This is a genomic window from Amycolatopsis sp. TRM77291, assembly GCF_054166285.1.
Map to the genome: position 1 here is coordinate 5,703,271 of NZ_JBSZHF010000001.1, position 114,348 is coordinate 5,817,618.

The 114,348-nt window shown below is 68.9% G+C and carries 97 protein-coding genes (1 of these 97 only partly in view); 38 read left to right on the forward strand and 59 right to left on the reverse strand.

Annotation, left to right across the window (positions count from 1 at the left end; translation table 11 throughout):
• Positions 1 to 85 precede the first annotated feature (85 nt).
• The 3 genes from ACXIZN_RS26155 to ACXIZN_RS26165 form a co-directional block, all read right to left on the reverse strand.
• Entirely contained in the window at positions 86 to 1,258 is a 1,173-nt protein-coding gene (locus tag ACXIZN_RS26155; RefSeq protein WP_457957467.1) for an MFS transporter, read from the reverse strand.
• A 165-nt stretch (positions 1,259 to 1,423) separates the two neighbouring features.
• The gene (locus ACXIZN_RS26160) at positions 1,424 to 1,918 is read right to left on the reverse strand and encodes a MarR family winged helix-turn-helix transcriptional regulator (RefSeq protein ID WP_126733919.1); all 495 of its coding nucleotides are present in this window, start codon (positions 1,916 to 1,918) and stop codon (positions 1,424 to 1,426) included.
• A gap of 9 nt (positions 1,919 to 1,927) precedes the next feature.
• Positions 1,928 to 2,473: a dihydrofolate reductase family protein gene (locus tag ACXIZN_RS26165; protein ID WP_457957469.1), complete on the reverse strand. Its 546-nt coding sequence runs from the start codon at positions 2,471 to 2,473 to the stop codon at positions 1,928 to 1,930.
• A 55-nt stretch (positions 2,474 to 2,528) separates the two neighbouring features.
• Here ACXIZN_RS26165 and ACXIZN_RS26170 point away from each other — a divergent pair, with 55 nt between their 5' ends.
• Positions 2,529 to 3,116, forward strand: coding sequence for a TetR/AcrR family transcriptional regulator (locus ACXIZN_RS26170; protein ID WP_457957471.1), 588 nt, complete (start codon positions 2,529 to 2,531; stop codon positions 3,114 to 3,116).
• Positions 3,117 to 3,155: 39 nt separating this feature from the next.
• Here ACXIZN_RS26170 and ACXIZN_RS26175 read toward each other — a convergent pair whose 3' ends face one another.
• The 4 genes from ACXIZN_RS26175 to ACXIZN_RS26190 all read right to left on the reverse strand — a co-directional run bounded on the left by ACXIZN_RS26175 (position 3,156) and on the right by ACXIZN_RS26190 (position 7,582).
• Positions 3,156 to 4,121, reverse strand: a complete 966-nt coding sequence (locus ACXIZN_RS26175) for a sporulation protein (RefSeq protein ID WP_457957473.1) — start codon at positions 4,119 to 4,121, stop codon at positions 3,156 to 3,158.
• Between the two features lie 121 nt (positions 4,122 to 4,242).
• On the reverse strand, positions 4,243 to 5,532 hold the full coding sequence (locus tag ACXIZN_RS26180) for an erythromycin esterase family protein (RefSeq protein ID WP_457957475.1): 1,290 nt from the start codon (positions 5,530 to 5,532) through the stop codon (positions 4,243 to 4,245).
• Positions 5,533 to 5,761: 229 nt separating this feature from the next.
• Positions 5,762 to 6,598, reverse strand: coding sequence for a dioxygenase family protein (locus tag ACXIZN_RS26185; protein WP_457957477.1), 837 nt, complete (start codon positions 6,596 to 6,598; stop codon positions 5,762 to 5,764).
• Positions 6,599 to 6,676: 78 nt separating this feature from the next.
• A complete protein-coding gene (locus ACXIZN_RS26190; protein WP_126733924.1) occupies positions 6,677 to 7,582 on the reverse strand; it encodes a helix-turn-helix transcriptional regulator in 906 nt (301 codons plus the stop codon).
• A 135-nt stretch (positions 7,583 to 7,717) separates the two neighbouring features.
• On the opposite strand from ACXIZN_RS26190, the gene ACXIZN_RS26195 reads away from it, so the two are divergent.
• Complete coding sequence (locus ACXIZN_RS26195; protein ID WP_457957479.1) at positions 7,718 to 8,896, forward strand: glycosyltransferase 87 family protein; 1,179 nt, start codon at positions 7,718 to 7,720, stop codon at positions 8,894 to 8,896.
• Complete coding sequence (locus ACXIZN_RS26200) at positions 8,884 to 9,633, forward strand: SDR family NAD(P)-dependent oxidoreductase (protein ID WP_457957481.1); 750 nt, start codon at positions 8,884 to 8,886, stop codon at positions 9,631 to 9,633. The genes ACXIZN_RS26195 and ACXIZN_RS26200 overlap by 13 nt, the downstream gene beginning before the upstream one ends.
• Positions 9,634 to 10,622: 989 nt before the next feature.
• Here the strand turns inward: ACXIZN_RS26200 and ACXIZN_RS26205 are convergent.
• The 3 genes from ACXIZN_RS26205 to ACXIZN_RS26215 form a co-directional block, all read right to left on the reverse strand.
• Entirely contained in the window at positions 10,623 to 11,819 is a 1,197-nt protein-coding gene (locus ACXIZN_RS26205) for an FAD-dependent monooxygenase (protein WP_457957483.1), read from the reverse strand.
• A 19-nt stretch (positions 11,820 to 11,838) separates the two neighbouring features.
• Positions 11,839 to 12,399, reverse strand: coding sequence for a TetR/AcrR family transcriptional regulator (locus ACXIZN_RS26210; RefSeq protein WP_457957485.1), 561 nt, complete (start codon positions 12,397 to 12,399; stop codon positions 11,839 to 11,841).
• Positions 12,400 to 12,480: 81 nt separating this feature from the next.
• Complete coding sequence (locus tag ACXIZN_RS26215; protein WP_457957486.1) at positions 12,481 to 13,179, reverse strand: type 1 glutamine amidotransferase domain-containing protein; 699 nt, start codon at positions 13,177 to 13,179, stop codon at positions 12,481 to 12,483.
• A gap of 121 nt (positions 13,180 to 13,300) precedes the next feature.
• On the opposite strand from ACXIZN_RS26215, the gene ACXIZN_RS26220 reads away from it, so the two are divergent.
• The 3 genes from ACXIZN_RS26220 (at position 13,301) to ACXIZN_RS26230 (ending at position 15,013) form a co-directional block, all read left to right on the forward strand.
• On the forward strand, positions 13,301 to 14,203 hold the full coding sequence (locus ACXIZN_RS26220) for a LysR family transcriptional regulator (protein WP_457957488.1): 903 nt from the start codon (positions 13,301 to 13,303) through the stop codon (positions 14,201 to 14,203).
• A gap of 84 nt (positions 14,204 to 14,287) precedes the next feature.
• The gene (locus ACXIZN_RS26225) at positions 14,288 to 14,476 is read left to right on the forward strand and encodes a hypothetical protein (RefSeq protein ID WP_126733931.1); all 189 of its coding nucleotides are present in this window, start codon (positions 14,288 to 14,290) and stop codon (positions 14,474 to 14,476) included.
• Between the two features lie 36 nt (positions 14,477 to 14,512).
• Positions 14,513 to 15,013, forward strand: coding sequence for a hypothetical protein (locus tag ACXIZN_RS26230; RefSeq protein ID WP_457957490.1), 501 nt, complete (start codon positions 14,513 to 14,515; stop codon positions 15,011 to 15,013).
• Positions 15,014 to 15,021: 8 nt separating this feature from the next.
• Here the strand turns inward: ACXIZN_RS26230 and ACXIZN_RS26235 are convergent, their stop codons facing one another.
• A complete protein-coding gene (locus ACXIZN_RS26235; RefSeq protein ID WP_457957491.1) occupies positions 15,022 to 15,978 on the reverse strand; it encodes a GlxA family transcriptional regulator in 957 nt (318 codons plus the stop codon).
• 86 nt (positions 15,979 to 16,064) lie between these two features.
• Between ACXIZN_RS26235 and ACXIZN_RS26240 the strand changes: the two genes are divergently transcribed.
• Together ACXIZN_RS26240 and ACXIZN_RS26245 are read left to right on the forward strand one after the other, a co-directional pair.
• A complete protein-coding gene (locus ACXIZN_RS26240) occupies positions 16,065 to 16,208 on the forward strand; it encodes a hypothetical protein (RefSeq protein ID WP_457957493.1) in 144 nt (47 codons plus the stop codon).
• A 218-nt stretch (positions 16,209 to 16,426) separates the two neighbouring features.
• A complete protein-coding gene (locus ACXIZN_RS26245) occupies positions 16,427 to 18,172 on the forward strand; it encodes a BCCT family transporter (RefSeq protein ID WP_457957494.1) in 1,746 nt (581 codons plus the stop codon).
• A 64-nt stretch (positions 18,173 to 18,236) separates the two neighbouring features.
• Here the strand turns inward: ACXIZN_RS26245 and ACXIZN_RS26250 are convergent, their stop codons facing one another.
• The 22 genes from ACXIZN_RS26250 to ACXIZN_RS26355 form a co-directional block, all read right to left on the reverse strand.
• Positions 18,237 to 18,602 (reverse strand): DoxX family protein, encoded by a 366-nt coding sequence (locus ACXIZN_RS26250; RefSeq protein WP_457957497.1) that lies wholly within the window; start codon positions 18,600 to 18,602, stop codon positions 18,237 to 18,239.
• Positions 18,602 to 19,078 (reverse strand): carboxymuconolactone decarboxylase family protein, encoded by a 477-nt coding sequence (locus ACXIZN_RS26255; RefSeq protein WP_457957498.1) that lies wholly within the window; start codon positions 19,076 to 19,078, stop codon positions 18,602 to 18,604. Before ACXIZN_RS26255 ends, ACXIZN_RS26250 begins: the two co-directional genes overlap by 1 nt.
• Positions 19,079 to 19,107: 29 nt before the next feature.
• Positions 19,108 to 19,971, reverse strand: a complete 864-nt coding sequence (locus tag ACXIZN_RS26260; protein ID WP_457957499.1) for a sigma-70 family RNA polymerase sigma factor — start codon at positions 19,969 to 19,971, stop codon at positions 19,108 to 19,110.
• A gap of 72 nt (positions 19,972 to 20,043) precedes the next feature.
• The gene (locus ACXIZN_RS26265) at positions 20,044 to 21,939 is read right to left on the reverse strand and encodes an OmpL47-type beta-barrel domain-containing protein (RefSeq protein ID WP_457957501.1); all 1,896 of its coding nucleotides are present in this window, start codon (positions 21,937 to 21,939) and stop codon (positions 20,044 to 20,046) included.
• A 70-nt stretch (positions 21,940 to 22,009) separates the two neighbouring features.
• Entirely contained in the window at positions 22,010 to 25,975 is a 3,966-nt protein-coding gene (locus ACXIZN_RS26270) for a ThuA domain-containing protein (RefSeq protein WP_457957502.1), read from the reverse strand.
• Between the two features lie 19 nt (positions 25,976 to 25,994).
• Entirely contained in the window at positions 25,995 to 27,008 is a 1,014-nt protein-coding gene (locus tag ACXIZN_RS26275) for a multicopper oxidase domain-containing protein (protein WP_457957503.1), read from the reverse strand.
• A 14-nt stretch (positions 27,009 to 27,022) separates the two neighbouring features.
• Positions 27,023 to 27,916, reverse strand: coding sequence for a sugar phosphate isomerase/epimerase family protein (locus tag ACXIZN_RS26280; RefSeq protein WP_457957505.1), 894 nt, complete (start codon positions 27,914 to 27,916; stop codon positions 27,023 to 27,025).
• Between the two features lie 10 nt (positions 27,917 to 27,926).
• The gene (locus ACXIZN_RS26285; protein ID WP_126733941.1) at positions 27,927 to 28,931 is read right to left on the reverse strand and encodes a sugar phosphate isomerase/epimerase family protein; all 1,005 of its coding nucleotides are present in this window, start codon (positions 28,929 to 28,931) and stop codon (positions 27,927 to 27,929) included.
• Entirely contained in the window at positions 28,928 to 32,059 is a 3,132-nt protein-coding gene (locus tag ACXIZN_RS26290) for a ThuA domain-containing protein (protein WP_457957506.1), read from the reverse strand. The genes ACXIZN_RS26285 and ACXIZN_RS26290 overlap by 4 nt, the downstream gene beginning before the upstream one ends.
• 244 nt (positions 32,060 to 32,303) lie before the next feature.
• Positions 32,304 to 33,677 carry an alkaline phosphatase family protein gene (locus ACXIZN_RS26295; RefSeq protein WP_457957508.1) on the reverse strand — a complete coding sequence of 458 codons (1,374 nt, stop codon included), beginning with the start codon at positions 33,675 to 33,677 and terminating at the stop codon, positions 32,304 to 32,306.
• Positions 33,674 to 34,744, reverse strand: coding sequence for a metabolite traffic protein EboE (gene eboE / locus ACXIZN_RS26300; protein WP_457957510.1), 1,071 nt, complete (start codon positions 34,742 to 34,744; stop codon positions 33,674 to 33,676). The genes ACXIZN_RS26295 and eboE overlap by 4 nt, the downstream gene beginning before the upstream one ends.
• Positions 34,741 to 35,604: a TatD family hydrolase gene (locus ACXIZN_RS26305; protein WP_457957512.1), complete on the reverse strand. Its 864-nt coding sequence runs from the start codon at positions 35,602 to 35,604 to the stop codon at positions 34,741 to 34,743. The genes eboE and ACXIZN_RS26305 overlap by 4 nt, the downstream gene beginning before the upstream one ends.
• Positions 35,605 to 35,606: 2 nt before the next feature.
• On the reverse strand, positions 35,607 to 37,022 hold the full coding sequence (locus ACXIZN_RS26310; protein ID WP_457957513.1) for an EboA domain-containing protein: 1,416 nt from the start codon (positions 37,020 to 37,022) through the stop codon (positions 35,607 to 35,609).
• Positions 37,019 to 37,867: an SCO3242 family prenyltransferase gene (locus ACXIZN_RS26315; RefSeq protein ID WP_457957515.1), complete on the reverse strand. Its 849-nt coding sequence runs from the start codon at positions 37,865 to 37,867 to the stop codon at positions 37,019 to 37,021. The genes ACXIZN_RS26310 and ACXIZN_RS26315 overlap by 4 nt, the downstream gene beginning before the upstream one ends.
• The gene (locus tag ACXIZN_RS26320) at positions 37,864 to 39,021 is read right to left on the reverse strand and encodes an inositol-3-phosphate synthase (protein WP_457957516.1); all 1,158 of its coding nucleotides are present in this window, start codon (positions 39,019 to 39,021) and stop codon (positions 37,864 to 37,866) included. Before ACXIZN_RS26320 ends, ACXIZN_RS26315 begins: the two co-directional genes overlap by 4 nt.
• A gap of 109 nt (positions 39,022 to 39,130) precedes the next feature.
• Complete coding sequence (locus tag ACXIZN_RS26325; protein ID WP_457957517.1) at positions 39,131 to 40,300, reverse strand: Gfo/Idh/MocA family protein; 1,170 nt, start codon at positions 40,298 to 40,300, stop codon at positions 39,131 to 39,133.
• A gap of 38 nt (positions 40,301 to 40,338) precedes the next feature.
• Entirely contained in the window at positions 40,339 to 41,391 is a 1,053-nt protein-coding gene (locus tag ACXIZN_RS26330; RefSeq protein ID WP_457957518.1) for a substrate-binding domain-containing protein, read from the reverse strand.
• 214 nt (positions 41,392 to 41,605) lie between these two features.
• Positions 41,606 to 42,580 carry an ABC transporter permease gene (locus ACXIZN_RS26335; RefSeq protein ID WP_457960597.1) on the reverse strand — a complete coding sequence of 325 codons (975 nt, stop codon included), beginning with the start codon at positions 42,578 to 42,580 and terminating at the stop codon, positions 41,606 to 41,608.
• A gap of 35 nt (positions 42,581 to 42,615) precedes the next feature.
• Complete coding sequence (locus ACXIZN_RS26340; protein WP_457957520.1) at positions 42,616 to 44,118, reverse strand: sugar ABC transporter ATP-binding protein; 1,503 nt, start codon at positions 44,116 to 44,118, stop codon at positions 42,616 to 42,618.
• A complete protein-coding gene (locus ACXIZN_RS26345; protein ID WP_457957521.1) occupies positions 44,115 to 45,338 on the reverse strand; it encodes an ROK family protein in 1,224 nt (407 codons plus the stop codon). Before ACXIZN_RS26345 ends, ACXIZN_RS26340 begins: the two co-directional genes overlap by 4 nt.
• A gap of 259 nt (positions 45,339 to 45,597) precedes the next feature.
• Complete coding sequence (locus tag ACXIZN_RS26350) at positions 45,598 to 46,800, reverse strand: ROK family transcriptional regulator (RefSeq protein WP_007034224.1); 1,203 nt, start codon at positions 46,798 to 46,800, stop codon at positions 45,598 to 45,600.
• 93 nt (positions 46,801 to 46,893) lie between these two features.
• The gene (locus tag ACXIZN_RS26355; RefSeq protein ID WP_457957524.1) at positions 46,894 to 48,243 is read right to left on the reverse strand and encodes a DHA2 family efflux MFS transporter permease subunit; all 1,350 of its coding nucleotides are present in this window, start codon (positions 48,241 to 48,243) and stop codon (positions 46,894 to 46,896) included.
• A gap of 92 nt (positions 48,244 to 48,335) precedes the next feature.
• Here ACXIZN_RS26355 and ACXIZN_RS26360 point away from each other — a divergent pair, with 92 nt between their 5' ends.
• Complete coding sequence (locus tag ACXIZN_RS26360; RefSeq protein ID WP_457957526.1) at positions 48,336 to 48,902, forward strand: TetR/AcrR family transcriptional regulator C-terminal domain-containing protein; 567 nt, start codon at positions 48,336 to 48,338, stop codon at positions 48,900 to 48,902.
• 16 nt (positions 48,903 to 48,918) lie between these two features.
• Entirely contained in the window at positions 48,919 to 49,704 is a 786-nt protein-coding gene (locus tag ACXIZN_RS26365) for an isocitrate lyase/PEP mutase family protein (RefSeq protein ID WP_457957527.1), read from the forward strand.
• Positions 49,705 to 49,885: 181 nt separating this feature from the next.
• Here ACXIZN_RS26365 and ACXIZN_RS26370 read toward each other — a convergent pair whose 3' ends face one another.
• Both ACXIZN_RS26370 and ACXIZN_RS26375 read right to left on the reverse strand, forming a co-directional pair.
• Positions 49,886 to 50,548 carry a response regulator gene (locus ACXIZN_RS26370; RefSeq protein ID WP_126733955.1) on the reverse strand — a complete coding sequence of 221 codons (663 nt, stop codon included), beginning with the start codon at positions 50,546 to 50,548 and terminating at the stop codon, positions 49,886 to 49,888.
• Positions 50,545 to 52,077 carry an ATP-binding protein gene (locus tag ACXIZN_RS26375; RefSeq protein WP_457957529.1) on the reverse strand — a complete coding sequence of 511 codons (1,533 nt, stop codon included), beginning with the start codon at positions 52,075 to 52,077 and terminating at the stop codon, positions 50,545 to 50,547. The genes ACXIZN_RS26370 and ACXIZN_RS26375 overlap by 4 nt, the downstream gene beginning before the upstream one ends.
• A gap of 132 nt (positions 52,078 to 52,209) precedes the next feature.
• Between ACXIZN_RS26375 and ACXIZN_RS26380 the strand changes: the two genes are divergently transcribed.
• The 5 genes from ACXIZN_RS26380 to ACXIZN_RS26400 all read left to right on the forward strand — a co-directional run bounded on the left by ACXIZN_RS26380 (position 52,210) and on the right by ACXIZN_RS26400 (position 57,468).
• The gene (locus ACXIZN_RS26380) at positions 52,210 to 53,178 is read left to right on the forward strand and encodes a Bug family tripartite tricarboxylate transporter substrate binding protein (RefSeq protein WP_192746904.1); all 969 of its coding nucleotides are present in this window, start codon (positions 52,210 to 52,212) and stop codon (positions 53,176 to 53,178) included.
• The gene (locus ACXIZN_RS26385; protein WP_457957531.1) at positions 53,175 to 53,672 is read left to right on the forward strand and encodes a tripartite tricarboxylate transporter TctB family protein; all 498 of its coding nucleotides are present in this window, start codon (positions 53,175 to 53,177) and stop codon (positions 53,670 to 53,672) included. Before ACXIZN_RS26380 ends, ACXIZN_RS26385 begins: the two co-directional genes overlap by 4 nt.
• A complete protein-coding gene (locus ACXIZN_RS26390) occupies positions 53,672 to 55,189 on the forward strand; it encodes a tripartite tricarboxylate transporter permease (RefSeq protein ID WP_457957533.1) in 1,518 nt (505 codons plus the stop codon). The genes ACXIZN_RS26385 and ACXIZN_RS26390 overlap by 1 nt, the downstream gene beginning before the upstream one ends.
• 120 nt (positions 55,190 to 55,309) lie before the next feature.
• Positions 55,310 to 55,864 (forward strand): hypothetical protein, encoded by a 555-nt coding sequence (locus ACXIZN_RS26395; RefSeq protein WP_457957535.1) that lies wholly within the window; start codon positions 55,310 to 55,312, stop codon positions 55,862 to 55,864.
• Positions 55,865 to 56,031: 167 nt separating this feature from the next.
• The gene (locus ACXIZN_RS26400; protein WP_457957536.1) at positions 56,032 to 57,468 is read left to right on the forward strand and encodes a DUF1996 domain-containing protein; all 1,437 of its coding nucleotides are present in this window, start codon (positions 56,032 to 56,034) and stop codon (positions 57,466 to 57,468) included.
• 147 nt (positions 57,469 to 57,615) lie between these two features.
• Here ACXIZN_RS26400 and ACXIZN_RS26405 read toward each other — a convergent pair whose 3' ends face one another.
• The 6 genes from ACXIZN_RS26405 to ACXIZN_RS26430 form a co-directional block, all read right to left on the reverse strand.
• Positions 57,616 to 58,305 (reverse strand): hypothetical protein, encoded by a 690-nt coding sequence (locus ACXIZN_RS26405; RefSeq protein ID WP_034317906.1) that lies wholly within the window; start codon positions 58,303 to 58,305, stop codon positions 57,616 to 57,618.
• Positions 58,306 to 58,426: 121 nt separating this feature from the next.
• Positions 58,427 to 59,128 carry a Crp/Fnr family transcriptional regulator gene (locus ACXIZN_RS26410; protein WP_126733959.1) on the reverse strand — a complete coding sequence of 234 codons (702 nt, stop codon included), beginning with the start codon at positions 59,126 to 59,128 and terminating at the stop codon, positions 58,427 to 58,429.
• 29 nt (positions 59,129 to 59,157) lie between these two features.
• Entirely contained in the window at positions 59,158 to 59,523 is a 366-nt protein-coding gene (locus ACXIZN_RS26415) for a hypothetical protein (RefSeq protein WP_007034234.1), read from the reverse strand.
• A gap of 50 nt (positions 59,524 to 59,573) precedes the next feature.
• The gene (locus ACXIZN_RS26420) at positions 59,574 to 60,086 is read right to left on the reverse strand and encodes a hypothetical protein (RefSeq protein ID WP_457957539.1); all 513 of its coding nucleotides are present in this window, start codon (positions 60,084 to 60,086) and stop codon (positions 59,574 to 59,576) included.
• Between the two features lies 1 nt (position 60,087).
• Positions 60,088 to 61,842, reverse strand: coding sequence for a substrate-binding and vWA domain-containing protein (locus ACXIZN_RS26425; protein ID WP_457957541.1), 1,755 nt, complete (start codon positions 61,840 to 61,842; stop codon positions 60,088 to 60,090).
• Positions 61,843 to 61,878: 36 nt separating this feature from the next.
• Positions 61,879 to 64,500, reverse strand: coding sequence for a P-loop NTPase fold protein (locus ACXIZN_RS26430; protein WP_457957543.1), 2,622 nt, complete (start codon positions 64,498 to 64,500; stop codon positions 61,879 to 61,881).
• 136 nt (positions 64,501 to 64,636) lie between these two features.
• On the opposite strand from ACXIZN_RS26430, the gene ACXIZN_RS26435 reads away from it, so the two are divergent.
• A complete protein-coding gene (locus ACXIZN_RS26435; protein WP_457957545.1) occupies positions 64,637 to 65,188 on the forward strand; it encodes a snapalysin family zinc-dependent metalloprotease in 552 nt (183 codons plus the stop codon).
• Positions 65,189 to 65,237: 49 nt separating this feature from the next.
• On the opposite strand, the gene ACXIZN_RS26440 is transcribed toward ACXIZN_RS26435, so the two are convergent.
• Together ACXIZN_RS26440 and ACXIZN_RS26445 are read right to left on the reverse strand one after the other, a co-directional pair.
• On the reverse strand, positions 65,238 to 65,417 hold the full coding sequence (locus tag ACXIZN_RS26440) for a ferredoxin (RefSeq protein ID WP_457957546.1): 180 nt from the start codon (positions 65,415 to 65,417) through the stop codon (positions 65,238 to 65,240).
• 5 nt (positions 65,418 to 65,422) lie between these two features.
• Positions 65,423 to 66,625: a cytochrome P450 gene (locus tag ACXIZN_RS26445; protein WP_457957548.1), complete on the reverse strand. Its 1,203-nt coding sequence runs from the start codon at positions 66,623 to 66,625 to the stop codon at positions 65,423 to 65,425.
• Between the two features lie 182 nt (positions 66,626 to 66,807).
• On the opposite strand from ACXIZN_RS26445, the gene ACXIZN_RS26450 reads away from it, so the two are divergent.
• Complete coding sequence (locus tag ACXIZN_RS26450; RefSeq protein WP_457957550.1) at positions 66,808 to 67,728, forward strand: helix-turn-helix domain-containing protein; 921 nt, start codon at positions 66,808 to 66,810, stop codon at positions 67,726 to 67,728.
• A gap of 696 nt (positions 67,729 to 68,424) precedes the next feature.
• Here the strand turns inward: ACXIZN_RS26450 and ACXIZN_RS26455 are convergent.
• The 4 genes from ACXIZN_RS26455 to ACXIZN_RS26470 all read right to left on the reverse strand — a co-directional run bounded on the left by ACXIZN_RS26455 (position 68,425) and on the right by ACXIZN_RS26470 (position 77,321).
• Positions 68,425 to 69,657, reverse strand: coding sequence for a DUF222 domain-containing protein (locus tag ACXIZN_RS26455; protein WP_457960598.1), 1,233 nt, complete (start codon positions 69,655 to 69,657; stop codon positions 68,425 to 68,427).
• Positions 69,658 to 69,829: 172 nt separating this feature from the next.
• Entirely contained in the window at positions 69,830 to 74,713 is a 4,884-nt protein-coding gene (locus tag ACXIZN_RS26460; protein WP_457957551.1) for a DNA repair ATPase, read from the reverse strand.
• Complete coding sequence (locus ACXIZN_RS26465) at positions 74,710 to 76,719, reverse strand: flotillin family protein (protein ID WP_457957552.1); 2,010 nt, start codon at positions 76,717 to 76,719, stop codon at positions 74,710 to 74,712. Before ACXIZN_RS26465 ends, ACXIZN_RS26460 begins: the two co-directional genes overlap by 4 nt.
• A gap of 17 nt (positions 76,720 to 76,736) precedes the next feature.
• The gene (locus ACXIZN_RS26470; RefSeq protein ID WP_457957554.1) at positions 76,737 to 77,321 is read right to left on the reverse strand and encodes a hypothetical protein; all 585 of its coding nucleotides are present in this window, start codon (positions 77,319 to 77,321) and stop codon (positions 76,737 to 76,739) included.
• Positions 77,322 to 77,769: 448 nt separating this feature from the next.
• On the opposite strand from ACXIZN_RS26470, the gene ACXIZN_RS26475 reads away from it, so the two are divergent.
• The 8 genes from ACXIZN_RS26475 (at position 77,770) to ACXIZN_RS26510 (ending at position 86,794) form a co-directional block, all read left to right on the forward strand.
• The gene (locus ACXIZN_RS26475; RefSeq protein WP_457957556.1) at positions 77,770 to 78,207 is read left to right on the forward strand and encodes a hypothetical protein; all 438 of its coding nucleotides are present in this window, start codon (positions 77,770 to 77,772) and stop codon (positions 78,205 to 78,207) included.
• 23 nt (positions 78,208 to 78,230) lie between these two features.
• Positions 78,231 to 80,330, forward strand: coding sequence for a heterodisulfide reductase-related iron-sulfur binding cluster (locus ACXIZN_RS26480; protein ID WP_457957558.1), 2,100 nt, complete (start codon positions 78,231 to 78,233; stop codon positions 80,328 to 80,330).
• Positions 80,331 to 80,378: 48 nt separating this feature from the next.
• The gene (locus ACXIZN_RS26485; RefSeq protein ID WP_457957560.1) at positions 80,379 to 81,293 is read left to right on the forward strand and encodes a metal ABC transporter substrate-binding protein; all 915 of its coding nucleotides are present in this window, start codon (positions 80,379 to 80,381) and stop codon (positions 81,291 to 81,293) included.
• Positions 81,290 to 82,033 (forward strand): metal ABC transporter ATP-binding protein, encoded by a 744-nt coding sequence (locus ACXIZN_RS26490; protein WP_457957562.1) that lies wholly within the window; start codon positions 81,290 to 81,292, stop codon positions 82,031 to 82,033. Before ACXIZN_RS26485 ends, ACXIZN_RS26490 begins: the two co-directional genes overlap by 4 nt.
• The gene (locus ACXIZN_RS26495) at positions 82,030 to 82,899 is read left to right on the forward strand and encodes a metal ABC transporter permease (protein WP_457957564.1); all 870 of its coding nucleotides are present in this window, start codon (positions 82,030 to 82,032) and stop codon (positions 82,897 to 82,899) included. Before ACXIZN_RS26490 ends, ACXIZN_RS26495 begins: the two co-directional genes overlap by 4 nt.
• Before the next feature lie 72 nt (positions 82,900 to 82,971).
• Positions 82,972 to 83,787 carry an ABC transporter ATP-binding protein gene (locus tag ACXIZN_RS26500; RefSeq protein ID WP_457957566.1) on the forward strand — a complete coding sequence of 272 codons (816 nt, stop codon included), beginning with the start codon at positions 82,972 to 82,974 and terminating at the stop codon, positions 83,785 to 83,787.
• A gap of 17 nt (positions 83,788 to 83,804) precedes the next feature.
• On the forward strand, positions 83,805 to 84,779 hold the full coding sequence (locus ACXIZN_RS26505; protein WP_457957568.1) for an ABC transporter substrate-binding protein: 975 nt from the start codon (positions 83,805 to 83,807) through the stop codon (positions 84,777 to 84,779).
• Complete coding sequence (locus ACXIZN_RS26510; RefSeq protein WP_457957570.1) at positions 84,779 to 86,794, forward strand: iron ABC transporter permease; 2,016 nt, start codon at positions 84,779 to 84,781, stop codon at positions 86,792 to 86,794. The genes ACXIZN_RS26505 and ACXIZN_RS26510 overlap by 1 nt, the downstream gene beginning before the upstream one ends.
• 64 nt (positions 86,795 to 86,858) lie before the next feature.
• On the opposite strand, the gene htpG is transcribed toward ACXIZN_RS26510, so the two are convergent.
• From htpG to ACXIZN_RS26530, 4 genes are read right to left on the reverse strand one after another with little or no spacing between them, the layout of a single operon-like run.
• The gene (htpG, locus tag ACXIZN_RS26515) at positions 86,859 to 88,724 is read right to left on the reverse strand and encodes a molecular chaperone HtpG (RefSeq protein ID WP_457957572.1); all 1,866 of its coding nucleotides are present in this window, start codon (positions 88,722 to 88,724) and stop codon (positions 86,859 to 86,861) included.
• Between the two features lie 29 nt (positions 88,725 to 88,753).
• Entirely contained in the window at positions 88,754 to 90,340 is a 1,587-nt protein-coding gene (locus ACXIZN_RS26520; protein ID WP_457957573.1) for an alkaline phosphatase D family protein, read from the reverse strand.
• A gap of 50 nt (positions 90,341 to 90,390) precedes the next feature.
• On the reverse strand, positions 90,391 to 91,008 hold the full coding sequence (locus ACXIZN_RS26525) for a hypothetical protein (RefSeq protein ID WP_457957575.1): 618 nt from the start codon (positions 91,006 to 91,008) through the stop codon (positions 90,391 to 90,393).
• A complete protein-coding gene (locus ACXIZN_RS26530; RefSeq protein WP_457957577.1) occupies positions 91,005 to 92,231 on the reverse strand; it encodes a YncE family protein in 1,227 nt (408 codons plus the stop codon). Before ACXIZN_RS26530 ends, ACXIZN_RS26525 begins: the two co-directional genes overlap by 4 nt.
• 144 nt (positions 92,232 to 92,375) lie before the next feature.
• Between ACXIZN_RS26530 and ACXIZN_RS26535 the strand changes: the two genes are divergently transcribed.
• A complete protein-coding gene (locus tag ACXIZN_RS26535) occupies positions 92,376 to 93,497 on the forward strand; it encodes a helix-turn-helix domain-containing protein (RefSeq protein ID WP_457957578.1) in 1,122 nt (373 codons plus the stop codon).
• A 62-nt stretch (positions 93,498 to 93,559) separates the two neighbouring features.
• On the forward strand, positions 93,560 to 95,221 hold the full coding sequence (locus ACXIZN_RS26540; RefSeq protein WP_457957580.1) for a sulfatase: 1,662 nt from the start codon (positions 93,560 to 93,562) through the stop codon (positions 95,219 to 95,221).
• Between the two features lie 275 nt (positions 95,222 to 95,496).
• Here ACXIZN_RS26540 and ACXIZN_RS26545 read toward each other — a convergent pair whose 3' ends face one another.
• On the reverse strand, positions 95,497 to 96,465 hold the full coding sequence (locus ACXIZN_RS26545; RefSeq protein WP_457957582.1) for a helix-turn-helix transcriptional regulator: 969 nt from the start codon (positions 96,463 to 96,465) through the stop codon (positions 95,497 to 95,499).
• Positions 96,466 to 96,526: 61 nt separating this feature from the next.
• On the opposite strand from ACXIZN_RS26545, the gene ACXIZN_RS26550 reads away from it, so the two are divergent.
• The gene (locus ACXIZN_RS26550) at positions 96,527 to 97,684 is read left to right on the forward strand and encodes an epoxide hydrolase family protein (RefSeq protein WP_457957584.1); all 1,158 of its coding nucleotides are present in this window, start codon (positions 96,527 to 96,529) and stop codon (positions 97,682 to 97,684) included.
• A gap of 3 nt (positions 97,685 to 97,687) precedes the next feature.
• On the opposite strand, the gene ACXIZN_RS26555 is transcribed toward ACXIZN_RS26550, so the two are convergent.
• The gene (locus ACXIZN_RS26555; RefSeq protein WP_457957586.1) at positions 97,688 to 98,230 is read right to left on the reverse strand and encodes an ArsR/SmtB family transcription factor; all 543 of its coding nucleotides are present in this window, start codon (positions 98,228 to 98,230) and stop codon (positions 97,688 to 97,690) included.
• Between the two features lie 75 nt (positions 98,231 to 98,305).
• Here ACXIZN_RS26555 and ACXIZN_RS26560 point away from each other — a divergent pair, with 75 nt between their 5' ends.
• Positions 98,306 to 99,556 carry an MFS transporter gene (locus ACXIZN_RS26560; protein ID WP_457957588.1) on the forward strand — a complete coding sequence of 417 codons (1,251 nt, stop codon included), beginning with the start codon at positions 98,306 to 98,308 and terminating at the stop codon, positions 99,554 to 99,556.
• Here ACXIZN_RS26560 and ACXIZN_RS26565 read toward each other — a convergent pair.
• A complete protein-coding gene (locus ACXIZN_RS26565) occupies positions 99,486 to 99,845 on the reverse strand; it encodes an arsenate reductase family protein (RefSeq protein ID WP_457957590.1) in 360 nt (119 codons plus the stop codon). The two genes, ACXIZN_RS26560 and ACXIZN_RS26565, sit on opposite strands and share 71 nt — an antisense overlap.
• Positions 99,846 to 99,935: 90 nt before the next feature.
• On the opposite strand from ACXIZN_RS26565, the gene ACXIZN_RS26570 reads away from it, so the two are divergent.
• Complete coding sequence (locus tag ACXIZN_RS26570) at positions 99,936 to 100,505, forward strand: YdeI/OmpD-associated family protein (RefSeq protein ID WP_457957592.1); 570 nt, start codon at positions 99,936 to 99,938, stop codon at positions 100,503 to 100,505.
• Position 100,506: 1 nt separating this feature from the next.
• Here ACXIZN_RS26570 and ACXIZN_RS26575 read toward each other — a convergent pair whose 3' ends face one another.
• Both ACXIZN_RS26575 and ACXIZN_RS26580 read right to left on the reverse strand, forming a co-directional pair.
• The gene (locus tag ACXIZN_RS26575) at positions 100,507 to 101,712 is read right to left on the reverse strand and encodes a PP2C family protein-serine/threonine phosphatase (RefSeq protein WP_457957594.1); all 1,206 of its coding nucleotides are present in this window, start codon (positions 101,710 to 101,712) and stop codon (positions 100,507 to 100,509) included.
• Positions 101,713 to 101,721: 9 nt separating this feature from the next.
• Complete coding sequence (locus tag ACXIZN_RS26580) at positions 101,722 to 102,417, reverse strand: TetR/AcrR family transcriptional regulator (RefSeq protein WP_457957596.1); 696 nt, start codon at positions 102,415 to 102,417, stop codon at positions 101,722 to 101,724.
• 58 nt (positions 102,418 to 102,475) lie between these two features.
• Between ACXIZN_RS26580 and ACXIZN_RS26585 the strand changes: the two genes are divergently transcribed.
• The 8 genes from ACXIZN_RS26585 (at position 102,476) to ACXIZN_RS26620 (ending at position 111,910) form a co-directional block, all read left to right on the forward strand.
• Positions 102,476 to 103,273 (forward strand): thioesterase family protein, encoded by a 798-nt coding sequence (locus ACXIZN_RS26585; RefSeq protein WP_457957598.1) that lies wholly within the window; start codon positions 102,476 to 102,478, stop codon positions 103,271 to 103,273.
• 78 nt (positions 103,274 to 103,351) lie between these two features.
• Positions 103,352 to 105,400: a hypothetical protein gene (locus ACXIZN_RS26590; protein WP_457957600.1), complete on the forward strand. Its 2,049-nt coding sequence runs from the start codon at positions 103,352 to 103,354 to the stop codon at positions 105,398 to 105,400.
• 87 nt (positions 105,401 to 105,487) lie between these two features.
• Positions 105,488 to 105,910: a DoxX family protein gene (locus ACXIZN_RS26595; RefSeq protein WP_457957602.1), complete on the forward strand. Its 423-nt coding sequence runs from the start codon at positions 105,488 to 105,490 to the stop codon at positions 105,908 to 105,910.
• 336 nt (positions 105,911 to 106,246) lie between these two features.
• Positions 106,247 to 107,539 carry a sugar ABC transporter substrate-binding protein gene (locus ACXIZN_RS26600; protein ID WP_457957603.1) on the forward strand — a complete coding sequence of 431 codons (1,293 nt, stop codon included), beginning with the start codon at positions 106,247 to 106,249 and terminating at the stop codon, positions 107,537 to 107,539.
• Entirely contained in the window at positions 107,536 to 108,522 is a 987-nt protein-coding gene (locus tag ACXIZN_RS26605; RefSeq protein ID WP_457957604.1) for a carbohydrate ABC transporter permease, read from the forward strand. Before ACXIZN_RS26600 ends, ACXIZN_RS26605 begins: the two co-directional genes overlap by 4 nt.
• Entirely contained in the window at positions 108,519 to 109,349 is an 831-nt protein-coding gene (locus tag ACXIZN_RS26610; protein ID WP_457957606.1) for a carbohydrate ABC transporter permease, read from the forward strand. Before ACXIZN_RS26605 ends, ACXIZN_RS26610 begins: the two co-directional genes overlap by 4 nt.
• A gap of 3 nt (positions 109,350 to 109,352) precedes the next feature.
• On the forward strand, positions 109,353 to 110,798 hold the full coding sequence (locus ACXIZN_RS26615) for a glycoside hydrolase family 3 protein (protein WP_457957608.1): 1,446 nt from the start codon (positions 109,353 to 109,355) through the stop codon (positions 110,796 to 110,798).
• A gap of 137 nt (positions 110,799 to 110,935) precedes the next feature.
• Positions 110,936 to 111,910, forward strand: a complete 975-nt coding sequence (locus tag ACXIZN_RS26620) for an LLM class flavin-dependent oxidoreductase (RefSeq protein WP_457957609.1) — start codon at positions 110,936 to 110,938, stop codon at positions 111,908 to 111,910.
• A gap of 46 nt (positions 111,911 to 111,956) precedes the next feature.
• Here ACXIZN_RS26620 and ACXIZN_RS26625 read toward each other — a convergent pair whose 3' ends face one another.
• The 3 genes from ACXIZN_RS26625 to ACXIZN_RS26635 all read right to left on the reverse strand — a co-directional run.
• Entirely contained in the window at positions 111,957 to 112,835 is an 879-nt protein-coding gene (locus ACXIZN_RS26625) for an NAD(P)-dependent oxidoreductase (RefSeq protein WP_457957610.1), read from the reverse strand.
• A gap of 459 nt (positions 112,836 to 113,294) precedes the next feature.
• The gene (locus ACXIZN_RS26630) at positions 113,295 to 114,032 is read right to left on the reverse strand and encodes a GNAT family N-acetyltransferase (RefSeq protein ID WP_457957612.1); all 738 of its coding nucleotides are present in this window, start codon (positions 114,030 to 114,032) and stop codon (positions 113,295 to 113,297) included.
• Positions 114,033 to 114,086: 54 nt separating this feature from the next.
• On the reverse strand, positions 114,087 to 114,348 hold the 3' portion of the coding sequence (locus ACXIZN_RS26635) for a glycosyltransferase family 4 protein (RefSeq protein WP_457957613.1). Its footprint extends 833 nt past the window's final position; only the last 262 of its 1,095 coding nucleotides appear in the window; the start codon falls outside the window, past its right edge — the gene reads right to left on this strand; it ends in the stop codon at positions 114,087 to 114,089.

Below are 114,348 nucleotides of genomic sequence, written 5' to 3' on the forward strand. Positions count from 1 at the left end.
CCGGGCCCATCGCCCGGACGCGGCCGCGCTCGCCGACGCTCTGTTCCGTACCGAACGCGCGCCCCACTGCCTGCACTGGTTCTGATCAGGTCCGGCGGGTGCCGACCGTGAACAGCAGCGACGCCGCGGTCAGCACCACGCCGAACCACACCACGCTGGTGATCCCGGCGTGGTCGGCGAGCAGTCCCGCGAACAACGCGCCCAGAGCGATCGAAGTGTTGTACGCCAAGGTGTTGAGCGACATGGCGGCCTCGAACGTGTCCGGCGCGGACCGCTGCGTCATGGTGAGCTGACTCAGCTGCACCACGCCGTAGGACAGCCCCCAGAGCACGAGCGCGACCAGCGCGACCACCTGCCCGTGGCCGACCGCGAGCAGCAACAACAGCGACGTCACGAGCCCGGCCGCTCCGACCGCGAAACTGACGAGCACGTTCTTCGCCACGAAATGCCCCGCGACGAAGTTCCCCACCGCTCCCCCGGCACCGAAGACGATCAGGCACACCGTGACGAAGGCCGGCGACGCCGACGAAGCGCCTTCCAGGAAGGGACGGATGAAGGTGTAGACGCCGAAGTGCCCGAGCACGAACAGGACGACGGTGATCAGCACCGACTGCAGCCGCGCGTTCACCCGCGGCAGGCCGAAGACCTCGCGGACGGGGACCGCGTTCGCCGACGGCAGGGACGGCACCAGGACGAGCACGGCGAGGAAGACCAGGACGCTGAGCCCGCTCCAGATCAGGAACGTGGACTGCCAGCCGACGAGACGTTCCAGGACGGTACCCAGCGGCATCCCCAGCACGGTGGCGATGGAGATACCGGACATCACGACCGCCGCCGCCCGGTTCGCGTGGCGGCCGGGGACGATCCGCATCGCCATCCCCACCCCGATGGCCCAGAACGCGCCGTTGGCGAAGCCCATGACGAGCCGGGTCGCCAGGACCAGGGGATAACCCGGCGCGAGGGCGGTGATCAGGTTGCCGGCGGTCAGGATCGCGAGCAACGTGGAGAGCAGCACGCGCCGGTTGATCCGTCGCGTCCACGCGACCACGAACGGCACGCCGAGGCCGGCCGAGACGCCGTACAGCGTGACCATCAGGCCTGCGGCGCCCACCGAGATGTCCAGGCTGGAACTCACCGGGGTGAGCAGGCCGACGGGCATCAGTTCGGTGGTGAGGAAGACGAACAGGCTGGCTGTGATGGCGGCGACCCCTGCCCAGCCTTTCAGGGTCGAATGCGCGTTTTCGGTTCGGGTGGCCATTTCTTCTCTCGATTCACGAGCATGACGAAGAAACCCCTGCGGGCACGGCGATTCCGCCCCTGGGGTGCTTCGCGCCAGAAGGATCGACGGCACGCGGGACGACCCCGCGAACCTCTTAGCGCTAAGCTATTCGATGCTTAGCGCTAAGTCAAACGAGTTGGCCCGTCAGTCGTCGAGAGCGACATCTCCCAGTGACCGCAACAGGTTTCGCAGCAAAACGGCCAGTTCGTCCCGCTCCTCGGGGCTGACCGCGCTCAGGAGCCGGTGCTCGGTGTCGACGTGATCGGGCAGGGCACGGTCGATGAGCTCGCGCCCCTGCTCGGTGAGGTCGACCAGCACGCGGCGGCCGTTCGTCTCGTCAGGCGCGCGGACCACCAGACCGCGCTCTTCGAGCCGGTCGAGCCGCTGGGTGATCGCACCGGAGGTGACCATCGCCGATCGCATCAGGTCGGCGGGGGTCAGCGTGCCGGCCCGGCGCAGGGTCGCCAGGACGTCGAACGACGACCGGTCGAGGTCGTGGCGGGCGAACGTCTTGCGCAGCTCGCCCTCCATGACCCGGGTCAGCCTGGTCAGCCGCCCGATGACCCCCATCGGGGAGACGTCCAGGTCGGGACGGGCTTCGGCCCACTGGCGCAGAATGTGATCGACGTGATCCGGCACGACGGGAGGTTACCCCGCCTCACGAGCGACGGCGTAGGTGAGCAAAAGCGCGCCCGAAGCGAACCTCCGGTCGCCGACGAGCGTGAGCGCAGTCTTCGCGTACTCACCGTCGAAAAGCCGCGTCCCGCCGCCGAGGAACACCGGGTTCACCACGAGCCGCACTTCGTCGAGCAGCCCGAGCCTGGCGGTGGACGTCGCGGCTCCTCCCCCGGCGAAGAGCGCGATGTCGCCTTCGAGACCGGCGAGCGCCGAGGCGTCTTCGAGCACGTGAGAGTTGTGCCAGTCCGTGGCCTGAAGCGTGCGCGACAGGACGTACTTCGGCAACTCGTGCATCCGGCGCCGCTGCGTGGCCGAGACCTCGTCCCCGGCGGTCGGCCAATAGCCGGCGAGTTCCTCGTAGGCCTTGCGGCCGAAGACCATGCCGTCGATCGATTCCAGCAGTTCGTCGATATGCCCCTGGAATTCGTCGTCGGCGAACCGCCAGTCGATGTCTCCCGCGGCGTCGGCGATGTAGCCGTCGAGCGAAACGTTGACGTGCAGGAAGAGATGCCCCATGGGAACTCAAGCTACACTTCTTGAACGCACTGTCAAGAAGTCGTACGATGCCACCATGCCACGCACGGGAAGGCCGCGATCCTTCGACGAGGACCAGGTGATCGGAGGAGCGCTCGACGTCTTCTGGCGGCGGGGCTACGCGGCCACGTCGATGCGCGATCTGAAGGAGGAGCTCGGCATCCTGCCGGGAAGTCTGTACGCCGCGTATGGCGACAAGCACACACTCTTCCTGCGCGCACTGGAACGCTACGCGGGCGGCGCCGCGAACCAGGCGGACGCGCTCGCCGAAGGACCGATTCTCACGCATCTGCGCGAACTTCTGCTCAGCGTTCTGGAGGCGGCACGGGAAACCCCGGGGCGCGGATGCCTGCTGGGCAACACCGCCGCCGAACTGCTTCCCACCGACGAAGCCGCCGGGAAGATCGTCCACAGTGGATTCGAAGCGCTGGAAACCGGTATCGCGCAGGGCCTCGAAGCCGCACAACGTTCCGGAGAGGTCCGCGCGGACGTCGACTGTGCGGCACAGGCACGGCTTCTGCTCGTCGTCATGCAGGGCCTGCACGTGGTGGCCAGGGCGGAGCCGGATCCGCGCCGGCTCACCGACGCGGTCGACGCCGCCTTGGCGCCCTTGACCGCGAAGTGACCCCTGGGCACACCGGCGCCGGTGTGCCCAGGGGCCGGATCACTCCTCGAAGCCTTCGCCGCCACCGTCGAAGGCGTCCTCCATGACCTCGCCGAGGATCATGCCGCCGACCACGCCCGCCGCGGCACCGGCGACCACGCCGCCCATCCCCGGCCCACGCCTGCCGTGGTGCCCGTGGTGGTCGTATTCGTGGCCGTAGTGCTCCTGGTGCCCGCCGAACATGGCGTGCCCGCCGCCGGACTCGGCGACCTTGGCCAGCCAGCCGTCGATGGCCGCCGCCCAGTCGGTGCGCAGGGCCTCCTCGTGCGAAACGTGGAAACGGCCGAAGGAATCGCCGCCGGAGCGGAACATGCCACCGCGCCGATCGGCCTCCAGTACCACCACGAGGTCGTCCGGGCTCGCGACGAAGGTCAGCTCCACCTGGCTGACGCGGCCCGCGTACCGCGACGGCGGGAAGAACTCGATCTCCTGGAAGAACCCGAGCTCCTGCCGGACACCGTGCAGCCGACCGGCTTCGACGTCGGCGCTGCGGAACGAGAAGCCCAGCTCGCCGAACGCCTCCAGCACCCGGTCCTGCGATTCCAGCGGCCCCACCAGCACCGGGTCGAGGTCTCCCTTGTCCGGCGCGCCGGCGATGACGAGTTCGGTCCGCACGCCGACGACCATGCCCGGCAGTTCGCGCCCGCCGACCGCGCTGATCGGCGTCTCCCACGGCAAGGCGATCCGGAACGGCACCGCGGTCAGCTGCCCCGCCGTCACCTTCACCTTGCTGCCCGCGCTGACCCGCAAGAACTCCGCGGTTCCGGCGCGCTCGTGATCGCCATGTTCGACCTCGACCCGGGTGACCAGCGAAAGCAGGATCTCCTCGATCTGGGCGTCGCTCGAACCGCCCTGGATGCGGACCTGGCCGGTGATCACCTCGCCGGGAACGGCGTGCGGTGAGTCGAGCACGGTGTCGACGGACGGACCGCCGACCCCGAAGGCACTGAGCATCCGTTTGAACATCAGGGATTTCCTCCGCTGGGTACTGGAACAAGGGGGTACCGGAACACTTCGACTACTACCGAGATCCGTCGCGGCACGCCAGGTAAACCGGGTTAAAACCCCCTAAACGGGCGCGACGTCACTACCTTCTCAGATCGGCCTGGCGGACGTCGTGCAGGTGGATGACGACGTCGTAGGACCGCCCGAGCGAGACGGCCGCGAGATCGACGGGGAACTGCGTGCCGATGGTGCGCGTGGGCCGGGCGGTGTCCAGCCAGGCGCGCGCGGACGGCGGCGCGGTGCGCATGTCCAGGTAGAAGTCCTCGAACCGGACCTGATCGAGGCTGTGCTCGTTCGAGCCGGACGGCGCGGCTGGAACGGAGAAGCGCTTCCAGTCGCCCTCCAGGGCCTTGTCCTTGGACAGGAAGGAACCCCGATCGAAGGTGAACCCGATCGGCAGGTAATCCCGGCCCAGCGTTTCGCGCAGGAAGGCGCCCTGGGTCTTCGGGTACATCGCGGGGCTGTCGCTCTCGTAGGAGACGTGGCCGTTGTGCGCGGAGAGCAGGATCCTGTGCCCGGTCCGCCGCTGCCACCAGGCGACGTTCTCCGCCATCGCCCGGTCGCGCAGGATCTGCGCGGCGGGCAGGCCCTTCGGATCCGAGAGGTCGACGGCGAGGAACCTGACCGTCTGCGCGACGAACTTGGCGTGCTGCTCGGCCCAGTCCCGGGCGCCCGCACCGGGCAGGCCCTTGATCAGCTCGTAAGCCCGCTCCGCCTGCGTGGCGAGCCGCAGCCGCTCGTCGAGCGGCTTGCGCAGGTAGGCGAACGCGTCGTCGATCGGGCGCAGACCGGTGTAGAGCCGGTTCAGCCGGGGGAGGTCCGCCGGATGATGCTGCCGCACGTAGTCGGTGATCCTGGCGAAGAACGCGTCGTTCACCGATGGCGCGCCGAGATCGTCACCGACGAAGTGCACGGTGCGGCCGGGGTGCGCGCGGTTGTACTCGCGCATCCACCGGATGAGGCTCACGAACTCCTCACGGTCCCACGGGGAACCGGCCAGCGTCCGCTTCGCGAGCTCCCGGACGTCACCCTCGCCGCCCTGGATGTACTCGTCGATCTCCAGGCCCGCGGACCAGCTCAGCTCCAGCGCGAAGGCCCGGAAGCCCCTTTCCTCGACGAGATAGCGGAACACCCGCTCCTTCATGGTGAAGAACTCGTGCGAGCCGTGGGTCGCCTCGCCGAGGCCGACCACCTTCGCGGCGCCGATCATCCCGCCCAGCGCCCGCAGGTCGGCGGTGTTCCGGCCTGGTTCGGTCGAGCGCAGTGGATGCGCCGCGCGGTCCAGCGAGCGCACCGGGGCCGGGCCTTCGTCCGCGAAAGCCGGGCCCGCCACAGGAGCGAGCAGCGCTCCGGCCACCACCGCGGCGGCCACTCCCCGTCTCCCCCACCGTTTCCGGCGCTGTGTCATAACGTCCACCCCTTCGCTCCGATGTCGAAGACGATCATCGGCCGCGGACCGGGGGCGGCGCATTGAAGCAAAGCTCCTACTTGGGGTGAGGAAAACCCCACCCTCCGAGGAAGCGGGTGGACCCCACCGCCGGGGTGTGGGACCCGGCGGCGGGAGTCCACCCGCGTTTATCTCCCTCCGCAGCGGCTGTCCGTCACTCCGCGCGCCACAACGCGGGTGTGGACGGCGGCTCCCAGCCAGGCTGGGCGGTGTGCGCCTGCAAGCACACGTAACCGCGACCGCTGTAGGTGACCCGGGCGCCCGCGGAATAGCCGGTTCCCGCCGCCCAGGTCGTCCCGCCGGGCGGGTTGGAGGTCGACGTCGTCGGCGTCGTACTGGTCGGCCGCGAGGTCGATGTCGGCGTCTGCGGCACGTTCAGCACGAAGTCGAACGCGGCCTGCTTGCCGGGAGGCTGATCGCGGACGGTCATCAGCAGTCGCGGGTCGAAGATCGAGTCGGTGTTGTTGCGCGGCTCGTTGGGGAAATAGAGCTGCGTGGTCAGCACCGGCCTGCCGGGCGCCTGGACCTTGACGTGGATGTGCCGCGTACGGCCAGGGTACAGGCCGGGCACGATCGTGCTCAGCGAGAACGCGCCCTGGTCGTTGGTGAACTGGTGACCGCGGAAGGTGTACCCCACGTTGTCGTAGGCGCCGTTGACGTCCGCCTGCCAGAAGTCCAGCAGCGCCCGCGCGATCGGAAGACACCCGAGACCGAAGACGTAGCCGGACACGGTGAGCCTGGTGCCCTGCGTGTTCGGCGTGACGAGCGACGTCCGCTGCGGCGAATTCGGCTTGAAGTAAGGGCCTTCGGTCTGCGGCGGGGTCGGGTCGTCACCGTCGTCGCAGGCGGGGGTCAGCTCGGGTGCCTGGCCGTTCGCGACGGTGGTGCGCGCGAGGGCGGGGCCGCCGATCAACGCGACCGGAGCCGCCACACCCGCGGCGATCGCGGCCTTCAGCACGGTCTTCCGGCTGAGTTTGCTTTCTTCGTCCATACCTGCTCCTCGTGGGGGCTTCGGGAATCACCCTCGACGGTATGGAGAAGATCAGCCGCGGACGATGGACTGAGGTGGTCAGTCGTGGTGAATCTCCGGGGGCGCGTCGCCGGTCCGGCGGTAATCGCCGGGGCTCAACCCCGTTTCCCGCCGGAAGAAGCGGCAGAAATAGGCGGGATCCGCGAATCCGACCCGGCTGGCGACCTGACGCACGGTCAGATCCGTGCCGCGCAGGAATCGTTTCGCCTCTCTCGTCCTCGCCTCACGCATCAGTTGTGCCGCCGTCCGGCCGGTCGCCGTTTTCACCGCGTCGGTGAGATATCCGGGCGTGACCCCGATCCGCTCCGCGAGCGCGCCGACCGACCAGAGCCCCAGATCGGGCCTGCCGAGCAGCCGGGCGAATTCCGTGCCCACCGCCTGCGCCCTGGCCGGCGGGCGCGGATCCGCCAATCCCGGAAGGCGCCCCGCCCGCACGATCAGCACGTGCATCAGTGCCCGCAGCACCGAATCGGTGCCCTGGCCGCCACAACGGAATTCCTCGTCCAGTTCGGCGACCATCCGGGCCGTCTCCTCGGCCGCGCGCTCGTCGAGCCGCCACGGCTGCTGGCTGAGCCTTCGCAGGGTTTCCCGATCCGACGGATGTTCGAGCAGGAAATCGTCGGTGAACAACACGACGAATCCGCTGAGCTCGCGGGCATCCCAATGATGCACCTGCCCCGGTGTTATGACCGCGAGTTGCGGCGGCGCCAATTCCCAGCGGGTGAAATCGATGACGTGGTCGCCGGTACCGCCGGTGACATGGACGATTTCGTAGAAAGTGTGCCGATGCGGGAACGCCGCCCGCGACATCGGCCCGATCGTGTCGAATGTGCCGACCGTGAACGGCAGGGCGTCCGGCGCGCGGACCTCCAGCCGATGCAGTGGCAATTCCCCCGCCTTCGGTTCGAGGCAAGGCGTCCTCGGCAACACCGTCGTTCCGCGCATGGACCGGTCCCTTTCACCACACTGGGAATAAAAAGTCTAGACCAATAGCGGGTGCACTGACTGCCGACGGAAGTCGCTTGTCGCCGCCGGGGTACAGTCGGGATCATCGACGCACGTCCGAAGGGTCACCACGCGATGTTCCCCACCAAGTCGCGCGGTCGGACCTGGTGGCCGGTCGGCGCGTTCGCCGCACTGGCGCTGGCCTGCGCCGTGGCCTGGGCGACGACGGGCGCTTCCCACAGCGACCTCGAGATCTACCGCTTCGGCGTCGACACCCTGTGGAACGGCGGCGACCTCTACGGCGCGTTGCCGCTTTCCGACGCGGGAATCCCCCTGCTGTTCATCTATCCACCGTTCGCCGCGCTGGTGCTCACCCCGCTGGCGCTGGTGTCGTGGAACGGCGCGGTGCTGTTGTTGTTCGCGCTCAGCCTGGCCGCGCTGGGGATCACCTTCTACGGGATCGCCCGCACGCTGTGGCCGTCCGGAGACCGGCGGAAGGCACTGCTCGTCGCCTCGCTGGCGATCACGCCGGCACTGTTCCTCGAGCCGGTCCGCCAGACGCTCGGCTTCGGTCAGATCAATCTGGTGCTGATGGGTCTCGTCGCGGCGGACTGCCTGCTGGCCAGGGGCCGCTACCGGGGCATCGGTGTCGGTCTCGCGGCCGCGATCAAGCTGACACCCATGGCGTTCCTGCTGTTCTTCCTGGTACGCAAGGATTTCCGTGGCGCGCTGACCGCGATGGGCACGTTCGTGGCCGCCTCCGCCGTCGCGTTCGCGGTCGCCCCGGAGGCTTCCGCGCGGTATTGGTTCGGCGGCTTCGCCGGGGCGTCCGGGATCAGCGGCACCTCGTTCCACACCAACCAGACCCTGCAGGCCGTACTGGCCCGGTTCGGCGTCGACGGCGCCGCGAAGCCGCTCTGGATCGCCCTCACCGGCGTTCTGCTGGTTCTGGTGGCATTGACCATGTACCGCTCGGCCGCCGTGCCGGCGCTGCTGCTGAACGCGACCTTCGCGCTGCTCGTCTCGCCGACGTCGTGGTCACACCATTGGGTGTGGATCGCCCCGGCGCTGTTCACCACTGCCGCCTACGTGGCGCTCAGACGCCGGGCGATGCTTTGGCTCGCCGTCACCGGAGCAGGCGCCACGATCTTCGTCGCTGCACCGTTCCGGTATTTCCCCGCCTTCGACCGGCCGGGCCAGACGTGGACGACCGCCCAGCAGTGGCTGGGGAACTGCTACGTCGTCGCGGGTCTGGTCTTCCTCGTCGTCGCGGCCGTTCTCGCGCTGCGGAAAGGACCACGATGCTCGACCTGAGCGGCACGACGGCCCTCGTCACCGGAGCCAGCGGCGGCATCGGCCACGGCATCGCCCTGCGCTTCGCCGAAGCGGGCAGCGCCGTCGCCGTGCACTACCACCGCGATGAAACCTCCGCGCACGCCGTCGTCGAGCGGATCCAGGAGGCGGGCGGCGCCGCCAAGGCGTTCTCCGCGGACCTCACCGACGACGGCGAATGCCGGCGTCTCGTGGCCGCCGCCGCGGCCTGGACCGGGCGGCTGGACACGTTGGTCAACAACGCCGCCGTGCAGCCGATCGAACCCTTGCCGGAGATGTCGGCCCAGAACTGGCGTGCCGTCCTCGACGCGAACCTCACCAGCGCGTTCTCGTGCACGCAGGCCGCCGCCGAGGTGATGGACGGCGGCAGCGTCATTCACATCGCCTCGATCGAGGCGGCCCATCCCGCGCCGGGGCACGCGCACTACAGCAGCGCGAAGGCCGCCCTGGTCATGCACGCCCGCGCGGCCGCGCTCGAATACGGGCCGCGAGGCCTGCGCGTCAACGCCGTCTCCCCCGGCTTGATCGAGCGCCCCGGCCTCGGCGACGACTGGCCGGAGGGCGTCCACCGCTGGGAACAGGCCGCACCCCTTGGCAGGCTCGGCACCCCCGGCGACGTCGCGAACGCCTGCCTGTTCCTCGCCTCGCCGCTCGCGGCATGGGTCACCGGGCACAACCTGACCGTGGACGGCGGCGTCTCGGCGCGTCCCACGTGGTGATCGGGGATTCGGCTCGCTTGCTTCGCGTTCTTTAGTGGCAATTCGGCGTGGTGGCTCGTGTTGAGTGGTCGCCGTGGCTCGGTTTTGTGCTTCAGCACTGACACGTGATCTTGCCGGGCCTTGCTTCGCGTTCTTTAAGCCGCTTCGCGCCCTTAAGAACAGCTCGCTTCCTTCGGACTCTTCGCGTTCTTTAAGCCGCTTCGCGCCCGTAAGAACGCTTCGCCGCCTATTTCCATGCATTTTTCTCTGTTGGGCCATTTGGGCTAGCGCAGGTGTTCGATTCGGAGTAATGTCGGTGTCGTGGCCAGCAACGATGCACCCCAGGGGACGTCCACCGAGTGGTGGCGCGTCGACACCGCGACGCTGCACGCCCGCAAACAAGAACTCGAAATCCTGAAGCGCCGGGCGGATGCCGAACAGAACGCGATCCTGGCGGAAATCAATTCCCGTGGGGTGCGTGGGTGCAGTGGTCANCAGCGAATGGAAAGTCCAGATCGCCCAAGACGGACTCCCCGAATTCACCCCACCCACCTACCTCGACCCCACCGGGACACCGAGACGGAACACCATGCACCTCAGGACATAGGCCGAACCTTGAAACCTCCGAAACCGAGTCGACCCGGCAACGCCCGGGCCGCGACATCGGCCTGCGCGGCTTCGAAGCCGGACCACGTGGCTCCGTCTCACCGGCCAGACCACCCGGAGACAACCGGCCACTACCTCTCGTAACCGCCACCATCCAGAACCCCACCCTCGGGACCGACCACTGGAACCGATGCCGTCCAGAACCGCTCCACGACCGGAAACGCCCTCCGTAACCACCGCCATCAGCACCGGCCACCGGAACCCCGTTGCCTCCAGAACCGTCCCGCCGGGACCGACCACCGGAACCCGCACGCCGAAAACACCCGCCCCAGAACGCAGCCTTCCGGAGCCGCAACCTCCCAGAACCGCGGAGGACCACAGCGGCATCAAGGCATCCCCCGACATCACCGGCTCCGGATCTCGGCCCCACGCTTCAGATTCGTCACCAGCGCCGTCGACTTTCCCGTGACAGCGGCCGCGAGCGGCCGTTCGAGCCCGGGGAGGTGTGCCACGTGAAGGAAGAACCGGCGCGCCTGGAGCAGGAAGCGGTTCGCGGGCAGGAACCATCGCGCGCCGCGGCGGGCGACCTGTTGCTTTTCGGTCACCACCGGGCGGACCAGTTCTTCATACGTCGCGAGCGCGGACTCGATCGAGGGTGACCGGGTGAGCTGTTCGGCCAGCACGAACGCGCCCGCGATCCCCAGCGAAGCGCCCTGTCCGGCGAGAAGGGAGACGGCATAACAGGAATCGCCGACGAGCACGACCCGGCCGCGGCTCCATGACGGCATCTCGATCTGCGCGACCTGGTCGTAGTACACCTCGCCGGAGGGCGGACACAGAGCGAGCGCTTGGGGCACCGCCCAGCCCAGTGAACCGTATGTCGTGCGCAGGGCCGCTCGTGCGTCGTCCGGCAGGGCCGGCTCCGTGGTGCGGTGCACGGCGAACGCCGCGAGCTTGCCGTCGCGGAGACCATAGAAACCCATCTGCATCCCGATGGTGTCTGTGAGACAGAACCGCTCCCCCACCCGCGCACGGATCTCCTCGTCCTCGAAAACGAAGGCCGCCGTATGAAACCCGAGATGACGCAAGAACCGGCTCTCCTCGCCGAAGACCAGCCGACGCACGGTCGAATGGATCCCGTCTGCCCCGACCAGCAGATCGGCTTCGAGCGTCTCACCGTCCGCCGACGTGACCCGCACCCGGTCGCCGAGATCCTCGACGCCCGTGACACCGGCACCGAACCGGACGTCCACTGTGGACGGGAGCCCGGCGCGCAGGACCCGTTCCAGATCGGGCCGCATGATGCTGCAGAGCCTGCCGCCCACCGATTTGGCGAACTGGACGTAGTCGATGGAGGCGCGGCGGCGGCCGCGCTCGTCCAGCAGGCTCGCCTCGTCCACCTGGTACGCCACGTCTTCGACCTGAGGCAGCAGGCCCATCTCCTCGACGGCGTCGAAGCCGGGGCCGAAGAAGTCGATCATGTAGCCCTGCTCCCGCGGCCCCTCGGCCCGTTCCAGCACCACGACCTCGACGTCCAGCGCCGCGAGCCGGTGCGCCAACGCCAGGCCGGTGATCCCGGCCCCGCAGATCGCCACCTTCATGGGGTTCCTCCCTTTCGGTTCAGTCGACCAGCCGGCGCAGGACGGCCGGAGAGACGTCGCCCGACTCCGGCCCGAGCGCCCGATGGAGCAGAAGCCCGTCCACCGCCGCGAAAAGGACCGCGGCCGTGTCCTCGGCGTCGACCACCCCCCGCTGCGCCAGCCAGCCACCGAGCCGGGTGCGCAGGTCGGCGAGCAGCTCGCGGATACCTTGGCGCAGCGTGTCGTCGCGGGTCGCGGCGAGGTAGGACTCGGCGAACAGCAACGACATCGGGTCGGTGCCGGAGTACCCGCCGACCGACGCCAGCAGCGCGTCCACCGCGTCCGCGGGCGTTTCGACGGTTTCCAGTGCCGGCTCGAAAGCGAGGGCGACCTCGCGCATCGCCCCCAGCACGGCCTCGATCAACAAGGCCTGCAGCGAAGGGAAGTGATAGTGCACGACGCTCGGCGTGACACCCGCGCGTTCGGCCAGGATCCGGGTGCTGACCGCGGACCAGCCGAGCTCGGGCACGAGGGCGACGGCCGCTTCGAGCAACCGTCGCCGGACGAGCTGACCGCGCGCCGCGGCCGGGGATCCTGCCACCGGTTCATCTCCTAGGGCGTTCGTCCTGTACGACTGCCCTGATCGTATGCCCGGATCCGGCCGCGGCGCAAACGCCGGTGGTCAGATCGCCTTGAGAAGCTCCACCACGCGGTCCGCGGTCGCGACGCTGGACTGCGGGTTCTGCCCGGTGACGAGGTTTCCGTCGACGACGACCTCGCTCGACCAGGCGGCCGCCGGAGTGACGATCGCACCCTGCTCCCGAAGCCGGGTCTCGACGAAGAAGGGACTCTTGTCGCCAAGCCCGCCCTGCCGTTCCTCTTCGTCGCTGAACGACGTCATCGAGCGGCCGGCGAAAGTGAACGAGCCGTCTTCGCCGCGCGCGCTGAGCAAGGCGGCGAGTCCGTGGCAGAGGGCGGCGATGGTCTTGCCGCGCGCATCGGCGTCGTTCAGGAGGGCACCGAGATCACGGTCGCCCACCAGGTCGGTCATCGGACCGTGCCCGCCCGGCAGGTAGAAGGCGTCGTAGGCGTCGGCCGAGACGTCGGAAAGCTTGAGCGGCGCCGAAAGATCGAGTCCCTTGAGGTATTCCGCGAACTTCGCGCCCTCGGCCGGGTCGACGCCGCCGCGTTCGTCGAGGCTGATGGGATCGACGGTCGGCCGAAGCCCGGACGGCGTCGCGATCTCGACCTGGTGCCCCGCCGCGGCGAGCACCCGATGCGATTCGGCGACCTCTTCGGCCCAGAACCCGGTCGGGTGGTCGGTGCCGTCGGTGAGCCGCACGTGGTCGGCGGCCGAGACGATCATGAGGATCCGCGCCATGACTGTTCCTTTCGTTTCTCCGGGGCGGTGTGCCCCACTGCCGGCTTCAACGAGGTCTTCGCCGCGCGTACTCCGCGGAGGCGGCTACGATCCATAAGATTTCTTATGGAAGGTGACTTGCATGCCCAACTTGGATCGGCTGGCGACCTTCCTGGCCATCTACCGTCAGGGCTCGCTCTCCGCGGCCGCCGAGGAACTCGGCCTGACCCAGCCCGCCGTCACCGGGCAGCTGCTCAGACTCGAGGAGGAGCTCGGCGAGCGGTTGTTCGTCCGGTCGCGCCAGGGCGCGGCGCCGACCGCCCGCGCGGCCGAACTCGCGGCCAGGATCGGCACCCGCATCGACGAACTACGGGGCGCGCTGACGGCCGGCGACGACGACGTCCAGTACCGCGAAACGGTGGCGCTGGGCGGTGCCAGCGACGGCATGGCGACGAGGTTCTTGCCCGCGCTCGCCCCGCTGACCGAACGCGGGCTGCGCGTCACCGTCACCCTCGGGCTCGCCGACGAGCTCCTGTCCGCGCTCGAGGCCGCGCGCTTGGACCTCGTCGTCTCGTCGGTCCGCCCACGGCAGCGCGGTATCACCGCGATTCCGCTGATCGACGAGGAATTCGTCCTCGTCGCGGCTCCGGCCCTCGCGCGGAGCGTCGATCCCGCGCTGCTCGAGACCGACCCGGTACCCGCGCTGGCGCATCTGCCGCTGATCGCCTACGCCGACGATCTGCCGATCATCCGCCGCTACTGGCGCAGCGAATTCGGGCGGCGGCCGCCGAACCGCGTCGCGATGGTCGTCCCCGACCTGCGCGCGATCCTCGCGGTCGTCGTCGCGGGCGCCGGGGTGAGCGTGCTGCCGCGCTACATCGCCGCGGCCGCGCTCGAAGCGGGCTCGGTGTCGATCGTGCACACCCCGGTGGTGCCACCGCTGAACACGATCTATCTCGCGCACCGGTCGGGGACGGCGCGGCCCGTGGTGACCCTCATCCGGGACAGGCTGCTGGAACGCGCCCGCACCTGGGGTTCGCTCTGAATTCCCGGTGCGGCAAAAATGACCTCTTTTCGCGGCGGGATCGTCGCGAGGCTGGCTCCTCCGAACCCGTTTCCTGGAGGACTCATGGTCTCGAAACCCCGCCTCGCACTGGGAATGCTCATCTTGGCCGCCTTGGCGGGCGGGCTGCTCGCGTTGCTCATCTCGCTCGACGTCGGCGCCTTCTGGGCCAAGACGCTGCCGCTCGTCTTCCTGGCAGGCGGGGCGGCGTTCGCTCAATCCCTCGGCCTGTTCAACAAGGCGCCGAAGGATTAGGGACCGGTCCCCGCACCCGCCGTTAGCGTGCTGGCCGTGACCGAGCTGGGTGCCTACGTCGAACGCTTCGAGACGAATTGCCGCAGGCGCGCGCTCCGGGGTGTGGCCGCGATCGTGATCGGCACGCCGATCGCGGTCCTCGGTGTCGTCGTGTTCGTGCTGGGGCAGGAGGCCGGGGTCTCCGGTGGGGAGATGGTCATCGGCCTCGTCATCGGCTGCGGGCTGGGGCTGGGGCTGGCGATGATGGGCGCCTGGGCCTGCTGGCACGCCATCAGCAAGCGGGGCGAGATCTTCACCTTGTACGAACAGGGATTCGTGCACACCTGGCGGAAATCGACCACCGTCGTGCCGTGGAGCAAGGTGGAGGTGGCCGTCGACCACGCCAAGACGAACGCCCTCGCCAAGGCGTTCGGCGGCGACGTCGGCTGTCTCGTCAAACTCACCGACGGCCGGAAGATCCTCATCAACGGGTTCACCGAAGGCGCCGCTTTGCTGGCACGCAACATCTTCGAGGCCGTCGGGCGGCGTCCCGGCTGAACGCCGGGTCAGACGCGCTGTGGCGCGAAAGTCCGCCGGTAGTCCTGCGGGGCAACGCCGACGACCTTGTGGAAATGGTGCCGCAGCAAGGCTCCCGAACCGAAGCCGCAGCGGCGCGCGACCTCGTCGATGCTCATCGTCGTCTCCTCCAGCAGCGACCGCGCGTGCAGGACCCGTTGTGTCGAAAGCCATCGGTGCGGTGTGGTGCCCGTCTCCGCGACGAACTTGCGCGCGAAGGTGCGCTCGGACATCCGGGCCCGGCGGGCGAGATCGGCGACCGGATGGTCGTGCGCGATGTTCTCGAGCATCCAGGTGAGCACCGGCTGAAGGCTGTCCCCGGTGCACTCCGGGATCGGCACCTCGACGAACTGGCGCTGCCCGCCTTCCCGTTGCGGCGGCACCACCATGCGCCGGGCGATCACGGTGGCCGCGGCGGAACCGAGTTCGCGCCGGACCAGATGCAGGCACGCGTCGATGCCGGCGGCCGTTCCCGCGCTGGTGACGATGTCGCCGTCATCGACGAACAGCACGTCCGGGTCCAGCTGGGCCTGCGGGAACCGCTTCCGGAACGCCGCGCTGTGGCGCCAGTGGTTCGTGCACCGCCGCCCGTCGAGCAAGCCCGCGGCGCCCAGCACGAACGCGCCGGTGCAGACCGAAAGCAAGGTGGCGCCACGCTCCGAAGCCGCCCGGAGCGCGTCGAGTACCGCGGGCGGATATTCGTCGCGGACGTCGCACGCGGGGACGACGACCAGATCCGCGTCCTCCGTCGCTTCGAGACCGTGTTCCGGGGTCACCTTGACGCCGTGCCCGAGGCTGAGCGGTTCTCCCGCCCGCTCCCCGCACACGCGGAAGTCGAGCAGTGGCACTCCGTCATCGGTGCGGTCGTAGCCGAACACCTCGCAGACGACACCGAACTCGAAGGCGGCGAAATCGTCGAGCAGCACCACGGCGACGCTTTTCAGCATGACCGGAGCATAGCTGGCAGGATTTTGCCGCACAACGACAGAACTGCCACTTCTGGCAGGATGTCGAGCGGCGCAAACTTACTGCCATGACCGCAATCATCGTCACCCTCGCCCTGATCGCCCTCGTCGCCTACCTCTTGGAGCGCAACCACACGCGCCAGGGCCGCCCGGACTCCGCCGGTGGAGACCCGCTCGGCAGGCCCTTCTGGAGGGGTGGCGCCACGATCTGAGGACACCGGGCCACGAAGCCCGGTGTCACGAGCGCCACGTTCCCCGCCGAGAGCGCCGACCGGACCCGCATCCGCCGAGGTCAAGCCCGTAATCACAGCTTTAAACCACTTCGCCCGTATTTTCTGCCGGTTACCAGTTTTCTGGTTAGGGTGCAGTGGTGCAAACGGGTTAACATCGGGCGGAAGGAGCGCGCGCCGCAGTCGGCGCGTCACTGAACATGAGTTCGCAGGACGGTAAACAAGCGGAAGAAGAGGTCGTCGCGGAGACCGCGACCGACCTTGCCCACGCACCGGACACGACGGGTCCGGGCCACCCGCCCGATGAGCACGTCCCCCTCGACCTCGCCGCCGAACGACCCGCGGAGACCGACAAGACCGTTTTCGGTGTGGCGGCGGTGCTCGCGCTCGCGATCATCGTCTGGGGCGTGCTGGCCCCGGAAAACCTCGCGAGTGTCGCGTCGACCCTGTTGAACGACGCCGTGATCCCTTACGGCGGTTGGGCTTTCGTGCTGACCGCGAGCGGTTTCGTGCTCTTCGCGGTCTGTTTGGCCATAAGCCGCTACGGCCGGATCCCGCTCGGCGGGGACAAGGAACTGCCCGAATTCCGGACGTCGTCATGGATCGCGATGATGTTCAGCGCCGGCATGGGCATCGGACTGATGTTCTTCGGGGTGTACGAACCGGTCTCCCACCTCGCGAGCCCGCCCCCGGGCACCGCGGCCCCGAACTCCGACGAAGCCGTCCACACCGCGATGGCGACGACGTTGTTCCACTGGACCGTGCACCCGTGGGCGATCTACGCCGTAGTCGGTCTCGCGATCGCCTACAGCACCTTCCGCAAGGGCCGCAGCCAGCTGATCAGCTCGGTGTTCGCGCCGCTGATCGGCAAGCGGCGCACCGAAGGCCCGCTGGGCAAGGCGATCGACATCATGGCGATCTTCGCCACGCTGTTCGGTTCCGCCGCTTCCCTCGGCCTCGGCGCGCTCCAGGTCGGCGGCGGCATGGGCGCCGTCGGCTGGATCGACGACCCCGGCAAGGGCCTGCTGGTCGCGATCATCGCGATCCTCACCATCGCGTTCATCGCTTCGGCGGTTTCCGGTGTGGCCAAGGGCATCCAGTGGCTGTCCAACATCAACATGGTGCTCGCGGCGGTACTCGCGGTGTTCGTGCTGGTGGTCGGGCCGACCGTGCTGATCCTCAACATCGTGCCGGGCGCCATCGGCGACTACTTCCGCGAGCTGGCGGAGATGTCCGGCCGCACCGGGATGACCGGTGGCGCGGAGATGCAGACCTGGCTCGGCGGCTGGACGGTCTTCTACTGGGCGTGGTGGATCTCGTGGACGCCCTTCGTCGGCATGTTCATCGCGCGGATCTCGCGCGGCCGCACGATCCGGCAGTTCATCTTCGGTGTCATCGCGATCCCGAGCATCGTGAGCCTGATCTGGTTCGCGATCTTCGGTGGCGCAGCGATCAGCAGGCAGCGAGCGGGGACGGACATCGCGGGCGCGGGCAGTGCCCAGTCGGCGACGTTCGAACTGCTCGAGACCCTGCCGTGGTTCATCCCGATCGCGATCCTGGTGATGATCCTGGTGTCCATCTTCTTCGTCTCCGGTGCGGACGCGGCGTCGGTGGTGATGGGCACCCTGTCCCAGCGCGGAAGCGTGCATCCGAAGAAGACCGTCGTGATCTTCTGGGGCGTGCTGATGGGTGCGGTCGCGGCGGTGATGCTGCTCGTCGGCGGGGACAAGGCGCTGACCGGTCTGCAGAACCTCACGATCCTGATCGCGGTGCCGTTCGTGTTCGTGATGGTCGGGTTGTGCGTCTCGGTCTGGAAGGACCTGCGCAACGACCCGCTGATGAAGCAGGAAGACGCGATGATGCTGTCGCTGAAGGAGCTGCACGAGGAACGCACGAACGGCCACGGCCGCCGTCGCATCCTCGGGCGGGCGAAGCAGCGCACCTGATCCCGTGAGTACATGAAGGCCCCCATCCTTGCGCCCAGGTGCAGGATGGGGGCCTTCATGTACTTCAGGCGCGCCCGATGGCGACGAACGCGCACAACGCGAGGTAACCGAGATCCAGCAGCGCGACCAGTGGCTCGCGGCGACGCAGGCGAACGACCACGGCACCCGCCATCACCAGCGCCAGCCCGAGGGCGGCCAGCGGCACGAGTTCCGGCGCGATGTCCAGCACGGCCGGGAGGATCAGGCCGGCCGCGCCCAGGATCTCGACGATCCCGATGAACTTCACGGTGCCAGGGGTGACATCCAGCACCCAGCCCGCGGCCGAGCCCACCCCCGCGATCGTTTCCCTTCGCAGGAACAGTTTCCCGACGCCGGACACGACGTACATGACGGCCAGCAGCCAGGCGACGATCCACAGCGCGGTGTCCATCAATGCCCCGCGTACTGGCCCGGCGTGTAGTCACCCGCCGGCTGCCGGGTGATGACGTTCAGCCGGTTGAAGGCGTTGATGAGGGCGATTTGGGTCACCAGCGCGACGAGCTGCTCGTCGTCGTAGTGCTTGGCGGCGGCCGCCCACGCTTCGTCGGTGACGCCGCTGCCGTCGGCGAGGCGGCAGCCCTGCTCGGTGAGTTCCAGTGCGGCGCGTTCGGCCTCGGTGAAGACCGTCGCCTCGCGCCAGCACGCGATCAGGTTCAGCCGGGTCGTGGTCTCCCCCGCGTGCGCCGCGTCCTTGGTGTGCATGTCGAGGCAGCCCGAGCAGCCGTTGATCTGGCTGGCCCGGATGTTCACCAATTCCCTTGTCGCCAAAGGAAGTTCGCTGCCGTCGAGGACTTTCGCGGCCGAAACGAGGTGCTTCACCAGCTTCGGCGCGAGGGTGGTCTTGAGGTAATCGATCCTTGCCTGCATGGGATTTCTCCTTCTCGTCGGTCTTTCACTTACTCCGACGAGGAGGACTCCCGAGAGGTAACACCCATGGCCGCGAGGCGACGCGGGTCACTCACGGAATCGATTTCGACGATGCGGCCGTCGACGATGGTGCAGGACATCACACCCAGCAGCTTGCCGGTCCTGCTCCACGAAACGATGCCCGGTTTGCCGTTGACCAGCGCGGGACGCGTGGTGACGACGGCGCGCGCCCCGCGCTGGACCCGCGTGGCCACCTCGGCCGCACCGAGCCGCACGACCTCGCCGTGCCGGCTCTGCGAGCGCCACGTCACGTCTGGGTCGAGCATCTCGACCAATCCTTCGAAGTCTCCTTCGCGCGCGGCGGCGAGGAACGCCTTGACGACCGCGTGCTGCCGGGGCTCGTCGGCGGGACGCCTTCCCTGCACCTTGCGGCGGGCGCGGCTGGCGAGCATCTTGGCCGCGTCCGCGGATTTGCCGAGGATCTCGCCGACCTCGGCGAACGGGACCGCGAACAGATCGTGCAACACGAAGGCCAGCCGCTCGGCCGGGCCGAGGGCGTCGAGCACCACGACCAGCGCCACCCCGACCGATTCGGCGAGCAGCGCGTCCTCTTCCGGCGAATCCTCCAGCACCAGCAGCTCGGGCGGCTCGTCGTAGGAGTCCTCGGGGCGCGTCTTGCGGGAGCGCAGGACGTCGATGCAGACGCGGCCGACGACGGTGGTCAGCCAGCCGGAGAGGTTGTCGATCGTGTCGGCGTCCTGGCGGGCCAGCCGCAGCCAGGCCTCCTGGACGGCGTCCTCGGCGTCCGCGCGCGAGCCGAGCATCCGCTGCGCCACGGCCACCAGACGCCCGCGCTGCTCCTCGAACGCGCTGGCCAGGGCTTCGCCGGTCATGTCGATACCTTTCTCGCGCCGAACCCGTCATGGACATGACGAGCGCGACGCGAGAAAGGTAACCGACTTCGCTCAGACGTCCCGGATCGGCGTCTTCACGACCTTCTTCATCCCGGGGTTCGACGTCTTCGGCTTCTTCGTCTTGCCGGGCTCGGGCTCGGGTTCGGCGGTCGTGCCGCCGATACCGGAGTCGATCGCCGCCGTGACGATCAGTTCACGCTCGTAGGACGAGATGACCTCGCCGTCGAGGAGTTCCTGCGTCACGGCCCGCACGTAGGTCACGAACTGCACGTTCGACGAGTAGTCCGACTCGTCGTCGATCACGTCGTTGATCGTGCAGCCGTTACCGGTGTCGCGGTTCTCGACCTGGCTGTCCGCCGTGCCGAGGATCACCGTGTCCCGGACGTCGGAGTCCGGGCAGGCGTCCGGTCCCGGCGGCGCGGCGACGATGGTGAACGCGCCGCCCTGTTCCGCCGAGACGTTGCCCGCCTTGTCCGACGCGCGGTAGGTCAGCGTGTGCGTGCCCAGCTCGGTCACCTTCACCGGCGCGGTGTAGACCGTCCAGGCCCCACCGTCCAGTTTGTACTCGATCTTGTCCACACCGGACCCGGTGTCCGTCGCGGTCAGGTTGATGGTCGCGTCTTCGATGTACGACCAGCTTCCGTCCAGATCACCGCTCACCACCACCGAAACGGCGGGCGCGGTGCTGTCGTCACCTTCGACGATGGTGAACGTCGCCGTGCCTTCCGCCGAGACGTTGCCCGCCTTGTCGGTGGCGCGGTACTTCACCGTGTGCGCGCCGACGACGGTGAGCGCGAGCGGCGCCGAGTACGTCAGCCACGGGCCGCCGTCCAGCTGGTACTCGACCTTGCCGACCCCCGAACCGGCGTCGGTCGCCGTGAGGGTCACGGTCGCCTTGCCGACGTAGTTCCCGGCGGTGTCCTTGGTGCCGGTCACCTCGGAGGTCACGGTCGGCGCTGTGGTGTCACCGCTGACGATGGTGAAATGCGCCATGCCCTCCGGCGAGACGTTGCCCGCCTTGTCCGACGCGCGATAGTGCACCATGTGCATGCCGGGCGAGGTGACCGCGACCGGAGCGGTGTACGCGGTCCACGCGCCTTCATCCACTTTGTACTCGACCTTGTCGACGCCGGAGCCGGTGTCGGTCGCGGTGAGCTTCACGGTGGCGGTGTCGAGGTAGTTGCCCGCGGTGTCCTTGGTGCCGGTCACCTCGGAGGTCACCGTCGGCGGTGTCGTGTCACCGGGCTGCCCGGTGACGACGGTGAACGACGACATCCCTTCCGGCGAAACGTTTCCGGCCTTGTCGGTAGCGCGGTAGTGGACCATGTGCGCACCGGCGGCGGTGACCGCCACGGGTGCCGTGTACGCCGTCCAGGCACCACCGTCGAGCTGGTACTCGACCTTGTCCACACCGGACTGGCTGTCCGACGCGGACAGGTTCACCGTCGCGGAACCGACGTAGTTCCCGGCGGTGTCCTTGGTGCCGGTCACGTTCGCGGTCACCGTCGGCGGCGTGGTGTCCGGGGTCGGCTCGCCGGTGACGACGAACTCGCCCATCATCTTGGTGTGGCCCTGGATCGTGCAGTAGTAGCGGTACTTGCCAGGGGTCAGCGTCACCGTGGCCTGGTGCACGCCGTTCTTGTCGTCGTAGGGGTTGGCGAGGATGTTGAGGTTGACGTCGTGGTTGTAGCCCGCGGTCGACGTGTCGAACGTCAGCGTGTGCGACATCGTCGAGCCGAGCTCTTCGGTGTTCTTGAAGACGATCGTGGTCTCACCGGCCACCGCGGTCGACGGCGCGCTGAGGTAGTGGTCGGTGCTGTCGCCCGCGGTCCATTCCAGGGTCTGGACGGGGGCGGCGGAGGCGGGAGCGGACGAGCCCGGTAACACCAGGCCCGCCAGCGCGAGTGTCGCGGCCACGAGCGCCACGACGAGGGTTCTTGGGGACATCGCAGGGAAACCTTCCGTACAAGGGAGACCGGCCGGGCACGCGAAGTCGCGCGCCCGGCCGGTTTTCGCGCTACAGCTGCCGCACCCGGATGTTGCGGAACTCCATCAGGTCGTTGTCACCGTGGTTCTGCAGACCGATGAACCCGCTGACGAACTGCCGGAAGTCGGTGGACGGGTCGCCCGCCCGCGACGAGTTGATCCCCGGCGCGTTCTCGAACTCGTTGATCACCACGCCGTTGCGGATGATCGTGTACTTCTGCCCGACGACCTTGACCTCGTACTCGTTCCAGGTCCCCTTCGGCTTCACGCCCGCCTGGTCCAGCGGCCGCGGGTCGAAGTTGTAGATCGACCCGGTCTTCTGCGGTTCACCGGTGGCCCCGTCGTACAGCTGGACCTCGTGACCGCAGTAGATCGCGACCCAGGCCTGTGACGTCCTGGCCGAACCGACCGTGCCGCAGCTGCCCGGCGGACGCTGCTCCAGCGGGGTGCGCGGATCCGGGAACCGGACGAACACACCGCTGTTCGCGCTGCCGTTCGGCGCGATGTCCTTGAACTGCAGCTTCACCGAGAAGTTGCCGAACTGCCGTGCCGAGTACCACAGCATCCCCAGCCCGCCCGACGGTCGCAGTGACCCGTCCGGCTGGATGGCGAACTGCCCGGACGGCGCCTGCGACCAGTTCCGGAACGACTCCGGCGTGCCGTCGTAGATCGCGTCGTAGCCGGTGACGCCCTTGTTGCCGATGGGCGACGCGGCGGCCGCGGCGTTGATCTTGTCCGACTCGGCCGCGTTCAGCACGCCGAGGTCGCCCAGCCGGTCCACGGCCTGGGTGACGTGGTTGACGAATCCGGCGTGGGAGGTCCACGTGGAGTCGTCGTCGATCATGTCGTCGACCGTGCAACCGCCACCGGCGTTGCGGTTGGTCACCCCGGTGTCGGTGTCGCCGATGGTCACCGTGGCGCTGGGATCCGCCACGAGACACCCGACGCTCACCGAGTTCCGCGTGGTCACCGTCTCGCCGTTCGCGTAGGTCACGGTCAGCTTGGCGGTGTACAGCCCGGTGCGCGGGTAGGCGTGCCGCGGGTCGGGCTGCGTCGAGAACGTGCCGTCGCCGAACTCCCACTTGTAGGAGACACCGCCGGACTTCGACCCGGTGAAGGCCGCGGTGAGCGGCTTGTTCTGCACCATCGTCGAGGACGCCGCCGCGGACGGGGTGGCCTCGCCGCCGATGTAGCTGATCTTCAGCAGCTTCTGGTTGTTGGTCAGGGTGAAGAAGCCGCCACCGTAGTCGAGCGCGTACAGCGCGCCGTCCGGCCCGAACTTGGCGTCCATCCACTGGTTCAGCTTGGTGTCGCCACCACCGGTCGGGATGATCTGCCGCACGGTCTCGGCGAACACCGGCGGATCCTGCTTCGCGACGCCGTTCGGGTCGAGGGTGACCGCGATCCGGTTCTGCCCGTTGCTCTGGTCACCGATGAACCACTTGTCGTTCCAGTAGGCGGGCCACGCGACGCCGCTGTTGGTGTTGACCAGTTCGCGGTGGTACGTCGGCCCGGTCATGACCGCCTGGCCGCCGCCCTTGAGGTAGGGCTGCGTGTAGGTGGCCTCGGCCGCGTTGTACGTCGGGACGGAGCTGTTGGGGCGGTTGGGGAACACCGGCCCGCCGCCGTCCGGCGCGTACCAGATCATGTTCTTCTTGATCGGCGGCAGGTTCACCAGGCCGGTGTTGCGCGGCGAGGTGTTGACCGGGTTGTCGCAGTCGTACCAGCCGGTGAGGACCGCGGCGTCGGTGCTGCTGCGGTCGCGGTACGGCTGCTTGTTGCCCATGCAGTACGGCCAGCCGTGGTTGCCCGCCTCGGTGATGACCGTGGCGGTCTCGTACTTGGCCGGGCCGAGTTCCGGGCTCGGCGAGGACGCGTCCGGGCCGACCCACGCGGCGGTCAGCCAGTTGGTCTTCTTGTCGACTTGCAGACGCGAGATGTTCCGCACGCCCATCACGTAGATCTCGGGCCTCGTCTTGTTCCCAGGGTCGTTGGCCTCGGGGAACAGGTTGCCCGCCGGGTTGGTGTAGGTACCGTCCGGCTCCGGGTGGATCCGCAGGATCTTGCCGTTGAGGTCGTTGGTGTTACCGGCGGTGCGGCGCGCGTCCTGGAACGAGACGCCCTTGTAGTCCTGGGTCCAGTTGTTGCCGGAGTACCCGTTGGAACCCTGCGACGAGTTGCTGTCACCGGAACCGATGTAGAGGTTCCCGTCCTTGTCGAAGTCCATCCCGCCGCCTGCGTGGCAGCAGCTGTGGACCTGGACGTCCCAGGACAGCAGGTCCTTGCGGGTCGCCTGGTCCAGCGTCTGGTTCTTCAGGTCGTAGGTGAACCGCGAGACCGTGCGCTTGCCGATCCGCTTGTCGATGTCGACCGACTCGTGCGGCATCCAGTAGGCGTACATGAAGCCGTTCTCGCTGAACTTCGGGTCCAGCACGAGACCGAGGAGGCCTTCCTCGTTCTTGACCAGTTCGTCGCCGCTGCCGCGGTTGCCCATCACCTTCAGCGTGGTGAGCAGCTTCGGCTTCTTGGTGACCGGGTCCCACTGGTGGATCGTGCCGCAGCCGGCGCCGATCTGGGGGTTGGTCCAGTCGTTCGGCGCGGGGACGACGTTGCCGGCGCAGGCGGCGCGGCCGATGTAGAAGACCCGGCCGTTCGGCGCGATGGTGAGCCCGTGCGGCTCGCCCATCTGGTCCAGCTGGCCGGGCTGGTTGATCCCGGTCAGGCGCTCGACCTTGTAGTTGGCCGCGATACCCGCCTTGCAGTCACCGCGCACCATGCCGGTGGTCCACTTCAGCGCGCCGAGGATGTGGCTGCGGAACTGGGCTTCGCCGTAGCTGGCCTCGGTCCGGCCCATGCCGGTGTAGAAGGAGCGGCCGCCGTCGTAGTCGCGGCACCACGAGATCGGGTGGAAGGCGCCGTTCGCGCCGACACCCGGCTTGTAGGTCGACTCCTCGACCTGCGCGACCGTGTGCACGGTGCCGACCGGGTTGACCTCCCAGTTGAGCCACCGGTCGGTGCGGACCCACTTCTGCGGCAGGCCCGCGGTGGCCGGGTTCGCCTTGTCGAGGACGTCGACCGTCGCCTCGGCAGGCGGGGCCTCCGGCGGCGGCGGGGTGGTCGAGTTGTCCTTGTACAGCTTCCAATCCGCCAGCTGGATGAGCGGTTCACCGGCGTTGGCGGTGATGTTCAGCCGGTAGTTCGCGTACGCCGTGGTGTTGGCGAAGGTGAACTTGCGGCTCACGAACCGGTCGGCGAACGTCTCGTTGGTGCGGGTGTCCAGATCGGTCCACGTGGTCCCGTCGTTGGAGCCCTGCAGGGTCCAGCTCTTGGGGTCACGTCCGGGGAAGTCGTTCGCCGACACGAGGTCGTAGCTGCTGACGGCGACCGGGGCGGCCATCTTGTAGGCGACCCAGCCGGTCGGCTGGAACGCCAGCCACTTGGTGTTCTCGTTGTTGTCGGCGAGCTTTTCCTTGCTCTCGTTGGGCGCGTTCTCCGCGCTCGCGGTGACCGAGGCGACCGCCTCCGGCGTGGGACGCGCCCCCACCGGACGGGCGCCGATCAGCCCGGAGAACCACTGCGAGCCGTCCTGCGCCCGCGCGGCGTCGGACAGGCCGAGGAAGCCGCCGCCCGCCTTCATGTAGTTCTGCAGCGAGGTTTCCTGGTCGCGGTTCAGCGTGATGCCTTGCGCGGACAGGAAGACGACGCCGCGGTATTTCGCGAGGTTCGCCTGCGTGAACACCGCGGGGTCCGAAGAGGACGAAACGGAGATCCCGTTCGCCTGGCCCAGGCTTGCGATCGCGTCCGTGGCGCGCAAGACGGGGTCCTTCTGGTCCGCGGCGGTGCCGTGGAAGACCAGGACGTTGACCGGGACGTTCGTCGCGGCTTCGGCGGTCACCGGTGCGATGGCCAGCGGAAGCCCGGAGGTGACGACGGCGCCGACCGCGAGCGCGGCCAGCGATCGTCTGCGGAGCCGGCGTTGCGAAAATACTCGTCTCAAGTTCTCGCTCCTTTCAAGGCTAGTGGTGGTGGGCCGAGGCGCCGGTGGCGTTCGGCGTGGACGTGGTGTGCTGGTGCCCCTTGAAGCGGTCGATCGCCTCCTGGGCGCCCGCGGGCATCCCGCCGTCGGCGTTGCGGACCAGGAACACCCCGGACATGCCGTCGTCCGAGTGCTGCTGGACGTGGCAGTGGTACATCCACGCGCCCGGCCCGACGCCGTCACCGGCGATCACCTGGAACCCGAAGGAGTTGCCGGGGTCCAGGGTCTTGTTGTCGACGATCGGGGCGTTGTCGGTCGCGCTGGTGAGCATGCCGGTGCGGGTGTCCGCCCAGCGGTGCGCGTGCAGGTGGAAGGTGTGCATCAGGTTGCCGTGCCCGATGCAGATGAACTCGACGCGTTCGCCGAGGTTCGCCTCGAAGATCGGCGTGTTCGGGGCGATCTGGTGGTTGACCCACATTTCGGTGAACACCACGGTGAACTGCTTGCTGGGCAGCAGATCCCCGCGTTTGCGCACGATCAGGCCGCCGTAGAGGCCCTTCATCAGGCCCGCGGTGCCGTGGTCGCCGCCGAACGCGTGGTCGTGGTAGTGCCAGTACCCCGCGCTGCCGGGCATCCAGAAACCGTTGGCCGTCTGGTAGGCCGTCCGGGTCTTCCAGGTGTAGGTCTTGGTCTCGTAGGGCTTGTTGAAGGAATCGTTGAACGGCGAGCCGTCCGACTTGGTGTCGTAGTTGACGCCGTGCGGGTGGATCGACAGCCGCTGGTCGGTGTTGTTGACCAGCTCGATCACCAGCGTGTCACCCTCGTAGCACTCCAGGAGCGGCCCGGGGATCGTCGGCTTCCCGGGCTCCAGCCCGTAACCGACCCGGGTCGAACCGGGAACGTAGTCGGCGTAGATGGTGATGTTGCGGGTCATCCCGGCCGCGGCGGCCGGCGCCGATCCCGCGCTGGCCGACACCACGACCGGGGCGATGACCCCGGCCGCGGTGCCCGCGAGCATCGATCTGCGGGACAGCCCGCGTTTCTTCTTGTCCATTGTGGATTCCCCAGCTAGAAGCGGACGTTGCGGAGATAGGTGAATCCGGTCTGGGCGGTGCTCAGGGGATCCGTGGGGTTGTCGTGCTCGACGATGTATTCGGCGAGGTGGGGACGGGTGTGCCGGAAGATGCGGGCGAAGTCGATGACACCCTTGCCGGGGTCGACCATCCGGCCGTCCGCGGTCCGGTCCTTGACGTGGTACTGGACCACGCGCGGACAGTGCTGCCGGTACAGCGAGACCGGGTCCATCCCGCCTTCCACCGCCCAGAACAGGTCGATCTCCAGGTGCACGTACCGCGGGTTCGTGTTCCTGGTGAGCACGTCGTACGGGCGCACGCCGTCGATGGGCGCGAACTCGTGCGCGTGGTTGTGGTAACCGAGCGGGATACCGGCCTGGCGGAACTTCCGCGCCGCCGTGTCCATCCGGCCGGCGAACTGCTTCCAGCTGTCGATGGTGTCGAAGTTCGCCCACGGCACGTTGGCGCGGGTGTTCCCGAGGATCTTCGCGTCCGCGAGGGTCTTGTCGAGGTCACCGTCGATGCCGACGTGCGTGGACGTCGCCTTGATGTGGTTCTTGTCCAGCAGACCGCGGAACTCCTGCGCCGTACGGCCGTAGGTGCCCGCCAGCTCGACCTTCCGGTAGCCGATGTCCGCCAGCGCGGACAGGGTTCCCGGAAGATCGGCCTGCAGCGCGGTGCGCAGGGAGTAGAGCTGGATGCTGATCTTGTCCACCGGGACACGGCCCCGGCCGTGGTGGCCGTGTCCCTGGGTCTCCGCCTCGTCCGAGGTGGCGGCAGTGGCGACGGCCGGCAGGGCTACCGCCGCGCCGACCGCGACCGCCGCCGTCGCCGCACCACGCAGGAGTGATCGTCGAGAGTGGAACTGCTCAGCTTCTTCACCGCACATGAAACCGCCCTCACTTCTGGTTGCTGAAAGCCGCGTCGAAGGCCGCCGACGGCTTGTCGAACAGGAGCCCCCGCAGAAAGGTCACGGCCTCCGCCGCGCCCCGGAGCCGGTCCATGCCGGCGTCCTCCCACTCCACCGAGATCGGACCGGCGTAGCCGATCGAATTCAGTGCGCGGAAACAGTCCTCCCAGGGCACGTCGCCGTGCCCGGTCGAAACGAAGTCCCAGCCGCGTCGGGGATCTCCCCAGGGGAGATGCGAGCCGAGCCGTCCGTTCCGTCCGTCGAACCGCTTCCTGGTGTCCTTGCAGTCCACGTGGTAGATCCGGTCGGCGAAGTCGAGGATGAAGCCGACCGGGTCGAGGTCCTGCCAGATGAAATGCGAAGGATCCCAATTCAGCCCGAATGCCGGACGGTCGCCGACAGCTTCGAGCGCACGTTTCGTGGTCCAGTAGTCGTAAGCGATCTCCGACGGGTGGACCTCGTGGGCGAACCGCACGCCCACCTCGTCGAAGACGTCGAGGATCGGGTTCCACCGGTCGGCGAAGTCGGAGTAGCCGTCGTCGATGACCGCCTGCGACACCGGCGGGAACATCGCGACGTACTTCCAGGTCTTCGAACCGGTGAAGCCGATCACCGTGTCCACGCCGAGTTTCGCCGCCGCGCGGGCGGTGTCAGCCATCTCCTTCGCCGCTCGCTGCCGGACGCCTTCCGGCTCACCGTCCCCCCACACCCGCGAGGGGATGATGGCCTGGTGGCGTTCGTCGATCGGGTCGTCACAGACGGCCTGGCCGACGAGGTGGTTGGAGATGGCCCACACCTTGAGGCCGTGCTCGGCCAGCAGCTTCAGGCGGCCGGGCACGTAGTCCTCTTCGGACAGTGCGCGATCGACCTCGAAGTGGTCGCCGGAACACGCGATCTCGAGGCCGTCGTAGCCCCACTCGCTCGCGAGCCTGCACACCTCGGTGAACGGGAGATCCGCCCACTGGCCGGTGAACAGGGTGATCGGACGGCTCATGCTTGCTCCTCGAAGGTGATCGCGTCTACGTCGAACAAGCCGCCGGAACCGCCCTTGAACACGAGGAACAACGGGCCGGTACCGCCGGGGTCGGTGATGGCGGAAGCCGGGATGTCGGCATAGGTGTCCCAGCCGCCGGTGTTGGCGACGGTGACCGTCTGGACCAGCGGTCCGTCCACCGCGCCCGAGCGCACCTCGATCGTGCCGCCCGCGCCGCCGGACGAGACCCGGTAGCCGATGCCGCTGACGCCGACGAGGTTCACCGGGTCGAATTTGATCCAGTCACCGGATTCGATGTGGCCGACGCGTTTGCCGCCACTGGCGCCGGCGTGCGCGACGACCTCGATCCCGCTGGACTGGGTGTAGAACTCGGCCTGCTTCAGCTTCGGCTGCAGGATGGACTCGGCCTCGCCGGTGAGCGCGGGCACGCCGTTGCCGCCGTTGTCGGTGTAGCTGGCGTTGATGACGCCGAAGACGTTGGCGTCCGCGCCGTGTCCTTCGTCGGCGGGGGTGGCGATGGTGCCTTCACAGCCGGTCGCGCGGCTGAGCGGGTGCCCGTGGCCCTCGTGTCCGAGGATGTATTCGACGGTCACCTTCGAGCAGTCGATCGGGTTGTCCTCCGCGTCGGTCACCTCGACCTTGAACGGGACCATGTCGCCGAAGCTGAACACGCTGCCGTTGACCGGGGTCTTCAGCGTGACCACCGGCGCGGTGTTGCCGACGGTGACCACCACGCTCGCCGAGCCGGTCAGCCCGGTGGGGTCGGTGACCGAAAGCTTCGCCGTGTACTGGCCGTTCGCGGCGTAGGTGTGCGAAACCGGGGCCGCTTCGGTGGAGTCGGTGGTGCCGTTGCCGTCGAAGTCCCAGGCGTAGGTCAGTGCCTGGCCGTCGGGATCGTTGGTCCCGGCCGGGTCGAACTTGACCGTCAGCGGCGCCTGCCCGGACGTCTTGTCCGCGGCCACCTTGGCGATCGGTGTCCGGCGGCCCTTGGTGTAGTCGATGCGGTAGACGGCGGATTCCTTGGAGCCGCCGAAATAGCCGGTGCCGTAGTCGAGGACGTAGAGCGCGCCGTCCGGGCCGAACTCGAGGTTCATCGGGCGGACGAGGTCCATCGAATCGAAGAACGGTTTGATGGCACCGCGTTCCCCGTTCGGTCCGACGGTGACCTCCTTGATCCAGCCGCGTTCCCATTCGTAGGCGAAGGTCTTGCCGTCGAAGTACTCCGGGAACTTGGTCTGCGACGGGTTCTTCGCGTCGAACTGGTAGACCGGGCCGCCCATCGGCGACTCGGGGCCGGTGCCGAACTCGGGAAGTGAACCGCCGTCGTAGGGGATCCACGCCTTCTCGACCGGCGGCAGATCGGTCAGGCCGGTGTTGCGCGGGCTGGTGTTCTTCGGCTTGGCGCAGTCGAAGGCGGCGCCGGACTGCTTGGTGGCGAAGTCGTAGTCGATGAACGGCTGGTTGTCCCCGACGCAGTACGGCCAGCCGTAGTTGCCGGGCTTCTTGATCAGGTTGAACTCGACCGTGCCGCCGGGACCGCGCTTGGGGTCGGCCGCGCCGGCGTCGGGGCCGTAGTCGGCGAGGTGGATCCAGCCGGTCTCGCGGTCGACGGCGAACCGGAACGGGTTGCGGAAGCCCATCGCGTAGATCTCGGGCTTGGTCTTGGCCGTGCCCCGCGGGAACAGGTTGCCCCTGGGGATGGTGTACTTCCCGTTCGCGCCGACCTTGATCCGCAGCACCTTGCCGCGCAGGTCGTTGGTGTTGGCCGAGGTGCGCTGGGCGTCGTACACCGGGTTGCGGTCGGCGCGCTCGTCGATCGGGGTGAACCCGTCGGAGGCGAACGGGTTGGAATCGTCCCCTGTGGACAGATACAGATTGCCCCGTGCGTCGAAGTCGATCTCGCCGCCGGCGTGGCAGCAGATCCCGCGTTCGGCGGGGACCTGGAGGATCTTCTGCTCGCTCGCGAGGTCGAGCTTGTTGTCGGTGCCCAGCTTGAACCGCGAGAGCTGGTTGTAGCCCTTGAACGGCTCGAAGTCGGCGGGGGTGCCGTTCTCCGGCGCGTCACCGGCCGGGGTGTTCAGCTTGGGCGCGTAGTACAGGTAGACCCAGCGGTTCTTGGCGAAGTCCGGGTCGATGGCGACACCCTGGAGGCCGTCCTCGTCGTGGTTGTAGACGGGGATCTGCCCGGCCAGCGAGGTGGTCGCGGACGAGCTGGTGTACCAGACGCGGCCGTCGCGCGAGGTGTGCAGGACGTCGCGGTTGGGCAGCACGGACAGCGCGATCGGCTCGCCGGTCTTCTCCTCGCCCTTGGCCAGGGTGATCTGGTCGAAGTCCGCGTCGACCGGGTCCTCCTCGGTCTTGGCGCAGCCCGCTTCGCTCAGCTTGGTGGCGTACTTGATGCCGCCCGCCAGATGCTTGAGGAAGGCCGGTTCGGCGTAGGAGGCCTTGGTGTGCCCGCCGCCGGTGTACCAGGAGCGTCCGCCGGAGTTCTCGTGGCACCAGGCGATCGGGTGATCGCCCATCGCGCCGTCACCGGGCTGGTAGCTCTTCTCGTCCAGGCTCGCGAGGACGTGGACGTTACTGCGCGGGTTCTCGCGGTAGTTGTACCACTCGTCGGTGCGCGGCCAGGACTCCGGAAGATCCACAGTGGACACGTGCTCGTGGTCTTCGATCTTGACGTTCGCCTGCTGGATCTGCGGGTGGGACTTGAAATACGCGCCGACAAGCTCGCCGTACCAGGGCCAGTCGTACTCGGTGTCGGATGCGGCGTGCACGCCCACGTACCCGCCGCCTCCCTTCACGTACCGCTCGAACGCGGCCTGCTGGTCCGCGTTCAGCACGTCACCGGTGGTGGAAAGCCAGACCACCGCGTCGAAACGCTTGAGGTTCGCGTCGGTGAAGGCGGCCGCGTCCTCGGTCGCTTCCACCCCGAAGTGGTTCTGCGCCCCAAGGTCCTTGATCGCTTTGATCCCGTCGGGGATCGAATCGTGCCGGAAGCCCGCGGTCTTGGAGAACACGAGCACCGTGGCCGCTTCGTGCGCCGATGCGGTCTGCACCGGTAGCGCGACGCCTGTCAGAGCCGTGACCACGGATGTGACGAGCACACCCCATCGTCGTTTCAAAGACATAGCAGTGGCGATCCTTTCGATGAGCGGCGGCGATCAAGGAAGGGGATGCGGGTGGAGCTTTCCTTTCGTTGGAAATGAGGTGTTCGGACGAGTCAGCCAGGGCGAGGGGTTGCGAAAGTGGCCTTCGCAACGTCGGTACCGGCGAGAACAGGCGGCCATGTCCCGAAAGCCACTTTCGGGACATCAGACGTCGCGAAAGTGGCTTTCGCGACACACACGGGCCAAACCACCCCCGCCGCCTCCTCTACTTCAGGCCCTGCAACGACAACAGCAACGGATGTACGTCGGTCGCCCCCACACGACCGGACGGCTCGAAGGCCGGGTCGGAGCACAGCAGCACCGGACCGTCCTCGCCCGCATCCGGCAGCCGCCCGTGCGAGCCGCGCACCCAGCGCGGATCGGTCGGGACGACGTCCATCGCGTACCGGAGCCCGGCGAACTTCTTCGCCAGGTTGAGCCCGGCCCGCGCCTTGGCGAACTTGTCCTCCGGGTCGAAGAACAGCTCGGCGGGGTCGTAACCCGGTTTGCGGTGGATCTCGACGCCGCGCGCGAAGTCGGGCTTCCGCGCGTCGTCGAGCCAGTAGTAGTAGGTGAACCAGGAGTCCGGCTCGGCGACCGCGACGAGTTCGCCTGCCCGTTCGTGGTCGATCCCGTAGCGAGCCTGCGCCTCGCGGTCGAGCACCTCGTCGACGCCCGTCAGCTCGCCGACGATCGAGCGAACGCGCTCGACATCGGCGGAGTCGCGGACGTAGACGTGCGCGACCTGGTGGTCGGCGACGGCGAACGCGCGCGACGCCCACGGGTCGAGATACTCCATCCCCGCCTGGGTGTAGACCTCCAGCAGACCCTCGCGGCGCAGGGCCCGGTTGATGTCGACCGGCCGGTGCACGTTGGTGATCCCGTACTCGCTGAGCGCGACCACGGTCGCCCCGGCGTTGCGGGCGTCGTCGAGCAGCGGCGCGAGCGCGTTGTCCAGCTCCCGCGCGGCCGTGCGTGCCTGCGGCGCGTCGGGGCCGAAGCGCTGCAGGTCGTAGTCCAGGTGCGGGACGTAGGTCAGCAGCAGATCCGGCCGCTTCTCGCGCAGGATCTGCCGCGACGCCCCGATCACCCACTTGCTCGACTTGAGCGACGCCGTCGGGCCCCAGTACTGGAAGAGCGGGAACTCCCCCAGCGCGCCGGTCAGCTGATCGTGCAGCTCGGGCGGACGGACGTAGGCGTCCGGCGACTTGCGGCCGTCGGCGTGGTAGATCGGCCGCGGGGTCACCGTGACGTCGGTGCTCATCCCCATCGCGTACCACCAGCACACGTTCGCCGACGTGTAACCGGGATGCGCCGCCCGCGCGGTCTCCCACAGCTTTTCGCCGCCGACCAGCCGGTTGTGCTGGCGCCACAGGAAGATCTCGCCGAGTTCGCGGAAGTACCAGCCGTTGCCGACGATCCCGTGCTGCGCGGGCATGAGCCCGGTGAGGAACGTCGACTGCGCGCTGCAGGTGACGGCGGGCAGCACCGTGCCCAGTTCGGCCTGCCAGCCGTCTCGCGCGACGGCGGACAGTTTCGGCATGTCCCGCAACGCCTTCGGGGTCAGCCCCACGACGTCGATGACGACCAAGGGTTTCACGCGGACACCCCTTCCTCGACGAGGTTCGCCTGTGCCCATTCGAGTTCCGCGGCGATCCCGCCGACGAGGTCGCCCGCGTCCGGGAGCACGCTCCAGGTGTAGGTCTCGACCTCGATATGCGGTTCGCCGGGCAGCCCGGCGGCGACGGTGCGCAGCACGTCCGTGGTGGTGGACAGCGGCGCGGCCGGGGCCTGGTGCAGCGGCATGTGGAAGTGCACGCGCCACGGCCCCTCCCCCGGCAGCTCGGTCCAGGCCTCGGGCAGGTCGTCGGCCTTCCGCACCACACCGCCCGAAAGCTCGCGGACCTGGTGCAGGTATCGCGGTTCGGCGAACGCGGCCAATGCCTCACGCGCTTCGGCGGGCTTCTCGACGTGCAGCGCGGCGGAAGCCTGCACCTTGACGATGTCCACATCGGACTCCGCGATCGCCTTGAGGGTCCCCGCCGGGTCGGCGAACGACACCGCGAGGTGACAGGTGTCCAGGCACAGCCCGACGTACTCCGGGTCGACGCGGCCGGACAGCCAGCCCAGCGCGTCGGCCACGGTGTCGAGCACACAGCCGGGCTCCGGCTCGACGGCCAGTTTGATCGGGCTGCCACCGATCGCCCGGACGACCTGACCGAACGCCTCGGTGGCGCGGCGGTCGTCCTGTTCGGTCCACGGTTCACGCCAAGCCAACGGCAGCGTCGATATGCTGCCGTAGGACGCATCCTCGGCGAGGAGATCGGACAGCACGTTCACGCAGTCGATCGTGTACGCGACCCGGTCCGGGTTCGTCCACTCAGGACGGTAGACCGCGTGCTTGACGACGTCGTCGTGAAAGCCGCCGTACGGGAAGGCGTTGAGCGTGTACACCGAAAGCCCGCGGGCGTCGAGTTCGGCGCGGAAACGCTTGCGCGCCCCGGCGTCTTCGGCGAGCCCGCGCGCGACGGGCGCGGAAAGCCAGAGTCCGACGCCGAGCCGATCCGCGCCCAGCCGCTCGCGCACCGGGAGCGCATACCGCTCCAGCTGAGCGACGATACCGTCGACGTCTTCGGCGGGGTGGACGTTCGTACAGTAGGAGATCATTTGCGGGCACCTCGCAGCACCGAGTTGCCCTCGAAAGTGACGGCCTCGCCGGTGAAACCGGGCAGCGGGTCGAGCGTGAGCCTGCCGCTGAGCCCGTAGAACTCGACCGGGTTCTGCCATAGCACCTTGTCGACGTCGGCCTCGGTGAACCCGCCGTCGAGCATCGCCTGCCCGGTCTTGGCGGTCTTCAGCGGATCGGACCGGCCCCAGTCCGCGGCCGAGTTGACGATCATCTTGTCCAGCCCGTACTGGCGCAGGATCTCGACCATCCGGTGCTCGTCCATCTTGGTGTCCGGGTAGATGGAGAAACCCATCCAGGCGCCGGAATCCTTGACCAGCTCGACGGTGACCTCGTTGAGATGGTCGACGACCACGCGCTCCGGCGCGACGCCGGCCTCGCGCACGACGTCGAGGGTGCGCTTGGTGCCTTCCAGCTTGTCGCGGTGCGGGGTGTGCACGAGCACCGGGAGGTCGTGCTCCAGCGCCATCGCCAGCTGCCGCGAGAAGACCTCGTCCTCTTCCTTGGTCATCGAGTCGTAGCCGACCTCGCCGACCGCGACCACGCCGTCCTTCGCCAGATACCTCGGGAGCACGTCGAGCACCTCGCGGCAGCGGGGGTCGTTGGCCTCCTTGGGGTTCAGCGCGATCGTGCAGTGGTGCCGGATGCCGAACTGGGCGGCGCGGAACCGTTCCCAGCCGATGAGCGCGTCGAAGTAGTCGGTGTACGAGCCGACGCTCGTGCGCGGCTGCCCCAGCCAGAACGCGGGCTCGACCAGCGCGCGGACACCGGCCGCGTACATGGCTTCGTAGTCGTCGGTGGTCCGGGAGGACATGTGGATGTGGGGATCGAAGATACGCACGGTCAGTGGCCTTCCTTGAGCAAGGAGAGGGCGTCGGCGGGTACGTCACGTCCGGCCGCCCTGCGTTCGTCGGCGAAATCGGCGAGCATGCGCCTCAGCTCGTCGTCCGCGCGGGAAGTGAGGTCCGCGACGGCGGCCAGCGGCACCCCGACGAAGACGCATTTGAGGACGCCGTGGCGCCACGTGTGGTCGTCCAGGAACCGCGCGAAGGCACCCATAGCGGCCGCGACCAGCCTGATGTCGTTGGCGCGCAAGGCGTCTTCGACCAGCCTGATGCCGGTGTCGGTGACTTCGGCGCCCGGGGACTCCAGCGCGTTGAGCGCCCGCAGGACCCCGCGTCGCTCGGCGTCGTCGCCGTAGCGGTAGAGATCGCGCAGTTCCGCGGCCAGCGCGGCGTCGTCGAGGACGTCGGCCAGCACCGTCACGAGCCGGACCCGCGCCCGGTCGTCGAGGGTGCCGTGGACCAGCCCCTGCGGATCGGTGTCCGGGCGCAGCGCCTCCCGGCCGACCTCGCGGCCGACGGCCGGGAAGAGCGAGCCGATCACCGACGGCTTCTCCCGGATCCGGCGTTCCGCCTTGGCCGACCACGTCTGCGGCATCGCGGCGGTCAGCGCCTCGAAGGCCCGGCGCGCGGTGTCCGGCGCGGCGTGGCTGCGCCGGGGCAGTTCGACCGCGGCCAGCCCGGTGTAGCCGATCTCCGCCAGTGCGGCGAGCGTCCCCGGCAGATCCAGATGCCCGTCGCCGAACTCCAGGTGTTCGTGGACCCTCGGCAGCATGTCGTCGAGTTGCACGTTCCACAGCAGCGGACCGGCGAGGCGGACGCATTCGGCCGCGTTGACCGGCTCGACCGCGACGCAGTGCCCGACGTCGAGCGTGACCCCGAACAGCTCCGGCTCGCCGAGTTCCTTGCGCAGGTCCAGGACCTGGCCCAGATGCTGCACGAGGTGGCCGGGCTCGGGTTCCATCGCCAGCCGCACGTTCAGCCGCGCGGCGTGTTCCAGGACCGCCGCGACGCCGTCACGCAACCTGGACCAGGCAAGATCATTGTCTACAGTGGACACTCCGGACCAGAACGAGACGCAATCCGCACCGAGATCCCCGGCGATCCTCAAGGCTCGCGCCAGGAAGTCGATCCGCAACGCGGGATCGTCCGAAAGCAGCGTCGGCGAGTGCTTGCGCCACGGGTCGAGCAGGTACCGCGCGCCCGTCTCGATCACGACGCGGTTCAGGCCGAGCGCCGAAAGCCGCGAGGCCACGTGGTCGACCTGCCGCGCCAGATCGTCGGCGAACGGGTCGAGATGGTCGTGGTCCAGCGTCAGCGCCACCCCGGTGTAGCCGAGGTCGGCGATGATCGCGAGCGCGTCGTCGAGGCGGTGGTTGGAAAAGCCGTTGGTGCCGTATCCGAGGGAAAACGTCATGTGGGGCTCACCTTCCTCGACAGCTTGCGGGCGATCGGGAGTGCGGCCGCGACCAGCGCCGCCCCCAGTACCGAGCCCTTGGCCGTGACCGCCGCCTGCAGCGGGACCATGCCGTGGATGCCGGATTTCGTCGCCGAGCGAACGGACTTCGCCGACGGGTCGCGGACGGCGTCCGCCTGCGCCCTTCCGACCAGGCCCGCGTAGCCCGAACCGGCCGCCATCGAGGCCGCGCGATGCCAGCCCCCACGTGCCGGTCCGGTCAATGCCAACGTTGTCGCCGCACAGCTGGTGGCCAGTGCCGCCCGGGCGGTCGCCGGGTTCGCGCCGTGCACTTCCCCGGTGGACAACGCCGTGACGCCGAGCGTGTGGACGCCGACGGCCGCCGCGGCGGTGGCCGCCTTCTTCGGCGAGTCACCAGCGCCCAGCAGGACGTCGAGCGTGCGGCAGGCCGCCATCGCCACCGGCCCGGCCGGCGTCGGTTTGAGCACGGTGTCGTAGGCCCACACCGCCGCCGCGAGCGGGACCGCGACCCGCATCGACCGGCGACCACCGCCGAGCGCCGCCAGGCCGAGCCCGGCAACGGTCAGCGCGGCCCCTGTGGTGAGCGCCGCGCCGGCACTCACCCGCCCGGACGGGATCGGCCGCTCGGGACGCTCCACCGCGTCGAGCTTCCGGTCCGCCCAGTCGTTGAGAGCCATCCCGGCCCAGTAGAAGGCGACCGAGGACAACGGCAACAGCAGCCGTCGCCCGGTCATCCTGAGCCCCGCCGCGGCGGATCCGGCGACCGTGTCGCCGAGCACCGTCAACGCGGCGGGCGCCCGCACTAGCTCCACGTAAGCCTTCACAGGGTTCCCGCCCAGGCGATGAGGCGGGCGGTCTGCTCGGCGAACCGGTGTTCGTCGCTGCCCAGCGGATCCTTGAAGAAGAAGCCGAGCTCGGTCAGCGCGCCGCTCTGGCCACCGGCGTGCGCCGCGGTCACCAGCCTCGCGAGGTCGAGGATGAGCGGAGCCGCGAGCGCGGAGTCGTAGCCGGTCCAGGTGAACTGCAGGCTCATGCGCGCGCCGAGGAAACCCTCGAACGACACGTGGTCCCACGCGGTCTTGATCTCGCCGAGGTCGGGCACGTTGTCGATGTGCAGCGGCGCGGTGACGTCCTCGCCGAGCAGCGCCGCGAGCCCGCGGGCCTTGGATTCCAGCTTGCTGTTCGCGGTCACCGGGTCGGCGAGGGTCTCGCCGTCGCCGCCGCCCAGCAGGTTGGTGCCCGCCCAGGAGCGGACCTTCAACGCCCGCGCGCTGAACATCGGCGCGAGGACCGTGCGCAGCAGCGTCTCGCCGGTCTTGCCGTCGCAACCCGCGTACGGCAGGCCTTCCCGTTCAGCGAGCTGCCGCAGCGCGGGCAGGGTGACCCCGGCGGACGGCGTGAACTCGACGTACGGGCTTCCCGCCTTCAGCGCCGCGTACGCCGACAGGGAGCTCGGCGGCAAGACCGCCCGCGCCGGGTCGGCGAGCGCCGCTTCCAACGCGTCGAGGTCGTCGTGTTCGGGCAGGTGGGGACACGGGGCCTCGGTGGAGGACACGTTGACCACCACGACCCGCGCGAGGTCGTGCCGGCCGGCGAAAGCTCGGATGTCCGCCGTCAGCCGGGCGGCCGCGCCGGCCTGGGCACCGGCGTGCGCCGCCGGGTGGTAGCCGTCGCGGATCTCGGCGTCCACCTCGGCCAGCCCGGACCGGACCGCGGCGAACACCGCGTGCCCGAACACGCCGGCGTGCGCCAGCTGCTCGGCCCGCTTCTCCAGCGGCGTATGCGCGATGTCGTGCCCGCCGAGGACCAGATCGTCCCAGCCCGGCAACGGAACCCCGGCGAACGCGGCCAGCTCGGTGACGCAGCCGCCACCGCCCGTCACCCCCGCGCGCAGCGCGAGGAGCCCCACCGCGGCCGTGGTGGCCACCGACCCCCTCGCCCCGATCAACCAGATGCCCGTACGCTCGTGAGCAGGCATTTCCTCCACCTTTCCCAGCCCGAGAACACCAACCTCCGATGGTCGGATGTTTCGGATCGAACCAAGTCGCAGTGATAGTCGTCATGCGACTTTCGGCTGGATCTCTCGCTCAGTTACTCCCCTTCGTGGTGACGGCGGGCACAGCGGTCCATCGCGCGTCGTCGGACGCGCTGCGCTCGACCGCGGCCAAGACCTGTTGAACCCTCAACCCGTCCTCGAAGGACGGTTCGGGATCCGTGCCGTCGCCGATCGCGGTGAGCAGATCGGCGACCTCGTTGGTGAAGGTGTGCTCGTAGCCGAGGAGATGCCCCGGCGGCCACCACACCCCGACGTACGGATGCTCGGGTTCGGTGACCAGGATCCGGCGGAACCCCGCCTCGGTGGCGGGCTGGCCACCGTCGAAAAAGGACAGTTCGTTCATCGACTCGAAGTCGAACGCGAGGCTCGCCTTCGAACCGTTGATCTCCAGCCGCATCGCGTTCTTGCGGCCCAGCGCGAACCGGGTCGCCTCGAAACTCGCCACCGCGCCGCCGGTGAACCGGCCGAGGAACAGCGCGGTGTCGTCGACGGTGACCTGGCCGGTGCCGCCGTCGCCGTCCGGCCGTTCCTTGACGAAGGTGTTGGTCAGCGCGGAAACCCCGGTGATCGTCTCGCCGGTGACGAACTGGGCCGCGTCGACGATGTGTGCGCCGAGGTCGCCCAGCGCGCCCGAACCCGCCTTGTCCTTGTGCAGCCGCCAGGTCATCGGCGCCTGCGCGTCGGACAGCCAGTCCTGCAGGTAGACCGACCGCACGTGGCGGATCTCGCCGAGCGCCCCGCTCGCGACCAGCTTCCTGGCGTGCGCGAGCGCGGGCACCCGGCGGTAGTTGAACGCCACCATCGACCGGACACCGTTGGCCCGCGCCTTCGCCGCCGCCTCGGCCATAGCTTCGGCCTCGGCGAGAGTGTTGGCCAACGGCTTCTCGCACAGCACGTGTTTCCCGGCCTCGAGCGCGGCGATCGCGATCTCGGCGTGGCTGTCGCCCGGCGTGCAGATGTCGACCAGGTCGACGTCGTCGCGGGCGATCAGCGCACGCCAGTCGGTCTCGACGTCTTCCCAGCCGAACCGTTCCGCCGCGGCCTTCGCCCGCACCTCGTCACGGCCGCCGAGCACGGCGAGTCTCGGGATCAGTGGTGGCGCGAAGAACCGGTGCACACTGCGCCACGCGTGCGAATGCACCGCACCCATGAACGCGTGGCCCACCATGCCGATCCCGATCGTTTCCTTTGCCGTGCTCATGCCCCTCCTAGATGCGTGCGTGTGTCGGGTACGCGGGTTTACGAGTCGAAGCCGACGTCCATGTACTTGTCGACGTTCTCCTTGGTGACCACCGCGGAGTACGTGGTGATCTCGGCGGGGATCTCGTGCTCGGCGAAGTCGCCCGCCCCCTTGCCCTGGCCGAGCAGACGCGCGAGCGAGATCGCCGAAGACGCCATCGACGGGCTGTAGAGCACCGTCGCCTTCAACGGTTCGGCGTCGGACTTGATCAGGTTCATCGCGTTCTTGGAACCCGCGCCGCCGACCATCAGGAAGTCCTTGCGGTTGGCGTTGTTGATCGCCGCGATGACGCCGACGCCCTGGTCGTCGTCGTGGTTCCAGAGAGCGTCCAATTTGGACGCCGACTGCAGGAGGTTCGAGGTCTGCTGCTCGCCGGACTCCGGCGTGAACTGCGCCGAGACGCGCGGTCCCACCTGGAAACCCTGACGCGCCAAGGCGTCCTTGAACCCCTTGCTGCGTTCCTGGGTCAGCGGCAGCGAGTCGATCCCCGCGACCTCGCCGATCACCGGGTTGGCGATGTTCTTCGCCTTCATCTGCTGGGCGATGTAGTTCCCGGCGTTGACGCCCATGCGGTAGTTGTCGCCACCGATCCAGGTGCGGTACGCGAGCGGGGTGTCGAAGACGCGGTCCAGGTTGATCACCTGGATACCGGCGTCCATCGCCTGCTGGCCGACCGCGGTCAGCGCCTTGCCGTCGAACGGCAGGATCACCAGGACGTTGACCTTGGCGTTGATCAAGGTCTCCACCTGGGAGATCTGCTGGTTGACGTCGTTGGTGCCCTCGGTCGCGTTGAGCGTGACCTCACTGAACTTCTGCGCCTGCGCGCGGGCGTTCTTGGTGATGGCCGCCATCCAGCCGTGGTCCGCGGCAGGCGCCGAGAACCCGATGGTGACGGGTGTTCCGGGCTGCGAGTTGGCGCCGGCGTTGGCCACGTTGGCCGCGTTGTTCTGCGCCGGTGCCTCGTTCGAGGTGCACGCGGTCAGCAGCGCGCCCGCTCCGACGGCCGCGCCTCCCAGCAGGAAACGGCGGCGGTGCAGGGATTGTTCGGTCATGACGACTCTCCATCCACGGTGACGGCGGTGGTCCAGGTGGTCGTGAGTGGCGTTTCGGGTTCTAACCCGAAACGCCACTCACGACCCCACTAAGTGCTCGTCTTTGTCTTTTTCACGGAGCGGAACTGCAGCAGCGCGGCCAGGACGATGATCACGCCCTTGGCGATGTTCTGGANGTTTCGGGTTCTAACCCGAAACGCCACTCACGACCCCACTAAGTGCTCGTCTTTGTCTTTTTCACGGAGCGGAACTGCAGCAGCGCGGCCAGGACGATGATCACGCCCTTGGCGATGTTCTGGATGTCGGTGTCCAGGTTGTTGAGCGTGAAGATGTTGGACAGCACGGTGAAGATCAGCACGCCGATCAGGGTGCCGATGAGCGAGCCGCGACCACCGGTGAGCAGCGTGCCGCCGATGACGACCGCCGCGATGGCGTCGAGTTCGTAGAGCATGCCGTTGGTCGAGGCGCCCGCGGTGGTGCGGGCGACGACCATCAGCGCGGCGATACCGCAGCACAGGCCCGCGACGCCGTAGACGAGCGCGGTGTGCCGCTTGACGTTGATACCGGCCAGCCGCGACGCCTCGGCGTTGCCGCCGACGGCGAAGGTGCGGCGGCCGAACGTGGTGCGGTTCAGCAGCACCCAGCCGACCACGAACACCAGCGCGAACATCCAGATCAGCACCGGGATGCCGAGCAGGTCGCCGCGGAAGAAGTCGAGGAACCCCGCCTCGGACACCACCTGCGTGCGGCGGCCGCTGATGCGTTCCGCGAGCCCGCGAGCCGAGACGTACATCGCCAGTGTCGCGATGAACGGCACGATCTTCCCGTAGGACACCAGGATCCCGTTGATCAGCCCGCAGCCGAGGCCCACCAGGAGTCCACAAAGGATCATCACGAACGGGCCATAGGACTGGGTGGCCAACGTGGTCAGCCAGACGCTGGAGAGCGCCACGATCGACCCGACCGAGAGGTCGATGCCGCCGGCGATGATCACGAACGTCATCCCGACGCTGACCACCCCGATCGCCGCGGCGAGCCGCAGGATCGTGGAGATGTTGCCGTCGGTGAAGAACTGGTCGGGCCTGGTCACCTGGCCGACGATGCACAGGATCACCAGCACCCCGGCGAGCCCGAGCAGCCGGGTGTCGAGCGAGAAGTTTCGCTTTTCCTTGGGTGGTACCGGTTCCACGGCGGGTCCCGTACGCACCGATTCGGCTTGGTCGGTCACGCCGCACTCCCCTCGAGAATCACGTCGAGCACATCCGCCTCTGTCAGCTCCGCAGACGGCTTTTCAGCCAGGACACGTCCTTCACGCAGCACCAGCACCCGGTCGGACAAGCCGAGTACTTCGGGGATCTCGCTGCTGACGAGCACGATCGCGACCCCGGTCGCGGCCAGTTCCTCGATCAGCCGGTACAGCTCCGCCCGCGCGCCGACGTCGACCCCGCGCGTCGGTTCGTCCAGCAGCAGGACCCGGCAGCCGCGGACCAGCCAGCGGGCCAGCACCGCCTTCTGCTGGTTGCCGCCGGACAGCGTGCGGATGATGCGGTTCGGGTCGGCGGGCCGGAGATCGAGGCGCCGCAGGCTTTCCCCGGCGTCGTCGAGTTCCCTGCCCCGCTCGGTGAACCCGAACGTCGCGTACTTGCTCAGGCTCGCCAGGGTCACGTTGTGCACGACGGGCAGGTCCAGCAGCAGGCCCTGGCTCTTGCGTTCCTCCGGCGCCAGCCCGATCCCGGCCTTGACCGCCGCGGACACGCTGCCCGGCCGGACCGGTTCGCCGTCCACCGACACCGTGCCGGTGTCCTGCTTGCGCGCGCCGAAGATCGTCTCCAGCAGCTCGCTGCGTCCCGAGCCGACGAGGCCCGCGATCCCGACGACCTCTCCGGCGTGCACGGTGAAGTTCACGTTCTCGAACTCGCCGACGGTGGTCAGGTTCTCCACCTTGAGGACCTCGTTGTCCGGGTCCACGTGTTCCTGATGGCGCGGGCCGAACACGGTTTCGACCTTGCGGCCCGCCATCAGCGCGACGAGGTCGGCGGTCGGCGTCTCCTTGGCGTCGAGACCGGTGGAGACGGTCTTGCCGTCCTTGAGCACGGTGACGCGGTGCCCGATCCGGCGCAGTTCTTCGAGCCGGTGGGAGATGTAGACGATCGCGACACCCTCGGCGGTCAGCTCGCCGACGATGCGGAACAGGTTGTCGACCTCTTCGCCCGCCAGCGCCGCGGTGGGCTCGTCCATCACCAGCAGCTTCGCGTCGTAGGCGAGCGCCCGCGCCATCGAGACCAGCTGCTGGCCCGCGGCGGAGAGCTTGCCGACCTCGGTCGACGGCGCGATCTCGGGGTGGCCGAGCCGCGCCATCAGTTTCGCGGCCTTGCTCCGGGACTCGCTGATCCGCGTGAACCCGAACGTCGCGCGCTCGCGGCCGAGGAAGATGTTGTCCGCCACGGAAAGCCCAGGCACCAGGTCGAGTTCCTGGTACATGGTCGCGATACCGATCTTCAGCGCGGCGACCGGCGAGGGCAGCGTGACCGGCTCGCCCTGCCAGAAGATCTCGCCTCCGTCGGGGCGATGCGCGCCGGCGAGCGTTTTGATCAGCGTGGACTTGCCCGCGCCGTTCTGGCCGAGGAGACAGTGCACCTCACCGGGTTCGACGTCGAAGTCGACGCGAGAGAGCGCACGCACCCCCGGGAAGGTCTTCACGATCCCCCGGACGGAGAGCAGGGTCATGCCGGAGCCTCCTCGGTCTCGAAAGGAACTAATGTCGGGTCGGCGAAAAGCCGTTCGGTGGCGAGATGCGCTGCGCCGCGCAGCGGGGCGGTGGTGCCCAACGGGGACGGCTCGACGCGGCAGGTGGGCTCGTGGCCGAGCGGGCGCGCGGACAGCTCGCGCCGTACCGGCTCGACCAGCCATTCGCCCAGTTCGGCGAAGTAGCCACCGAGCACGACGACGTCGGGGTCGAGTACATCGACCACAGTGGACACCGCGATGCCGAGCGCGACCCCGAGTTCCGAGACCGCGACGACCGCGCGCTGGTCTCCGCGCTGCACGCGGTGCTTGAGAAGCCCGACCCGGCCGTCGACGCCAAGGGCGGGATCGTGCAGCGGGTCGCCGGGCGAAGCCGCGCCGCGCAGGACCGCGTTGAGCCCGGCCTTGGTCTCCAGGCAGCCGACCCGGCCGCACTGGCACTGCTCGCCGGACGGGTCGACGGTGATGTGCCCGACCTCGCCCGCGAAACCCCTGGCGCCACGCAGGATCGCGCCGCCGGACACGAGTCCGCCGCCGACGCCCGTGCCTCCGCTGAGGTAGAAGAGCTCCCGCACACCTCGGCCCACCCCGGCGACGGCCTCGCCGATCGCGCCGAGGTTGGCCTCGTTGTCGACCGCGATGGCGTCGGCGGGCAGCCCGAGCCGGGCGGCGAGGAGGTCGGCGATCTCGGCGTCGCGCCAGCGCAGGGTCGGCGCGAACCGCAGCACGGCGGCGGCCGAATCGACCAGCCCTGGCACCGAGACGGTGACCCCGACCGGCTGGTCGTCGAGCAGCACGGTCCGGGCGAGGAAGGCGAGTTCGTCCATGCTCCGGTGCAGCCCGAGCGCGGCGACGTCGGCGGTCTCGGTGCGTTCGGCGACTACGCGGCCGTCGAGATTCGTGACGACGGCGGCGAAGCGGTCGGCCTCGACACTGAGCGCGAGCCCGCAGGCGCTGGCGCCGTTCAGCTCGACCAGCTGGCTGGGCCTGCCGTTGCCGCCGCCCTGGAGTCCGGCCGAGCGGACGAGACCGCGTTCGGACAGCTCGGTGATCAACCCGGAGACGGCCGCCTTGGTGAGTCCGCAGCGCGCCGCGAGCTGGGTGCGCGAGAGCGGCCCCGCGCGCAACGCCCGCAGGAGCGCGGCGAGGTTCGCGGTGCGTGGGCTGACCGGGTCGAGCTGCCCGGGTTCAGTCGCGGCCACACTGCCTCATCTGACGACGCCTCACTTACGAATCGGCCGTAACAAACTTTGTTACTTAGCCAGCGAAAGTAGGGTGGCGCCCGTCACCCGTCAAGGTGACAACAGGACAGAAATGTCGACTAAAGCCCGCCGTCACCCGAATAGCCGTCCGGTTCGGTGCAGACTTTTGTACTTTTCAAGCGAAAGTCTGCACGATCTTGACGTTACTAATCGGAATCAGGTGAGTGCCCAACGTGCCGTGAGCGGTGGGCCGGGTGGGTCAGCTGCTCAGCGTGAAGGCCCGGTCCGTGGCGGACCAAGCGGCCCCGATGACGCCCGCGGTGTCGCCCAGTTCGGACAGCACGATCGGCAGGTTCCCGGTCGCGAGCGGCAGCGACCGCCGGTAGACCGAGCTACGGATCTCGGCGAGCAGCTGATGCCCGAGCTGCGCCACGCCGCCGCCGATCACGACCATGCCCGGGTTCACGAAACTCACCAGCGAGGCGACCACCTGCCCGAGCCGCCGCCCGCCGTCGCGGATCAGGTTGACCGCGCCGAAGTCGCCCGACGCCGCCGCGCGGCCGACGTCCTGCGCGGTGATCGCGCCGCGGGCCGCGACGACGTCGGCGAGGTACGTCGACCGGCCGCTTCGCGCCAGCGTCAGCCCGTCGCGGGCCAGCGCCGCGCCGCCGAAGTACGCCTCCAGACAGCCCGTCTCACCGCAGGCGCAGGTCGGCCCGTAGTCGTCGAGGCGAATGTGCCCGATGTCGCCCGCGGTGCCGGCGACCCCGCGATACACCTTGCCGCCCAGCACGATCCCGCAGCCGATCCCGGTACCGATCTTGACGAACACCAGGTCGTCGATGGAGCGCGCGACCCCGGCGTGCCGTTCACCGAGCGCCATCGAGTTCACGTCGTTGTCGACCGTGACCGGGCAGCGCAGCAACCCGCCGAGATGGTCGCGCACAGAGAACCGGTCCCAGCCGGGCATTATCGGCGGCGCGACCGCCATCCCCTCGGCGAAACTCACCGGCCCGGGGAGGCCGATCCCGGCGGCGATCAGTTTGCCCGGCGCCTCTTCGCGGATCTTCTCCGCCAGCGCGACAACGCGTTTGAGCACGGCGTGCGGGCCCTGCCGGACGTCGCAGTCCTCGACCGTGTGCACCAGCACCTCGCACGAAGCGTCGGTGAGGGCGACCCCGACCGACGTCGCGCCGACGTCCACCGACAGCACCCGCAGGTCTCCCGCGAGCCGCACCAGCGTGGACCGCCTGCCGCCGCGGCTCGCCGACGGACCGGCGGTCTCGACGAGACCGACCTCGGCCAGCCGCGCGACCTCGGCCCCCACCCGGGCGCGCGGCAGCTCCAGCCGCTCCCCCAGTTCGACCCGGGACATCGGTCCTTCATCCCGCAGCAGGGTGAGCAGCTGGGTCTGGTGCCGGGTTTCGACCATCGGATGCTCCGAGGTGGATGCCGTGCTCATTCACCTGAGCCTACGGCGTTGTCCACTCGCTGTCCCGAATGCCACTCGGAACCTTCGGGGCGTATCGGGCGGGAACAAACCCACCGGCTCCGATCAGTCCTTTGTGGACGCTTCGGCGCGCACGAGGAGCCACGCCGGGATCAGCACGATCGCGGTGATCCCGGCGATCCACCAGTGGGCGTGCGCGATGGCCGCCACGGTCCCCGGAGCGGCGAGCACGGTGAGAATCGAGGTGCCGAAGGAGCCGCCGATCCGTTGCAGCATGGCGAAGAGCGGCATCGCGTGGGAAATTCGCTCTTTGGGCACCGACACCAGCCCGGTGGCCAGTGCCGGGGTCGTGGTCAGCCCGATGCCGCAGCCGCGGACGACCTGCACGACCGAAAGCCACCAATAGCTGTCGGATCCGGTGAGCAGCGCGAGCGGCACCGTCCCGGTGATCGTGACGATCAGCCCGGCGAAGATCACCCGCGCGCCCCCGATCCGGTCGGTCAGCCTGCCCGCGAGCGGAAGCGCCAGCACCGTGCCGAGCGCCAGCGGCGCGGTCAGGAATCCGGTGGCGACGAGGCTTTCATGCCGGACTTCGAGGTAGTACAGCGGCAGGACGATCATCGCGCCGAACAGCGCGATCCCCATCCCGAAGATGACGGCGGCGGCCGAGGAGAACGCCCGGTCCCGGAACAGCCGCAGTTCCAGCAACGGTGCCGGAGACCTCAGCGCGGTGACCACGAAGGCGGCGAGCAGGATCGCACCGGCGGCCGCCGCGATCGGGGTGGCTTCGGCGAGGCCGTACACGAGCAGAGGCAGCCCGGTCGCGGTGAGCACCAGTCCGCGCCGATCCAGCGGACCGGCGTCGACGGGACCTTCCCGCGGCAGCCGTTTCCGGCCCAGCAGCAGGCAGAGCAGCGCGAGTGGCACGTTCACCAGGAACAGCCACGGCACGCCGAACCGCTCGGCGAGCACGCTGCCCGCCAGGGTGCCGAGCAAGGGCGCGAGGTAGATCGGGATGCTCAGCACGGCCATCATCCGGCCGAGCCGCTTCGGCCCCACCGTCGTCGCGAACAGGATCTGTCCCGCCGGGACCAGCAGTCCGCCCGCGGCGCCTTGCAGAACGCGGTAGGCGATCAGCGTTTCGATCGAATCGGCCGTCGCGCAGAGCGCGGAGAAGACCGCGAACAGACCGACGCACACCAGCCACAAGCGCGTCGTCCCGAAGCGACGGCTCGCCCAGCCGCTGACCGGCACCGTCGCGGCGAGCGCGAGCAGATAGCCGGAGGCCGTCCACTGGGCGGTACCGAGCGGTGCACGAAATCCGGCCGCGATCGTGCCGAGCGCGACGGTGACGACGGTCGACGTGAACATCGAGAGGAACCCGCCGAGGGTGAGGATCGCGGCCATCCCCCACAACGCCGGGGTCACCCGCTCCTCATCTGGACTTCCGATCATCCTACCTGCCGATCTTATCGCCGTTAAGATCTTAACGGTGATAAGATCCGGTCGAGTTGTCAACTCCGATACGGACCGGCGAAGGTGTGCGCATGGTCGTGAGACGGGACGGGTACGTCCGAGCCGCGCTGGAACTCCTCGACGAGGTCGGGCTGGACGGATTGAGCCTGCGCAAGCTCGGGGAGAAGCTCGGCGTGCGCGGTCCCGCGCTCTACACGCATTTCAAGAGCAAGCAGGCGTTGCTCGACCAGATGGCCGAAACCATGCTGGACGACCGGCTCGCCCCGCTCGACGATCCCTCGGACATGGACGACTGGGGCGAGTGGCTGGCCCGGCGCGCCCGCACCATCCGCTGCACGCTGTTGTCCTACCGGGACGGCGCACGCCTGCACGCCGGCTCCCGCCCGACCGGCCGGTCGGCGATGACGCCGCTGATCAAACCGTTGCTGCGGGCCGGTTTCACTGAAGAGGACGCGACACACGCGATCGTCGCGATCAGCCGGTACACGCTCGGCTGCGCGATCGACGAACAGCAGCACGTCGAGGGCGACCACGACGAGGACCCGGCCGCCTCCTTCGAATACGGTCTCGCGCGGCTGATCGCCGGGCTCCGCGCCGACGTCGATGTCGCGAATCCGCCAGACCAGGATGTCGCATAGCTGCTGGACTGACGCCATGACAAGCGAAACCGCCCGGCTGTTCCGTTCCCTGCACGTCCCGTCGAACCCGCTGGTGCTCGCCAACGCCTGGGACGTCGCGAGCGCCCGGCTCGTCGAGGACGCGGGCGCCGCGGCGATCGCCACCACCAGCGCCGGAGTGGCATGGAGCCTCGGCGCCCCCGACGGCGACCGCCTCGGCCGCGAACTCGCGGTGGACCTGATCGCCAGGATCGCCCGTGTGACAACGGTTCCGGTGACCGCGGACATCGAAGGCGGCTACGCGGACACACCCGGCGGCGTCACCGAGACCGTCGTCGCGGTGGTCGCGGCGGGCGCGGTCGGCATCAACATCGAGGACGGCCCGCGACCGCCCGAGGAGGTCGTCCCGCGGATCGCGGCTGCCCGCGCGGCGAGCGACGAGGTCTTCGTCAACGCCCGGATCGACACGTTCCTCCGCGGGATCGGCGGGGTGCCGGAGACGCTGGAGCGCGCCACGGCCTACCTCGCGGCGGGCGCGGACGGGATCTTCGTTCCCGGCGCCACCGATCCCGCCGTGATCGCCGCGCTCGTCGAGGGCATCGACGCGCCGGTGAACGTCATGGCCCACCCGGGCGCGCCCAGCGTCAAGGAACTCGCCGGGCTCGGGGTCGCGCGGGTGAGCGTCGGTTCCGGCATCAGCCAGGCCGCGTACGCCGTCGTGCGGGAAAGCGCCCGGGAACTCTTGTCGGCGGGCACCTACTCGCGTCTCGAGGAGTCCGTGGACTACGGCACCCTCAACGACCTCCTCACGTCTCGCATTTAGAGGACGAAATGCGGGAGGGGGCGTTCGGTCCGGTGAGTCGTGACCGGCGCACACGCGAGCCCGCCGCCCGGGGAAGCGTCGCGAAAGCCACTTTCGCGACGTCTGATGTCCCGAAAGTGGCTTTCGCGACACACCAGCGCCGGACGAGGCTGCCGACGACCTTTAGAGGACGAAACGCGGGTCAGGACCAGAGGTAGCGGCGTTCGGGGCGTCCGGTCCCGCCGTACTTGAGGGTCACCTCGGCCTTCCCGGTCGCCACGAAATGCTCCAGGTACCGGCGCGCGCTCACCCGCGCGACGCCGGTCGCCTCGGCGCATTCACTCGCGGACATCCCGCCGGACGCTCCCCGCAGCGCGGTCTCCACCAGCCGCGCGGTCTGGACGGTTAGTCCCTTGGGCAGCACGGGTTTCGCGCTCGGCCGCGCGCCGAAGACCTGGTCGACGTCGGCCTGACCGGCCTCGTCCAGCCGGTCCAGCCGCTGGTGCAGCGACGCGAAATGGGTGAGCTGATCGCGCAGCGACGCGTACTCGAACGGTTTGATCAGATAGTGCAGGACGCCGCCCCGCATCGCCTGCCGCACGGTTTCGACGTCGGTCGCGGCGGTGATGAGGATGACGTCGACGTCCTCGGTCGCGCGCAGTTCCCGCAGCACCGAAAGCCCGTCGAGATCGGGAAGGTAGACGTCCAGCAGCACCAGATCCGGTTTCAGTTCCCGCGCAAGGCGGAGCGCGTCGGCGCCGGTGTGCGCGACACCGACCACCGCGAACCCCTCCGTGCGCGTGACGTATCCACTGTGGACCTTCGCGACCATGAAATCGTCGTCGACGACGAGGACCTTGATCATCGCGGCAACCTCGCCGTGAACACCGCGCCGCCGGAGTTGTGCACCTCGACGGAACCACCCCGCCGCACGCACGCCTGCCGGATCAGCGCGAGGCCGAGCCCGCGCTGGCCGTGCGCCGCGGCCTTCGTGGTGAAGCCGTGCTCGAACACTTCTTCCGCGATCTCCGGGGCGACTCCCGGTCCGGAATCACGGACCACCACGCGCACTTCGTCCTCCTCCTGCCACACCCCGACCTCGATCCAGCCCCGCTCACCACCCAGCGCGTCCAGCGCGTTGTCGACGAGATTTCCCAGCACTGTCACCAAATCCGTGGAAAGGGCGTCCTCGACGCGGTCGAGTTCGCTGTCCGGGGCCATCCGCAGCCCGACCCCGCGTTCCGCGGCGAGCGACGCCTTCGCGATCAGCAGCGCCGCCACCGCCGGGTCGCCGACCCGGGAGCCGACCTCCGCGCGCCACTCCCCCTGCGCCGAGCTGATCCGGCTGACGTAGCCGCGAACCTCTTCGTATTCCCCGAGTTCCAGCAACCCGGAGATGGTGTGCAGCCGGTTGCTGAACTCGTGCGCCTGCGCCCGCAACGTGTCGGTCGCGTGCCTGCTGGCGTCGAGTTCGTCCCGCAGGGTCATGAGATCGGTGCGGTCCCGCAGGGTGACCACGGCGCCCCGCACGTCGATCGGCATCCGGTTCAGCGTCAGCACCTTCCCTTGCCGCAACACGATCTGGTCGGCTCCGGTCGCGCGGCCGGTGAGCAGGTCGCGGATCCGCTCGTTGAGGTCGAGGTCTTCGACCGACCGGCCGACGGCGTCCTCCGGGAGCGCCAGCAGTTCGCGGGCCTGATCGTTCACCAGGGTGATCCGGTGCTGCGGATCCAGGCCGACGACACCCTCCTTGATACCGTGCAGGAGCGCCTCCCGGTTCTCGACCAGCGCGGTGATCTCGTGCGGCTCAAGGCCGAGCGTCTGGTTCTTCACGCGCCGCGCGAGCAGCAGCGAACCGCTCACCCCGATCACCAGCGCGACCCCCAGCACCCGCAGCGCGTTGTCCGGCGAGTCGAGCACGCCGGCGAAGAACCCCGGCGACTTCGAGCCCGCCGCGACCATGCGGACCACCTTGCCGCCCTTTTCGTCGAGCACCGGGACGTGCGCGACGGTCGACCCGTCGAGTTCGCCGACCCACGACCGTCCCGAGAGGACGGTGCTGTCGCCGATGTCGAGCAGCGTCCGCACCTGACCCGGATCCGGTGACGCGAGCACGGAACGGTCCGCTCCCGCGATCACGACGAAATCGACCCCGGAGAGGCTTCGCGCGGTCTCCGCGGGCGCGTTCAATTCCCACGGGCCGTTGTCGAGGTCGCCCACGATGCCCTGCGCGGCGACACTCTCCGCGACCGAAAGCGCCCGGCGTCCCTCGGTCGTGCGGAAGTTGTTCCCCGCCTGGACGACGGCCAGCACGCCCACCGCGCACAGTAGGCAGGTGACGACTACCAGTTGCCACACGAGGAGCTGGCGGGCCAAGGAACCCCGAGCACCCATCGCCACCTCCGCGTGACCACAAAGAACAAAAGAAACCTTAGGCGTCTAAGCGAGACATCTCTGTTTACACGAGTGCAACATGTCCAACCACGCGGCAGAGAGGCGGGGATCACAGTGAAGCCCAGTAACTGGTTGGCCATCGCGGCGGCGCTCGTCGCCGTCTTGCTGGTGCCACCGTTGCTCACCCCGGGCGGCGAGGCCGACGAGGGCTCGCAGATCCGGTCGTTGCGGGTACTCGTGCCCAACGCGCCCGGCGGCGGTTACGACATCACGGCGCGGACCGCGACCAAGGCCATGGAGGACGCCGACCTGCTCGGCAACGCGGAGGTGTTCAACCTCCCCGGCGCCGGCGGCACGGTCGGCCTCGGCCGCACGGTGGCCGAACGCGGCAACGGCAAACTCGTCATGTCGATGGGTCTCGGCGTCGTCGGCAGCGTGTTCACGAACAAGTCGCCGTCTTCGCTGCTCGACACCACACCGGTGGCGAAGCTGATCGAAGAGTCGGACATCGTCGTGGTCGGCAAGGACTCGCCGTACCAGAACATCGGCCAGCTGATCGAGGCCTGGAAGAAGGACCCCGGCGCGGTGCAGGTCGGCGGCGGTTCGTCGCCCGGCGGGCCGGACCACCTGGCGCCGATGCTGATGGCGAAGGCCGTCGGGCTCGCGCCCAAGGCGGTCAACTACGTCCAGTTCGACGGCGGCGGTGAACTGCTCGCCTCGGTCCTCGGCGGCAAGGTCGCGTTCGGCGTCTCGGGGGTCGGCGAGTACCGCGACCAGATCGCGGCGGGCACGCTCCGGGTGCTGGCGGTGACCAGCGCGAACCGGATCCCCGGAATCGACGCGCCGACGCTTTCGGAGTCCGGGGTGGACGTCAAGTTCACCAACTGGCGCGGGATCGTCGCGCCGCCCGGCATCGCCGAATCCGACCGCGCGAAGCTGGTGAGCCTGTTCGAGCGGCTGCAGAAGACGCCGCAGTGGCAGGAAGCCCTGCAGCGCAACGGATGGACCGGCGCTTTCGCGCCAGGTGAGCAGTTCGGTTCGTTTCTCAAAGAGGAGAACACTCGAGTGGCAACGGTGCTGAAAGAGCTGGGTCTGGCATGACGACCACATGGCTGAAGGAGCGCTCCGAACTGGGGGTGAGCGTCGGGCTCGTGGTGCTCGGTGTCCTGGTGCTCACCGACGCGCTGAGCATTCCCACCGACTTCGCCCAGCGCGGACCGGTGGGGCCGAAGGCGGTGCCGATCCTGGTCGGCTCGCTGCTGCTGCTCGTCGCCGTGCTGCTGGCGCGCGACGTGCTGCGCGGCGGCAAGGGCAAGGCCGAGGGCGGCGAGGACGTCGACCTGACCGCGCCCGCCGACCTGCGCACGGTCCTGTTGCTGTGCGGCGCCTTCCTCGCCAACGCGGCGCTGATCGGCCTGGTCGGGTTCCCGATCTCGGGCGCGATCCTGTTCTGGGGCGCTGCCTACGCGCTCGGCAGCCGCAACCTGGTGCGTGACCCGCTGATCGCGGCGGGCATGTCCGTCGTGACCTTCCTGGTCTTCAACAACCTGCTCGGAGTCCCGCTCCCCGGTGGCCCGTTGATGGAGGTGTTCTGATGTTCCAGCAACTCATCGACGGCTTCGGCACCGCGCTGACCCCGACCCATATCGCGATGGCGGCGATCGGGGTACTGCTGGGTACCGCGATCGGTGTCCTGCCAGGAATCGGCCCGGCTATGGCGGTGGCACTGCTGCTCCCGGTGACCTACGGGCTGGAGCCCACCGGCGCGTTCATCATGTTCGCCGGCATCTACTACGGCGGGATGTTCGGCGGTTCGACGACGTCGATCCTGCTGAACACGCCGGGTGAGAGCGCGGCGGTGGTCGCGGCCATCGACGGCAACCCGATGGCCCGCAAGGGCCGGGGCGCGCAAGCGCTTGCGGCGGCCGCGATCGGGCATTTCGTCGGCGGCATCCTCGGCACGATCGCGCTGGTCGTGCTGGCTCCGATCATCGCGAAGCACGCCGTCGACATCGGCGCGCCGGATCTGTTCGCGATCATGGTGCTGGCGTTCATCGCGGTCACCTCGGTGCTCGGCAGTTCCCGGATCCGCGGTGTGGCGTCGCTGCTGATCGGGCTCACCATCGGGCTGGTCGGCCTGGACGAGATGACCGGGCAGTCGCGGCTGACCTTCGGTTCGCTGCATCTGGCGGACGGGATCGACGTCGTGATCGTGGCGGTCGCGCTGTTCGCGGTCGGCGAGTCGCTCTGGGTCGCCGCGCATCTGCGGCGCAACGCGTTCAAACCGATCCCGGTCGGCAGGCCGTGGCTTTCGCGTGCCGACCTGAAGCGGACGTGGAAGCCGTGGCTGCGCGGTCCGGTCATCGGGTTCCCGTTCGGCGCGGTGCCGGCCGGTGGCGCCGAGATCCCGACGTTCCTCTCCTACGTCACGGAAAAGCGGCTCTCGAAGCACAAGGACGAGTTCGGCAAGGGCGCCATCGAAGGCGTCGCGGGGCCGGAGGCGACGGCGTCGGCCTCCGCCGCCGGGACGCTGGTGTCGATGCTGACGCTCGGCCTGCCGACCACCGCGGTCGCGGCCGTGATGCTGGCGGCGTTCCAGCAGTACGGCATCCAGCCGGGACCGCTGCTGTTCGAGCGGGAGTCGTCGCTGGTGTGGGGCCTGATCGCCTCGCTGTTCGTCGGGCTGACCCTGCTGCTGGTGCTGAACCTGCCGCTGGCGCCGCTGTGGGCGAAGCTGCTGCGGATCCCGCGGCCGTACCTCTACGCGGGCATCCTGTTCTTCGCCAGCGTCGGCGCGTACGCGGTCAACGCGGACATCTTCGATCTGCTGGTGATGTTCGTGATCGGCCTGATCGGGTTCGCGATGCGCCGCTACGGGTTGCCGGTGCTGCCGGCGATCATCGGCGTCATCCTCGGCCCGGCCGCCGAACAGCAGATGCGGCGCGCGCTGCAGCTCAGTGACGGCGAGCTGACCGGGCTGTTCAACACTCCGTTCGCGATCGTGGTCTACGTGATCATCCTGGTGATCCTGTTCTTCCCGTTGATCAAGCGTTTCCTGCCTGCCCGTCCCACCGCCACCGAGGCGGAGCCCAAGGACAAGGTGGACGTCTGATCAGTGGGAAACCGGCCCGGCCTCGACTGCCCCGAGGCCGGGCCTTCTCCCTCTCCGGAAGGAGGACGCTTGTCCGCGCGAGTGATCTTTCCGGCGCCTCACGGCGACAGGATCGACTTCATGAAGATCCTTCACCGTCCCCCGGCCGTCAGCGACACGGAGCGGCCGGTTCCCCGCTGGGCGACGCGCTTGGCCTACGCGCTCCCCTGGCTCCTGCTGCCTTCGTGCCTGTGGCGGCTGCCCTTCGCGGTGCATTTCGAAATGGGGCAGGTCCACGATCGCGCGATGCCGGACTACTGGTTGAGCGTCCCGTACGTCCTCACGCTGAGCGTGCTTTCCGAGGTGCTCGCGATCCTGGCCATCGGCCTGGTCCGGGGCTGGGGCGAGGTGGCGCCCCGGTGGATCCCGTTCCTCGGCGGCAAACCGATCCGGCCTCTCGCGGCCGCCGTCCCCGCTGTCGTCGGGGGCTTGATCCTCACCGCGCTCTTCACCTCGATCCCCCTCGGTGACGGCCGCAGGCTGACCCTCTTCGGCGTCGCCGAAAACGCCGCCTACGTCGACGAGGCTTGGGAAACGCTGGCGACGATCTGCATCGCGCCGCTCGCGCTCTGGGGGCCGATCACCATCGTTCTGGGACTCGCCTATCACCACCGCCGCAAGGTAACGAAAGCATAACGGCGAGGTCGCGTTTTGAACCGGCTGTCGGTCGGGGCCGTTTCAGCCAACGCGGAGTCAGTGACGCCGGTGCCGCCGGCGCCGCATCCCCCGGGCTCCGCGCAACGACACCGAACGAGGTGAACAAGTTCATGCCCCGTAACCAAAGAACCGCAGGCCGCCATCGCATGGCGCGCCGCACCAAGGTCGCCACGGGCGCCACCGCCCTCGCCCTCGCCGTCGGCGGGATCGTCGTGCTCAACACGACCGGAACCCCCGACGCCGCCAGGGCCGACGGCGCGGACAAATCGTTCTTCATCGACATCACGAAGGTCCCCCGCGGCAACAACGTCAACCTCGACCTCGCGAAACGGGGCGCACGAGGGACGTTCACCGTGGACTGCGGCCGCAACGAGAACGGCCACTTCAACGGCGACAACTTCATCGCGCAGCCCGGTGTCCGCAATGGAGCCGAGCATCTGCACGACTACGTCGGGAACCTGTCGACCAACGCGGATTCGAACAACAAGAGCCTGCTGCGCGCGGGCACCACGTGCAAGAACGGGGACAAGTCGGCCTATTTCTGGCCGGTAATCCGGATCAACACCGAAGAAGAGGAAGAGAACGAGGCGGCGAACGAAGAGAAACTCGCCGCCGACCGCGTCGACGCGGCCAAAGACGAAGCCGGCGCCCAGGTCGACTGCCCTGACGTCGCCAGCGAATTGGAAGAGGTACCCGACCAGGCCATGCCCGCTGTCGACGAGAACCTCGACAAACTCGACCAGGAGTCCGACAACGCGAACAGCCAGCTGGCGCAAGGAAAACAACCGGGCCAGGTGCTCGACGAACTGAAGAACAAGCGGAAGCCGTCGATCGAGAAGATCGCCGACACCATGCGGCAGGCCGGCAAGCCGGTCGCGAAGAACGAAGAGCAGCTCGCCGGTTGCGCGGTGAAGCAGAACGGCGAGGGCGGCCTCGACAACGGCGGCGACAACAGCAACGTCAACGCCGCGGGCGATGCCGAGAAGAAGAAGTCCGACGGCAAGGCCGCCGACCTGCCCGGCGTCAATGACAACAACGAGATCGGTAACAACGAAGGCGAAATCCAGCGTGCCGAGAAGGTCGACCTGACCTTCACCAGCGGCGGCGCCCGCCGGGTCGTCGCGATGCCGAAATTCCTGCGCGTGCTCTACGGCGACGCCAAGCAGAGCACCAACGGCCCGGCCAACGCGCGGCCGAGCTGGACCTGCACCGGTTTCGAAGACCGGCTCACCGAGCTGTACCCGATCTGCCCGCGGGGCAGCAAGGTCACGCGGATCCACTCGTTCCCGAACTGCTGGGACGGGAAGAACACCGACAGCGCGAACCACCGGACGCATATCGTGTTCTCCGACCGCAACGGGAAATGCCCGCGCGGCTTCAAGAACGTGCCGCAGCTGCGGATCACGCTCGTCTACAACATCCCGCCGGAGGTGCAGGCCGCCGGACAGTACGCGGTCGACGCGTTCGCGCAGGAGAAGCACAATCCCCGCTCCGACCACGACGACTTCGCGAACGTCATGTCGCAACGGCTGATGAACCAGCTGGTGAAGTGCGTCAACAGCGGGAAGCGCTGCCGGCAGTAGCGGAGCAAGTGGGGGCGCGGCGGGGATGACCCGCGCCCCCACCCCCGCGCCGGGGGTCCGGTTCCCGGCCCGGCGTAGGGGTACCGGGCCGGGAACCGGCGAGCGATACGGTTTTCCCTCCCTGGAAACCGGACCGCCCGGTCTGGGTCAGGCCGTCGTGGACAACCGGCTCACCCGGTCGAACACGAGCGGCACCGCGACGGCCGGGTTCAGTTCGGCGAGGACCGCTTCCGCGTCCAGGCCGGGCAGGTGGATCCACGCGCTGTCCGCGAAATCCGGAGTGGTGACGCTGATCCGGGCACAGCGGGCGGGCGGGACCAGCGCGACCCCGAATGGCTCGACCACGTTGCGCCACACGGATTGCGACACGATCATCCCGGCGCCGAACTTGTCGCCCGTCGGATCCGAACGGCACCAGTAGCCCACGGCGTCGTTGAAGGTGGAGGCGCACAGCAACCGGGTCAGCGTGATGTACGTGCGGTGGTATCGGTGATTGTCCGCCATCGGTCCCATGTGGACCGCCACGCGCGCCCGCATCGGCACCCGGGCGTAGCGGTTGCGGGTCCGGAGGAGATGGTCCAGGTGGAACACGACCTCGCAGAGCTGGCCGACGGCGTGGTCCGGATACGCGACCATCAGCCCGTCCCCGGTCTCCCGGAAGTGACGCGCTTCCCCCGGCGCGAGCCCGACGGCGGTGAACGAGCGGGAAACCAGCGTTTCCATCTCGGTCTTCATCGGGTCCAGCAGGTCGTCACTGGCCTTCGACGAACCGACGATGTCGACGGACAGGACGGCGTGGGTGTGCGCGTTGTATCGGCCTGAGGTCAGCACCTGCATCTCTGCGACCCCTCCCCTGATCGGTGAAAACTGGCGGCAGGAAGCAGTGTTCCCACTCCTCACCGGAAGTTCTGTTCGGAACCGAACAAAACATGACCTCGCGCAGGTCAACGCCAGTGAGCTAAGTCACACCTTTTTCCGTGACCACCCGCAATGCCTCGCGGTCGATGACGGTGATCGCACGACGCGAACTGGCCACCACTCCCGCCTTCCGGAGTTTGTCCAGTGCCTGCGCGACCATGGTCCGGCCCATCGGGATGAACTGCGCGAGTTCGTCCTGGCTCAACGGGATCCCGATCCGCCAGCCGGCGGGTGTCCGGACGCCACAGACGTCGACGAGGTAGTCCAATCTGGTCGCGACCCTGGCCACCGCCTGCGGTTTCCAGGACTGCGTCCGCTGCCGCTGGGCGAGCACGAACCGGCGGGCGACACTGACGAGCACCTCCCGCATCGCCGCCGGATGCTCCAGCAGGAACCGGTTGAACTCGCTCGCCGCGATGCGCCGGACGTGCACCTCTTCGATGGCGACGACGTCGGCCATCCGGATCCCGCCCGCGATCACCGCGATCTCGCCGTGCAGATCGCCGGGGACCCCGACGTCGAGGATGACCGTCGCACCCATCCGGTCGGCGCTGGTCACCTTCACGTAGCCGTGCCGCAGCAGCATGACGAAGTCGCCGGGTTCGCCCGCCCGCATGAGCGCCTGCCGTCCCTCGTAGGTCTGCGGGGTGCCCATCTCCAGCAACCGGGCGCGGACGGGTTCGTCCAGTCGCTCCAGGAACGGACGTTCTCTTTCTTCGGCGGCCTCCTGGCCCAAACCCACGAAACACCCTCCCAGGCAGTCGTGAACACCTATCGCGGAGAGTAACCGAATCGGCCACCCGATCCGGCGGCGGAACCGTCGTGGGTGGTGAAGATGCCCAGCCGGACCAGTTCCGATCTGATCCACTCGGCCAACCGGTGCAACGGTCCGTCTTCGGCCTCGACGAAGTAGCTGTCCACGATCTGGTGTCGTCTGTCGGCGTGCTTCGCCGCGTAGAGCAGCGCTGACCGTACCTCCGACACCTTCAGCGGAGCGACCTTGATCCCCGGAGCGGGCCGCACGGTGCTCTTGGCGGCCATCACCGCCAGCACGGCCTCCTCCAGGCTGAACCGGTGCTCCACCGGTACGACCACATGTTCCACGCCCTCGACAACCCGGCGCCCGATCAACGGCATGCCCTCAGATCAGCACGACGCACGGCCGTAGTCTGTTCGCCACCGAACACTCACCGTGGTTCGACCGCCGCGAGGGCGTCTTCGAGCGTTTCCCGGTACAGCCTCATCCGCTCGACGAGCATCACCGGATCAGGGTTCTCGTCCCGCGCGTGTCGCTCCAGCTTCTCGGTGGTCTGTTTCACCGTCACGCGCAGCTCGACGACTTCGGGAGCGTTGCGGTCCTTGCGGTTTTCGAGCCGGGCCACCGCCCGGCGGAAGACGCCGGACAGCTCCGTCTCCCCGGGCCGTACCGTTTCGATGGCCGTCAGCGCCCGCCCGAGCAGGCTGTAGTGATCGAAGGCGGCGGCGGGCTCCGGCACGCGCTTCTCCCGCGCCGGCCTCCGTCGCCTGCCGTTCAGCACGAAGAACGCGGTCTCGGCCGGGACCAGCACGGCCAACGCCGCGACACCACCGAAAAGCCAGGCCTGCGGATGCGGATAGGTCACCGCGCGGCCGATCATCCCGGCGATCAGGCCGAGCACCACCGCGACGACGTGGAACGGCCGGTTGTCGTACTCGGCCATGTCAGAAGTTGCTGAACACGTTGACGAACATCTTGTCGATGCCGTGCGGGTCGACGGCCTGATAGCTGCGGGCCTTGGACTTCTGCGCGATCTCGTCGAGGACGCGGCTGTCGGCCTGCGCGCCGTAGGCCATGGTGAAGATGCGGACGGAGTTGTCCAGCCGCTCGGCGTCGACGTTCTGCAGCACCTGCTCCTTCGTCCCGGCCTCGGTGTTCTCGCCGTCGGTCAGGAAGACGACGGCGTTGATCAGGTTCGGGTCGAACTCGCGCCGCATCTTCTCGTTGGCGGCCATCACGGTCTGGTACAGCGCCGTATCGCCTTTCGGGGTCAGGTTCTCGACCAGGTCGAGCATCGGGCCGCGGACGTTCTTCACCTTGCCGATGGGCATCTTCTCCTCGTACCCGTCGGAGAACGTCCACAGCCCGACCTCGTCTTCGGGATGCAGGTACTCGAGCTGTTTCCGGATCGCGGGTTTCAGCAGGGCGATCCGGCTTTCGGAGTACGGCTTGTCCTTGCGGTTCTTGTCGAACGGTTCGTTCATCGAGCCGGACAGGTCCAGCACCAGCAGGATCCGGCCCCGCCGCTGCGTGTACTCCCAGCCGTCCAGCATCTTCTGGATCTGTTCGCCGGTGGGGACGCCGATCTTCGGCGGCTCCTGGGCTCCCTGGGTGCCCACGACCCCGGCCAGCTCCGGGGTCCCGTTACCGCCGGGGTCGCGGAATCCGAGCTCACGGAACCGATCCTGCTGGGCGGCCTCCAGGAGGAAGTCGTAGAAGTCCTTGGCCGCCGACTGCTGCTCCGGGGACGCGTTCGCGGTGACCAGGAAGGGATGGTCGATCAGCATCGTCCCTTCCCTGGGATGGACGGCGACCAGCGGGCGCAGCGGCGGGACGGGGTTTCCCTTCAGCTGCGCCGGATCCCCGGTCGGCACGCCGCGGTTGTAGAGGTAGACCATCTGCTCCTGCATCGCCATCGCGCTGATGTAGGGCGTCGGCTTCTTGCGGTCCTCGTCGTACAGCGTCTTCAGGAAGGCCACCGAATCGTCGCTGTAGTAGGCGACGGACGCCTCGATCCCGCGGACGAACTGCACGGTCTCCGCGGTGCCGATCTTGCCGTAGTCGCCGCCCGTCGCCGCGAAATAGGTCGCGATGGTCGCGGCGAGCCCGGACGTCGACCGCCGCGGGTTGTCCTTGCCGAGCGTGAAGTTCCCCCACTGGGCGTACGCCGCGCCCTTCGAGGCCCAGCCACCGTTCCGGTTCACTTCCAGTACGTCGCCCCAGCCGAGCGTCTTGCCCGGCCAGCCCATCGCCTTGGCCATCGGCTCCGGCATCGCGATCACCATCGGGCTGGTCGCGAGCGAGGTCTTCGGCCCGGGCTTGATCCGCTCGCCCTTTCCGCGCTGGCGCAGCAGATCGAGCCAGAGCGACGAACTGGGCAGCCAGACCTGAGGCTCGGGGTGGTGCTGGTCGAGGTCGTTCCAGCCGTCGGCGATGAGGTCGAGCGTGGCGCCCGAGGTCTTCTTGTGCGCCTCGACCCTCGCGCACCGGCCGCCGTCGAACGTCCGGCCGGTGTTGTTGTACCGCTCGGCCAGTTCGGCGATCAGATCACCCTTCTCCGTGGAAGAACTGGTGACAAGGCGGACACAGTCGGCCCTGGTCGCGTTCGAGGGCGGGGTGACCACGGTGGCGAGCAGGACGATCACGAGCGTCCCGACGAGCGCGCCGAAGACGAGCGAAAGCCAGCCTGTTCTCCGCATGCGCCGCCCCCTAGCCGTCGTAGCGGGCAAGTGTAGCTACAACGTGGTTCCCGGTTCCGCGTCCTCGGTCACGAGATCGTAGGTTTCGAAACTGAAGCGGGCGAGGGTACCCACCCAATTCCGGTAGACCTGTAGATCATCGAAGGATTCGGCGTCTAGCCGCCATTCAGGTGGAAAGGCCTCCCGTAACGATTCCCCGTCGGAAAGGGCGATGAACGTCTTGCGCGCGGCGTCCGGATCGGCGACCAGCAGGGTCAGGAGTACGAGCACGGCGCGGTACGGGCCGTCGACGAAACGCGCCAGTTCCGCGTCCGGGATACCGATGCGCACGAGCCGGTAGAGGTTGACCAGCTTCCGGATCTCGCGCGGGGTGTTGAGCCTTTTCCGCAGTACGTGGACGAAAGCGCGTTCGACCTCGGTGAGCCGCAACCGGTCCGGCCGCATGTTGTAGAACGTCGGCGGGGCCGTTTCCTGGACGACGACCTCCCTGGTTTCGCCGTCTTCGGGAGCGCCCTCGTCCTCCGGCCATTCCTCGGGCTCGGACGGCTCCGGTTCCCGTTCCTCGATCGGCATCAGGGCGTCGATCAGCTCGTCCGCCGCGGTTCCCATGGGGCGCAGGGCGAACACGATCTGGAAGATCTTGTCGAGGTACTCCGCCCGCCGCGCCTCCCCCGCGCCGAACAGTTCCTCGTGGTGCTGGTCGAGGCAGCGCCGCAGCCACCGCGGGTCGACCGCGACCACCACGACGAACGCGGGCAGCGCCAGCAGCAGATGCACCGCGGCCAGCACTTCGATCACCTTCGACGGCGGACAGCGGTCGAGATCGTCGATGTAGAGCACGATCCGTTCCAGCGGCGGCTTGCCCTTTCCGCCCGCCCGCAGCCATTCCTCCCTGGCGTCCACAAGATCGGCGCTCAGATTCGCGAGATCTTCCCGGACCCGGGCGAAAACCCCTTGGTAGTCCCCGTATCTCCCGGTTTTCGCCTCCTCGATGAGATCGCCGAGCCTGCTGGCCGCGTCCAGCCGCCGCAGCCGTTCCTCGGTCTCCCGGACCTCGGCCTCGAACCGTTCCGCGCGTTTGTCGACATCGTGCCGCAGCCTGTCCAATGTGGACTTGACCGGCGCGAGCGCGGATCTGGCGGTGGTGAGTGCCGGGGTCAGCACGGCGCCGAGCGCGACGACGGCACCCGCCGCGGCGAGGATCGCGTTGTGCCACAAGGCCCAGCCGGTGATCGCCGCGGCGGCACCGAGCACGCCCAGCACCGCGTATCCCGCGACTGCGAGCCTCCGCCGACGGCGTTCGGCGCGGTCCACCCCCGAGACCAGCAGCCGCCAGCGCCAGGTGAGCGGGGAGTCCGCCTTGACGGCCTTCAGCCCCGCGAGCCGGTTCCGCAATTCCTCGCGTTCGGCGCGGACCTCGCCGGCGTCCGCGTGCGTCTCGGGCGCGCCGAGGTTGCGGAACAGGTGGTCCACCAGCCCGACCCACAGATGGTCGTCGTGGTACTGCCAGGCGTTGAACCGGATCTGCCGGATCTCGCCGGTGAACACGCTGTTCGCGGCGTCGCCGCGGGATCGGCGCGCCAGTTCGGCCACCCGGTCGGTCACCTGGCGGACGAAACTCGACTTGCCGGAACCCCACGGGCCCAGCAGCGCGACGCACAGCGGCGGGCTGGTCTCGCGGTCGGCGATGACCGCGGCGAGGGTGCGCACGTCGTCGTGGAAGCCGATCAGGTCGACCGGGCTTTCGACGTCGGGCGTGATCCGCGGCCGCGCCCGGCCCGGTTTGGGCTCGACGAAACCGGTGCCGTCGATCTGGTTGCCGAAGCGGTCCCACACCCGGATCGTGCGGTCGTCCCCGACCGTGACGATCTTCTCGTTGCCCGCGGTGCAGACGATCGCGCGGACGTTCCCCTGATGTCCCTTGAGGAGCGTGTAGTCCCGCGGGTCGTCGATCTCACGGACGCGGACCTCGCCGTCGGAGCCGCCGGAGAGCACCAATTTGCCGTCCGCGCCGAAGGCCAGCGCCCGCACCACGCCGGCGTGCCCGGGGAAGACGAGGGCCGGGTCGCCCTTGCGTCCCCACAACCGGACCATCTCGCCTTCGGCGGACAGCACCTGCCTGCCGTCGGCCGAGATCGCGACCACGTGGACCGCGCCCGCGCCGCCGAACCGGTAGTGGGAAACGATTTCCCGGTCCCACAGTCGTACGCCACCGGCGTCGTCCCCGGCGACGACGACGCGGCCGTCCGGGGTCACCGCGACCGACTCGACCTCCGGGCCGCCGGTGCGCAGGGTCCGTGCCGTCGTGCCGTCCAGCCGCCGGACCTCGACGGTGCTACCCGCGCCGGACACGGCGAAGTCCTTCGCCACCGCGACCGCCACGGTCCGCTTGGTGGTCTGGACCTCCGGGGGATGCGCGCCGGTACCGGTGATCCGCCAGCGCCGCACCGTCGCCCCATCGCAACCGGCCACGTACTGACCCGAGATACCCACCGCCAGCACCGGCCGATCATGGCCGCTCAGCGAGAAACGCTGCTCTCCGGTCTCCAGGTCCCAGACCCGCACCGTCCGGTCCGCACCCCCGGTGACCAGCCGGTTCCCCTTCACCGCGACCGCGAGGATCGGTGCTTCGTGTCCGGTGAAACGCGCCGTCGTCATAACGGCACAGTCTTCCGGTCGCGTCAAGATCATGGTTAACGACAGGCGACTATCGGCGGGTACCCCGACGACCTCGGAGGGTTCAGGGTCGACAGTGCTCCGAAATTCCAGCACGCCTTAACGCGAGGAGTTCAACGTGCTTCGACGTACCTTCGCCGCGGTGCTCACCGGCGCCGCGCTCTCCATCTCGGTGCTCACGGCACCCTCCGCGGGTGCCGCCGAGATCATGGCGACCACCCTGACCTACGACGACAGCCAGGCCGCGGAGTTCAAGGACGCGGTGGCCGCCGGCGTCAATGTCTGGAACACCAACGTCACCAACGTCCGTATCGTGAAGGCGACGCCGGGGCAGCGGGTCAACATCCGGGTCATCGCCGACAACGGCTGGCCGCGCGCCACGCTCGGCCCGGTCCGCCCCAGCGGCACCGTCACCGTGTGGATGGGCAGGCAGGCCGTCCAGCAGGGTTACTACACGCCGCGGATCGCTTCGCACGAACTCGGGCACAGCCTCGGCCTGCCCGACGTGAAGCCCGGCCCGTGCTCGTCGCTGATGTCCGGCTCGACCGGCGGGGTCAGCTGCAAGAGCGTGAACCCGAACGCGCAGGAGAAGGCCCGGGTCCAGCAGCTCTACGCCGGCACCGCGGTGCCGAGCGCCGACGCGGGCAAGGTCCTCGCGGACGTCGGCTGATCCCGTGCCAGGGGGTGCCCGCCCGGCACCCCCTGGCCTGGGTGGCGTCCTAAGCGTTCGCCGTGATCGCCGCCGCCGGGCACAACTGCACGGCGTCCCCGATCTCCGCCGGGTCCCGGTCCAGCAACCGGACCCGGCCGTCCTCATCGTCCTGTGCGAACACCTCGGGCGCGGTCAGCACGCACATTCCGGCGCCCACACAGCGTTCCCGGTCCACTTCGAGTTTCATCGCGATCAGTCCCACGCCACCGGGAGCGCGTACACCCCGTAGATGTCGGAGTCCGTCCGCATCGGGATCTCTTCGGCCGGAACGGCGAGGCGCAGCTTGGGGAACCTGGCGAGCAACCCGGTGAAGGCGACCTTCATCTGCACCCGCGCGAGCTGCTGGCCGAGGCACTGGTGGACGCCGTGCCCGAAGGAACCGTGCCCGGCGGTGTTCCGGCGGACGTCGAGCCGGTCGGGTTCCGGGAACTTCAGCGGATCGCGGTTGGCCGCCTGGGCCGAAAGCGCGACCACCTCCCCCGCCTTGACGAGCTGCCCGCCGATCTCGACGTCTTCGAGCGCGGTGCGCGCGCCGGTGTGCGCGATGGTCAGGAAGCGCAACAGTTCCTCGATCGCGCCTTCGATCCGTTCCGGGTCCTCACGCAGGATCGCGAGCTGGTCCGGATGCTCCAGCAAGGCGAAAGTGCCCAGCGCGAGCATGTTGGCCGTGGTGTCCAAACCGGCTCCCAGCAAGAGGAACGCGATACTGGTGAGCTCCTCGTCGGTGAGTTCGGTGTTCGTCAACTCGCCGAGGATGTCGTCGGTCGGCTCGGCCCGTTTCGCCAGGATGAGTTTGTAGAGGTACCCCCCCAGCGCGTTGATCGCGGCTTCCTGCACCTCGGCCGGAGCGTCCGGCTGGTTGAGCGGCAGGACGTTGCGCCGAAAGAACTCATGGTCCTCGTAGGGGACGCCGAGCAGCTCGCAGATCATCAGCGCCGGAATGGGCTGCGCGAACGCGGTCACCAGGTCGGCCGACGTTCCCTGCCGCTCCATCGCGTCGAGGTGTTCGGTGGTCACCTGCTCCACCCGCTCGGACAGCAGCCGCATCCGGCGGACGGTGAACTTGCCGGTGAGCAGCTTGCGGTAGTGGCTGTGTTCGGCGCCGTCCATTTTGATGAACATCCCCGGGGGCGCCGGTGGCATCTCCACCATCGCCGCCGCGCCTGGCAGCGGCGAGTGCATCAGCTCCTGCCGGGCACTGAACCGCGGATCCGCGAGGACGGCACGGGCGATCGCGTGCCCCGTCGCGAGCCAGCCTTCGTGCCCGTCGGGGAACGTCAGCCGGACCAGCGGATGCTCGTCGCGCAACGTGCCGAGCTCGGCGGGCGGGTCGAACGGGCAGCCCTTCGGTCGTTCGAGGGGTAGTTCGATGAGATGAGGCACCGAGGTGGTCATAGCTGTTCCTCCCAGTTTTTACCGATACCCAAAGGCTACGTTGCATTTACGGTCGCCTCAAAGCTATGGGCTGGCCTTTTTGCTGTTATTGCTGGTAGATTTCCTGAAATCGTTGCAACGGTCGTGCCAGTGAACGCAACGTCTCGTTGCAATGATCTGCGCGTGAACGCACAGGAGGTGCCATGCCGGGCGGCAGGCTGACGCAGGAGGATCGACGGCTGATCGCGACCTGGCTCAAGGACGGCCTCGGTTACGCCGAGATCGCCCGGCGGCTCGGGCGGCCGACGTCGACGATCAGCCGTGAGGTCGCGCGCAACAGCGGCCGTTCCGGCTACCGCGCCGAAGAAGCGACCCGCGTCACCGGCGAACGCGCGCGCCGCCGCAAACCGCAACCGCGCGCCGTCCCCGTCGTCGAGAACGGCTACGGACGAGACCCGGAAGCCGTACGCGCCTTCGAAACCGACTTCGCCGAAATGATCGTGGCGACCGGACTGCCCCGCATGACCGCACGGGTCCTCGCGTGCCTGGCCGTCAGCGACGACGGCGTGCTCACCGCCGCCCAGCTCGCCCAGCGGCTCCAGGTCAGCCCGGCCTCGATCTCGAACGCCGTCGCCTACCTCGAAGCACAGGCCATGCTCAAACGGGAACGCGACGGCCGGCGGGAACAGTACGTCATCGACGAGGAAATGCCGCAGCGAGTGTGGGCCGAAAGCGTCCGCTCGAACCAGGAATGGGTCAAGGTCTCCCGCCAGGGCGCCGAAGTCCTCGGCGTCGCGACCCCCGCGGGCGCCCGCATGGACGACCTCTCCCGATTCCACGCGCGCATCGACGAAATCATGCACGACGACCGAGTCGCGGTCTTCGTCGGTGACGCACTGACCGCGCTCGCCGCCCTCCTGTACGCCGGCCGAGGGCTTTCCCTTGCGGCGCTCGCTTCGGCCCTCGACTGGTCTGTCGAGCGGGCCTCTGCCGCCTTGCGGGTGGCCGAAGAACATCCGCACATCGCGGGCCCGGTTCGCGTGGATTGCCGCGGTGGGGAGTATCGGGCGGTTCCGTTGGTGGAACGGCTCTCTGCTGGGCAGTTGGCGGCTTTGGGGTCTTGAGTGGTGCGTCCGGCCTTTCGTGGTCGCTTTTCGGCGACGCAGGTCTTGTGGCGAGACTCGACCGTGAACTTGAAAGCGACGCGCCCGCACACCCACCCGTGGTTGCTTTTCGGCGACGCAGGTCTTGTGGCGAGACTTGTCGGCGGCCGCTCTTGAACGGGCAACGTGGCCCGCTGCGCACAGGGCGCCCGTCGCCGCTTTCCGGCGCCGCGAGTCTTGCGACGAGACTAGTCAGCGGCCGCTCTTGAACGGACAACGTGGGGCCCTGCACAAGGTGCCCGTCGCCACTTTCCGGCGACGCGAGCCCAGCGGCGAAACTCGACCAGGAACTCGAAAGCGGCGCGCCCACAAACACCCACCCGTGACCGCTTTCCGACGCCGCAGGCCTAGTAGCGAGACCTGTCAGCGGCAGCCCTTGAACGGACAACGTGGCGCGCTGCACAAGGTGCCCGTCGCCACTTTCCGGCAACGCGAGCCCAGCGGCGAAACTCGACCGGGAACTCGAAAGCGGCGCGCCCGCACACACCCACCCGTGGCCGCTCTCCGGCGACGCGGCTCCATGACGACGTTGGGCAGCGGCAGGATTCGAATGGCCGAGGCTAGAGCCCTGCGCGCACGCCACACCTCGCCCCTTTCCGGCGACGCGGCGCTGATGGGGAGACCTCGCCGTCGGTCGCCGCTTTCCGGCAACGAGACTCAGAACGGTGGCGGTTCGTCGGCGAGCGGTGTCCTTGGGCGGGGTAGGTGAAGCGGCGGGGGTGAGCTGTCGTAGCTCTGTCCGGTGGGGGTGGTGATGGTGAGGGTGCCGTCGGCGGCGACGTGGTAGGTCCAGCCGGGTTCGTCTTTGAGGCGGTGGTCTCGTCGGCAGAGGTCGATCAGTTCGTCGGCGTTGGTGTGGCCGCCGTGTTGCCAGGGCACTGAATGGTCGATGTCGCATGCCTGGGCGGGACGGTGACAGCCGGGTCTTCGGCATTCGCGGTCCCGGACCCGGACAAACTCGCCGAGGCCCGCGCTGGGGCGGTAGCGGTCCCGGCCGAGGTCGAGGACCTGGCCGGAGAGCGGGTCCGTGATGATGCGGCGCAGCACGGTGTTCGGGCCGGTGGCGATGTGCCGGGCCAGCGCCGCGGGGACAGTGCCGTGTCCGGCCATCTCTGCCGGGTGGTTGTTGAGGCCGAGATAGGTGAACAGGTCCATGTACAGGAACACTTCGGTGCGTTCGCTGGTGCCGCCTTGGCCGCCGAGCAGGAGGTCCAGCGCGACGTCGGCGCGTAGCTGCTCCAGAGTGCGAGTCTCCTCCCCGGTCTTGAGCGCCCGTGCTTCCCGATCGATGCGCCGATAGGCGGCGGTGACTTTCTCGACCGGACCGTCTTCGATCTCGATCGACGCCACTCCCGTTCCGCCTTGCCTCAAGGTCAGGCGACGGCCTTCGCGATGCCGTTCGGCCCGTGCTTCGGCACCCTCCCGGTCGACGGTGGTCGCCGCGTGGTTCGCCGCTTTCCGGATCTGGTCAGGGTTCCTGCCCGGTAACCGCTCCTCCAGGAGCGCATCGACGGTGCGGGCGTCCTCGTCCGACAGCCACGCGGTGGCCGCGGCGACCTTCATCGCACCGAAGCCGCTCACTTCTCCCTGGTCCATCAGGGACAGAGTCCGAGGCAGGCGGGTGGTCAACGCGTCGGACGCGGCGACCATCGCACCGGCATGGTTGTCCACAAGGGACAGAGCGAAGGCGACCTCCTGCGTGACGCTCCGCGCTCCCTCGCGATGCCGGTTCAGCTGCGCCAGTGCCCGGAACCGGACCGCTTCCAGCCGTGCGATCCCGGCCGACGCCGCCTGCGCGACAGCGACGGAATCCTTGTCGTCCAACGAAATGACGAAAGCGTTCACCGCTGCCAGCACCTCGGGGCCGGTGATTCTTTCCAATAGCGCCACAGGCGCGGAATGTGTGTCCACCCCACGACCATACGACCGGCCACCGACAGTTTCCGGCCTCATGCCCGGGGCAGGGAGTTGCCGATTTTCGGCGACGAGGAATCCGCGGGGAGCTGTCGGCTACAGTCGCCGATTTCCGGCAACGGTGAGAGACCGCCCACCGAACAAACCCCTACATCACATCCCGCACGACCATCCGCTCCGAAGCCCGTTCGATCGCCGCCTCCACCGCCCCCACCCGGTCCGCCAGCAGGCCCATCGCGCCGACCGCGCGGCTCATCGGATCCTCGTCGTCCCCGCCGAGCGCTTGCGCGCGCAGGTAGGCGGCCTTCACGTCGGCCCATCGCTGAGCCTCCGAGGGGCTCAGCCGTCCGCGTAGTTCGGCCAGTTTCAGCAGGTTCGCTTCGGCGCCCGAGGTGAGCGTCTGCGCTTCGCCTGCGTAGTGGTCGTCGATCAGCGCTTCGAGCTCCGCGTCGTTCATCGCGGGCACGATCCGGCCGGCGAGTTTGTTCATGTTGCGGTACGAGCCTTGCAGCTGGAACGGCGGTTCGACCCGCGACGAGTCCGCTTGCGCGGCCGAGGCGATGTACGCCTGGTTGTTCGCCAGGACGATCCGCTGCACCTTGATCAGTTTCCGCAGGACGGCGAGGATCTGCTCGAGTTCGGTCGCCGAGTAGGCGTGCTTCAGCTGATCCGCCCGCACCGAACCGTCGCCGCGGGCCAGCCGCACGAGAACGTCCACATCGGACCGTTCGCGGGAGACGAGCGGAGCCAGCACGGTGTTCGCGGTGAGCGAGTTCTCGATGTAGCTCAGCGCGAACAGCTCTTCCTTGCCCGACAGCACATCACCGAGGTTCCACACGTCGGCGCGGTTGGCGAGCATGTCCGGGATCCGGAACCGCTTGCCCTGCTCGGTGTACGGGTTGCCCGCCATGCAGACCGCGAACCGCTTGCCCCGCAGGTCATACGTCCGCGTCCGGCCCTCCCACACGCCTTCCATCCGCCGTTGCGCGTCGCACAGCGAGATGAACTTCTGCAGCAGTTCCGGCGACGTGTGCTGGATGTCGTCCAGATACAACAGCACGTTGTTGCCCTGCTCCAGCGCGAACGAGATCTTCTCGACCTCTTGCCGCGCCGTCGCGTTGGGCGCGTCCGCCGGATCCACCGAGGTGACGTCGTGACCGAGGGCAGGCCCGTTCACCTTGACGAACACCAGCCCGAGACGGCTCGCGACGTACTCCATCAGCGTCGTCTTGCCGTAGCCGGGCGGCGAGATGAGCAGCAGCAGACCGGACTGGTCGGTCCGCCGTGCGTCGCCGGTCGCGCCGAGTTGCTTGGCGAGGTTGTCGCCGATCAACGGCAGATAGACCTCGTCGAGCAACCTGTTGCGCACGAAGGCGCTCATCACCTTCGGTTTGTACTCGGTCAGCCGCAGCCTGTCCCGTTCGGCCGCCACCAGATCGTTGCGCAGCCGTTGATACGCCCGGAAACCCGGCACCCGGTCACGCCGGAACCGCAGCGTCCTGGCCAGCGTCTCGTCCAGCCGCAACGTCAGGGACCGGTTCACGATCCGCGGATGCGAGCCGAGCAGACCGTCCACAGTGGCCGAAAGTTCCGCCGAGGAGTCGTACCGCGGCAGGTCGGCCAGTTCGATCGCGACGGCCTCCGCCAGCTCATCATCGGGCAGGCCTGCCGAGTCCACAAAGGACCGGAGCCAGGCTTCGGCGAGCTGATAACGATCCGCGAGGTCTTCGAGGGCACGCAGGTCTTCGGCGAAGCTACGGCGGTCGAGCCGGAACTTGTCGAGCAGGGTCCGCGCGCCACCGCTGGTGACGAAACCCGGCGACGCGTCGGCCAGTTCCTCGAACAGGTACTCGCCGGCGAGTTCGAGCTCCAGCGTCAGCCCCGAGGACGCGGCGAACGCGGTCATCGCCTCGGCGAGTTCCCGCGCCAGCGCGTCGATCGCCGTCGTATGCCCGAACGCCTCCCGCACCCGCGCGAGCGACGCGGCGCGCGTCGTCCAGGCGGACTTCGCCGCTTCTTCGGCACCGAAAGCCCAGAACAGCTGGGCGGCGGCACGAGCGGCGGGCGGATACCGCAGCAGCCCCGCGGCGGACCGCAGGCGCAACAGCACGGCCAGGATCGCGGCGGCGTCGTGGTCGTGCACACCACGTGCGTAGCCCTCGTCGTAACGGTCCCCCGCGGCGCGCCGGACGACGTCCAGGAGATCGGCCTCGGCCAAATCCGGCTGTTCGGCCAGGATCGACGTCGCCAGGTACTCGGCGCGATAGACCTCGGGCGATTCCGAGACCAGCAGCTGATCCCAGTACGGCCGCGTCTCCTCGAACGCGGAATCCCGCACGGGCGAGCGGTAGTCGGTCCCGGTGATCGCGAACTTCATCCCGCCGTCGTGCGGCACCAGGGTGAGGTCGATGTCCTGCGTGTTGACCGCGAAGGTGTTGCGGCCCAGGCGGATCGTCTCGCCGCCGTCGCCGTAGAGGTCCTGCCTGTCGCGCAGTGCGCGCCCGGCTTCCTGGCGAGCGGCCTTGACCCGGCCTTCCAGCTCTTCGGCGCGCACCTGGTCGCCGAGGTCCCGCAGTTCGGCGACGACGCTGCGCAGCTTCGCGACCATCGGATCGGAGGCGAAGTAGGTGTTGATCTCATCGACCGAACCGAGCGTGCCGACCCTGCGCGTCACACTGGCGAGGATCCGCTCGGCCGAGTCGACGAGCCGGTCCGCGCGACGCGCCCGCTCGTCGAGCAACGCCTGCTTGCGCGAGGAGAACGCCTCGTAAACGTCGGTCCGCTTCTCGCCGAGCGATACCAGGAAGTCGTCGAACTCGCCGAACCGCGATTCGAGGTTCTCCAGCTGCAGCAGCAATCTGCCGAGCTGCTCGTCGCACCGGTCGGGGGTGTCCGCGACCGCGAGCCCGCCGGTGATCGCCTGCGCGAGCAACGCGAACTCGGCGGCGAACTCCGCCCGGCCCTCGGTCTCCAGCAGTTCCTTGCGCCGCGCTTCGAGGGTGGCCCGTGCCCGGTTGACCGCGCCGATGACCTCGCCCACGCGTTCGAGGATCTTCGTCCGCACCACGGCGTCCGCGATCTCCAGGCCGCCGACGACGTCGGTGAGGACTTCGAGCCCGCCGGACTGCTCGTCCAGCCGCTCGGCGACCGGGACGGCTTCGGCGACGGTGGAGATCGCGCCCGCCGCTTCGATCAGCTCGTCGACCTCGGCGTGATAGCTCGTGAACGCGTCTTCGCCCTGCAGGAACCGGACAGCGCGCTGAGCGGCCTCACCGAATTCCGTGTCGAGGCCGGCGATCAACTGGTCGACCCGGCCGGTGTCGACGTACCGCAGCTCCCGCACGGTGACGAGATGGCCTCGCGCGCGGTGCATTTCGGCGAGCCTGCGCACCCACGCGTCGGCCGCGTTCAGCGCCTCGCCGCGGACCCTCCGCACGAGCGACGCGGTCTCCGCGGCCGCCTCTTCGACGGCTTCGGCCGCCTGCGCGGTGAGCGAAGTGACGGTCTCGAACTCGTCGAGCACCTGCTCCGCGGTCACCCGGACGTCCGACAGCGGCGACCGCAGATCACCGAGTTCGGCCTCGCCGAGCCAGTGGTAGTGGTCGAAGACCCGCGCGCACGCGGCGATCAGGGCCTCGAACACCGCCGCCGACGGCGCCATCTCGTCGACCATCCGGCCGATCGAGAGACAGTCGGAGATACCGCGGACCAGATCGGCGTTGCCGACCCGTTCCAGGGGTCCGGTGCCCGCCGGCTGCGACGCGGCGAACGTGTCCGATTGGAACGGCGTCCGCCACACCTGCATCGGGTGCACGCGGCTCGGCTCGTCGGACAGCGCGCGGAACAGCACCATCGTGCCGTCGTCGAACAGCGAGTACCCGTGGCACGGGATCGGGTTCGAAACCTCTTTGCGGATCACGTTGTACGGCAGGAGCAGCGAGCGGCCGTCGTCCCGCGCGTGGAAGACGTAGAGCACGTCCTCCCCGTTGGGCGAGCGGATCACGCGCTCGAATTCGAGCTCGTCCACGGTGGTGTCGAACGTCTTGCTGACACCCGTGTCGAGGTAGTAGCCGCCGGGGAAGATGATCCCGTGGTCCTCGGGGAGCCGCTGGCACGCCTGCCCGATCCCGTCGAGGCGCACCACGTCCCGCGTACGGGTGTTGAACACCAGATACCGGTACGCGGTCTCCTTGTACGGCAGGATCCGCAGCAGGATCAGCGGGCCGATCCTGGCGTAGGAGACCTCGGCGTCGGCGAGGCTCTGCAGCGGCTCGTCGACCGGTTCGGCGTAGACGCCCTCCCCGGTTTCGGTGTTGTTCTCGACCTTGATCGTCAGGTTGCCGCCGACGGTCTCGACGAACACGTCGTCCTCGATCGAGATGTGCGGATGCCGCCCGAGGACGTGCTGCTCGCGGCTGGTCTCGATCCATTCGAAATCGTGCGAGGGCGGGAAGACGTGGTCGCGTTCCCCTCTGCTGTCCACATAGGACACCTTGCCGTCGGCGGCGATCCCCCAGCGCAGCACGCGGATGTCCTCGGTGCGCGGGCCGATCTGGAACACCGCGAGTAGTTTGCCCTCGACCCGTCGCAGCTGCAGCAGCTTCGCCTGCCGGTAGTACCGGTACAGCTCGGCGAAATCGCGGACGAACTGCTCGTCACGCAACAGCTCCGGCAGCTCTTCGGCGGGCACGTCGTCGAAACGGAAGGCGTCTTCGTCATGGCTGAAGCCGTGCAGCGAGAAGACGTCGTCGACCGTCGTCTCCGGTTTGAGGCCGATGAAGACGTTGTAGCCGAACAACATCCGCCCGCCGACCGACACGACGTCCCGCGGCACGCAGTTGTTCGCGGTGCGGATCCGCTCCGTGCCGATCAGCGCGAGCTGCGCGCTGCCGAAGACCCCGAGCCGCGCCGTGTTGAGCTCGTCCGCGCGTTTCGCCAGTTCGGCGGCCTGAGCGGCGAGCCGGGCGCGGAGCACCTCGTAGGTGCCCGCGTCCAGCTGCTCCGTTCCCGCCGCCGGTTCGGTCGTCGTCACTGCTTCGCGGGGGCGAGGGCGGCGACGGACTTGTCGGCAAGGCCGAGCCGCTGCGCCATGGCCAGCAGCTCCTGCACCTTGCCGCTGTCCGGGCCGCCCGCCTGCAGCTGCTTGGCCAGGAAGGCCGACAGCGTCAGGTTCTTCACGTCCTCCGTGCTCACCGAGCCGACCAGTTTCGTCAGGTCGTCGGTGAAGCTGCCCGAGCCGTCGAGCCACGACTTCCCGAGGGTCTGGACGACGTCCGAGTGCTCGACGAAGCCGTCCACGCTCTTGCCGAGGCCGATCGAGCCGATGACCTTCTCGAAGAACATCGTCTCGCCGCCGACGATGTCGATGTCGGCCTTCTCCAGCCCGATACCCAGCACCGTGGCCTGCGCCTCGGCGACCTCGCGCTGCACGTTGAGCGCGGCGAGCCGGATCTCCTTCTCGGCCTCCAGGCGCAAGCGGTACTCCTCGTGCTGACGGCTCGCCGTGTCGAGCGCGGCCATCGCGGCGGCCTTCTCGGTGAGACCTTCCGCCTCGCCCTTGAGCTTGTCGCGCATCCCGTCGGCGAGCACGATCGCCTTCTCGCGCTCGACGATGGCTTCGGCGCGGCCGACCTTCTCCAGCGCGTCGGCGTCACGTTCCTTGACCTGCGCGGCGGCCAGCCCGGCGGCGGCCTCCTCGGCCTGAATGCCTTCGGCCAGACGGATCTTGGCGCGGGTGTCCAGCTCGGCGGCCTGTTGACGAGCCTCGGCCAGTGTCAGTTCCTCGCGGGCCTTGTGCTTCGACGCGGCCTCGGCGGCTTCCGCGGCCTTGATGTCCTTGACAAGGTTTTCCTGCGCCTCCGCCTCGGCGCGGATGATGATCGCCGAGCGCTGCCGCTCCGCCTCTTCGACGACGCGGAGCTTCTTGATGTTCTCTTCCTGCTCCGCCACGGTCTTCTCGACCGCGATCCGTTCGCGGATCACCTCGGCGATCGACCGCTTCTCGGTCTCGACTTCCTTGTCCTTGGCGATGCGGGACAGCTCGGTCTCGCGTTCGCGGCCGATGACCTCGAGCAGCCGGTCCTTCTCGATGCGCTCGGTCTCGATGGCGATCACGCGTTCGCGGTTCTTGCCCGCGACCTCGATCTCACGCTGCTGGTTCTGGTGCTGGATGCCGAGTTGCTCGTCCGTGCGCAGGCCGGCGGCCTGCGACTTGAGCCGCTCCTCCGCCTGCACCTTGGCGATTTCGGCCTCTTCGCGCGCCCGCATGGTCTCGACCTCGCGGCGCTGCTTGATCTCCGCGTCGGCCTGCCGCCGCTCCAGTTCGAGGATCGCCTCCTTGGCGTCCACGTTCTGGCGGGTGATCTCTTTTTCCTCGCTGCGGCGGAATTCGTTGGTGCGCACGTGCTCGATCGCGGTCAGCTCGGTGATCTTGCGGATACCCTGCGCGTCGAGGATGTTCGCGGAGTCGAGCTGCGCCATCGGCGTCTGCTCGAGGTAGTCGATGGCCGCGTCCTCCAGGCTGTACCCGTTGAGGTCGGTGCCGATGACGCGGATGATCTGATCGCGGAATTCGTGGCGTTTGGTGTAGAGATCCACGAAGTCGAGCTGCTTGCCGACGGTTTTCAACGCCTCGGAGAACTTGGCGTTGAACAGCTCCTGCAGGGTCGCCTCGTCGCTGGCGCGTTCGGTGCCGATGGCCTGCGCGACCTTGATCACGTCCTCGACGGTCTTGTTGACCCGCACGAAGAACGAGATCCGGATGTCGGCGCGGATGTTGTCCCGGCAGATCAGGCCCTCACGGCCGGTCCGGGTGATCTCCATGGCCTTGACCGAGGTGTCCATGATCTCGGCCTTGTGCAGCACCGGCAGGACGATCGCGCCGGTGAACGTCACGTCGACACGGCGGACCTTCGAGATGATCAGTGCCTTACCCTGCGGCACCTTCTTGAACAACCTGGTGATGGTGAAGAGCAAGACCAGGAGGATGACAACTATCACGGCGATCAGTACGCCGGCCCCCACGCTGATGGCACCCATAGTGTTCCTTTTCTGCTTCAGATGTCCAAGGACTCGACCCAGAAGAACTCGCGTTCGGAGTCGTAGTCGTAGAGAACTACGCGGCTGCCCGCCGTCAGGTTGCCTTCGCCGGCCTGTCGAACGTCCACAATGGCCGTGGACCCGTCGGCGGCGGCGACTTCGGCCTGCCCGAAGTCATGGGTGACCGACGAGGTGCGGATGACCGCGGCCCTGCCGACGAAGTCCATCCTGCTCGGTTCCCTCGCGGGACCGAAGACGCGACGTAGCGGCACCACGATCACCCTCGTCCCGAGTGTGCCGAGCACGAGCGCGACGGCGAGCACGCCGGCCCCGAGCCCGATCCTCGATGGCGTCGAAAGCTCCAGGTCATCGAGAAGAACCGTCCCTGCCAGGCTGGCGAACCAGGTGAATGCGATCAGCAAAGAGAGCGAAATGGACAGTGGGACGCCGCCGAAGCCCGCCAGGAGCCCGTCGCCGCCGTCGAAATCGCCGACCTCGACGGCACCGAGCAGCGCCAGCAGCCAGTAGCCGATCACGACGATCAGCAGGAAGCTGAAGAGCACGGCCGGAAACCCCAGAGCCGCGGTGACGAACCCGCCCATCCCGTCGTTCCCTCCCCCATTACCCCGGGTCAGGACTATAACCAGCGCGTGACGCCGGGCGGGCCGTTTTCGGCTACGAGTGGGTCACGGTGTGCGGAAGCGTGCGGGGCCACTCACGCATTTAGTCCTCTGAATGCGGTCTGGCCGGGGCCGGGAGCCGCGTCGCGGCCGGTCCGAAGGCGTAACTGGCGTGCTTGAGGACGTAACTCGCGTGACCGAAGGCGTAACTCGCGTGCTTGAGGACGTAACTCGCGTGGTCGGGCGACCCACTCCGCATTCAGTCCTCTCAATGCGGGGAGAGGCGACGCGGGAGAGGCGGCCGGGTGCGGAGCGTTACGCCGACCGGCCGCTCGGAAGCCATCCGGTTGGACCTGTCGCGCCCCCGGACCGGGCCCTACTCTCCAGTATTGAGAGTGACACAGGACACACCACGGTCTTGGGAGGCTCCATGGGGTGGCACGTTCGCGAAACGATCGACGAGGATCGGCGCGAACGGCGGATCCGCCATGTCACCCGATGTCTGAGCTGCACGCTCACCTGTGTCCATTGTGGACTTCCCGCTAGATTCTCTGTTCCCCCAGGGCATCCCGGTCTCGGCGTCGTCGAGCACCTGCCCGGCGTGACCTCCCCCGGTCTCCCCGATCTCGCCCTGCTGCACCGATTCTGCCGGGACAATCTCGCCGCCGAGCCGGGTATCGCGCTCCGGCGCGCCTATCTCGGCTTGGCGACCGAACTCTTCGAAACGGGACGGCGGATCCGCCGTCACCGCAGGCTCGGCGTGCATCCGCCACGACCGGGACACCTCGAGGCCTACCGAAAACGGTGGCGAGTGGCCAAAATGCGGTACGCCTGCAAGGCGTGCCGGTACTACACCGGCTCTCACTGAGCCGTTTCTCCCCCGGAGGACTCGTGCTCGTTCGTCTGATCCTCGGCCTGCTCATCACCGTCGCCGGCCTCGCTTTCGCCGCCCGCCGCGCCGTCTGGCTCTACAAACTGATCCGCTCCGGCCAGCCGGACGAAAAACGCTCCGACGTCATGGCCGTCCGCGCGAAGACGCATTTGGCCGAGGTCTTCGGGCAGCGCAAACTGCTCAAGTGGTCCGTTCCCGGGCTCGCGCATCTGTTCACGTTCTGGGGTTTCGTGATCCTCGGGTCCGTCTACGTCGAGGCGTACGGCGCCCTGTTCGACCACGACTTCCACATCCCGCTCATCGGGCATTGGGCGGTACTGGGGTTCCTCCAGGACTTCATCGCGGTCGCGGTACTCGTCTCGCTCGCGGTCTTCGCGGTCATCCGGATCCGCCAGGCGCCCGAACGGAAAGAGCGCGCGTCGCGGTTCTTCGGCTCGCACACCGGCGGCGCCTGGCTGATCCTGTTCATGATCTTCAACGTGATCTGGACGATGTTCCTCTTCCGGGGCGCGTCGGCGGCGGTCGGCGTCTTCCCGTACGAGTCGGGCGCGTGGGTCTCCCTCGGCGTGGGCGAACTCCTGGAGCCGCTGGGGCCGTCGGTCACCGGACCGCTGGAGACCGTCGGGCTGCTGCTGCACATCGGCGTGATGCTGGCGTTCCTGTCGATCGTGCTCTACTCCAAGCACCTCCACATCTTCCTGGCGCCGGTCAACGTCACCGCCAAACGGCTCCCGGACGCGCTCGGACCGCTGCTGCCGATGGAGTCGGGCGGCAAGCCGATCGACTTCGAGGATCCGGGCGAGGACGACACGTTCGGCCGCGGCAAGATCGAGGACTTCACCTGGAAGGGCATGCTCGACTTCGCAACCTGCACCGAATGCGGGCGCTGCCAGTCGCAGTGCCCGGCGTGGAACACCGGGAAACCGTTGTCCCCCAAGCTGTTGATCATGGACCTGCGGGACCACCTCTTCGAAAAGGCGCCGTACATCCTGGACGGCAAGGAGGCCCCCGAAGAACGTCCGCTGGTCGGCACCAAGGAGGATTTCGGCGTCATCGATCCGGACGTCCTCTGGTCGTGCACCACGTGCGGCGCCTGCGTCGAGCAGTGCCCGGTCGACATCGAGCACGTCGATCACGTCGTGGACATGCGCCGCTATCAGGTGATGATCGAGTCGGCGTTCCCGAGCGAACTCGGCGTGCTGTTCAAGAACCTCGAAACCAAGGGAAATCCCTGGGGCCAGAACAACTCCGACCGCCTCGCGTGGACGAAGGACCTCGGCTTCGAGGTGCCGGTCTTCGACGGCGAACTCGCCGGCGACGTCGAGTACGTCTACTGGGTCGGCTGTGCGGGTGCTTTCGACGACAACGCCCGCAAGACCGTCCGCGCCACCGCGGAGCTGCTGCATCTCGCCGGGGTGAAGTACACGATCCTCGGCACCGACGAGTCGTGCACCGGCGATCCGGCGCGCCGCTCCGGCAACGAGTTCCTCTTCCAGATGCTCGCGCAGCAGACGGTCGAGACGCTGAACGCGGTGTTCGAGGGCCGCGAACCGGGAACGCGCAAGATCGTCACCACCTGCCCGCACTGCCTCAACACGCTCGGCCGCGAGTACCCGCAACTGGACGGGCACTACGAGGTCCTGCACCACACGCAACTGCTGAACCGGCTCGTCCGCGCGGGCAAGCTGACCCCGGTCAAACCGGTGGACGCGGGCCCGGTGACCTACCACGACCCGTGTTACCTCGGCCGCCACAACAAGGTCTACGAGCCGCCGCGCGAACTCGTCGGCGCGACCGGCGCCACGCTCAGCGAGATGCCCCGGCACGCGGACCGATCGCTCTGCTGCGGCGCCGGCGGCGCGCGGATGTGGATGGAGGAGCAGATCGGCAAGCGCATCAACCTCGAGCGCGTCGACGAAGCGCTCGGCACGGACGCCGAAACCATCGTCACCGGCTGCCCGTTCTGCCGCGTGATGCTGAACGACGGCCTCGTGCAGCGGCAGAGCGAGCAACGTGGCGAGAACGTCACCGTGCGCGACGTCTCGCAGCTCCTGCTGGAGACGGTGAAGGAGCGCGACCGGACGGCCACGGAGATTTAAGGCACACGAGAGTTGGAAGTTCGGCGTGCCGAACTCTAAACTCGCGGTATGGCGAATCTGCGCAAGACCGTGTGCGCGCTGGCGGCGTCCGCACTCGTCCTGTCCGCTTGCGGCGGTCCCGCCGGAGGCGACGACGACAAGCGGCCGGTCGTGCTGACCACGTTCACGGTCCTGGCGGACATCGCCTCGAACGTCGCGGGCGACAAGCTCCGGGTCGAGTCGATCACCAAACCCGGCGCCGAAATCCACGGCTACGAGCCCACTCCGGACGACATCAAGAAGGCCGCGAAGGCCGACCTGATCCTCGACAACGGGCTGAATCTGGAGGCCTGGTTCGCCCAGTTCGTCAAGGAGATCGACGCGCCGCACAGGGTGGTCAGCGAGGGCGTCAAGCCCATCGCCATCGGCGAGGACGCCTATCAGGGAAAGCCGAACCCGCACGCGTGGATGTCTCCGACGAATGTGGGTATCTACGTGGACAACATGGTGAAGGCGTTCAGCGAGCTCTCCTCCGGCGACGCCGCCGTGTTCAAGGCCAACGGAGACGCCTACAAGGCGAAACTGAAGGAGGTGCGGGACGAGATGACGGGTGCTCTGAGCGGCCTGCCGCAGAACGAGCGTGCGCTGGTCACCTGCGAAGGAGCCTTCTCCTACCTCGCGCGCGACGCCGGCCTCACCGAGCGGTACATCTGGGCGGTCAACGCGGAACAGCAGGCCACGCCGCAACAGATCACCCGCGCCATCGAATTCGTCAAGCAGAACAAGGTCCCCGCGGTGTTCTGCGAGTCGACCGTCTCCGACGCCCCGATGCGGCAGGTCGTGTCCGCGACCGGTGCCGCGTTCGGCGGCGTCCTGTACGTGGACTCCCTGTCCGGTCCCGAAGGCCCGGTGCCGACCTACCTCGACCTCATCCGCCACGACTCGAAGACGATCGTCGCGGCGCTCACCGGAGCGAAGCCGTGACGGCCGCGATCCGCGTCGAAGGCGTCACCGTCCACTACGGCGACGTCCTCGCGCTCGACGGTGTCGACGTCACGCTCGAACACGGTCACGTCTGCGGGCTGGTCGGGATGAACGGTTCCGGCAAGTCGACGCTGTTCAAAACCATCATGGGCATGGTCCGGCCGGACACCGGCACGGTGTGGATCGACGGTGGCCCCCCGGCCCGCGCCCGCAAGACCGGTGTGATCGGGTACGTGCCGCAGAGCGAGGACGTCGATTGGTCGTTCCCGCTGTCGGTGCGGGACGTCGTGATGACCGGCCGCTACGGGCGGCTCGGCTTCACCCGGCGGCCGCGCCGCGCCGACCACGAAGCGGTCGACCACGCGCTGGAGCGGGTCGAGCTGACCGAACTCGCCGGGCGGCAGATCGGCCAGTTGTCCGGCGGGCAGCGCAAACGCGCGTTCGTCGCGCGCGGCATCGCGCAAGGCGCCCGTGTCCTGCTGCTGGACGAGCCGTTCGCCGGCGTGGACAAACGGTCCGAAGCCACGATCACGCGGCTGCTCAAGGAACTCGCGGCCGACGGCGCCGCGGTCCTGATCTCCACGCACGACCTGCACGCGCTGCCCGGCCTGGCCGACGAGGCGATCCTGCTGATGCGCAAGGTGCTCGCGCACGGCTCCCCCGGCGAGGTGCTCCGGCCCGAAAACCTCGCGCTGGCCTTCGGACTCGATGTCCTGCAACGGGAAGAAGAACCCGCGTGAGCCTCTACGATCTGTTCCTCGAACCGCTGGGCTACGACTTCATGGTGCGGGCGCTGGCGTCCACGGTCATCGCGTCGGCGGTCTGTGCGGTGCTCTCCTGCTGGCTGGTGCTGATCGGCTGGTCGCTGATGGGCGACGCGGTCTCGCACGCCGTGCTGCCCGGTGTCGTGCTCGCGTACGTCCTCGGCGCGCCCTTCGCCTTGGGCGCCGTCGTCTTCGGTTTCCTCGCCGTGGCGCTGATCGGCGTCGTCCGCGACACCAGCCGCGTCAAGGAGGACGCCGCGATCGGGATCGTGTTCACCACGTTGTTCGCGCTCGGGCTCGTGCTGATCTCGGTGACGCCGAGCCAGACCGACCTGAACCACATCATCTTCGGGAACCTGCTGGGCGTCGACACCTCGGACCTGATCCAGATCGGCGTCCTCGGCGCGATCACGCTCACCCTGCTGGTGCTCAAACGCCGCGATTTCACCTTGTACGCCTTCGACCCCACGCACGCGCACGCCATCGGGCTGAACCCGCGGGTGCTCGGCGCCGCGCTGCTCGGCCTGCTCGCGCTGACCGCGGTGGTGGCGCTTCAGGTCGTCGGCGTGATCCTCGTGGTGGCGATGCTGATCATCCCCGGCGCGACGGCGTACCTGCTGACCGACCGGTTCGGCCGGATGCTGGTGATCGCGCCGTCGTTCTCGGTGCTCGCGGCGGTGACCGGGCTGTACCTGAGCTACCACCTCGACACCGCGTCCGGCGGGATGATCGTGCTGGTGCAGGGCGCCGGGTTCACGCTGGTGTACCTGTTCGGGCCGCGGCACGGGATCGTCGGGAAGCGGCTGGCCAAACGGCGGCGGGAGCTCGCCCGGGCGGCGTAACCGGGCAATCACCCCGCGCGCTGTGTCTCTCGTGACATGGGTACCGGCCCGACCTTAGGTTAGGCTCCCCTCATGTCTACGGAAGACGCGCTGCTCACCGGCCATGACCTGGTGCTCGCGCACCATGAGCGGGCCGTGGTGGACGGGGTCTCCCTGTCGCTGCGCGCCGGCCTGGTGACCGCGCTCGTCGGGCCGAACGGCTCCGGCAAGTCGACGCTCCTGCGTTCGCTGGCGCGGCTGCACAAACCCCGCGAGGGCGGCGTCCGACTGGGGGAACGCGCCGTCTGGGGCGGCAACGCGTTGTCCGGCAAGGAGTTCGCCCGGCGGGTCACGTTGCTGACCCAGCACCGTCCCACCCCGAGCGGGGTCTCCGTGCGTGACGTCGTCTCCTACGGCCGGTACCCGTACCGCTCGGGCTGGCGCGGGGTCGACGTCGACGGCGCCGCCGCGATCCGCCGCGCGATGGAGCTGACTGGCGTGACGGCGATGGCCGAACGCGGCGTCGACGAGCTCTCCGGCGGCGAACTCCAGCGGGTCTGGCTCGCGTCCTGTCTCGCCCAGCAGACCTCCGTGCTGCTCCTGGACGAGCCCACCAACCATCTCGACCTGCGCTATCAGGTCGAGATCCTCGACGTCGTCCGCGATCTGGCCAACGAAGGCGTCGCGGTCGGCGTGGTGCTGCACGATCTCGACCACGCGGCGATCATCGCCGACGAGGTCGTGCTGCTGAGCGAGGGAACCATCGTGGCCACGGGTGACATCGGGCAGGTGCTCACCACCGAGCACCTCTCCCAGGCCTACGGCGTCACCGTCCACGTCGCGAACGACCCGGTGACGGGCGCGATCCACTGCAGGCCACTCGGGCGGCATTCGCCCAGGCCCGCCTGAGAAATCCAGGAAGAACCATGCGTTTGCTGACCCCTGCCGCCCTTGTGGCGGCGACGGCCCTGTTGCTGTCCGCCTGCGGCACCACCGAGAACACCGCCGTCGCGCCGAGCGAAACCGCCGCGAGCGGACCGGTCACGGTGACCGACGCGCGCGGAAAGGCCGTCAACCTCAAGGCCCCCGCCAAGCGGGTCGTCGCGCTCGAGTGGGGCGAGGCCGAGATGGTCGCGTCGCTCGGTGTCATGCCGGTCGGCGCCGCGGACGTCGCGGGCTACAACGTCTGGGACAAGGCCGCCCCGCTGACCGCCGAGGTCAAGGACGTCGGCAAGCGCAACGAGCCCAGTGTCGACGCGATCGTCGGGCTGAACCCCGACGTCGTCATCATGGCCGAGGAGCGCGACTCGACGCTGGTGCCGCAGATCGAGAAGTACGTGCCGGTCGTGGTCACCAAGTCCAGCGACGCGAGCCGTAACTTCGACCGCCTGCGCGAGGACTTCAAGCTGATCGCGAAGACGGTCGGCAAGGAGTCCGAAGCGGACAAGCAACTGTCCGAAATGGACGCCAAAATCGCCGAGGGCAAGAAGGCCGTCGAGGCCAAGGGCGCCGCGGGCACCCCGTTCCTGATGGCCGACGGCTACCTCGAAGGCAGCACCGTCAGCATCCGCCCGTTCGGCAAGGGCTCGCTGGTCTCCGACACCGCCGAGGCCGTCGGCCTCAAGAACGCCTGGACCGGCAAGGTCGACCCGCAGTGGGGCCTCGGCCAGACCGACGTCGAAGGCCTGACCGCGCTCACCGACCCGAAGACCGTGCTGTTCTACAGCGCGTCCGAAGAGGACGTCTTCACCACCGGTCTCGCGCAGAACGCCGTCTACCAGCGCCTGCCGTTCGTGGTCTCGAAGAAGATCCACAAGCTGCAGGCCGGGACGTGGACCTTCGGCGGCCCGAAGTCGATCATCATGATCGCCGACCAGATCGTGAAGGCAGTCACGACCTGATGCGTGCCCGCACCATCGCGGTGTCGGCGGGACTGGTGCTGCTCATCGCCGTCCTCGCCGGCATCCACCTGACCCAGGGCACCTCGACGTCGGGTCCGCTGGACGTGGTGAAGGCGATCTTCGGTCAGGGCGACGCGCAGACCCTCGCGGTACTGGAGGGTTCGCGCGTCCCCCGGCTGCTCGCCGCGTTGCTGCTCGGGGTCGCGCTCGGCGTCGCGGGCGCGGGCATGCAGTCCGTGGCACGGAACCCGCTCGCCTCGCCGGACACGCTCGCGGTCAACGCGGGCGCGCATTTCGCCGTGGTGGCCATCTCCGCGTTCGGGCTCTCGCTGCCGCTCGTGCCGGTGGGCGGGGCGGCGTTCGCGGGCGGGCTCGCCGCGGCCGTCGTCGTGCTGGGACTGGCGGGCGGCGGCTCGGCGAGCCCGCGGCTGGTGCTCGTGGGCTCGGCGGTCCTGCTGGCGCTCAACTCGGTGACCATCCTGCTGCTGCTGTTGTTCGAGCAGGAGACGAACGGGCTGTTCGCCTGGGGCAGCGGCTCGCTCACCGTCTCCGATCTGCGGGCGACCGCCCAGATGACGCCGATCGTGGTGATCGCCGTCGTGGCGCTCATCGCGATGGGCCGCAAACTCGACGTCCTCGCCCTCGGCGACGACAACGCGACCTTGCTCGGCCTCCGGGTCCGCCGGACCAGGGTCGGCGCGGTCGTGCTGACCGTCGCACTGACCGCGGCGGCGGTGACCGTCGCCGGACCGGTCGGGTTCGTCGGGCTGAGCGCGCCGGTGATCACGCGGCTGCTGCTGCCGATCGCCAAACACCGCGCGCTGCTGCCGGTTTCCGGGCTGGTCGGCGTGGTGACGGTGCTCGGCGCCGACGTCGTCCTGCGGGCGATCATGGGTTCGGCCGAGGCCGTGCGGGTGCCGACCGGGGTGGTGACCACGATCGTCGGCGCCGTCGTGATGGTGTGGCTGGCGCGGCGCGGCCGGGGAAGCGGCTCGCGCCGTCCGGCCCCGGCCGGACGTGTCGGGGTCGCCGGATCGACCCGGCGGCTCGTGGCCATTTCCGTCGTCCTGGTGGCGCTGCTCGCCGTCGTCCCGCTGGCAGGCCTGATGCTGGGCGACCGCATGGTGCTGCTCGGCGACCTCGCGAACTGGGTCACCGGCAACACCGGGACGGCGCTGACCTTCGTGCTGGACCAACGGCTCCCGCGGGTGCTGGCCGCGCTGCTCGCCGGTGCCGCGCTGGCGGTTTCGGGCTGCGGGATCCAGTCGGTCAGCCGCAACCCGCTCGCCGAACCCGGGCTGCTCGGTATCACCGCGGGCGCCGGGCTCGGCGCGATCACGCTGATCACCATCGTCCCCGCCGTCGGCGCCTGGTCGATCGCCGGTGCCGCCGGCCTCGGCGCGGCCGTGGTGTTCCTGCTGGTCTACGGGCTGGCCTGGCGTTCGGGGCTGGATTCGGACCGGCTGGTGATCATCGGCATCGCGGTCTGGTCCGCCGGGATGGCGCTGATCAACCTGCTGATCGTGGTCTCCGACCCGTGGAACTCGGCCAAGGCGCTGACGTGGCTTTCGGGATCGACCTACGGCCGCACGCTGGAGCAGGTCGCGCCCGTGGCGCTGGCGCTCCTCGCGCTGCTGCCGTTGCTGTGGGCCAAGCATCGCGAGCTGGATCTGCACGCCCTCGACGAGGACACCCCGCGCGTGCTCGGGATGCGGATCGAGCGGTCCCGGCTGCTCGTGCTGGGCGCTTCCGGGATCCTGGCGGCCACCGCGGTGTCCGCGATCGGCGTGGTCGTGTTCGTCGGGCTGGTCGCGCCGCATCTGGCGCGTTCGCTGGTCGGTGGGCGGCACGGGCGGGTGCTCCCGGTGGCCGCGGCGCTCGGGGCGTTGCTGGTGAGCGTCGCGGACACCCTCGGGCGGACGGTCATCGCGCCCGCCCAGATCCCGGCGGGCCTGGTCATCGCGATGGTCGGGACGCCGTATTTCGTGCTGGTGCTCTGGAAGACCCGGCCGTAGATGGCGCGTGAAGGCCCCCTTCCCTCGGCTGAGCCGAGGGAAGGGGGCCTTCACGCGCTTCGGGCTACAGGGTCTTCTGGAGGTGCGTGGCCAGCAGCTTGGTGAAGCGGGCGGGGTCGCCCAGTTCGCCGCCTTCGGCTAGCAAAGCCATGCCGTACAGCAGTTCCGCGGTCTCCGCGAGACCTTCGGACTCGCCCTTCTCGGCGAACGAGGACCGCAGCCCGGACACCAGCGGGTGGCCCGGGTTGAGTTCCAGGATCCGCTTGATCTGCGGCAGTTCCTGGCCCATCGCGCGATACATCTTCTCCAGCGTCGGAGTGACGTCGTTCGTGTCGCCGACGATGCAGGCGGGCGACGTCGTCAGCCGCGACGAGAGCCGGACCTCCTTGACCTGGTCTTCGAGCGTCTTCGTCAGCCAGGTCAGCAGCCCGGAGAACTCTTCCTTCTGCTCGTCGGTGGTGTCGGAGTCGAGTTCGACCTCGCCCTTCGCGACCGACTGGAACTGCTTCTCCTCGTAGCCGGAGACGGCGTCGACCCACATCTCGTCGATCGGGTCGGTGAGCACGAGCACCTCGTAACCCTTGGCCTGGAAGGCTTCCAGATGCGGGGAGTTCTCGATGCTCTGCCGCGATTCGCCGGTCAGGTAGTAGATGTGCTCCTGGCCGTCCTTCATCCGCTCGACGTACTCACGCAGCGATGTGAGCTTCTCGGGATCGTTCGTCGAGGCGAACGAGCAGATGTCGAGGATCGCGGTGCGGTTCTCGTGGTCGTCCAGCAGGCCTTCCTTGACGGCGCGGCCGAACTCCTTCCAGAACGTCTCGTACTTGTAGGGGTTCTCGTCGGCCATCATGGTCTTGACCGTCGAGAGGACCTTCTTCACCAGGCGACGGCGGATCAGCTGGATCTGCCGGTCCTGCTGCAGGATCTCGCGCGAGACGTTGAGCGACAGGTCCTGCGCGTCGACGACGCCCTTCACGAAGCGCAGGTACTCCGGCATCAACGCTTCGCAGTCGTCCATGATGAAGACGCGCTTCACGTACAGCTGGACGCCGCGTTTGCGCTCCCGCATGAACAGGTCGAGCGGCGCGTGGCCGGGCAGGAACAGCAGCGCCTGGTACTCGAAGGTGCCCTCGGCCTGGAGCCGGATGGTCTCCAGCGGGTCGTTCCAGTCGTGCGCGACGTGCTTGTAGAACTCGTTGTACTCGTCTTCGGTGACGTCGGACGACGGGCGGGCCCACAGCGCCTTCATCGAGTTGACCGTGACGACCTCGTCGCCCTCGGTCATCCGGATCGGCCAGGTGATGAAGTCCGAGTACTTCTTGACGATCTGCTTGATCTTCGTGGCCGAGGTGTAGTCGAAGAGCTGGTCTTCGGCGTCCTCGGGCTTGAGGTGCAGGACGACCGAAGTGCCCTGCGGCAGGTCCGGCGCCGTCTCGATGGTGTACGTGCCCTCACCCTCGGACTCCCAGCGGACGCCCTCGTCCGATCCGGCGCGGCGGGTCAGCAGCGTGACCTTGTCGGCCACCATGAAGCTGGCGTAGAAGCCGATGCCGAATTGGCCGATGAGATCCTGCGAAGCCGCGGAATCCTTGGTCTCCTTCAGTTTCTTCAGGAATTCGGCGGTACCGGATTTCGCGATCGTGCCGATCAGCGCCACGACGTCGTCCCGGCTCATCCCGATTCCGTTGTCGCGCACGGTGAGCGTGCGGTTTTCGGGGTCGGTCGCGATCTCGATGTGGAGATCGTCGGTGTCCGCCTGGAGGTCCTTGTCACGGAACGCTTCGAGGCGGAGTTTGTCCAGTGCGTCGGAGGCGTTGGACACCAGTTCCCGCAGGAAGGTGTCCTTGTTCGAGTAGATCGAGTGGATCATCAGCTGCAGCAGCTGACGTGCCTCCGACTGGAACTCGAGTGTTTCGGCAGAGGTTGTCACGCGCCGATATTACCCAGCGTGGAAACGGGTCAGGCCAGCCTCTGCCTGGCCACCTCGGTCAGCCCCTCACCGGTGGCCTGTTCGATCGTCGTGACGGCTGATCGGCCGTCGGTCTCGACGGTCGCGATGACATTGCCGAAATGCGGTCCCGACGTCTTCCGCCATTCGAGCGGAAGGGGTTCGACACCGCCGCGCTCCGCCCAGCGGCGCGCCAGCGACGCCAGCCGGGCCGACCAGGTGGCACCGAAGGCCAACCGGAGCGGCCGCGGCATAGCGTTGTGCACCGGTGAGCAGGTGAGCTGGTACACCGCCGAAGTCACCGGCTCCGGGTACCGCGCCTCGGCGATGTAGGCGTGGTGGACGTCGCCGGAGAGCACCGCGATGGTGGCGGGCGGATCGTCCCGGCGTCCCTCGCGCGCGATCATCGCCGCGAGCCGGTCGAACGACGCGCGGAAGGACGCCCAGTGCTCGAGGTCGCCCGCCTGCCGGATCTTCTCCGCGAGCCTGCCCCGCCAGCCGGGGCGCGCACAGGCCCGTTCGTTGAGCGACTGGAGATGGGACACGACCGGCGGCAGCAGCCACGGCAGCGACGAGCCGATCAGCAGGTGATCACAGGGCGACGCGGCGTTGTCCTCGATCCAGTCGAATTCGTCGTCGTCCACCATGCACCGGGCGCCGCCCACCAGGATCCGCCCGGCCCGGCTGTCGATGACCAGCAGCCGCACGGAGCCGAAGTCGCGGCGGTAACTCCATCGCGCGCCCTTGGTGCCGTCGCGGTCGTCGTCGGCTTCGTCGGCGAACTCGGCGAGCAGGCCGGCGTTGTCCCCGCCGGAGACGATGGCCTTCTGGAAGGTCGGGTCCTCGGCGAGCTCGGCGGGGCCGAGGTTCCCGAGGTGCTGGTAGACCCAGTACGACATGATCGCCCCGCGCAGGCGCTCCCGCCACCACGGCTGCGCGCGCATCTGCTGCCGCCAGGTGTGGGAGGTGTTCCAGTCGTCGCGGACGTCGTGGTCGTCGAAGATCATCGACGTCGGCACGGTGGACAGCAGCCAGCGGATCGACGGCTCACCCCAGGCTTCGAGGTAGAGGTGGGTGTACTCCTCGAAATCCGTCACCTCCGTGCCCGGCGGTTTCGAGGTGTCACGACGCCGCTTCAGCCATTCCTGCGTCTCGTCGGTGGTCTCGTCGGCGTAGACCTGGTCGCCCAGCATCAGCAACGCCTGCGGCCACTCGGTTTCCTCGCCGTCGGCCATCCGGCGGGCGTACGCGGCCAGCGCGTCCGGGCCGAAGGTGTCGCCGTCGTGCGGTTTGCGGCAGGAACCGAACACGAGCCGGACCCGGGACTCGGCCGAGGGCAACGTCCGGATCCGGCTGGGCGGGAACCCGGAATCCTCCGGGGGCCAGACCTTTTCGCCGTCCACGCGCACGTCGTACTCGCGGGAGGAGCCGGGTTCGAGGCCCGTCAGCACGAGCAGGGCGTAGTGGTGACCGCGGATCTCGAACGTCCTCGCGGTGGTGCCGAGGACCTCGACCTCACTCGCGGTGGTGGTCTCGACCCACACCGTCGCCGACACGTCGTCGACGTGCCGCAGTAACGGGCCCAGGAGCAGACTCATTCCTGAAACGGTGCCACAGCGACGCCAAGATCGTGCGCTGAGCGGACTCCTCAGCCGAGCCGCGCGAAGATCTCGCGGACCTCGGCCAGCGCCTTCTCCCGTTCGGCGTCGTCCTCGTACCAGCCGTCGGCGGCCCGGTCCTCGACGATCAGCTCGGAGGTGAACTCCTCGCCGAACCGGTAGTCGCCGAGGCAGTAGGTGAACCCCGACTCGCCCAGCGGGTCCAGCCCCTCCCGGCGGCAGTGGTCCAGGAAGCCTTCTGCCTGTGCCCACCTCGTGCCGTCGAACCAGAACACGCCACCGGCGTACAGGATCGTCTGCCCGGTGCCCGCATCGACGATGTTCAGGGACTCGTAGTTCTCCGGCCGGTTCCGCACCAGCGTGACGAGGTCTTCGGGGACGCCGCCGTAGAGCGCCTCTTGCTCCTCGTAGGTGCCTTCGGCGTACAGGTTCAACGCCGACTCGTGGTCGAAGGTCAGCAGCAGCGCGCGCCCGTCCGGGGTGAAGTACCAGACCGCCGACTGGCCGCCGCCGTCGTTCCAGGCGTACCGCACCGCGCCGTCCACCTCGACCGGCTCGATCTCGGTGACCGCGTCGATCACCGCGGCGCGGCGCCGCACCTCGTCGAGGGTCGTCGCGCCGAGGGCCGCCCAGATCTCTTGGCTCACCCGCGCAGAGTACCGGTGCGCACGTGGCCGATCCGGATGCGCTGGGGGTGGTCGCCGACCGGGACGGACTTCACCTTCGCGCCGGTCGCGAAGTCGATCGCGGTCACCTGGTCCGAGGCGCTTTCCGAGATGACGCAATGCTTTCCGTCGCCGCTCACGGTCGCCCAGTACGGCTTCGCGGCGGGCACGAGCGGTCCTTCCCGCAGGCTCGCCCGGTCCACGATGGTCGCGTAGTCGTCCATCGTCCCGGCGACGCACAGCTTGTCGCCCGCCGGACTCATCGAGAGCCCGTGGTGGCGCGAGTCGTTGACCCAGGTGGTGCGGTCCTCGCTGGTGCCCGGGTTCTTCGGCAGCGTCTTCGACCGCGTGATCCGGTCGGCGGCGACGTCGTATTCGAGGAGGCCGTTGAAGAAGGACACCTGGAAGTACAGCTTCGACTCGTCCGGGGTGAAGGCCACCGGCCGGACCGAGTCGGAGAGGTCCTTGCGGCCGAAGGCGTCCAGGCGCGGGCGCATGTCGATCACCTTGACCTGCTGGAACGTCTTCGCGTCGACCACGGTGAGCTTCCGGTCGCCCTTGGTGAAGTCCTGCCACGGCGCGTCGAGCGCGGTGTTCACCTCGCCGATCGAGCTGTTCCAGAGGTACCGGCCGCCGTCGGTGTAGGTGTTCTCGTGCGGTTTGTCGCCGGTCTTGAACGAGCCGAGCTGCCGTCCCGTCTCGATGTCGAGCACGTGGACGGTGTTCGACGTCGAGGCCGACACCGCGATGCTGCGCCCGTCCGGCGACACCGCCATGTGGTCGGAGCGGAAACCCGACACCGGGAACCGCCAGTTGACCCGGCCGGTGGCGAGGTCGATCGACACGACGTCGGCGAAGCTCGGGCGGGACGCGACGACCGCGCGGCCGTCCGGGGTCGTGTAGAGGTCGTCGACGAGCTGGTCGTGCCCCTCGCCGACGCCGTTGCGGATGCCGAGGAAGAACGCGAGCTTGATCGGGTTCAGGTAGATCTCGGTGAGCCGTTCGTCCTTGTCCGGCACCATGTTCACGCGCGCGATCTTCGCGTAGTCGCCGGAGGGCGCGATGATGTCCGCGGTCCCCTCCCAGTTGTTGCCGACGAAGAGGACCTGGCGCAGGCTGTCGTCCGCCGCGGCGGCGGGGACCGAGCCCAGCGCCGCGGCCAGGCAGGTCACGAGGACAGTGTTCAGCAACCGGCGTTTCCGCATCGGGCGCACCTTTCGGCGAGGGCCTGTTACCTTTCGGTAGCTCACAGGAAACCAACCGGCCGGACACCCTCGGTAGGGGACGGTCGCCAAGGACCGCCGGCTTCGTTGTGCACCGCGCACAATCCGCGCGGGAAGGCGGTGGCGATGGCGCACCGGTCGCTCCACGACCTGCTGGCCGAGATGGCGGCCGACGCCGAGGTCGTCGACGAAGTGGTCCGGGCCGCCCGCACGGAATCGCCCGAGGTCGCGCGGCTGCCGGTGGGCGAGAACCGGAGGCACGTCGCGATCGTCCTCGCGGCCGGGCTCGCCTCGTTCGACCGGCCGGGTGGAGCCGGAGAGCAGGACTACGCGGCGGCCGCCGATCTGGGCGCGGACCGGGCCGCGCAGGGCGTGCCACTCGCCGCTCTGCTGCGCGGGGTGCAGGCGGGCCGCAGCCGCGCGGTCGAGATCGCCGTCGAACGCGGCAAGGCGGCCGGGGTGCCGGACGACGTCATGCTGGCGACGCTGGTCGATTTCGACCGGAACACCCGCGCGCTCGAACGCCAGGTCATCGCCGGGTATCACGAGGCCGAGCTCGAACTCTCCCGCACGGTGCACGACAGCCGCGCCCGGTTGCTGCGGCGGTTGCTGGGCGGCGACACGACGGCGCCTTCGGCCGAGGAGGTCGCGAACGCCGGGCTGAACCCGAGTGGGCGATACCACTGCCTGCTCACCGACGTCGGCGATCCGTACCAGGCGCGGGTCGTCGAGCGACGGCTCGGCGCGACGGGTGGCGTCTTCGGCCTGGTCGAAGGGCGGCTGGCCGGGCTGGCGCCGCGGCTGCCCACCGCGTCCGCGCTCGGGGACGACGTGCTCATGGTGGCCTCCCCCGCCGTCCCGCTCGCCGAGGTCCGCGGCACGTACGCCCTGTGCGTGATGGTCCTGCCGTCGGCCGCGGGGTCCCGCGGTCTGCACGCGGTGGCCGATCTGGCCGTGGAGACCGCGCTCGCCGCCCAGCCGGGGCTCGCCGCGCTGCTCGAAGGCACTCTGCTGAACGCGCTGACGCCAGGCGACCCCTTCCACGAACAACTCGTCTCGACCGCGCTGGCCTACCTCGACCACGGGCGGCGGCTCGACCAGACGGCCGCCGCGCTGCACGTCCACGCGAACACCGTCCGGTATCGCCTTTCCCGGCTGGGCGAGATCACCGGGACGTCGCTCGACCCGCCGGATGTGCGGCACACCGTCAACTGGTGGTGGGCGCTGCGCACGTGGCGCTCGGGCTGAACCTCCGGGGCCCCTCGTCCGTGTAACCCGATGAAGGCAGTCCACCCCGGAAGGAACCCGCCTTGTCGGTTTTCCCGCGTCCCGCACTGGCCGGCCTGCCCGGCGACCGGACGGCAGCCCGCGAGATCGCGTCCAGCGCGGCGACGACGGCGTCCGCGGTGCTCGTGCTGTTCGCCCTGCTCGCGCCGGCCGACCTCGACGGGCTGACGCCGGAGGCGTTCGTGCGGCTGCCGGTGGAGGCGCTGCTCGGAGTCGCGGTCGTGCTCATGCTGCGCGACGGCGCGCGGCGCGTCGTCGCGGTGTCGGCCGGCGCGTTCCTCGGGCTCCTGACCGTGCTCAAGGCCATCGACATCGGTTTCGGGCTCGCGCTGAACCGGCGGTTCAACCCGGTGTTCGACTGGGGTGTGCTCGGTAACGGGGTCGACCTGCTCGGCACGTCGATCGGCCGGGCGGGCGCGCTCGCGTCGTTCGCCGGGCTGACGCTCCTGGCCGTGGTCGTGATCGTGCTGATGGCGCTGGCCGTCCTGCGGCTGAGCCGGGTGGTGGCCGGACGGCGCACCGCGTCGACCCGGGTGACGGCCGTGCTCAGCGTGCTCTGGATGGTGTGCGCGGTTTCCGGTGCGCAACTCGCTCCGGGACAGCCGTTCGCGTCGCGCAGCGCGGTCGCCTTCGCCTACGACGACCTCCGCGAGGTGCGAGCCGGTATCCGGGACAGGGAGGCCTTCGCCGAGGAGATCGCCGTCGACGCTTTCCGTGACACTCCGGCGTCCGGGCTGCTGAACGCGTTGCGCGGCAAGGACGTGCTGTTCACCTTCGTCGAGAGTTACGGGCGCGTGGCCGTCCAGGACTCGGACATCGCGCCGAAGGTCGACGCGGTGCTCGACGCCGGGACCGCCCGGCTGAAGAACGCGGGATACGCCTCGCGCAGTGCTTTCCTGACGTCGCCGACGACGAGCGCGGGGAGCTGGCTGGCGCACTCGACGTTCCAATCCGGCGTCTGGGTCGACAGCCAGCACCGGTACGACGACTTCGTGAAGACCGACCGGTTCACCCTCGGGGGTGCGTTCAAGCGCGCGGGCTGGGAGACCGTCGGCGTCGTTCCGGCGCATACCGAGGACTGGCCGGAGGGCAAGGTCTACGGCTACGACCGCTACTACGACTCCCGCACCATCGGGTATCGCGGACCGCCGTTCTCCTACGCCACGATGCCGGACCAGTTCACGCTTTCGGCTTTCCAGCGCGCCGAACGCGCACAGCGGGACCGGCCGCCGCTCATGGCGGAGATCGACCTCGTCACCAGCCACTGGCCGTGGACGCCGCTACCCCGCCTGGTCGATTGGAAGGACGTCGGCGACGGGTCGATCTACGATCCCATGCCCTCGCAAGGGAAAACGCCCGAGGAGGTATTCACCGACCCGGCCAACGTACGCGGCGCGTACGGCGACTCGATCGCTTATTCGCTGAACTCGCTGATCTCGTACGTGGAGACGTACGGGGGCGACGATCTCGTGCTCGTGTTCCTCGGCGATCACCAGCCGAACCCGATCGTCGCCGGTGCGGGCGCGGATCACGACGTCCCGATCACGGTGGTCACGCGGGACAAGGCGGTGCTCGACAAGATCGCCGGATGGAACTGGCAGGACGGCCTCAACCCGGACCGGAACGCGCCGGTGTGGCGAATGGACGCGTTCCGGGACCGCTTCCTGACCACCTTCGCCCGCTAACCCCCGCAGTTAGCCGACTAAACGCGGGTCGCCCTCCCTCCCCCGCACTTAGTCGGCTAACCGCGGGCACCCTCGCTCGCAGTTAGCCGACTAACCGCGGGTCGCGCCGAGGGCCCGGCCCGGTCGCGCGCCTCCCTCCCCGCCCCGACGGCGTGTCGCGAAAGCCACTTTCGCGACCCTGGACGTCCCGAAAGTGGCTTTCGCGACGCCTCGCCTCGCCCTCCCCCGCACTTAGTCGACTAAGTGCGGGGCGCGTCGCCCTCGCCTTCCCGCACTTAGTCGACTAAATGCGGGGTCGCGTCGCGGTACCGGTCGGCCAACTCGCGCAAGTAGCCGACTAACTGCGGGGGTTCGGTGACCCGGAAAGGGAGGTTGAGGAGTCCTAAGTGGACGGCCATCGTCTCGATGCTGTCCGCGCCGGTGTGCAGAACGCAGGTGTCCGCGTCGACGGCCTCCACCGTCCCGACGGCCGGGTTGATCCGCGCGGTCACCTCTTCGGCGGACGCGTGCACGGTGACGTCGGCCCGGTAGCGCCAAGCGGCGGACGACACCCCGCGCCGCACGCGGTCGGTGACGTCCTCGGGCAGGTCGCGCGCGGTGAACCGCGGACCGGTGGGAACTCGCGGCGTCAGCCTGTCGACGCGGAAGGTGCGCCAGTCGCCGCGGTCGAGGTCCCAGGCGACGAGGTACCAGCGGCGTCCCCAGTTCACCAGGCGGTACGGCTCGACCTTGCGAACGCTTTCCGAACCGTCGTGGGTCAGGTAGCCGAACCGCAGCACTTCACGATCCCGGCAGCACGCCGTCAGCACCGTGAGCGTCTCGGCGGCGACACGCGGGCCGGGTTCGTCCCTCGGCACCGGGACCGTGTACGCCTGCAGGGCGTTCACCCGGCGGCGCAACCGGGACGGGAGCACCCGCTCCAGCTTGGCGAGCGCGCGCAACGACGTCTCCTCCACACCCGCGATGGTGCCGCCCGCCGCGGTGCGCAGGCCGATCGCGACGGCGACCGCCTCCTCGTCGTCCAGCAGCAGCGGCGGCAGATCGGCGCCCGCGCCGAGGCGGTAGCCCCCGACCGATCCCCGGGTCGCGTCCACCGGATAGCCGAGCGCGCGCAGCCGCTCGATGTCGTTGCGGATCGTCCGGGCACTGACCTCCAGGCGTTCCGCCAGTTCGGTGCCGGTCCAGTCACGGGGAGTCTGCAGGAGGGAGAGCAAACGGAGTAGTCGCGCCGAGGTTTCCAACATTTTTTCAGGATGCTCCTCCATTAGGAACGGGATGTTCCTAATGGAATCCTATCTTGGTCTCATGAGCGAAAACACCGAGATCAAGCCCTTCCGCGTCGAGGTCCCGCAGGCGGAACTGGACGACCTGGCCGACCGCCTGGCCCGCGTCCGCTGGGCGAACGAACTGCCCGCAGACCAGGTGACCGACGGGGTGCAGCGCGGACCGGTCACGCCGGGCTGGGAGTACGGCGTGCCGCTGGAGTACGTGCGGCGCCTGGTCTCGTACTGGCGCGAGGGCTACGACTGGCGCAAGTGGGAGGCGAAGCTCAACGAGTACCCGCAGTTCACCACGGAGATCGACGGGCAGAACATCCACTTCCTGCACGTCCGTTCGCCGGAGCCGGACGCGAAGCCGCTGATCCTCACCCACGGCTGGCCGAACTCGGTCTTCGAGTACCTCGATCTGATCGACCAGCTGACGGACCCGCGTGCTCACGGCGGCGACGCGGCCGACGCGTTCCACGTCGTCATCCCGTCGCTGCCCGGGTTCGGCTTCTCCGGCCCGACGCGGGAGAAGGGCTGGAACCGGTACCGCACGGCTCAGGCCTGGGCCGAGCTGATGCGCCGCCTTGGCTACGAGCGCTACGGCACGCACGGGAACGACGCCGGTTCGTTCGTCGCCCCCGAGGTCGGCCGCGTCGACGCGGAGCACGTGATCGGCGTGCACGTCACGCAGCTGTTCTCGTTCCCCAGCGGCGACCCGGCGGAGTTCGAGGGCATGACCGAGAAGGAACTGGAGTACATGCAGTTCCTCCAGTCCTTCAACGACGACATGTCGGGCTACGCCAAACTTCAGGAGAGCGCGCCGCAGAACCTCGCGCACGCGCTGGCCGACTCGCCGACCGGACAGCTGGCGTGGAGCGCGCAACTGCTGGCGGCGACGAGCGACGACCACGTGCTCACCAACGCCACGCTGTACTGGCTCACCAACACCGCGGCTTCGGCGGCACGGTTCTACTACGAGGACAAGCACACGGAGCACCCCACCGAGCCGACGACCGCGCCGACCGGTCTGGCGAGTTTCGCCTACGACTTCCGGCCGCTGCGGCGCTTCGCCGAACGGGATCACGCGAACATCGTGTCGTGGCAGGAGTTCGACCGCGGCAGCCACTGGGCGACGCAGGATGCGCCGGATCTGCTGCTGGGCGACATCCGGGCTTTCTTCCGCGAGCTGACCTGAGACTCACTCCGCCATGCGGTGCAGCAGGAAGATCCCGTTCAGCAGCGGCCTGTCGAGCCGCTGCTGATCGGTCGCCACGTACTCGTCGAGGATGTCGAGGATGCGGTTGTCGAGTTCGGTGGCCTCTTCCGGCGAGAGGTGCAGCGCGAACCGCTCGACCACCCGCACCGAACCCGGCCCGGCCTCGCGGAGTTCGTCCTGGAAGGCCTCGATCGGCCCGAATCGGGTGTCTTCGTCCTCGGCGTTCAGCGGCCCGTCCAGCCACCAGGACTTGCCGGCGCTGCGATAGGGCTTCTCCAGCGCACCGCTCGGGCCGGTGCGCACCGGGGCCTGTTCGAGCAGACCGGCCTCGGTGAGCTGCCGGACGTGGTAGAGCACGGTGCCGGGGTCCTTGTCCAGCCGGACGGCGAGTTCCTTGTTGGTCAGTTCCCGCTCGCCGCAGAGCCGGAGAATGCGCAGCCGCAAGGGATGACCGAGCGCCTTGGCCTCGCGCGCCGTCGCCTCCCGCCGCCGGTCCGCGACCCTCGCGGCGACCTGATCGTCCATGACCGCAGCGTAGCCGACCGATGGAGAAGAGAAACATCGATGGAGTTTTCTCAATCGATGTGCGATCCTCGATCGGTGACCTCGCTGGGGACCGCCTACTGGCGGCTGTGGAGTTCGTCGGGGCTGTCGAACCTGGCCGACGGGATCGTCAAGATCGCGCTCGGCCTGGTGGCCGTCCAGTTCACCCGGTCACCGGCGCTCATCGCGGGCCTGGCGGTCGTGTCTTCCTTGCCGTGGCTTCTGTTCGCCCTGCACGCCGGGGTGCTCGCCGACCGCGTCGACCGGCGCCGCGCGATGCTCGCCGCCAACGTGGTCCGCGCGAGCCTGCTCGCCGCGCTCGCGACGGCGATCGCGCTGGGATTCGGGTCGATCTGGCTGCTTTACGTGGCCGCGCTGGGGATCGGGATCGCCGAAACGGTCCACGACACGGCCGCGCAGGCGATCCTCCCGCAGATCGCCGGCCGCGACCGGCTCACGCGGGCCAACAGCCGCCTCCACGCCGCCGAACTCACCGCCAACGAGTTCGCCGGCCCGCCACTGGGCGGATTCCTTGTCGCCGCGGGAGCTTTCGCGGCGTTCTCGGCGTCCTCGGCGCTCTGGATCGTCGCGGTGGCCGCGCTCTTCTTCGTACCCGGCGCTTTCCGCGCCGAACGCAGGCGGGACACGAGCGTGCGCCAAGATCTGGTCGAGGGCCTGCGTTTCCTTTGGGAGAACCGGCTTCTCCGGCTCCTGGCGATCATGGTCGGCGGGTTCAACCTCGCCACGAGTGCCGTGATCACGCTCTTCGTGCTCTACGCGGTCGGCCCGTCGTCGGCGATGGGACTGTCCGGGCAGGCCTACGGATTCCTGTTCGCCACCATCGCCCTCGGCGGTTTCGCGGGGTCGTTCGCGGCCGAGCGCGTGGAACTCGCGCTCGGCCGCTCCCGCACGCTGGCGCTCACCCTGTTCACCGGCGCCGCGTTCGCCGCAGTCCCGGCGGTGACCACGAATCCGTATGTCATCGGCGCGGTCTTCTTCCTCGGCGGGGCCGGGGTCATGGTGTGGAACGTCGTCGTCGTTTCGCTGCGGCAGCGGATCATCCCGGATCACCTGCTGGGGCGGGCCACCAGCGGCCACCGGCTCGTCGCGTGGGGCACCAAACCGCTGGGGGCCGCGGCGGCCGGGCTGCTCGCGCAGCTCTTCGGGCTGCGGCCGGTGTTCGCGGGCGCGGCCGCCGTGATCCTGACGCTGGCGCCGCTCACCACGCACGAGGCGATCAGGCGGGCAGCACCGACCGCACGGCCTCCGGGGTCCGGGCGACGACGGTCGTGCCGTCGTCGGCGGTGATGATCGGACGCTGGATCAGCTTCGGATGGGTGACCAGCGCCTCGACCCACCGATCACGGTCGGCGGGCGTGCGCCCCCACGTCTTCAGCTCGAGTTCCTTCGCGATCGGCTCGGCGGTACGGGCGATGTCCCACGGTTCGAGCCCGAGCCGCTTGAGGACGGCCTTCAGTTCCTTCGCCGTCGGCGGCTCTTCGAGGTACTTCCGCACGGTGTACTCGGCTCCCGCCTCGTCCAGCATCGACACCGCGGTCCGGCATTTGGAGCACGCCGGGTTCACCCAGATCTCCATCCGGGCCACCTCCTTTCGAAAAGCGCTCACTCGGTGAGCACTTTGGTTCCGATGATGGTCGCAGACTCCTACGACGAAAGGAACCCGGCCATGGACGAGACCACCTTCAGCGCCGCCTCCCCCGCCGAGTGGCGCGCTTGGCTCGCCGAGCACGCCGGGACCGCGAAGGAGGTCTGGCTGGTCATCCGGCACAAGGGCAGCGGCGTCCCGAGCATCCGGATCGAAGAGGCGATGGAGCAGGCCCTGTGCTTCGGCTGGATCGACGGGCTGCACCGCAAGCACGACGCCACGAGTTCCCGGCTGCGGTTCACGCCGCGCAGCCCCCGGAGTTCGTGGAGTCGCGTCAACCGTGAGCGGGCCACCCGCCTGATCGCCGAGGGCCTGATGACCGGACGCGGGCAGGCGATGATCGACCTCGCCAAGGAGAAGGGCCGCTGGCAGGTGGTTCCGGACGGCGAGGGCGTCCCGGAGGATCTGCGTGCCCGGCTCGACGCCGACGAGGCCGCCCGTACCCATTTCGAGCGGTTTCCGCCGTCGTCGAAAAGGCTGATCCTGGAATGGATCCTGACGGCGAAGAAGCCGGAAACCCGGGAGCGGCGGATCGCCAGGACCGTCGAGCTCGCGGCCGTGAACCGCCGCGCGAATCACCCGGTCCGGTGACTCAGTTCCGGTCGCATCGGGCCACGAGGAGGGCGATGTCGTCCTGGGCGGGCGTGTTGCCGACGAGCGCGGCCATCACCCGGGCGCAGACCGTCGAAGGCGGGTCGGCGGTGATCACGTCGGCGAGCCGTTGCAGGCCGACGTCGATCAGCTGGTCCCGGCGCTCCACGAGACCGTCGGTGTAGAAGGCGAGCACGGCGCCGGGCGGCAGGTCGAGCTCGATTCTTCGGCGCCCCGGCCCGGAGACCCCGATGGGCGGGTCGACCGGTGCCTCGACGAACACCGAGGGCTCACCGGGCGCCGCGAGGACCGGCGGCAGGTGCCCCGCCAGCGAGATCGCGATGCTGTCCCGCGAAGCCGACACCGACCCGTACACGACGGTGGCCAGCGCTCCCGGCTCGAAATGCTGGACCTTCCGGTCCAGTTTGGACAGCACCTCCGCCGGATCGTCCGAGTCGAGCGCGTAGGCGCGCAGGGCGCTGCGCAGGCGGCCCATGATCACCGCGGCGTTGAGGCCGTGCCCGGCGACGTCGCCCATCACGATGCCGAGACGGCCGTCCGGCAACGAGAACAGGTCGTACCAGTCACCGCCGACGCCGGGCTCGCTTCCCGGCACGTACCGGGCGGCGAACCGCATCCCGGAGACGGCGGGCAGCCGGGCGGGCACCAGGCTCCGCTGGAGCGCCGCGGCGGCCGCGCGATCGCTGGCGGCGATGTCGATCTGCACCTCCAGCGCGAGCCGCGCGGCCACCAGCCGCAGCAGTTCGACGTCGGTCTCGGAGAACTCCCGCGGCGTCACGGATCCGACGTGGAGCACACCGACCAGTTCGTCCTCGGCCATCATCGGCACGCCGAGCAGCGTGCGCAGCCCTCGCTCCCACAGGAGCGCGTTCAGCACCGTGGTCGCGTCGACGTGGTCGATGATCACCGGTCGCCGCTGCTCGGCGACCCGCCCCGCGAAGCCGGCCCCGAGGGGGATCCGGACGTCCTGGTAGACCTCCTCCTCGATCCCGGAGGCGGCGATGGCCTGCAGTTGCTGCGCCGTCGGGTCGAGCCGGAGCACCGTGGCCGTGTCGACCCCGAGGACCTCGCGGACGCGCGCGAGGAGCGTGGCCATCACCTTGTCCTGACCGAGTTTCCCCAAGGACGTGTCGGTGATGGCTTCGAGCACCTGGAGCCGGTCGGCGGCGGTCGGGGTCTCGGACATGCGCAGAGCCTATCCAGTCCGCCCCGCCCGCACCGCCCAGCCCGCCGCCAGTCCGTCGAGGTCCTCCGCCAGTACGGCACTCGGCGGAATGGCGTCCCGGGGCACGCGGGAGGCGAGCGCCGTGCCGAGACCGGCCATCCGGATGACGGTGTCGATCAGCGCCTCCGGTTCCTCCGGCCAGCCGAAGCCCGGCTGGGCGATCAGCAGGCTCACGCAGCCGTGCATCGCCGACCAGAGCCCCATCGCGAGGACTTCCGGCTCACCGTGCAGGATCCCGGCCCGCACGCAGGTGACCGTCGCGTCGGTGAGATACCGGAAACAGGCGACCGCGCCGGGAGACGAACCGCCGGAGGGACGCATCAGGAGCACCCGGTACTGCACCGGATGGTCGAGCGCGAACCGCGCGTACACCCGCGCGCACCGGCTGAGCGCGCGCATCGGATCGGCTACCTCGACGGCGTGTTCCCGCATCCGGTGCGCGAGTTCGTCCCACACCCGCAGGCAGACCGCCTCCAACAAGGCGTCGCGGCTCGGGAAGTGGGCGTAGACCGACGGTGTGGAGACGCCGGTCCGGCGCGCGACGGCACGCAGCGTCAGCGCCTCGTCGGTCCCCGCCTCGCCGAGCAGGGCGTCGGCGGCGCACAGGATCTCGCCCCGCAGCTTCTCCCCTTCACCCGGCCGCGCCTTCGTCCGCTTCGCGCCCATGCGGTGATGCTGCCAGCATTGACTTGACACCGTCAACTTGACGATGTCAGCTTGGGTCATGGCGCCTTTCCAGACCGCGACCGCCCTCGTCCGCCGGGACGACGGCCCGGTGTTCGACACCGAACTCGATCCACAGTGGACGATCGGGACCAAGCTGCACGGCGGCTATCTGCTCGCCGGGCTCGCCAGGGCGGCCGCCGAGGTCTCCTCGCATCCGCATCTGACCGCGATCAGCGGCTCGTTCTCCGTGGCCCCGGAGCCCGGCCCGGCGGTCGTCGAGGTCGAGGTGCTGCGCGAAGGGCGCGGCCTCACCCAGTTGCGCGCGCGGCTGAGCCAGCACGGCAAGCCCTGCACCGAAGCCCTGATCACCCAGGGCGTCCTGGCCGACGGCGACGCGTGGTGGTCCGGAGTGGACCCGGTCGAGATCCCGCCGGAGCAGGACTGCCTGCCCGTACCGGCCGACGGCGGGGGCGGCTTCCGGATCGGCCTGATGGACGTCGTCGAGCAGCGGATCGACCCGGCGTCAGCGGGGTTCGCGGTGGGACGGCCGTCCCGGAAAGGCGTCATCTCGTCCTGGCTGCGGCTCGCCGACGGCACCGACTGGGATCCGGTGAGCCTGCTCGTGGCGCTCGACCCGGTGCCACCGATCTCCTACGACCTCGGCATCGCGGGCTGGGCACCGACCGTCCAGTTCACCGCGTACCTGCGCGGCATCCCGGCGCCGGGCCCGGTGCGGGTGCGGATGCGCGCGGGCGAGATCGGCGGCGACCGGATGGACGAGGTCGCCGAACTCTGGGACGAGAAGAACCGGTTGATCGGGCAAGCGACGCAAATCGCCGCCGTACGGGTCCCCTGAACCACCCGAAAGCAGGGTCATGACGCGGCGCCGGGAGTTAAGATCCGGCGTCGACGTCATTGTTCTGGGGGCAGGACCATGGAAGTGGAACCACGCCGCGCGGGCGCGGACGGCTCCGGTGGAGCCGAGATCACCCGGCTCTGCCGGACCCTGGTACCGCTGGCGGCCGCCGGCAAATACGCCGAGGCCGCGTCGACCTACCGATGGGTGAGCAGGGCGTCGGCCGGGGATCCGCTCCGCTACGGCGATCACGCGCTGCGCCTGGAGTTCTGCGCCCTCACCGGCAACGAGCACACCGGCGTCGAGCTTCTGTCGCTTTTGGACGGTGTGGGCGACCATGGGGACGCCGTGGACAGGCTGGAGTTCTTCGCCTCGGCCGCGCTGCTCACCCGCCGGTTGACGGAAACCGGATACGGCGCGATCCCGTTCATTCTCGACGGCCCGTACGACGGTGTCCCCCTGAGCAGGCTCCACCGGCGGATGCGGGCGGCGGCGCTCGTCGAAGCCGAAGAACTCGACGAGCACGAGGACACCGGCTATTTCACCGCGTACGCCGAACGGAAAATGGCCGAGAACCCGGTCGCGGAATTCGTGCCGCTCCTGCCTTCCGCGCTCCCCCGGGTCCCGATCGCGCCCCCGCCGGGGTTGTCCGCCGAGGAACTGGTCGTCCGCGCGGAGATCCACAATCACCGGTGCGAGCCGGACGAGGCGCGAGCCTGTCTCGCGGCGATCGAAACCGTCCCGGACGAAATCGCCCCGCGGCTGACCGAACTGCGCGCGATCTTCTTCCAGGGCGACGACACCGAGGAACGGCTGCGCCGGGCCGCCGCCGGATTCCGGCGCCAGAACGACGAAATCCGGTTCCTGCTCAACCAATGCTGGCTCGGGCTCTGGCTCGTTTTCGACGACCAGGCCGAGACCGGGGTCGCGTTGACCACCGTGGCCGCGGCGCGGTTGCGCGCCGGGACGGACGATCGCGCCGCCTGCTGGGGCGAATATTGGCTGGCGCACGTCCTTTCCGGACAGGGCCGTAATTCCGAGGCGTACGAAGCCTTGCGGCGAGGTGCCGTGCGGGCTCGCGAAGCCGGCGATCCCTTGCTCCACGGCACACTTCTCTGCCTGGAAGCGTCACTGCGGAACGGCGACGGCGAGGATCCGGTGACCGCGCTGGAACTCGCGCGAGCGGCGACGGACGCCTTCATCGTCGGAAACGTCGGAGAGAAGGCCGTCGAAGCCGTCGAACAGGTCCGGATCGCCTACGAGCGCACGGGATCGCTCGACGAATTGGACCTTTTCGTCGAGCACCTGCTGTCGACGTTGCCCGTTGGCGGCCCGGAACGCTTGCGCGGACATCTCCGTCATCTCCGTGCCCTGTCGCTGATCGGCACCGGCCGGTTCGCCGAAGCCGTCGACGACGCCTACGCGGCCCTCGGTGTCGCCGCGTCGAAAGGCAAGGACACCGCGGAACATTGGTACGTCCTCGTCACCGCGCTGCACGGCGCCGGCCGGTACGACGACGTACTCGACGTCGCGCCGCGCACCATCGCCCTGCTCACCGCGTCACCGGACTGGGCACACCGCTGCCGGTGGATGTACGCCGACAGCTATCGCGCGCTCGGCGAATCCTCGCGCGCCTTCGACGAATACGCCGTCCTCGCCGAAATACTCCAGGATTCGGGCGACACCGGGCATTCCTTCATCTCGGTGAGCATGGCCGCCGCCGAGCAACTCGACCTGCTGGGCTACGGCGCGAACGCCGCCGACTTCTACGGGCGGGCCGCAGATGCGGCTTCGGCGATCGGCGGCGGCTACGTGGCCGCCACTTGCCGCAACGCCGCGACGCTGTCCCGGCTGCGGTCCGGCGACCTCGACGCGGCGCTGACCGCGCTCGACGCCGCGGAAACCGCCGTGCACGCCGTGGAGACCGAAACCGCGCCCGTCAGGGAACATCTCGTCGCCCAGCTCGACCACGTCGCCGCCCACGTGCTCAGCGCCGCGGGCCGGGTACGGGAAGCCGCCCGCCGCGCGCTCCGCGCCGCCGAAACGTTCCACCGGATAGGCGAAGCCGAGTCCGCCAGGGACGTGGACCTGCTGCTCGAACAGATACTCCTCGGTGAGCAGAAGTGACGTGTCGCTCCGAGCCGAACCCGTGCCTCACGAGATCGCCCGTTTCGGCGCCTTGCCAGCCCCGCTCACCAGGAGAAGGATCCCGGCATGCCCGAAGGAACCAGCGGTAACCGCGGCAGGCTCGCCGGCTCGATCGTGCTGTGGATCGTGCGCGTCGCGCTCGCGGCCGAGTTCCTCTACAGCGGTTACCTGCTGTTCGCGGGCGGCCACACCGAACAGACCTTCGCCGAGATCGGGCTCGGGCAATGGCTCCGGTACGTCACCGGCGTGCTCGAGGTCGGCGGCGCGATCGGGCTGCTCGTTCCCCGCCTCGGCGGGCCGTCGGCGCTCCTGCTGGCCGGGGTCATGGTCGGCGCGAGCGTCACGGAGCTGTTCATCCTCCCCAACGGCGGCCCGGTCCTGCCGCTCGTCCTGCTGATCGCCTGCGCGACGCTGGCGTGGTTCCTCCAGGACCAGACGCGCGCGCTGCTCGGCATCGAACCGCCGGCCGAAGACGAGGACGTCCGCTAGCCCGCGGAGCCGCGGGAGACGTTGCGAGCCACGGTTCGCGAACGCGAGTCTCGCGTGCGTCCGAACGGCGCAACGGCCTCCCGCCGAATGCCCCGATCACCGGTACAGCCAAAGAAAAACCGCATGTCAGCACGCCTCGCGAGGCGCTGACGAGGACGCCGGAATCCGATCATCAGCGTGATCATGCGCTCACTCAAGGTTAAAGATTGCGGCTCGTTTACAACGAACCGGCCACCTGCTTGACAGTCGGAGTGGTACGTACCACGCTGCCCGCATTGGTCTACACCATTTTGTGGGAGCCCGGCATGGTGGCCGGGCATCGAAAGGACGGCACGAGTGAAGCGCTGGCTCAAGATGGCTGCGGGCGCCGCCGCCATCACCCTCGCGACGGCGGGCTGCGCCGGTTCCGGCAGTGGCGACAGCACGAATTCGAGCGCTCCGGCCTCGAACGGCACGCTCACGGTCTGGCTCATGACGGGGACCGCCCCGGAAGCCCTGACGAACTCGCTCCACAAGGAATTCGAAGACGCGCACCCCGGCGTCAAGGTCAAGTACGAGATCCAGCAGTGGAACGGCATCCAGCAGAAGCTGACCACCGCGCTGGCCAGTGACAACCCGCCGGACGTGATCGAGCTGGGCAACACCCAGACCCCCGCGTTCGCGAACCAGGGCGTGCTCGCCGACCTCACCTCGAGCGTCAACGACTTCAACGGCGCCCAGTGGCTCCAGGGCCTCAAGGCCTCGGGCGAATTCGACGGCAAGACCTACGGCGTCCCGTTCTACGCGGCCAACCGTGAGGTCATCTACCGCAAGGACATGTTCGAGCAGGCCGGTGTCACCGCGACGCCGAAGACGCGCGCGGAATGGCTCGACGCGATCACCAAGCTCAAGGCCAAGTTCGGCAGCGACCCGGAGTTCCAGGCCGTCTACCACCCCGGCCAGAACTGGTACGAGCTGCTGTCCTACATCTGGGACGAGGGCGGCGACATCGCACAGGCCAACGGGAAGTCCTTCAAGTCGACGCTGGACACCCCGCAGGCGAAGGCCGGGCTGGAGTTCTACAAGCAGCTCACCGAGGCTTCGGGCACCAAGGCGCCGAAGGACGCCGACGAGGCCACCCCGCAGCAGGCCGGTATCTACGGCGCGGGCAAGGTCGCGATGATGATCGGTGTCCCGGGCGAGGTCGACACCGCGGCCAAGACCGACCCGTCGATCAAGGAGAAGTCCGGCGCCTTCCCGATCCCCGGCAAGACCGCCGGCAAGTCGGCCCCGGTCTTCCTCGGCGGCTCGAACCTGGTCATCCCGGCCAACAGCAAGAACTCGGCCGCGGCCAAGGACTACGTCAAGCTGTTCTCCACCCCGAAGTACCAGACCGAGCTGGCCAAGGCCGGTTACGTCCCCGGTACCTCGACCGACGTGTCCGCGCTCGAGTCGAACCCGCTCACCAAGGTCATGGCCGAGGCGTCCAAGAACGGCCGCGCCGTGCCGGCCAGCCCCAAGTGGGGTGACGTCGAATCCGGTCAGAACCCGATCAAGGACATGCTGACCGCCTACCTGACCGGAACGAAGACGCTCGACCAGGCGACCGCCGACGCCAACGCAGCGCTCGACAAGCTCATCGGCGGATGACCACGACCAAAGATGTGACGATGCCGGCGGGGGCCACCCCGCCGGCATCGCCGCGCATCAAGCCGCCGAAGTCCAATCGGCGCCTCCGTCTCGGCGAACGGACGGCGCCGTACCTGTTGATCCTTCCCGCACTGGTCGCGATCCTGGTCCTGCTGGGCTGGCCGACGCTGCAGCTGGTCGGGATCAGTCTCCGCAAGCTCGACCTCCGTGAGCTGGTCTCCGGAGAGATGGTCTGGGTCGGGTTCGAGAACTTCACCGAGATCCTGTCCGACTCCGAATTCTGGGAGATCACGGTCCGCACGCTGGTGTTCACCGCCGCGGTCGTGATCGCCACCCTGCTGCTCGCGCTGTTCATGGCGCTCCTGATGCGGCACCTGAACCCGGTGGTCCGGGTGATCCTGCAGGTCGCGCTGATCCTCGCGTGGGCGACCCCGGTGCTCGCGACGACCACGGTCTTCCAGTGGATCTTCGACCAGCAGTACGGGATCCTGAACAAGACGCTCGCGAAACTCGGTTTCGAGGGTTTCATCGGGCATTCCTGGTTCTCCACCGGCCCGAGCACGCTGACCGTGATCGGCCTGCTGGTGGTCTGGCAGGCAGTGCCGTTCGTGGCGTTCACGCTCTACGCCGGGCTGCTGGGCGTCCCGAAGGAGCAGTACGAGGCCGCGGGTATCGACGGCGCGAACGCCTGGCAGGCGTTCTGGGCGGTCAGCTGGCCGGCGATCCGGCCGATCCTGACCATGGTCACGTTCCTGTCGGTGCTGTGGGACTTCAAGCTGTTCGCCCAGGTGTGGGCGATCCGCCAGGGCGGGCCGGACGGCGCCAGCACGACGCTGCCGGTCTACATGTACCTCAAGGGCCTCGCGGGCAACCACTTCGGCCTCGCGGCGACCGCCGCCCTGCTGATGATGCTCGTGCTGATCCTGCTCACCGCCCGGTACGTCCAGCTGCTGGTGCGCTCGAAGGAGGCCGACCTGTCATGAAGAAGTCCTTGACCCAGCGGATCGGTCTCGGCACGTTCGGCGTGCTCGTGGCCCTCCTGTTCGTCTTCCCGACCTACTGGATGGTCACGTCCTCATTGAAGACGCCGGGCCAGGTCCTGTCCCCGGACTACGACCTGATCCCGTCCACGGCGACGTTCGACAACTTCGTCACGGCGCTGACGAAGCCCGGGTTCACCACGTACCTGACCAACAGCCTGATCGTCACGCTCGGCGCGGTGCTGTGCTCGCTCGTCGCGGGTGTGCTGGCCGCGGTTCCCCTGTCCCGTATGCGTTTCCGCGGGCGCAAGGGATTCCTGCTGCTGGTGCTCGTCGCCCAGCTGGCGCCGTTCGAAGCGCTGCTGATCCCGATGTACCTGCTGATGCGCGACGCCGGGCTGCTCAATCAGCTGCCTTCGCTGCTGCTGGTGTACTTCGCGGCGACGCTGCCCTTCACGTGCTGGATGCTCTACGGCTTCGTCAACGGCATCCCGTACGACCTCGAAGAGGCCGCGATGATCGACGGTTGCAGCCGGGCGGGCGCCTTCCGCCGGGTGACGCTGCCGTTGCTCGCGCCGGGACTGGTGACCACCTCGGTGTTCAGTTTCATCACCGCGTGGAACGAGTTCCTGTTCGCGTTCGTGTTCATGCGCGACCAGAACAAGCAGACGCTGCCGGTGTGGCTGTCCTCGTTCCGCACGGCGTTCTCCGTGGACTGGGGCGGCATCATGGCGGCGTCGGTCATCTACGCCGTTCCGGCGCTGGTGTTCTTCATCATCGTCCAGCGCAAGCTCGTGTCCAACCTGACCGCAGGCGCAGTGAAGGGATAATCCTTGTCTTCACCGGAAAAGCTCGCCGCATCCGTGCTCGTCTCGGGTTTCGACGGCACGACCGCGCCGGATTGGCTGCGGCGCAAGGTCGCCGACGGTCTCGGCGGCGCGATCCTGTTCGGCCGCAACGTGGTCGACGACGAGCAGGTGGCCGCGCTGAGCGCGCAGCTGCGGGCGGAACGGCCCGACGTGCTCGTCGGCATCGACGAGGAGGGCGGTGACGTCACGCGGCTCGACGTCGCCACCGGCTCGTTCGTCCCAGGGCCGCTCGCACTCGGCGCCGCGGACGACGTCGAGCTGACGACGTCGGTCGCGGCCGCGCTCGGCGAGCGGCTGGCCGCGTGCGGGGTCACGATCAACTTCGCCCCGTGCGCGGATCTGACGCTGGCGGCCGAGGATCCCTCGATCGGGGTCCGGGCGTTCGGTTCGGATCCGGTGAAGGCGTCGCCGCATGTCGCGGCGTACATCACCGGGCTGCAGAAGTACGGCGTGGCCGCGTCGGCCAAGCATTTCCCCGGGCACGGGGCGGCGACCGACGATTCGCACCACGCGCTGCCGGTGCTGCCCAGGACCGAAGCGGAACTCCACGAGATCGAACTCGTCCCGTTCAAGGCCGCGATCGCGGCGGGGGTGCGCGCGGTGATGACCGGGCATCTCGTCGTGCCCGCGTGGGGTGATCTGCCCGCGACGCTCAACCCGAAGGCGCTCACCGACGTCCTGCGCGGCGAACTCGGCTTCACCGGCGCGGTGATCACCGACGCGCTCGACATGGGTGCCGTGGCGGGCGAACTCGGCAGGACCGAAGGGGTCGGCCGGGCGTCGGTGCGCGCGCTGATCGCCGGTGCCGACGCGTTGTGCCTCGGCGGTGTGTCGTTCGAGGAGGACGAGCTGAACCGGATCGCGGCGGTCATCGCGGCCGCCGTCGAGTCCGGTGAGCTGCCGCTGGAGCGGCTGGCCGAGGCGTCGGAGCGGGTCGCGGCGCTCGGTGCTCCGCCGGTGCCGACGCCGATCGTCCCGGTCGATCACCAGCTCGGGCTGGAGGCGGCGCGCAAGGCGCTGCGGATCCAGGGTTCGCCGAAGCTGGCGGGGCCGCCGCTGGTCATCGACATCGAGACCGAGCCGATCATCGCGGCAGGCCCGATGCCGTGGGGGCTCGGCTCGCATCTGACCGGACTCGTGCCCGGCACGCGGACGCTCAAGGTCACCGGGGACGAGATCGCGACCGCGATCGACGCCGTCCAGGGCGCCCGCGACCTCGTGGTCGTGACGCGCGAGGCGCACCGGCACCCCGAGGTCCGCGAATTCCTCGGCTGGCTGCGCGAGTCTTCCGTGGAGTACATCCGGGTCGAGACCGGCGTGCCGGGACCGGACTCGGGCGACGGCCCGCGGATCGACACGTTCAGCGGGTCCTACGTCAGCCTCCGCGCCGCCGCCGAGTACCTGGCCTGACCCCTCCCGCATTTCGTCCTCTGGATGCGGTACTTGCGTGTGCATGTACCGCATCCAGAGGACGAATCGTGTTAATCGGTTGCGGCACCGGAGCGCGGAGTGCTGTAGTCGGGAAAGATCGGTTCCCGGCTCAGGAGATGATCATCTTGGTGTCACGGCTCGGAGTCAGGATCCCGCGCGAACTGCCCGCCGCCCGGCTGAAGAGTTTGGCCCAGCGCGCGGAACAGGAAGGCCTGGACGAGGTCTGGATCGTCGAGGACTGCTTCTACGCCGGTGGGATCGCGACGGCGTCGGCGGTGCTGGCGGCGACCGAGAAGATCACCCTCGGCATCGGCATCATGCCCGCCGTGGCGCGGAACCCGGCCATCGCGGCGATGGAGATCGCGGCGCTGGCGGAGCTGTACCCGGGACGGCTGATCGCCGGCTTCGGGCACGGGGTGCCGAGCTGGATGCGGCAGATCGACGCGTGGCCGAAGTCGGCGCTGGCGGCCTTCGAGGAGACGCTGACGGTGATCCGCCGTCTGCTGGCCGGTGAGCGGGTTTCCTTCGAGGGCAAGCACGTCCGGCTCGACGAGGTCGAGCTGGAGTTCCCGCCCGCGCTGCCGCCGAAGCTCATCGCCGGTGTCCGCGGGCCGAAGTCGCTCGCGGCGGCGGGGCGGGTCGCCGACGGGACGCTCCTCGCCGAACCGGCGACGCCGGAGTACGTCCGCGCGACGCGCGACCTCATCGGTGTCGACGGCCATACGATCGCCACCTACAACTGGCTCGCCCTCGACGCCGATCCCGAACGGGCCCGCGAGCGCGCCCGGGCCGACGTCGCTTCCGCGATCGGGCCGAACTCGGGCCCGGCGCTGGAACCGCTGGACTTCGGCGCCGAACTGCTGGCCGAGGTCGCCGCCGTGAACGGCGACCGGGCGGAACTGGCGCGGCGGCTGCGGCCCGAGTGGATCGACCGGCTGAGCATCAGCGGGCCGCTCGACCGCTGCGCCGAGCAGGTCGGCGCGCTGTACGCGGCCGGGACCGAGTCCGTCATCCTGCTCCCGCTGCTCGGCGAGCCGGAGGAAGAGTCCTTCGCCGCTGCCGGCCGGATCGCCTCGGCCCTGCGCGGCTGACCTCTGCCCGCATTCAGTCCTCTGGATGCGGTACTTGCACACGCAACTACCGCATTTCGTCCTCTGAATGCGGCCGGGCGTTGAGCGCCCTGATCACGGCGACCATGTCCTCCGCACCGAAACCGAGCCGCGCGGTCTCGGCGTAGAGCGCGCGGGACGCCTCGATCAGCGGTAAGTCGAGCCCTGCCTCCCTCGCCGCGGCCGCGATCAGCTCGACGTTGGCCAGCACGTTCGCGATCGAGGCCTGCGGCGCGAAATCCTCCTCGACGAGTTTGGGCGCCTTGACCCGCAGGATCGGGCTGGCCAGCTGCCCCGCGCCGAGAACGCCGGCCAGCAGGGCGAGGTCGAGTTCGTGAGCCCGGGCGAAACGCACGGTCTCGGCCAGGCTGGTCACGACGGCGGTCAGGTGCACGTTGACCGCCAGCTTCATCAAGAGCCCGTTGGGCACCGGCCCGCAGTGCACGGTTTCCCGGCACATCGGCGCGAACAGCTCGCGGACCTCCTCGATCGTGGCGGGATCCCCTGCGAGCATCGCGACCAGATCACCCGCCTCCGCCGGGATCCGCGAGCCGGAGACCGGCGCCTCCACGTACTTCGCCCCGGCCGCGAGGAGTTCCGCCTCGAGTTCGCGGGAGTGGCCCGGCGCCGTCGTTCCCATGTGGACGATCGTGCGGCCCGCCACCCGGCCGCCGAACGCGGGCCCGCCGCGATCGAGCACGGCGTCGACGGCGTCCGCGTCCTTGAGCATCAGGATCACGACGTCGCACCGCGCGAAGAGCTCGGCGACGTCCTCGGCCGCCTCGGCCACTGCTTTACCGGGGGTGCGATTCCAGACGAGCAACGGGATTCCGGCCCGCGCCAGGTTCAGTGCCATCGGCTCGCCCATACTGCCCAGCCCGGCGAAACCGACTCGCGAAATACCCATGGCCTTACTGTGCGGCACGGCCGGGGCCGGGTGCGGCCGGTGCGACGATCGCGACGGAAATCGCGAGGAATGGCCCAGGCGCGGAGTGTCGCGGCGCCGGCCCTCCCGTCCGGAGCGTGTCGCGAAAGCCACTTTCGCGACGCCTGATGTCCCGAAAGTGGCTTTCGCGACNCAGCCAGAATCCACTGGGTAACCAAGCCCGGACGACACGGAACACGCACGGCCGACGACGGGCATTGCCGTGTGCACTGCCTGACCGACGGCCTCGCAGGCGTCGCGAAAGCCACTTTCGCGACGCCTGATGTCCCGAAAGTGGCTTTCGCGACACCCTCGCGGCGCGCCCGGTCGTGAACGAGCGCCCACCGCGACCCGGCACCCGCACCAGGCCGCAGCCCCCGGCTGCCCCTGCCCACCGAGGGTTGCGAAAGCCACTTTCGCAACCATCCCCGCGACCACCACTCAGAACGGATGCTCCATCCACACGTTCGCCTCCACGTACACCCCGCAGTCCCGCTCGACGTTCGCGTGCACCGGCGCGATCCCGCCGGGGATCACGTTGTCGCCGTCGGCGAGTTTGACGCCGGTCCACTCGTGCCAGTCCGCGATCGAGCCCGAGATCGTCACCGCGAACGGGCACACCTTGATCATCCGCGCGCCGAGCCGTTCGTGGGTGCGCAGCCAGCGGTCGGCGAACAGCCCGTCCTCACGCCGCCGGACGGCGTACTCCTCCATCGGCACATCGGGTTCGTCCTCCTTGCCGATCGGGCGCACGGAGACGATCAGCCGCTTCAGCCCCGTCTCGGCCGCCCGCGCCTTCAGCGCCTTCAGCATCGGCGTGGACAGGCCCGTCCCACGCATCCGTGGCGCCACAACGACTTCGAGAGCGCAAAGGGTGTCCGGCGCCCGGCCGTCCATGAGATCCTGCGCGGCCCACTGGATCGCCTCGTCCCAGCCGTGTGCCGGCAGTTCGCGGCGGTCCGCGGCCGGATAGGTCAGCGGGACCGACAGCGCCCGCGCGATCGGTTCGCCGTCGTCGTCCAGCGCGATCAGGAAGTACCGGGACCAGTGGCGCAAGAACCGTTCGGGCGTGATCATCTTGCCGCTGAACCCGGCGTAGATGAACTCACCGCCGACGTCGCCGAGGTTCAGCGCGGCATCGAGGAGATCGGGGCGGGACGCAAGATCGACGATTCGCATGCCGCCAAGTCAAGCGAGCCCGTGCCTCGCCCGATAGCTGCTTCCGGGCGATGATCAAACGGGCTGACGCGGCGCCGCCTGCAACCGCGAAAGGGCGTCGGTGAGCCTGCCCGCGGCGACGTCCCATTCCTCCAGGACGCTGCTGCGCGCGAGCGCCGACGTCCGCAGGGAATGGCGGAGCTCGGCGTCGAGCGACCAGCGCAGCAACGCCGCCGCGAGCGCCGAGGGGTTGTTCGGCGGTACCAGCATGCCGGGGACGCCGCCGCCGGGCGCCGTGCCGAGCGCGTCGTGCGCGCCGGCGGTTTCGGTGGTCACC

What these genes read in the sequence shown, in the direction of transcription:
- ACXIZN_RS26155 (WP_457957467.1), bottom strand. Translation starts at nt 1,258, where the DNA reads ATGGCCACCCGAACCGAAAACGCGCATTCGACCCTGAAAGGCTGGGCA.
- ACXIZN_RS26165 (WP_457957469.1), bottom strand. Translation starts at nt 2,473, where the DNA reads ATGGGGCATCTCTTCCTGCACGTCAACGTTTCGCTCGACGGCTACATC.
- ACXIZN_RS26170 (WP_457957471.1), top strand. Translation starts at nt 2,529, where the DNA reads ATGCCACGCACGGGAAGGCCGCGATCCTTCGACGAGGACCAGGTGATC.
- ACXIZN_RS26175 (WP_457957473.1), bottom strand. Translation starts at nt 4,121, where the DNA reads ATGTTCAAACGGATGCTCAGTGCCTTCGGGGTCGGCGGTCCGTCCGTC.
- ACXIZN_RS26185 (WP_457957477.1), bottom strand. Translation starts at nt 6,598, where the DNA reads ATGGACGAAGAAAGCAAACTCAGCCGGAAGACCGTGCTGAAGGCCGCG.
- ACXIZN_RS26190 (WP_126733924.1), bottom strand. Translation starts at nt 7,582, where the DNA reads ATGCGCGGAACGACGGTGTTGCCGAGGACGCCTTGCCTCGAACCGAAG.
- ACXIZN_RS26195 (WP_457957479.1), top strand. Translation starts at nt 7,718, where the DNA reads ATGTTCCCCACCAAGTCGCGCGGTCGGACCTGGTGGCCGGTCGGCGCG.
- ACXIZN_RS26200 (WP_457957481.1), top strand. Translation starts at nt 8,884, where the DNA reads ATGCTCGACCTGAGCGGCACGACGGCCCTCGTCACCGGAGCCAGCGGC.
- ACXIZN_RS26205 (WP_457957483.1), bottom strand. Translation starts at nt 11,819, where the DNA reads ATGAAGGTGGCGATCTGCGGGGCCGGGATCACCGGCCTGGCGTTGGCG.
- ACXIZN_RS26215 (WP_457957486.1), bottom strand. Translation starts at nt 13,179, where the DNA reads ATGGCGCGGATCCTCATGATCGTCTCGGCCGCCGACCACGTGCGGCTC.
- ACXIZN_RS26220 (WP_457957488.1), top strand. Translation starts at nt 13,301, where the DNA reads ATGCCCAACTTGGATCGGCTGGCGACCTTCCTGGCCATCTACCGTCAG.
- ACXIZN_RS26225 (WP_126733931.1), top strand. Translation starts at nt 14,288, where the DNA reads ATGGTCTCGAAACCCCGCCTCGCACTGGGAATGCTCATCTTGGCCGCC.
- ACXIZN_RS26235 (WP_457957491.1), bottom strand. Translation starts at nt 15,978, where the DNA reads ATGCTGAAAAGCGTCGCCGTGGTGCTGCTCGACGATTTCGCCGCCTTC.
- ACXIZN_RS26240 (WP_457957493.1), top strand. Translation starts at nt 16,065, where the DNA reads ATGACCGCAATCATCGTCACCCTCGCCCTGATCGCCCTCGTCGCCTAC.
- ACXIZN_RS26245 (WP_457957494.1), top strand. Translation starts at nt 16,427, where the DNA reads ATGAGTTCGCAGGACGGTAAACAAGCGGAAGAAGAGGTCGTCGCGGAG.
- ACXIZN_RS26250 (WP_457957497.1), bottom strand. Translation starts at nt 18,602, where the DNA reads ATGGACACCGCGCTGTGGATCGTCGCCTGGCTGCTGGCCGTCATGTAC.
- ACXIZN_RS26255 (WP_457957498.1), bottom strand. Translation starts at nt 19,078, where the DNA reads ATGCAGGCAAGGATCGATTACCTCAAGACCACCCTCGCGCCGAAGCTG.
- ACXIZN_RS26260 (WP_457957499.1), bottom strand. Translation starts at nt 19,971, where the DNA reads ATGACCGGCGAAGCCCTGGCCAGCGCGTTCGAGGAGCAGCGCGGGCGT.
- ACXIZN_RS26265 (WP_457957501.1), bottom strand. Translation starts at nt 21,939, where the DNA reads ATGTCCCCAAGAACCCTCGTCGTGGCGCTCGTGGCCGCGACACTCGCG.
- ACXIZN_RS26275 (WP_457957503.1), bottom strand. Translation starts at nt 27,008, where the DNA reads ATGGACAAGAAGAAACGCGGGCTGTCCCGCAGATCGATGCTCGCGGGC.
- ACXIZN_RS26280 (WP_457957505.1), bottom strand. Translation starts at nt 27,916, where the DNA reads ATGTGCGGTGAAGAAGCTGAGCAGTTCCACTCTCGACGATCACTCCTG.
- ACXIZN_RS26285 (WP_126733941.1), bottom strand. Translation starts at nt 28,931, where the DNA reads ATGAGCCGTCCGATCACCCTGTTCACCGGCCAGTGGGCGGATCTCCCG.
- ACXIZN_RS26290 (WP_457957506.1), bottom strand. Translation starts at nt 32,059, where the DNA reads ATGTCTTTGAAACGACGATGGGGTGTGCTCGTCACATCCGTGGTCACG.
- eboE (WP_457957510.1), bottom strand. Translation starts at nt 34,744, where the DNA reads ATGATCTCCTACTGTACGAACGTCCACCCCGCCGAAGACGTCGACGGT.
- ACXIZN_RS26310 (WP_457957513.1), bottom strand. Translation starts at nt 37,022, where the DNA reads ATGACGTTTTCCCTCGGATACGGCACCAACGGCTTTTCCAACCACCGC.
- ACXIZN_RS26320 (WP_457957516.1), bottom strand. Translation starts at nt 39,021, where the DNA reads ATGCCTGCTCACGAGCGTACGGGCATCTGGTTGATCGGGGCGAGGGGG.
- ACXIZN_RS26325 (WP_457957517.1), bottom strand. Translation starts at nt 40,300, where the DNA reads ATGAGCACGGCAAAGGAAACGATCGGGATCGGCATGGTGGGCCACGCG.
- ACXIZN_RS26330 (WP_457957518.1), bottom strand. Translation starts at nt 41,391, where the DNA reads ATGACCGAACAATCCCTGCACCGCCGCCGTTTCCTGCTGGGAGGCGCG.
- ACXIZN_RS26340 (WP_457957520.1), bottom strand. Translation starts at nt 44,118, where the DNA reads ATGACCCTGCTCTCCGTCCGGGGGATCGTGAAGACCTTCCCGGGGGTG.
- ACXIZN_RS26350 (WP_007034224.1), bottom strand. Translation starts at nt 46,800, where the DNA reads ATGAGCACGGCATCCACCTCGGAGCATCCGATGGTCGAAACCCGGCAC.
- ACXIZN_RS26355 (WP_457957524.1), bottom strand. Translation starts at nt 48,243, where the DNA reads ATGATCGGAAGTCCAGATGAGGAGCGGGTGACCCCGGCGTTGTGGGGG.
- ACXIZN_RS26360 (WP_457957526.1), top strand. Translation starts at nt 48,336, where the DNA reads ATGGTCGTGAGACGGGACGGGTACGTCCGAGCCGCGCTGGAACTCCTC.
- ACXIZN_RS26365 (WP_457957527.1), top strand. Translation starts at nt 48,919, where the DNA reads ATGACAAGCGAAACCGCCCGGCTGTTCCGTTCCCTGCACGTCCCGTCG.
- ACXIZN_RS26370 (WP_126733955.1), bottom strand. Translation starts at nt 50,548, where the DNA reads ATGATCAAGGTCCTCGTCGTCGACGACGATTTCATGGTCGCGAAGGTC.
- ACXIZN_RS26375 (WP_457957529.1), bottom strand. Translation starts at nt 52,077, where the DNA reads ATGGGTGCTCGGGGTTCCTTGGCCCGCCAGCTCCTCGTGTGGCAACTG.
- ACXIZN_RS26385 (WP_457957531.1), top strand. Translation starts at nt 53,175, where the DNA reads ATGACGACCACATGGCTGAAGGAGCGCTCCGAACTGGGGGTGAGCGTC.
- ACXIZN_RS26390 (WP_457957533.1), top strand. Translation starts at nt 53,672, where the DNA reads ATGTTCCAGCAACTCATCGACGGCTTCGGCACCGCGCTGACCCCGACC.
- ACXIZN_RS26395 (WP_457957535.1), top strand. Translation starts at nt 55,310, where the DNA reads ATGAAGATCCTTCACCGTCCCCCGGCCGTCAGCGACACGGAGCGGCCG.
- ACXIZN_RS26400 (WP_457957536.1), top strand. Translation starts at nt 56,032, where the DNA reads ATGGCGCGCCGCACCAAGGTCGCCACGGGCGCCACCGCCCTCGCCCTC.
- ACXIZN_RS26405 (WP_034317906.1), bottom strand. Translation starts at nt 58,305, where the DNA reads ATGCAGGTGCTGACCTCAGGCCGATACAACGCGCACACCCACGCCGTC.
- ACXIZN_RS26415 (WP_007034234.1), bottom strand. Translation starts at nt 59,523, where the DNA reads ATGCCGTTGATCGGGCGCCGGGTTGTCGAGGGCGTGGAACATGTGGTC.
- ACXIZN_RS26420 (WP_457957539.1), bottom strand. Translation starts at nt 60,086, where the DNA reads ATGGCCGAGTACGACAACCGGCCGTTCCACGTCGTCGCGGTGGTGCTC.
- ACXIZN_RS26425 (WP_457957541.1), bottom strand. Translation starts at nt 61,842, where the DNA reads ATGCGGAGAACAGGCTGGCTTTCGCTCGTCTTCGGCGCGCTCGTCGGG.
- ACXIZN_RS26430 (WP_457957543.1), bottom strand. Translation starts at nt 64,500, where the DNA reads ATGACGACGGCGCGTTTCACCGGACACGAAGCACCGATCCTCGCGGTC.
- ACXIZN_RS26440 (WP_457957546.1), bottom strand. Translation starts at nt 65,417, where the DNA reads ATGAAACTCGAAGTGGACCGGGAACGCTGTGTGGGCGCCGGAATGTGC.
- ACXIZN_RS26445 (WP_457957548.1), bottom strand. Translation starts at nt 66,625, where the DNA reads ATGACCACCTCGGTGCCTCATCTCATCGAACTACCCCTCGAACGACCG.
- ACXIZN_RS26450 (WP_457957550.1), top strand. Translation starts at nt 66,808, where the DNA reads ATGCCGGGCGGCAGGCTGACGCAGGAGGATCGACGGCTGATCGCGACC.
- ACXIZN_RS26465 (WP_457957552.1), bottom strand. Translation starts at nt 76,719, where the DNA reads ATGGGTGCCATCAGCGTGGGGGCCGGCGTACTGATCGCCGTGATAGTT.
- ACXIZN_RS26470 (WP_457957554.1), bottom strand. Translation starts at nt 77,321, where the DNA reads ATGGGCGGGTTCGTCACCGCGGCTCTGGGGTTTCCGGCCGTGCTCTTC.
- ACXIZN_RS26475 (WP_457957556.1), top strand. Translation starts at nt 77,770, where the DNA reads ATGGGGTGGCACGTTCGCGAAACGATCGACGAGGATCGGCGCGAACGG.
- ACXIZN_RS26485 (WP_457957560.1), top strand. Translation starts at nt 80,379, where the DNA reads ATGGCGAATCTGCGCAAGACCGTGTGCGCGCTGGCGGCGTCCGCACTC.
- ACXIZN_RS26500 (WP_457957566.1), top strand. Translation starts at nt 82,972, where the DNA reads ATGTCTACGGAAGACGCGCTGCTCACCGGCCATGACCTGGTGCTCGCG.
- ACXIZN_RS26505 (WP_457957568.1), top strand. Translation starts at nt 83,805, where the DNA reads ATGCGTTTGCTGACCCCTGCCGCCCTTGTGGCGGCGACGGCCCTGTTG.
- ACXIZN_RS26510 (WP_457957570.1), top strand. Translation starts at nt 84,779, where the DNA reads ATGCGTGCCCGCACCATCGCGGTGTCGGCGGGACTGGTGCTGCTCATC.
- ACXIZN_RS26520 (WP_457957573.1), bottom strand. Translation starts at nt 90,340, where the DNA reads ATGAGTCTGCTCCTGGGCCCGTTACTGCGGCACGTCGACGACGTGTCG.
- ACXIZN_RS26530 (WP_457957577.1), bottom strand. Translation starts at nt 92,231, where the DNA reads ATGCGGAAACGCCGGTTGCTGAACACTGTCCTCGTGACCTGCCTGGCC.
- ACXIZN_RS26535 (WP_457957578.1), top strand. Translation starts at nt 92,376, where the DNA reads ATGGCGCACCGGTCGCTCCACGACCTGCTGGCCGAGATGGCGGCCGAC.
- ACXIZN_RS26545 (WP_457957582.1), bottom strand. Translation starts at nt 96,465, where the DNA reads ATGTTGGAAACCTCGGCGCGACTACTCCGTTTGCTCTCCCTCCTGCAG.
- ACXIZN_RS26550 (WP_457957584.1), top strand. Translation starts at nt 96,527, where the DNA reads ATGAGCGAAAACACCGAGATCAAGCCCTTCCGCGTCGAGGTCCCGCAG.
- ACXIZN_RS26555 (WP_457957586.1), bottom strand. Translation starts at nt 98,230, where the DNA reads ATGGACGATCAGGTCGCCGCGAGGGTCGCGGACCGGCGGCGGGAGGCG.
- ACXIZN_RS26565 (WP_457957590.1), bottom strand. Translation starts at nt 99,845, where the DNA reads ATGGAGATCTGGGTGAACCCGGCGTGCTCCAAATGCCGGACCGCGGTG.
- ACXIZN_RS26570 (WP_457957592.1), top strand. Translation starts at nt 99,936, where the DNA reads ATGGACGAGACCACCTTCAGCGCCGCCTCCCCCGCCGAGTGGCGCGCT.
- ACXIZN_RS26575 (WP_457957594.1), bottom strand. Translation starts at nt 101,712, where the DNA reads ATGTCCGAGACCCCGACCGCCGCCGACCGGCTCCAGGTGCTCGAAGCC.
- ACXIZN_RS26580 (WP_457957596.1), bottom strand. Translation starts at nt 102,417, where the DNA reads ATGGGCGCGAAGCGGACGAAGGCGCGGCCGGGTGAAGGGGAGAAGCTG.
- ACXIZN_RS26585 (WP_457957598.1), top strand. Translation starts at nt 102,476, where the DNA reads ATGGCGCCTTTCCAGACCGCGACCGCCCTCGTCCGCCGGGACGACGGC.
- ACXIZN_RS26590 (WP_457957600.1), top strand. Translation starts at nt 103,352, where the DNA reads ATGGAAGTGGAACCACGCCGCGCGGGCGCGGACGGCTCCGGTGGAGCC.
- ACXIZN_RS26595 (WP_457957602.1), top strand. Translation starts at nt 105,488, where the DNA reads ATGCCCGAAGGAACCAGCGGTAACCGCGGCAGGCTCGCCGGCTCGATC.
- ACXIZN_RS26605 (WP_457957604.1), top strand. Translation starts at nt 107,536, where the DNA reads ATGACCACGACCAAAGATGTGACGATGCCGGCGGGGGCCACCCCGCCG.
- ACXIZN_RS26610 (WP_457957606.1), top strand. Translation starts at nt 108,519, where the DNA reads ATGAAGAAGTCCTTGACCCAGCGGATCGGTCTCGGCACGTTCGGCGTG.
- ACXIZN_RS26620 (WP_457957609.1), top strand. Translation starts at nt 110,936, where the DNA reads ATGATCATCTTGGTGTCACGGCTCGGAGTCAGGATCCCGCGCGAACTG.
- ACXIZN_RS26625 (WP_457957610.1), bottom strand. Translation starts at nt 112,835, where the DNA reads ATGGGTATTTCGCGAGTCGGTTTCGCCGGGCTGGGCAGTATGGGCGAG.
- ACXIZN_RS26630 (WP_457957612.1), bottom strand. Translation starts at nt 114,032, where the DNA reads ATGCGAATCGTCGATCTTGCGTCCCGCCCCGATCTCCTCGATGCCGCG.